Source organism: Micromonospora sp. NBC_01638, from assembly GCF_045209745.1.
Lineage (GTDB): Bacteria > Actinomycetota > Actinomycetes > Mycobacteriales > Micromonosporaceae > Micromonospora.
Genome location: NZ_CP109273.1, coordinates 5,214,054 through 5,329,396, shown reverse-complemented (window position 1 = coordinate 5,329,396; position 115,343 = coordinate 5,214,054). Strand labels below are relative to the sequence as shown.

86 protein-coding genes and 3 pseudogenes (2 of these 89 cut by a window edge) are annotated in these 115,343 nt (G+C 70.4%); 34 read left to right on the top strand and 55 right to left on the bottom strand.

Annotated elements, in window-relative coordinates; translation table 11 throughout:
• Positions 1–275: the 5' portion of a Fur family transcriptional regulator gene (locus tag OG811_RS24830; RefSeq protein ID WP_406069110.1), read on the bottom strand. It extends 181 nt beyond the left edge of the window; the window shows 275 of its 456 coding nt (coding positions 1–275); it begins with the start codon at positions 273–275; its stop codon lies off the left edge, out of view.
• Between the two features lie 143 nt (positions 276–418).
• Between OG811_RS24830 and OG811_RS24825 the strand changes: the two genes are divergently transcribed.
• The 3 genes from OG811_RS24825 (at position 419) to OG811_RS24815 (ending at position 3,413) form a co-directional block, all read left to right on the top strand.
• Positions 419–826 carry a YciI family protein gene (locus OG811_RS24825; protein WP_406069109.1) on the top strand — a complete coding sequence of 136 codons (408 nt, stop codon included), beginning with the start codon at positions 419–421 and terminating at the stop codon, positions 824–826.
• An 8-nt stretch (positions 827–834) separates the two neighbouring features.
• The gene (locus OG811_RS24820; protein WP_406075898.1) at positions 835–1,980 is read left to right on the top strand and encodes an RNA polymerase sigma factor; all 1,146 of its coding nucleotides are present in this window, start codon (positions 835–837) and stop codon (positions 1,978–1,980) included.
• A gap of 404 nt (positions 1,981–2,384) precedes the next feature.
• Positions 2,385–3,413, top strand: a complete 1,029-nt coding sequence (locus OG811_RS24815) for a glycoside hydrolase family 11 protein (RefSeq protein ID WP_406069107.1) — start codon at positions 2,385–2,387, stop codon at positions 3,411–3,413.
• A 124-nt stretch (positions 3,414–3,537) separates the two neighbouring features.
• Here OG811_RS24815 and OG811_RS24810 read toward each other — a convergent pair whose 3' ends face one another.
• The 7 genes from OG811_RS24810 to OG811_RS24780 form a co-directional block, all read right to left on the bottom strand.
• Positions 3,538–4,431, bottom strand: coding sequence for an SGNH/GDSL hydrolase family protein (locus tag OG811_RS24810; RefSeq protein WP_406069105.1), 894 nt, complete (start codon positions 4,429–4,431; stop codon positions 3,538–3,540).
• Between the two features lie 205 nt (positions 4,432–4,636).
• Entirely contained in the window at positions 4,637–5,251 is a 615-nt protein-coding gene (locus OG811_RS24805) for a dihydrofolate reductase family protein (protein WP_406069103.1), read from the bottom strand.
• Between the two features lie 245 nt (positions 5,252–5,496).
• Entirely contained in the window at positions 5,497–6,909 is a 1,413-nt protein-coding gene (locus OG811_RS24800; protein WP_406069101.1) for a non-reducing end alpha-L-arabinofuranosidase family hydrolase, read from the bottom strand.
• 182 nt (positions 6,910–7,091) lie between these two features.
• Positions 7,092–7,535, bottom strand: a complete 444-nt coding sequence (locus tag OG811_RS24795) for an OsmC family protein (RefSeq protein WP_406069099.1) — start codon at positions 7,533–7,535, stop codon at positions 7,092–7,094.
• Positions 7,536–7,601: 66 nt separating this feature from the next.
• Positions 7,602–8,000, bottom strand: a complete 399-nt coding sequence (locus OG811_RS24790) for a VOC family protein (protein WP_406069097.1) — start codon at positions 7,998–8,000, stop codon at positions 7,602–7,604.
• Positions 8,001–8,160: 160 nt separating this feature from the next.
• Positions 8,161–8,433 (bottom strand): GlsB/YeaQ/YmgE family stress response membrane protein, encoded by a 273-nt coding sequence (locus OG811_RS24785; protein ID WP_406069095.1) that lies wholly within the window; start codon positions 8,431–8,433, stop codon positions 8,161–8,163.
• Positions 8,434–8,510: 77 nt separating this feature from the next.
• A complete protein-coding gene (locus OG811_RS24780; RefSeq protein ID WP_406069094.1) occupies positions 8,511–9,416 on the bottom strand; it encodes a multicopper oxidase domain-containing protein in 906 nt (301 codons plus the stop codon).
• Between the two features lie 23 nt (positions 9,417–9,439).
• On the opposite strand from OG811_RS24780, the pseudogene OG811_RS24775 reads away from it, so the two are divergent.
• Both OG811_RS24775 and OG811_RS24770 read left to right on the top strand, forming a co-directional pair.
• A pseudogene (locus OG811_RS24775) lies at positions 9,440–9,544 on the top strand (DNA-binding response regulator); the annotation flags it as partial.
• A gap of 108 nt (positions 9,545–9,652) precedes the next feature.
• The gene (locus OG811_RS24770) at positions 9,653–10,366 is read left to right on the top strand and encodes a hypothetical protein (protein ID WP_406069093.1); all 714 of its coding nucleotides are present in this window, start codon (positions 9,653–9,655) and stop codon (positions 10,364–10,366) included.
• A gap of 89 nt (positions 10,367–10,455) precedes the next feature.
• Here the strand turns inward: OG811_RS24770 and OG811_RS24765 are convergent, their stop codons facing one another.
• Positions 10,456–13,452 (bottom strand): glycosyl hydrolase family 95 catalytic domain-containing protein, encoded by a 2,997-nt coding sequence (locus tag OG811_RS24765; RefSeq protein ID WP_406069091.1) that lies wholly within the window; start codon positions 13,450–13,452, stop codon positions 10,456–10,458.
• 538 nt (positions 13,453–13,990) lie between these two features.
• Positions 13,991–14,257, bottom strand: a complete 267-nt coding sequence (locus OG811_RS24760) for a helix-turn-helix domain-containing protein (protein WP_272618143.1) — start codon at positions 14,255–14,257, stop codon at positions 13,991–13,993.
• Positions 14,258–14,359: 102 nt separating this feature from the next.
• On the opposite strand from OG811_RS24760, the gene map reads away from it, so the two are divergent.
• The 5 genes from map to OG811_RS24735 all read left to right on the top strand — a co-directional run bounded on the left by map (position 14,360) and on the right by OG811_RS24735 (position 20,016).
• Positions 14,360–15,178, top strand: a complete 819-nt coding sequence (gene map / locus OG811_RS24755) for a type I methionyl aminopeptidase (protein WP_406069089.1) — start codon at positions 14,360–14,362, stop codon at positions 15,176–15,178.
• 93 nt (positions 15,179–15,271) lie between these two features.
• Positions 15,272–16,390 carry a terpene synthase family protein gene (locus OG811_RS24750; protein WP_406069087.1) on the top strand — a complete coding sequence of 373 codons (1,119 nt, stop codon included), beginning with the start codon at positions 15,272–15,274 and terminating at the stop codon, positions 16,388–16,390.
• Positions 16,387–17,826, top strand: a complete 1,440-nt coding sequence (locus OG811_RS24745) for a cytochrome P450 (RefSeq protein ID WP_406069086.1) — start codon at positions 16,387–16,389, stop codon at positions 17,824–17,826. Before OG811_RS24750 ends, OG811_RS24745 begins: the two co-directional genes overlap by 4 nt.
• Positions 17,823–19,172: a cytochrome P450 gene (locus OG811_RS24740; protein ID WP_406069083.1), complete on the top strand. Its 1,350-nt coding sequence runs from the start codon at positions 17,823–17,825 to the stop codon at positions 19,170–19,172. The genes OG811_RS24745 and OG811_RS24740 overlap by 4 nt, the downstream gene beginning before the upstream one ends.
• A 160-nt stretch (positions 19,173–19,332) precedes the next feature.
• Positions 19,333–20,016 (top strand): TetR/AcrR family transcriptional regulator, encoded by a 684-nt coding sequence (locus OG811_RS24735; protein WP_406069082.1) that lies wholly within the window; start codon positions 19,333–19,335, stop codon positions 20,014–20,016.
• 132 nt (positions 20,017–20,148) lie between these two features.
• Here OG811_RS24735 and OG811_RS24730 read toward each other — a convergent pair whose 3' ends face one another.
• Positions 20,149–20,844, bottom strand: a complete 696-nt coding sequence (locus tag OG811_RS24730; protein ID WP_406069080.1) for a 4'-phosphopantetheinyl transferase — start codon at positions 20,842–20,844, stop codon at positions 20,149–20,151.
• 112 nt (positions 20,845–20,956) lie between these two features.
• Between OG811_RS24730 and OG811_RS24725 the strand changes: the two genes are divergently transcribed.
• Genes OG811_RS24725 through OG811_RS24710 form a run of 4 tightly spaced genes read left to right on the top strand, consistent with a single transcriptional unit; the run spans position 20,957 to position 26,991 of the window.
• Positions 20,957–22,594, top strand: coding sequence for a methylmalonyl-CoA mutase family protein (locus OG811_RS24725; RefSeq protein WP_406069078.1), 1,638 nt, complete (start codon positions 20,957–20,959; stop codon positions 22,592–22,594).
• A complete protein-coding gene (scpA, locus tag OG811_RS24720) occupies positions 22,591–24,747 on the top strand; it encodes a methylmalonyl-CoA mutase (protein WP_406069077.1) in 2,157 nt (718 codons plus the stop codon). The genes OG811_RS24725 and scpA overlap by 4 nt, the downstream gene beginning before the upstream one ends.
• Positions 24,744–25,772 (top strand): methylmalonyl Co-A mutase-associated GTPase MeaB, encoded by a 1,029-nt coding sequence (meaB, locus tag OG811_RS24715; RefSeq protein WP_406069075.1) that lies wholly within the window; start codon positions 24,744–24,746, stop codon positions 25,770–25,772. The genes scpA and meaB overlap by 4 nt, the downstream gene beginning before the upstream one ends.
• Positions 25,773–25,776: 4 nt before the next feature.
• The gene (locus tag OG811_RS24710; RefSeq protein WP_406069073.1) at positions 25,777–26,991 is read left to right on the top strand and encodes a sensor histidine kinase; all 1,215 of its coding nucleotides are present in this window, start codon (positions 25,777–25,779) and stop codon (positions 26,989–26,991) included.
• Here the strand turns inward: OG811_RS24710 and OG811_RS24705 are convergent.
• Positions 26,900–27,109, bottom strand: a complete 210-nt coding sequence (locus OG811_RS24705; protein ID WP_406069071.1) for a DUF5988 family protein — start codon at positions 27,107–27,109, stop codon at positions 26,900–26,902. The two genes, OG811_RS24710 and OG811_RS24705, sit on opposite strands and share 92 nt — an antisense overlap.
• 116 nt (positions 27,110–27,225) lie before the next feature.
• On the opposite strand from OG811_RS24705, the gene OG811_RS24700 reads away from it, so the two are divergent.
• Positions 27,226–28,146 (top strand): alpha/beta fold hydrolase, encoded by a 921-nt coding sequence (locus tag OG811_RS24700; RefSeq protein WP_406069068.1) that lies wholly within the window; start codon positions 27,226–27,228, stop codon positions 28,144–28,146.
• Positions 28,147–28,199: 53 nt separating this feature from the next.
• On the opposite strand, the gene OG811_RS24695 is transcribed toward OG811_RS24700, so the two are convergent.
• The 13 genes from OG811_RS24695 to sbnA all read right to left on the bottom strand — a co-directional run bounded on the left by OG811_RS24695 (position 28,200) and on the right by sbnA (position 53,787).
• Positions 28,200–36,896, bottom strand: coding sequence for an SDR family NAD(P)-dependent oxidoreductase (locus OG811_RS24695; protein ID WP_406069067.1), 8,697 nt, complete (start codon positions 36,894–36,896; stop codon positions 28,200–28,202).
• Positions 36,893–43,063 (bottom strand): SDR family NAD(P)-dependent oxidoreductase, encoded by a 6,171-nt coding sequence (locus OG811_RS24690; RefSeq protein WP_406069065.1) that lies wholly within the window; start codon positions 43,061–43,063, stop codon positions 36,893–36,895. Before OG811_RS24690 ends, OG811_RS24695 begins: the two co-directional genes overlap by 4 nt.
• A 56-nt stretch (positions 43,064–43,119) precedes the next feature.
• Positions 43,120–44,370 (bottom strand): FAD-dependent monooxygenase, encoded by a 1,251-nt coding sequence (locus OG811_RS24685; protein ID WP_406069063.1) that lies wholly within the window; start codon positions 44,368–44,370, stop codon positions 43,120–43,122.
• On the bottom strand, positions 44,367–44,612 hold the full coding sequence (locus OG811_RS24680) for an acyl carrier protein (RefSeq protein WP_406069060.1): 246 nt from the start codon (positions 44,610–44,612) through the stop codon (positions 44,367–44,369). Before OG811_RS24680 ends, OG811_RS24685 begins: the two co-directional genes overlap by 4 nt.
• On the bottom strand, positions 44,602–46,509 hold the full coding sequence (locus OG811_RS24675) for an HAD-IIIC family phosphatase (RefSeq protein ID WP_406069058.1): 1,908 nt from the start codon (positions 46,507–46,509) through the stop codon (positions 44,602–44,604). The genes OG811_RS24680 and OG811_RS24675 overlap by 11 nt, the downstream gene beginning before the upstream one ends.
• On the bottom strand, positions 46,499–47,566 hold the full coding sequence (locus OG811_RS24670; RefSeq protein ID WP_406069056.1) for a 3-oxoacyl-ACP synthase III family protein: 1,068 nt from the start codon (positions 47,564–47,566) through the stop codon (positions 46,499–46,501). The genes OG811_RS24675 and OG811_RS24670 overlap by 11 nt, the downstream gene beginning before the upstream one ends.
• Before the next feature lie 43 nt (positions 47,567–47,609).
• Positions 47,610–48,644 (bottom strand): 2,3-diaminopropionate biosynthesis protein SbnB, encoded by a 1,035-nt coding sequence (gene sbnB / locus OG811_RS24665; protein WP_406069055.1) that lies wholly within the window; start codon positions 48,642–48,644, stop codon positions 47,610–47,612.
• A gap of 75 nt (positions 48,645–48,719) precedes the next feature.
• Positions 48,720–48,917 carry an MbtH family protein gene (locus tag OG811_RS24660; protein WP_406069053.1) on the bottom strand — a complete coding sequence of 66 codons (198 nt, stop codon included), beginning with the start codon at positions 48,915–48,917 and terminating at the stop codon, positions 48,720–48,722.
• Complete coding sequence (locus OG811_RS24655) at positions 48,914–50,770, bottom strand: non-ribosomal peptide synthetase (protein ID WP_406069051.1); 1,857 nt, start codon at positions 50,768–50,770, stop codon at positions 48,914–48,916. The genes OG811_RS24660 and OG811_RS24655 overlap by 4 nt, the downstream gene beginning before the upstream one ends.
• Complete coding sequence (locus tag OG811_RS24650; RefSeq protein ID WP_406069049.1) at positions 50,767–51,276, bottom strand: hypothetical protein; 510 nt, start codon at positions 51,274–51,276, stop codon at positions 50,767–50,769. Before OG811_RS24650 ends, OG811_RS24655 begins: the two co-directional genes overlap by 4 nt.
• 2 nt (positions 51,277–51,278) lie before the next feature.
• Complete coding sequence (locus OG811_RS24645) at positions 51,279–51,791, bottom strand: GNAT family N-acetyltransferase (RefSeq protein ID WP_406069047.1); 513 nt, start codon at positions 51,789–51,791, stop codon at positions 51,279–51,281.
• Positions 51,788–52,744, bottom strand: a complete 957-nt coding sequence (locus tag OG811_RS24640) for a TauD/TfdA family dioxygenase (RefSeq protein ID WP_406069045.1) — start codon at positions 52,742–52,744, stop codon at positions 51,788–51,790. The genes OG811_RS24645 and OG811_RS24640 overlap by 4 nt, the downstream gene beginning before the upstream one ends.
• Before the next feature lie 32 nt (positions 52,745–52,776).
• Positions 52,777–53,787, bottom strand: a complete 1,011-nt coding sequence (gene sbnA / locus OG811_RS24635) for a 2,3-diaminopropionate biosynthesis protein SbnA (protein ID WP_406069043.1) — start codon at positions 53,785–53,787, stop codon at positions 52,777–52,779.
• A gap of 168 nt (positions 53,788–53,955) precedes the next feature.
• On the opposite strand from sbnA, the gene OG811_RS24630 reads away from it, so the two are divergent.
• From OG811_RS24630 to OG811_RS24615, 4 genes are all read left to right on the top strand, one after another.
• Positions 53,956–56,340 carry a beta-ketoacyl synthase N-terminal-like domain-containing protein gene (locus OG811_RS24630; RefSeq protein WP_406069041.1) on the top strand — a complete coding sequence of 795 codons (2,385 nt, stop codon included), beginning with the start codon at positions 53,956–53,958 and terminating at the stop codon, positions 56,338–56,340.
• Positions 56,337–57,107 carry a thioesterase II family protein gene (locus tag OG811_RS24625; RefSeq protein WP_406069039.1) on the top strand — a complete coding sequence of 257 codons (771 nt, stop codon included), beginning with the start codon at positions 56,337–56,339 and terminating at the stop codon, positions 57,105–57,107. The genes OG811_RS24630 and OG811_RS24625 overlap by 4 nt, the downstream gene beginning before the upstream one ends.
• Before the next feature lie 125 nt (positions 57,108–57,232).
• Positions 57,233–58,024 (top strand): BTAD domain-containing putative transcriptional regulator, encoded by a 792-nt coding sequence (locus tag OG811_RS24620; RefSeq protein WP_406069037.1) that lies wholly within the window; start codon positions 57,233–57,235, stop codon positions 58,022–58,024.
• 645 nt (positions 58,025–58,669) lie between these two features.
• Entirely contained in the window at positions 58,670–59,293 is a 624-nt protein-coding gene (locus OG811_RS24615; protein WP_406069035.1) for a DNA-binding response regulator, read from the top strand.
• Positions 59,294–59,390: 97 nt separating this feature from the next.
• Here OG811_RS24615 and OG811_RS24610 read toward each other — a convergent pair whose 3' ends face one another.
• Complete coding sequence (locus OG811_RS24610; RefSeq protein WP_406069033.1) at positions 59,391–60,884, bottom strand: MFS transporter; 1,494 nt, start codon at positions 60,882–60,884, stop codon at positions 59,391–59,393.
• 230 nt (positions 60,885–61,114) lie between these two features.
• Between OG811_RS24610 and OG811_RS24605 the strand changes: the two genes are divergently transcribed.
• From OG811_RS24605 to OG811_RS24585, 5 genes are all read left to right on the top strand, one after another.
• Entirely contained in the window at positions 61,115–61,474 is a 360-nt protein-coding gene (locus tag OG811_RS24605; RefSeq protein WP_406069032.1) for a hypothetical protein, read from the top strand.
• Between the two features lie 576 nt (positions 61,475–62,050).
• Positions 62,051–63,079, top strand: a complete 1,029-nt coding sequence (locus OG811_RS24600) for a ketoacyl-ACP synthase III family protein (RefSeq protein WP_406069030.1) — start codon at positions 62,051–62,053, stop codon at positions 63,077–63,079.
• Between the two features lie 358 nt (positions 63,080–63,437).
• Positions 63,438–67,310 (top strand): Pls/PosA family non-ribosomal peptide synthetase, encoded by a 3,873-nt coding sequence (locus OG811_RS24595; protein ID WP_406069028.1) that lies wholly within the window; start codon positions 63,438–63,440, stop codon positions 67,308–67,310.
• 76 nt (positions 67,311–67,386) lie between these two features.
• Positions 67,387–68,727 carry a M1 family metallopeptidase gene (locus OG811_RS24590; protein WP_406069026.1) on the top strand — a complete coding sequence of 447 codons (1,341 nt, stop codon included), beginning with the start codon at positions 67,387–67,389 and terminating at the stop codon, positions 68,725–68,727.
• Positions 68,728–68,984: 257 nt separating this feature from the next.
• Complete coding sequence (locus OG811_RS24585; protein ID WP_406069024.1) at positions 68,985–70,862, top strand: alpha/beta hydrolase-fold protein; 1,878 nt, start codon at positions 68,985–68,987, stop codon at positions 70,860–70,862.
• 13 nt (positions 70,863–70,875) lie between these two features.
• On the opposite strand, the gene OG811_RS24580 is transcribed toward OG811_RS24585, so the two are convergent.
• Entirely contained in the window at positions 70,876–72,111 is a 1,236-nt protein-coding gene (locus tag OG811_RS24580; RefSeq protein WP_406069022.1) for an RNA-guided endonuclease InsQ/TnpB family protein, read from the bottom strand.
• Positions 72,112–72,133: 22 nt separating this feature from the next.
• On the opposite strand from OG811_RS24580, the gene tnpA reads away from it, so the two are divergent.
• The gene (tnpA, locus tag OG811_RS24575; protein ID WP_406069020.1) at positions 72,134–72,550 is read left to right on the top strand and encodes an IS200/IS605 family transposase; all 417 of its coding nucleotides are present in this window, start codon (positions 72,134–72,136) and stop codon (positions 72,548–72,550) included.
• 260 nt (positions 72,551–72,810) lie between these two features.
• Here tnpA and OG811_RS24570 read toward each other — a convergent pair whose 3' ends face one another.
• Positions 72,811–73,251 (bottom strand): hypothetical protein, encoded by a 441-nt coding sequence (locus OG811_RS24570; protein ID WP_406069018.1) that lies wholly within the window; start codon positions 73,249–73,251, stop codon positions 72,811–72,813.
• Between the two features lie 435 nt (positions 73,252–73,686).
• On the opposite strand from OG811_RS24570, the gene OG811_RS24565 reads away from it, so the two are divergent.
• The 3 genes from OG811_RS24565 to OG811_RS24555 all read left to right on the top strand — a co-directional run bounded on the left by OG811_RS24565 (position 73,687) and on the right by OG811_RS24555 (position 79,293).
• Complete coding sequence (locus tag OG811_RS24565; RefSeq protein ID WP_406069017.1) at positions 73,687–74,772, top strand: SMP-30/gluconolactonase/LRE family protein; 1,086 nt, start codon at positions 73,687–73,689, stop codon at positions 74,770–74,772.
• A 241-nt stretch (positions 74,773–75,013) separates the two neighbouring features.
• Positions 75,014–76,432, top strand: coding sequence for a family 43 glycosylhydrolase (locus OG811_RS24560; RefSeq protein WP_406069015.1), 1,419 nt, complete (start codon positions 75,014–75,016; stop codon positions 76,430–76,432).
• A 191-nt stretch (positions 76,433–76,623) separates the two neighbouring features.
• Positions 76,624–79,293 carry an ATP-binding protein gene (locus tag OG811_RS24555; protein WP_406069013.1) on the top strand — a complete coding sequence of 890 codons (2,670 nt, stop codon included), beginning with the start codon at positions 76,624–76,626 and terminating at the stop codon, positions 79,291–79,293.
• 8 nt (positions 79,294–79,301) lie between these two features.
• Here the strand turns inward: OG811_RS24555 and OG811_RS24550 are convergent, their stop codons facing one another.
• The 7 genes from OG811_RS24550 to OG811_RS24520 all read right to left on the bottom strand — a co-directional run bounded on the left by OG811_RS24550 (position 79,302) and on the right by OG811_RS24520 (position 86,809).
• Positions 79,302–80,627 (bottom strand): amino acid adenylation domain-containing protein, encoded by a 1,326-nt coding sequence (locus OG811_RS24550; protein WP_406069011.1) that lies wholly within the window; start codon positions 80,625–80,627, stop codon positions 79,302–79,304.
• Positions 80,624–81,835, bottom strand: a complete 1,212-nt coding sequence (locus OG811_RS24545; protein WP_406069009.1) for a cytochrome P450 — start codon at positions 81,833–81,835, stop codon at positions 80,624–80,626. Before OG811_RS24545 ends, OG811_RS24550 begins: the two co-directional genes overlap by 4 nt.
• Positions 81,832–82,062 carry a phosphopantetheine-binding protein gene (locus OG811_RS24540; RefSeq protein ID WP_406069007.1) on the bottom strand — a complete coding sequence of 77 codons (231 nt, stop codon included), beginning with the start codon at positions 82,060–82,062 and terminating at the stop codon, positions 81,832–81,834. The genes OG811_RS24545 and OG811_RS24540 overlap by 4 nt, the downstream gene beginning before the upstream one ends.
• Positions 82,046–83,134 (bottom strand): condensation domain-containing protein, encoded by a 1,089-nt coding sequence (locus OG811_RS24535; RefSeq protein WP_406075897.1) that lies wholly within the window; start codon positions 83,132–83,134, stop codon positions 82,046–82,048. The genes OG811_RS24540 and OG811_RS24535 overlap by 17 nt, the downstream gene beginning before the upstream one ends.
• 1 nt (position 83,135) lies before the next feature.
• On the bottom strand, positions 83,136–84,401 hold the full coding sequence (locus tag OG811_RS24530; protein WP_406069005.1) for an MFS transporter: 1,266 nt from the start codon (positions 84,399–84,401) through the stop codon (positions 83,136–83,138).
• Positions 84,398–85,810, bottom strand: coding sequence for a condensation domain-containing protein (locus OG811_RS24525; RefSeq protein WP_406069003.1), 1,413 nt, complete (start codon positions 85,808–85,810; stop codon positions 84,398–84,400). The genes OG811_RS24530 and OG811_RS24525 overlap by 4 nt, the downstream gene beginning before the upstream one ends.
• Before the next feature lie 339 nt (positions 85,811–86,149).
• Positions 86,150–86,809 carry a helix-turn-helix transcriptional regulator gene (locus tag OG811_RS24520; protein ID WP_406069001.1) on the bottom strand — a complete coding sequence of 220 codons (660 nt, stop codon included), beginning with the start codon at positions 86,807–86,809 and terminating at the stop codon, positions 86,150–86,152.
• A gap of 113 nt (positions 86,810–86,922) precedes the next feature.
• Here OG811_RS24520 and OG811_RS24515 point away from each other — a divergent pair, with 113 nt between their 5' ends.
• The 4 genes from OG811_RS24515 to OG811_RS24500 are packed head-to-tail and all read left to right on the top strand — an operon-like array spanning position 86,923 to position 89,713.
• A complete protein-coding gene (locus OG811_RS24515; RefSeq protein ID WP_406068999.1) occupies positions 86,923–87,432 on the top strand; it encodes a DUF2231 domain-containing protein in 510 nt (169 codons plus the stop codon).
• A complete protein-coding gene (locus tag OG811_RS24510) occupies positions 87,432–87,827 on the top strand; it encodes a hypothetical protein (protein WP_406068997.1) in 396 nt (131 codons plus the stop codon). Before OG811_RS24515 ends, OG811_RS24510 begins: the two co-directional genes overlap by 1 nt.
• A gap of 1 nt (position 87,828) precedes the next feature.
• Positions 87,829–88,425: a GTP cyclohydrolase I FolE gene (gene folE, locus OG811_RS24505; RefSeq protein ID WP_406068995.1), complete on the top strand. Its 597-nt coding sequence runs from the start codon at positions 87,829–87,831 to the stop codon at positions 88,423–88,425.
• Between the two features lie 28 nt (positions 88,426–88,453).
• Positions 88,454–89,713, top strand: a complete 1,260-nt coding sequence (locus tag OG811_RS24500) for an NAD(P)/FAD-dependent oxidoreductase (protein WP_406068994.1) — start codon at positions 88,454–88,456, stop codon at positions 89,711–89,713.
• A 167-nt stretch (positions 89,714–89,880) separates the two neighbouring features.
• Here OG811_RS24500 and OG811_RS24495 read toward each other — a convergent pair whose 3' ends face one another.
• The 18 genes and pseudogenes from OG811_RS24495 to OG811_RS24410 form a co-directional block, all read right to left on the bottom strand.
• Positions 89,881–92,685 (bottom strand): ATP-binding protein, encoded by a 2,805-nt coding sequence (locus OG811_RS24495; protein ID WP_406068993.1) that lies wholly within the window; start codon positions 92,683–92,685, stop codon positions 89,881–89,883.
• A 226-nt stretch (positions 92,686–92,911) separates the two neighbouring features.
• A complete protein-coding gene (locus tag OG811_RS24490) occupies positions 92,912–93,796 on the bottom strand; it encodes an ABC transporter permease (RefSeq protein WP_406068992.1) in 885 nt (294 codons plus the stop codon).
• Positions 93,793–94,725, bottom strand: a complete 933-nt coding sequence (locus OG811_RS24485) for an ATP-binding cassette domain-containing protein (protein ID WP_406068990.1) — start codon at positions 94,723–94,725, stop codon at positions 93,793–93,795. Before OG811_RS24485 ends, OG811_RS24490 begins: the two co-directional genes overlap by 4 nt.
• Positions 94,722–95,909 carry a hypothetical protein gene (locus OG811_RS24480; protein ID WP_406068989.1) on the bottom strand — a complete coding sequence of 396 codons (1,188 nt, stop codon included), beginning with the start codon at positions 95,907–95,909 and terminating at the stop codon, positions 94,722–94,724. Before OG811_RS24480 ends, OG811_RS24485 begins: the two co-directional genes overlap by 4 nt.
• Positions 95,906–97,219 (bottom strand): glycosyltransferase, encoded by a 1,314-nt coding sequence (locus OG811_RS24475; protein ID WP_406068987.1) that lies wholly within the window; start codon positions 97,217–97,219, stop codon positions 95,906–95,908. Before OG811_RS24475 ends, OG811_RS24480 begins: the two co-directional genes overlap by 4 nt.
• On the bottom strand, positions 97,216–97,647 hold the full coding sequence (locus OG811_RS24470) for a lasso peptide biosynthesis B2 protein (protein ID WP_406068986.1): 432 nt from the start codon (positions 97,645–97,647) through the stop codon (positions 97,216–97,218). Before OG811_RS24470 ends, OG811_RS24475 begins: the two co-directional genes overlap by 4 nt.
• Positions 97,632–97,901 carry a lasso peptide biosynthesis PqqD family chaperone gene (locus tag OG811_RS24465; protein ID WP_406068984.1) on the bottom strand — a complete coding sequence of 90 codons (270 nt, stop codon included), beginning with the start codon at positions 97,899–97,901 and terminating at the stop codon, positions 97,632–97,634. The genes OG811_RS24470 and OG811_RS24465 overlap by 16 nt, the downstream gene beginning before the upstream one ends.
• Before the next feature lie 13 nt (positions 97,902–97,914).
• Positions 97,915–99,696, bottom strand: coding sequence for an asparagine synthase-related protein (locus OG811_RS24460; protein ID WP_406068983.1), 1,782 nt, complete (start codon positions 99,694–99,696; stop codon positions 97,915–97,917).
• 147 nt (positions 99,697–99,843) lie between these two features.
• Positions 99,844–99,969, bottom strand: coding sequence for a lasso RiPP family leader peptide-containing protein (locus OG811_RS24455; protein WP_406068982.1), 126 nt, complete (start codon positions 99,967–99,969; stop codon positions 99,844–99,846).
• A 240-nt stretch (positions 99,970–100,209) separates the two neighbouring features.
• Positions 100,210–100,338: pseudogene (locus OG811_RS24450) on the bottom strand (IS3 family transposase); the annotation flags it as partial.
• A 131-nt stretch (positions 100,339–100,469) separates the two neighbouring features.
• Entirely contained in the window at positions 100,470–102,107 is a 1,638-nt protein-coding gene (locus OG811_RS24445; protein ID WP_406068980.1) for a fucose isomerase, read from the bottom strand.
• Complete coding sequence (locus OG811_RS24440; protein WP_406068979.1) at positions 102,104–103,612, bottom strand: FGGY-family carbohydrate kinase; 1,509 nt, start codon at positions 103,610–103,612, stop codon at positions 102,104–102,106. Before OG811_RS24440 ends, OG811_RS24445 begins: the two co-directional genes overlap by 4 nt.
• A complete protein-coding gene (locus tag OG811_RS24435; protein WP_406068977.1) occupies positions 103,609–104,613 on the bottom strand; it encodes a LacI family DNA-binding transcriptional regulator in 1,005 nt (334 codons plus the stop codon). Before OG811_RS24435 ends, OG811_RS24440 begins: the two co-directional genes overlap by 4 nt.
• A 94-nt stretch (positions 104,614–104,707) precedes the next feature.
• Positions 104,708–105,628 (bottom strand): dihydrodipicolinate synthase family protein, encoded by a 921-nt coding sequence (locus OG811_RS24430; RefSeq protein WP_406075895.1) that lies wholly within the window; start codon positions 105,626–105,628, stop codon positions 104,708–104,710.
• The gene (locus OG811_RS24425; RefSeq protein ID WP_406068976.1) at positions 105,622–106,455 is read right to left on the bottom strand and encodes an SDR family oxidoreductase; all 834 of its coding nucleotides are present in this window, start codon (positions 106,453–106,455) and stop codon (positions 105,622–105,624) included. The genes OG811_RS24430 and OG811_RS24425 overlap by 7 nt, the downstream gene beginning before the upstream one ends.
• Before the next feature lie 27 nt (positions 106,456–106,482).
• Positions 106,483–107,355, bottom strand: coding sequence for a carbohydrate ABC transporter permease (locus OG811_RS24420; RefSeq protein ID WP_406068974.1), 873 nt, complete (start codon positions 107,353–107,355; stop codon positions 106,483–106,485).
• Positions 107,352–108,266, bottom strand: coding sequence for a carbohydrate ABC transporter permease (locus OG811_RS24415; protein WP_406068972.1), 915 nt, complete (start codon positions 108,264–108,266; stop codon positions 107,352–107,354). The genes OG811_RS24420 and OG811_RS24415 overlap by 4 nt, the downstream gene beginning before the upstream one ends.
• A 110-nt stretch (positions 108,267–108,376) precedes the next feature.
• Positions 108,377–109,684: an ABC transporter substrate-binding protein gene (locus OG811_RS24410; RefSeq protein WP_406068971.1), complete on the bottom strand. Its 1,308-nt coding sequence runs from the start codon at positions 109,682–109,684 to the stop codon at positions 108,377–108,379.
• A 265-nt stretch (positions 109,685–109,949) separates the two neighbouring features.
• Here OG811_RS24410 and OG811_RS24405 point away from each other — a divergent pair.
• Positions 109,950–110,336, top strand: a pseudogene (locus OG811_RS24405) (acyl-CoA dehydrogenase family protein); the annotation flags it as partial.
• Positions 110,337–110,821: 485 nt separating this feature from the next.
• Here OG811_RS24405 and OG811_RS24400 read toward each other — a convergent pair.
• A complete protein-coding gene (locus OG811_RS24400; RefSeq protein WP_406068969.1) occupies positions 110,822–113,623 on the bottom strand; it encodes a M20/M25/M40 family metallo-hydrolase in 2,802 nt (933 codons plus the stop codon).
• Between the two features lie 717 nt (positions 113,624–114,340).
• Between OG811_RS24400 and OG811_RS24395 the strand changes: the two genes are divergently transcribed.
• Positions 114,341–114,706 carry a hypothetical protein gene (locus OG811_RS24395; protein WP_406068968.1) on the top strand — a complete coding sequence of 122 codons (366 nt, stop codon included), beginning with the start codon at positions 114,341–114,343 and terminating at the stop codon, positions 114,704–114,706.
• A 92-nt stretch (positions 114,707–114,798) separates the two neighbouring features.
• On the opposite strand, the gene OG811_RS24390 is transcribed toward OG811_RS24395, so the two are convergent.
• A protein-coding gene (locus OG811_RS24390; protein WP_406068966.1) for an aldo/keto reductase crosses the window boundary here: on the bottom strand, positions 114,799–115,343 show its 3' portion. The gene runs 340 nt beyond the window's last position; the window shows 545 of its 885 coding nt (coding positions 341–885); its start codon lies beyond the right edge, outside the window — the gene reads right to left on this strand; its stop codon occupies positions 114,799–114,801.

Below are 115,343 nucleotides of genomic sequence, written 5' to 3'. Positions count from 1 at the left end.
CACACGACATGGTGGTGGTTGTCCGCGACCCGGGACTCGTAGCGGGCGGTCGCGCCGGCAGGCTGGATACGCCGCACCAGACCAGCATCGGTGAGCACACGCAGCACGTCGTACACCGCTTGGTGGGACACCGTGGGATGATTCGCCCGTACCAACGCGATCACCTCGTCGGTGCCGACGTGCGGGTGGTCGCGCAACGCCGCGAGCGCCGCCAGTCGGGGCCGGGTCACGCGCAGCGAGGCGGCCCGCAGTTGCGCCTCGAAGTCGGACATCACCTGACGAACACTAGCTTACTATTTTGGAACCGATCAAGTTTTACGCCAGTTCGTGCCCGACAGCCATGTCGAGAACTGATGACTGGCTCCGTCCCCGGGGTGAACGTGACCACGATGGGTCGCACCAGCATCGAGGAGAAACAATGGCCAAGTACCTGCTGCTCAAGCACTACCGCGGCGCGCCGGCGGCGGTCAACGACGTGCCCATGGACCGGTGGACTCCGCAGGAGATCTCGGCCCACATGCAGTACATGAACGACTTCGCGGCCCGGCTCGAGGGGACCGGGGAGTTCGTCGACGGTCAGGCGCTCGCGCCCGAGGGAACGTTCGTCCGGTACGACGGTGAGGGCCGGCCGCCGGTCACCGACGGCCCATTCGCCGAGACCAAGGACCTCATCGCCGGCTGGATGGTGATCGACGTCGACACCTACGAGCGCGCCATCGAGCTGGCCGGGGAGCTGTCAGCCGCCCCTGGGGCGGGTGGTAGGCCGATCCACGAGTGGCTCGAGGTGCGTCCGTTCCTGACCGCGCCGCCCACCATCACGGAGTGACCTCCGCAGTGAACGAGGTCCTGCTCCGGAGCCTCACGCCGAGCGTCCTCGGCGTCCTCGTCCGCCGCGGAGTCACCTTCGCGGCGGCCGAGGACGCCTTGCAGGACGCGCTGGTCGAGGCGGTCCGCGTCTGGCCGGACGACCCACCCCGGGACCCGAAGGGCTGGCTGGTCACCGTGGCCTGGCGCCGGTTCCTCGACACGACCCGGTCGGACGCCGCCCGCCGCCGGCGTGAGGACCTCGCCGACGAGGAGCCAGCGCCCGGGCCCTCGCCAGCGGTGGACGACACGCTCCAGCTCTACTTCCTGTGCGCCCACCCGTCGCTGACGCCGTCGTCCGCGGTCGCGCTCACGCTGCGCGCCGTCGGCGGCCTGACCACACGCCAGATCGCCCACGCCTACCTGGTGCCCGAGGCGACCATGGCGCAGCGCATCAGCCGGGCCAAACGCACCGTCTCCGGAGTGCGGTTCGACCAGCCCGGCGACGTCGCCACCGTGCTGCGCGTCCTCTACCTGGTCTTCAACGAGGGCTACTCCGGCGACGTCGACCTCGCCGCCGAGGCCATCCGGCTCGCCCGTCAGCTCGCGGCCGCGATCGACCACCCTGAGGTGGCGGGGCTGCTCGCCCTCATGCTGCTTCACCATGCCCGACGCGCCGCCCGGACCGCGCTCGACGGCAGCCTGGTGCCGCTCGCCGAGCAGGATCGCCGCCGGTGGGACACCACCTCGATTGCCGAGGGCGTCGAGATCCTTCAGGCGGCCCTCGCCCGCGACCGGCTGGGCGAGTTCCAGGCCCAGGCCGCCATCGCGGCACTGCACGCTGACGCGCCGACCGCCGAGGAGACCGACTGGGTGCAGATCGTCGAGTGGTACGACGAACTCGCGCGCCTGACCGACAGCCCGGTCGTTCGACTCAATCGCGCGGTCGCCGTCGGCGAGGCCGACGGCCCGCGCGCCGGCCTGGCGGCGCTCGCGGCGCTGAACGACGCACTGCCCCGCTACGCGGCGGTGGCGGCGTACCTGCACGAGCGCGACGGCGATGCGGCAACGGCGGCACGGCTGTACGCCGAGGCGGCCCAGAAGGCCACCAACCTCGCCGAACGCGACCACCTGACACGCCAAGCCGCCCGGCTCAATGCCCGCCGACACCGCTGATTTCGGTCCGAGAGAATCTCCGGAAATTTCGGCGGCTCGTACCCGGGATCGCAATCAACACCTCGGGGCGCTGGCGTCATCGCCCTGAACCCTGATCGACTAATGACCAGTGTTGATACCTTGCTGCGCGAGATCGGCCGCCAGCACGAGACTGCCCCAATGTTTCCGGAAAATATTGACAAGTCGACGGCCGTGTTAATACGGTCCCCATCGACGGCGTTCAATCACCGTCAATGCCAGCCACCGCGACCCACTCCTCCGGTCGTCGCGCAGGACGACCGGCCAACCACCACCACACGGTGCGACGCCGATTGCCCGATGGCCGTCACCCGGCCACCGACAGCCTGCCGGGTCGTGCCGCGCTGCTGGCGTCCCGCCAGCCGTCACGAGGAGGAAACAGGCACATGATCGACACCCACCACACCCCCACCAGAACGAGTAGGCGCGGCCGAATCCGGCTACTCCTCGGCGCCGCCTGCGCCGCTGTACTGGCCGTCGCGGGCACGATGACGGCCACCAACGCGTACGCCGAGGCCGATCGGACGGTCAGCTCGAACACCACCGGCACGCACAACGGTTACTACTTCTCGTTCTGGAAGGACAGCGGCAACGCCAGCATGACGCTGCGCGCCGACGGCCGATACTCCAGCAGTTGGGACAGGAGCACCAACAACTGGGTCGGCGGCAAGGGTTGGGCCACCGGCAACCGACGGACGGTCACCTACTCGGGCAGCTACAACCCGGGCAACAACAACACCTACCTCGCCCTGTACGGATGGACGCGCAACCCGCTCATCGAGTACTACGTGGTGGAGAACTTCGGTAGCTACAACCCGAGCAGCGGCGCCACCCGGATGGGCACGGTCACCACTGACGGCGGCACCTACGACATCCTCCGCAGCCAGCGGGTCAACGCCCCGTCGATCGACGGCAACCAGACGTTCTACCAGTACTGGAGCGTCCGCCAGCAGAAGCGCTCGAGTGGCACCATCACCACCGCCAACCACTTCGACGCCTGGGCCCGGGCCGGCTTGAACCTCGGCAGCAACCACAGCTACCAGATCATGGCCACCGAGGGCTACCAGAGCAGCGGCAGCTCCGACATCACCGTCAGGGAAGGCGGTGGCAGCGACCCGGGCCCCACCACCACCACCAACCCGCCGGGGAACGGCAACTGCAACGCGACGCTGTCCGCCGGCCAGCAGTGGGGCGACCGGTTCAATCTCAACGTCGCGGTCAGCGGCACCAACAACTGGGTCGTCACCCTCGGCCTCGGCGGCGGCCAGAGTTTGCAGAACAGCTGGAACGCCTCCGTCAGCGGCACGAGCGGAACCGTCACCGCCAGACCGAACGGCAACGGCAACAACTTCGGGATAACGGTCATGGCCAACGGCAACTGGACCTGGCCGACGGTCACCTGCCGCATCGGCTGACCCCGACCAGCTCCTGACACCGCACGTCTGGCGTGGCGGCCACGGCCGCCACGCCAGACTGGGTGTTACGGGTAACTACTCCCCCCGCTGCGCGACGGGGCCGGCTTTACCGACTGCGGTGTGGTCAGCTGTTCAACGTGGCGAGCAGAGCGTTGGCCATGCCCTGCTCGCCCCGAGCGTTCGGGTGGAACGGTGCGGCCGAGTTCTGTGGCACCAGTCCCTCGACCCACCGGGTGCCGCTGCCCTTGCACGCGTCGCGTCCGATCGACGGGGTGTAGACGTCGGCGTAGGTGGCGCCGTTGGCGCCAGCGGCGCTGGCCAACATCGCGTTCAGCGACTTTTCGATGCCCCGCAGGTACGGCACGTCCTGGTAGGCGATCGGGACGACGGGCCAGCAGCCGTAACCGGTGTCCGGCAGGATCGCCGGGTACCCGAGCACCACGACCCGCGCGCCCGGCGCGGCCTGGCGGACCGCCCGCAGCACGGCGGTCACCTTCGGTGTGGCGGCGACGATCCTCGCCTGCAACTGGTCGATGCCTCCGGCGGTGTACCGGTTCTTGCACGGGGACCCGAGCGGGCTGCTGAGGCTCGCCTCCGCACAGTCGCCGATGATGCCGGAGAAGCTGATGTCGTTGCCGCCGATCTGCACCGTCACCAGCGCCGTGTTCGAGGTGACCGCGCTGAGCTGCGGTGGCACCGCGATGCCCAGCTGGCCGCTGCCACCGTAGAGGATGTCGTCCGTGGTGGCCCCGGAACAGCTCACGTCGGCGAACGACGACGAGCCGGCGGACGCTGCGACCAGCGACGGGAAGTTGCGGTTGGACCGTAGGCAGTTCAGGTCCACCTGGGTGGGGATCAGCGGACCGGCGGCGTACGAGTCGCCGAGCGAGACGTAGCGGCCGGCGGGCACGGCGGCGCTGGCGGGTGCGGCGACGGTGAGCAGCACGCCCGCGGTGGCTGCGGCGAGTGCGGCCAACCGGGTGGCTGCCCGCAGGAGGGGCAGGCGAGGACGGGTCATGGCGTCTCCCAGCGGGGATCACGGTGGTGGTGATGCCGAGATCCTGTCGCCGCCGACGCGCCACGTCAATATCGATGGCCCTCACTAAATCCTGTTCCGGGGAGTGGGAGCGTGCCGTGCTTGCGGCGCACCGGGAACGCCGATGTCGTCCAACAGCCGGGCCCAGGACGGCCTGGACCCGTGAGCGGCCTCCTTGCGACGGTAACTAGTTGTCTGCCGATAGCTGGTCCTTGACATCGTCGTAACCGGCCTTGCCCGGTGCCGCGCCCGGCGCGTAGATCACTCGCAGTACGCCCGTCGGGAACACCTCCGTTGCCACCAGTCGCAGGTGGTAGGCCGCATCGCCCTCGTCGAACAGCTTGCGGCCCTTACGCGCTGCCACCGGGTGCACCAGAAGGCGCAGCTCGTCGACCAGCCCTGCGGCGAGCAGTTGCTGTACCACGGAGATCGACCCCGGGATGAGGATGCCTCGGCTGCCGGCATCGGCCTTGAGCGCGGAGACGGCCTCGAGGAGATCGCCCTTGATCAGCTCCGAGTTGCGCCAGGAGAACTCCAACGGCTGGCGCGAGACGACGACCTTGCGAACGTCCCCGAGTTGCTTGGCGAACGGTGCGTCGTCGCCACCCGCGGCCTCACGCTCGGGCCAGGCTCCGGCGAAGCTGCCGTAGGTCTCGCGCCCGATGAGCAGCACGTCAGCGGCGTCGTAGTCCTCGGAGACGGCGCGACCCATGTTTTCGTCGAAGTACGGGAAGTGCCAATCAGGGTCGATCTCGGCCACACCGTCGGCCGAGATGAACAGCGTGGAGATGACCTTTGCCATCGCGGTGCTCCCTTCGAGTCAGGTGATGTCGGTAGGTCGACCGGTGCATCATCCCAAACTCATCGGCCAGCCACCGGTCCGTCCCGATGAAGAGTTCGCCGTTTCGAGCTCAGTCCTTCGTGGCCGAACGCTGTCAGCAAACGCAGGGACCGCGGGCGGGCTCGGTCTTCACCGAGCCCGCCCGTTAGTTCCACTCGATCCCGATCACGGGCCGGAGCACCCGAGGTGGACCAGTGTCCTGGCCGTCAGCGTTGCAGGGTCAGCAGGCCCGGCCGGTACGGCAGGAGGCCGTAGTCGCCGCCGGAGCTGGGGGAACGGCCCTGGTAGAGCAGTTGCAGGTTGCAGGGATCAATGGTCATGGTCTGGTCCGCGTTGGTCCGCAGCAGTTCGCCGTGGCTGATGTCGTTGGTCCAGGTGGCGCCGCTGTTGGCCTTGCCGGCGAACGGGTTGCTCTCGGACGTGGCCTGCGGCGTCCACGAACCACCCAGGCTGGCGGCCGTGAAGGAACGGAAGTAGCGACCCTGCGAGCCGATCGCCTCGACGAGCATCAGGTACCGGTTCTGGCCCTGGAGCTTGTAGACCTGAACGGCCTCGAAGAGGTTGTTCGTCGAGTCGCTCATGATGGTCGTGTAGTTGGAGCCGAAGCTGCCCGGGAAGTTCCCGATCGGCATGCTGGCCCGGTAGATCTTGCCGTTGTCGCCAGCGAAGAACAGGTACATGTTCTGGTCGTCACCGATGACCGCCTGATCGATCGGCCCGGTGCCGGAACCGGAGATGCTTCCGGTGAACAGCGGCTGCGCCCCGGACCACCCATTCGGGTTGGTCGGGTCGGTCGAGGTCCGGTAGGAGAACGCCGTGCCACCCCACTGGTAGGCCAACACCCAGATGTTGCGCGGCGCGAAGTAGAACAGCGACGGCGCGACAGTGGCAGAGTTCATCGTATTCTGGCTGGCTGACGCCATCTCCGAGTAGTTCGTGAAGAGGCCGAAGTTCATCGAACCCCAGCTCGACCCGAAGTCGTGCGTCGTCGCGTAGACGAGCTGCCGACCGTTGTAGGGGGCGACGGTGAAGTCCTTGAGCGACACCCACCCCGACTTCGGGTTCGCCAGCGAGCCCGTCGACGACCAGCGGTACGTCGACGGGAGGTTGCACGTGCCCGGCGGCGGCGTCGTCGGGGGTGGGGTCGTCGGCGGGGGCGTCGTCGGGGGTGGCGTGGTCGGGGGTGGGGTCGTCGGCGTCGTGCTACCGGTACACGTCACACCGTTCAGGGCGAAGCTCGTCGGCGCCGGGTTGCTGCCCGCCCACGCCCCGTTGAAGCCGAACGACACCGTACCGTTGGTCGGGACCGAACCGTTGTAACTCACGTTCTTGGCGGTCACCGCCGAGCCGCTCTGCGTCAACGACGTGTTCCATGCCTGCGTCACCGTCTGCCCGGCGCCGTACGACCACGTCAACGTCCAACTGGTCAACGGATCACCCAGGTTGGTGACCGACACGTTGGCACCGAACCCGCCCTGCCACTGCGACGACACGGCATAGTTCACCGAGCAGCCCGCGGCCGCGGCCCCAGCCGGCAGCGCTACGACAACCGTCGCCGACACCAGTAAAGCGGCGCCGGCCGAGATCAGGCCTACATTGGTGGCTTTGGATCTGGCCATATAACACCCTCCTGACGGGATGGCGGCCAACACATTGACGGGGCTCAGTGTTGTGAGCGTTAACAGGCCGCATCAGGTATGTTACGGGAGCGCTCCCATACCCTCAACCTCGATCCGTCAGACGTGCTCAGAGACGATCACCCGACCGCAACGTCAACCCGTTCAGGGCGCGCAACGCCACCTCAGTCCCTGGTGGATCCAGCAGCCTCGACGACCGAGACGGGAGTGCCAAGTTCGACGGTACGGGAGACGGTGCACAGTCGATCATGCGACTGCTGCAGTGACCTGGGCAGCGCTTCGCGCGCCCTGTCGCCGTCCGCGCCCACCGGGAACGTCACGGTGAACTCGACCCTGAGGTTCTGCATCCGGTTTCCCCCGGCCTCGTCCCGGATCTTGTCGCCAGTCACCTCGACGGAGAACTGGATCGGCTCGGCACGGCGGCTGGTGATGTAGTCCACGTCTACCGCACTGCAGCCGCCGATGGCAGCCAGAAGCAGTTCCACCGGCGTGAAGCTGGCGTCCTCGCCCGTGCCGAACGACATCGACCCGCCGCGAACATTCCGCGCGACGTAGTTCCCCACGCTGGTTCGCTCGATCTCCACCGAGCGGAAGGTGTCCTCACTCATGACAGGGAAACTACCCAGGCCTGCTGGCACCCGAGCCACCGGCCTGCCGCATCCCCCGACCGGGGATCAGACGTCGGCTTCGAGGGCGAAGGTGTTGCCGTCCAGATCCTGGAACCACGCGATACGGCCACCGCCGGCCCGCGCAGTGATCCCCTTGGCATCGTGTTCCAACTGGTCGTAGCGGATGAACTCGACGCCGGACGAGGCGAGCTCGTCAACGATCTGGTCGATGTCGTCGACGTACCACGTCGCCAGTGTCGCCGGGGTCTTCCCGGCGGTGACCGACTGGTACACGTTCAGCGCCGGCCCGCCACCAGAACCGTAGACGCGGCTGCCGTCGACGACGGCTGCGCTGGGGCCGGACTGCAGCGCCGGTAGCCCCAGTTTGCCTTCGTAGAACGCGACTGCCTTCTGAATGTCCGACACGGCGATCGACGTTCTGAGGTGATGCGCACTCAAGGGCATGGACCACTCTGTCATACGGGAGCATCGGGCCGTTCCCGCTGCCCAGAACACCCTGGCACGTGTGCTGCCGCTCCCCCGCGCCGGACCGCGGCGTCCGCCCGCACAACGGGCGCCGGCCCGATCCCGTTGAACGGGATCGGGCCGGGCAATGGCGCGAAGATCAGTGCACGCGGCGGCGGCCGTAGACGCCGGCGGCGATCGCCACACCGATGGCGGCGAAGACGACCTGGATAAGCAGCTCGATCCAGTCGACCCCGCTGGTGTCCGCGACGCCGAGGGCGCCGGCGACGAGCGTGCCGAGGATCGCGGCGACCACACCGATGAGCAGGGTCAGCCAGATGGGGATGTTCTGCTTGCCCGGTACGACCAGCCGGCCGAGCGCGCCGATGATCAGGCCGATGATGATTGCGGTGAAGAAACCCGAAACTTCCACGAGAGCCGTCCTCCAGAGGATTTGTCGTCGCCCCCCTATTGCCCCAGGCAACTAATTACCAAACCCGGCACGCAGGATCACGAGACCGCGTGCGTGTGGTACCAGTACGTCCCGGTCTGCTCGGCACGGAACCGATAGACGAACTCCTGTCCGGGCAACACCGCCGCCTGCGTCACGCCGGGCACCCCGTCCTGACTGTTCGGCACGTCGTACCCGTGCCAGTGCAGCGTGACGCCCCGCGCGATGTCCCGGTTGTGCAGCGTCACCTCCAGGACGTCGCCGACGGTGGCGGTCAACTCCGGCCCGGGGACCTGCGCGTTGAACGCCCACGCCGCGACGTCCCGGCCGCTCACGCTCACCGTGGCGGTCCCGGCCGTCAGGGTGAACCGCCTGGTCGGTTCGCCCACGGCCCGCACATCCCGACATTCATGATCATGGGGTACGCCGGGAGCGGCGCCCGGGGCGGCGGTCAGTTCGGTTCCGGTCACCAGCGCCGCGACCGCCACCACGAGAGACGCCCGGGACACCGTCCGGGACGGACGCCGGCCGAGCACGCGCCACGTAACGGCGGTCGCCGCAACGACCCCGGCGACCGCGAGCAGCCCTACGCCCGCAGACGCCGGATAGCCGTGCAGGACCGTGACGAGCAGGCCGCCGCTCACGGCGTACCCGGCGAAAAGAAGCGGGACCGCGACGGACCGGATGTCGCCCCGGGGCCGCAGCAGCCGCGATCCGGCGACGACCACCGCCGCGAGCGACAGTGGAGCGGCGACGAGGACCTTCTCCGCCGCGAACCACCAGCCGGCGCGGGCGAGCGCGGTGATCGTGACAGCGCGGGCGAGCGTGGCGAGCAGCGCGAAGGCGGCCAGCCCCAGCGCGAGCGGACGGCGCCGGGCAGCCGACGCGGCACCGCCGCCCAGCCACCCGGCGACCGCGAGGACCGTGATCACAAGGTCGGCCGTGAGCAGCGAGCCGACGGTCATGCCGGCTCCCCTTCGCGGACGGTCGGACACACGTCAACCGGGCGATGACCAAGCTGCACTGCCGCGACCGTGCCCAGCTGGTCGTGTGGGCGTACGAGTCGGGACTGGTCACGCCGCGTCGCCCCTGACCTCCATCATGGTCAGAAAGGCCGAATAGCCACCCCTTCGGCACATGAGGGAGGTCCGACGCACTAACATTGCCGCGATCGGCGACGGCTCTGCTGAAACGAGGCGACATGCGTTGGCTCCGGCGGTTGCTGGGAGGTGGGCGGGTCCAGCTCGATCCCGGCCGACAGCACGCGCTGCTACAGGACGTCCAGCACCGATACGGCGCCCACACGCAGATCCGGTTTTCCGAGCAGGTCGAAGCGCTCACCGGAACGCTGCACAGCGACGACGGGTTGGTGGTCGCGGCCCGGATCGTGAGTCAGGTCGCCGACGAGGCCCACGCGGACCTACAGGCCCAGGCCCACGACGTACACCGACGGACGGGCCGACGGCTCCTGGTGCACCGCCGCAACTACCGGCCGCTGTGGAGGGAGGCGGGTCCGGCCCTGCGGTGGCCACTGTTCGCGTTGCCGTCCGGCTTTCACCCCTACGCGCAGGTGACCGCCGCCGTGGCGGTCCTCGGCAGCCAGGCGCGCCGGCTCGACCGGGTGACCGACCCGAATCCGCTCCTGACGCGCGTGTTCGAGGTGCTTGACCTCACCACCGCTGGTTGGGAGTACGGCCGGGTGCGGGTGGACACCGACGCCGCCGCCCTCGCCGATCGACTGATCACGAGCGCCGGACAGGTCCTCGCCGCCCTGGACGACCCTCCCCGGCTGCCACCTCCGGTCCGTGAGCTGATGCGCCGCAACAACACCCTCGCCGTGCACGACCCCGCTGGCCCTCGGGCGGTAGGTGACATCAATCTGGGCGCGAGGATGCGGGAACATTTCCTGGTCTGAGGACGGCAGACGCGGTATCCGCGCTCGCGCCTGTCCCGGTCGGACAGGTGCGAGCGCGGATACTCCTGCGGCACGGAGGTTCCGACCCGTCAGGCCCCGATCGCGATGGCGAAGATGTGCATCGTCGGCACGTTGGCCGCGGGCCGCGCGCTGATGTTGGGCAACTCGACCCGGGCCACCGCCTTGCTCTGCAAGGCGACCCCCACGTAGTAGATGCAGGCGGCGGTGGCCTGACGCTGGTTGCCGGGCCGGTTCTGGTACGCGGTCACGACGGCGGCGGTCCCGCCGGCATGTGGTCCCCCGTACCAGTCGGGCGTGCTGAGCGTGAACGTCTGGCGCGTGCCGTCGGCGTAGACCACCGCGCCGGTCCCCGAGACGGCCCCGTAGGTGCCGGTCGCGAGGAAACCGAGCGTACGGCCGGTGCCGGTCACACTGATGGACTGCCCCGAGGCGATGGCGTTGTCGGCGACGCCGGGGCTGACGTTCGGCCAGCGGAAGTTGACTCCGTTGCGGCTCACCGTGCTGCCCGGGGTGACGCCGGCCTGGGCCAGGGCCTGTGCGGAGAGCGTGGCCCCGTTGCCGTCGAAGTTCCCGGCGCCGGTGTTGGTGTCGTTGGTGATGCCGGCGTTGCTGAAGCTCTGCTCCAGCGTCGGTGTGGTGCTGCCCGAACTGGTGGCCCGGTAGGTACGCCCCGCCTGCACGGTGACCTCGACGAGGTCGGTCTCGATCCGGGTGGTCCGGGCCGGCGTACCGTCGGCGGTGTCGACCACCGTGAGGTTGCCGGTGAAGAGCCGGCCGCGCAGGCGGACAGCCCCGGCGCGGTCCGGCCGGATGAGAACCTCGCTGGCCTGCCCGTTGCTCCACGTGATACCGACCGTGTGCCCGCCCCGACCCCGCAGGCCGGTCACCCGGCCGCTCGGCCAGGCAGGCGGCAGTGCGGGCAGGATGTGCAGTTCGCCGGCGTGGCTCTGTAGCAGCATTTCGGCAATGCCGGCGGTGGCGCCGAAGTTGCCGTCGATCTGGAAGGGCGGGTGCAGGTCGAACATGTTGGGCGCGAGCCGGGCGGGTGTGGCGAGGTAGCGGATCAGGTCGTGGGCCCGCTTGCCTTCCTCCATCCGGGCCCAGAAGTTGATTTTCCAGGCCAACGACCAGCCCGTTCCGTCGTCGCCGCGCAGTTCCAGCGTCCGCCGTGCTGCCTCGAACAGCTGCGGCGTGCCCCGCTTGGTGATCTGGTTGCTGGGGGCCAGACCGTACAGGTGCGAGATGTGCCGGTGGTTGGGCTCGGTCTCCACCCAGTCGTAGAGCCACTCCTGGATGTTGCCGCGCGAGCCGACCTTCATGGGCGCGAGCCGGTCCCGGGTGGCCCGGACCTGGGCCCGGAACGTGCTGTCCACGTTGAGGATCTCGCTCGCGCGGGCGCACCCGTCGAAGAGGTCCCGCAGGATCTGGTTGTCCATCGTGGGGCCGGCACACACGCTGGCGTTCGCGTGGTGGCCGAGCTCCGGTGAGTTCGACGGGTTGGTCACCAGGTAGCCGAGGGTCGGCTCGGTCACCAGGGTGTCCAGGAAGAACTGCGCGGCGCCCTTCATGGCCGGGTAGTTCGCCCGCAGGAACTCGATGTCACCGTTGAACAGGTAGTGGTCCCAGATCAATGTGCTCAGCCATGCGCCGCCGGTCTGCCACATGCCCCAGAAAGCGCCGTCCACCACCGAGGTGGCTCGCCACGCGTCCGTGTTGTGGTGGGTGACCCAGCCACCAGCGCCGTACTGCAGCTGCGCGGTGCGGACGCCAGCGACCGACAGGTCCCTGACCATGTCGAACACCGGGCCGTGACACTCCGACAGGTTGGTCGTGTTGGCCGGCCAGTAGTTCATCGGCAGGTTGGCGTTGATCGTGTATTTCGAGTCCCAGGATGGGGTCAGCGAGTCGTTCCAGATGCCCTGCAGGTTGGCCGGCTGGGTGCCGGGCCGCGAGGACGAGATCAGCAGGTACCGGCCGAACTGGAACAACAGCGCCGAGAACTGCGGGTCGTTGACGCTGTTGTGCTGGGCGATCCGGACGTCGGTCGTCTGGTCGGCCGCGGAGGTGCGGCCCAGGTCGAGGCTGACCCGCCCGAACAGTGCCTGGTAGTCGGCCACGTGCCGACTGCGCAGCTGGTCGTAGCTGCTGGCCCGCGCCGCGGTGAGGTGCCGTCGCGCGATGCCCTGGTAGTCGCCACCGACATTGCGGTAGTTGACGTAGCTGGAGCCGATGGAAATCAACAGGGTCACGCTGGTGGCGTTGGTCACCCGCAGGGTGCCGCCGGAGCTGGACACGGTACCGCCGCTGACGGTGGCGTTCGCCAACGCGAGGAAGCGAACCGCGCCGGTGACGCCCTCCTGGTTGCCGGAGACACCGTCGAGGGCGACCGTGGTGCCGTCCGGGCTGGACACCGTGGTGCGCTGCGGGCTGTCGAAGGTGGCGGTGAAGGTGATCGAAGCGGACCGGTCGGCGGTCAGCCGCATCGCGATGACCTGGTCCGGTGCGCTGGCGAACACCTCACGCTGGTATCGGACGCCGTTCATCACGTACGTCACGGAGGTGGTCGCGGTGGTGAGGTCCAACTGCCGGTCGTACTGCGACGCCCCGCCGGAGGCGGGGAAGGCGAGCCGGAGGTTGCCGACGGTCTGGTAGGCCAGCTGACCGCCGGGGTTGCCCATCATGTTCTGGTTGATGAGGTCCTGGGCCTGGGTCCACTGGTTGGCGTTGACCAGCCGCCGGATCTCCGGCAGCGCCCCCAGACCTCTGGGGTTGCTGGGGTCGTGGGGGCCGCCGGCCCAGACGGTGTCCTCGTTGAGCTGAAGTCGTTCCGTGTCGGCGTTACCGAAGACCATGGCGCCGAGCCGACCGTTGCCGATCGGCAGCGCACGGAGCCAGTCGGTGCCGGCGGCCTTGTCGTACCAGAGCGCCAGGTCCCCGGCGGCCAGCACCTGCGGCGGCGCCACCGAGTCTCCTCGGGCCACGGCGGTCCAGGGCAGCGGCAGCAGGGCGCCGCCCGCCCCGGCCGCGCCCATCCTGAGGGCTTGCCGTCGGGTCAGGTCTGACATCGATCCTCCAAACGGTGACCGATCCGGCCACCCCGAAGCGTGACAACAACTACCCGCTTGGTGGCGCCAACGCCGACCTCGCTGAGGAGGCCGAGGCCAGGCCCTGAGTCAGCCAGACGTCTGATGTGTTGCGCGAAGGTTACTCCGGAGCCACAGAATAGGCAACGGTCGATCGATGGGTGGAATTCCCACCGTCTGACCCGGTCAGCACAGCGCATTGCCAGAGCCGCAGCAGCGGACCGATGCGGCGCCGCAGCGTGGGTCACCGGAAGGAAGCCGACGGGCGCCGCTTCAGGCCCACAGACATCAGATGTACGGGGGCGAGCTGACGAGGTCGTCGTGGATCTTTCCGGACGTCCGTGGCCGGCGGAACCCGTGCGACTACGACCAGGGCTCGTGGCACTGGGGTGCGTGGTCGCCGCACTGCCGGGCGTCCGGGTTCGCCACCCGCGTGAACGTCTTCCAGCCTCCGATCGCAGCCACCGGGGCTGAGCCGCAAAACTGCGGTGGAAGCAGGAGCGGTGGCCTCAACCAGCCCTCAGGACGCCTCGCGGAGGCGTAGGTCGGCCAGCCACACCTCGGCGAGGTCGCTGAGCGCGACGCCGAGGACCTCACTGAGGCAGACCACGGTGCCGAACGCGGGAGCCGGGAGCCGGCCCACCTCGATCTTGCGCAGCGTCTCCGGCGAGATGCCGGCCGCCAGGGCCACCTCGACGGGACTGCGGTTACCTCGCGCGACCCGAAGCGCCGCTCCGAGACGTTGCCCCGCTGCGATCTGTTCGGGCGTGAGCGGTGGGCGGACCATGTGAGCAGGATAGATCCGCCTTCGCAGGCCGGCAATGCCGACCCGCCGGACGCCCCGACCAGCGTGGTATAAATATACCGCAACGAGAGGGAAGGGCTGATCGTGATCGAACTTAAGTCCGCCGAGGAGATCGATCGGATGGCCGTGACCGGCCAGTTCGTCGGCGAACTGCTGGCGGAGCTGCGTGAGGTTGCCGCCGTCGGGGTCAACCTGATGGACCTTGAGCACCACGCCCGCCGCCGGATCAAGGAGCGTGGCGCCGAGTCCTGCTACTGGGACTACACGCCGTCGTTCGGCCGGGGCCCGTTCCGTAACGTCCTGTGCCTCTCGGTCAACGACGCCGTGCTGCACGGCCTACCGCGCAACTACGCCCTGCGCGACGGTGACCTGCTGAGCATCGACATGGCGGTCGGGGTCGACGGCTGGGTCGCCGACTCCGCGCTGTCCGTCATCATCGGCACTCCCGCCGCGGATGACCTGAAGCTGATCGAGGCCACCGAGGTCGCGCTGGAGGCCGGGATCGACGCCGCGCGGCCGGGCAATCAGCTCGGCGACATCTCCGCCGCCATCGGCGGGGTCGCCCACCGCTACGGCTACCAGGTCAACGACGAATTCGGCGGGCACGGCATCGGCCGCACCATGCACGAGGCCCCACACGTGCCCAACGACGGCCGCCCGGGCCGGGGCATGAAGCTCAAGCCCGGCCTGACGCTCGCGATCGAGCCGTGGTTCTGCCGCAGCACCGGCAAGATTAAATTTGATGAGGACGGGTGGACGATCCGGTCCGCGGACGGCTCGCGGACGGCCCATTCCGAGCACACCGTCGCGATCACCAAGGCCGGCCCCCGGGTGTTGACCCGCCGCCCCGGGCACGCCACGAGCCCGGGCAACCGCAGTGGGCAGTCGGCCGCGGCGTCCTGACGAGCGCCGCTCTGCGGCATCGGCAGTTGACCGGCGGTCCGGCAACGGTTCGGCCTAAGCGCTTCTTTAGGGCAACGCAGGACACTGCCCAACATGACCCAGACATCGCTGACGGTCCTGTCCGCGACCCTGCGGACGACCGAGCCCGATGACTTCTACCTGCCACCGCTGCCACGGTTGCTGCCGGTCTCCTATCATCCGCAGGCCGCGCGCATCGAGATCGTGTCCAACGGTTGGGTACGCCGGATGCTCGGTGAGTGCTTCGCCGACGAAGCGATGCTGCTGGTCTTCCTGCGCCAGCGCAACGGCATCTACGGCCCGATCACCGTTCCGTACGCCGACCCGGCCCGAGCACAAAACATCGCCGACTGGTACCAGTTCGTCACCGTCATCGACAGCTTCGTCTCCGACGAGACGGCGCTGGGCGCCGACTCCGATGCCGCTCGCGAGGCGTTCTCAGCGATCATGGCCGACGTCGGGACGGACGGCAGCGGCGGTGCGGCGTCAACGGCGTACGGCCGGGCCGCTCAGGATCTCTGGCGGCGGATCCGGCCAGGCATGAGCCCGCACCAGGTCACCCGGCTGGTGCGCAGCCTGAAGTCGTTCCTCGACGGCTGCGCGACCGAGATCTCGGTCAAGCTCTCCGGCCGGGTCCCCGATCTCGAGACCTGCATGCGGGTGCGGATGGGCAGCTTCGGCTGCGAGTTCCTCGAACTGTTCACCGAGTACGCCGCCGAAGTGGACATGAGCGAGTTGGCCGCCCAGGGCGTGTTCGACAAGGCGCACCACCACGGCATGCGGCAACTCATCATCGTCAACGACCTGCTGTCGTGGCGCAAGGAGTACGCCGACCGCGACACCATGACCACGATGCGCGTCCTGTCTGAGCACGAGGGGCTGGGCCAGCAGGAGGCGGTCGACCGACTGTGCGAGCTTGTCGAGCACCACGAGCGCGCCTACATCGCCGCCCGTGACGAGGTGCTCAACGGCCCGCACGGCAACGACCGGGACGTCCGGGCGTACCTGTCCGGGCTGGACCACCTGATCGGCGGAAGCCAGGAGTTCGAGTATCTGACGCCGCGCTACTTCGGCGACGGCTCGGTGTGGGACGGCAGCACCTCCGGCTGGCTCAGCCTGTCCGCTCCGATAGACCGCTTCCGGGCCGCGCCGGCACCCCCGCCTCGTCAACCAACGAAGGGAGCCTCCTCGTGAGCATCACCTCGTCCGGTCCGGCGCGCACCGCGCGCTATGCCGTAGCGCCCAACGCGTTGCCGCTGCTCGGTCACGCGATTCCGCTGGCCCGCCGGCCGCAGCAGTTCCTCACCGAACTTCCCTGCTACGGCGACCTCGTCGAAGTGCGGCTGGGCCGACGCCCAGCCGTGCTGGTGTGCAGCCCGGACCTGATCCAGCGCGTGCTCCGTGAGCCCCGGACCTTCGACAAGGGTGGGCCGCTGTTCGACAAGGCCGACGAACTGGTCGGCCAGGGGTTGTTCGCGGCCACGTGGGAGCCGCACCGCCGGCAACGGCGAATGATGCAGCCGGGCTTCCATCGCACGCGGATGCCCGGGTACGCGGAGGTCATGCGGGACGAGATCGACACGCTGCTCGCGGGCTGGCGTGATGGGCAGCAGGTGGACATCCGCGACGAGATGCACCGGGTGACGCTGCGGATCGCCGCGCGAACCATGTTCACCAACCCGGTGAGCAACCACGCCGCGGACGAGGTCCAGGAGTGCATGCCGATCATCAACCGCGGTGTGTACAAGCGGATGGTCGCCCCGACGGCTCTGCTCGAGAAGCTGCCGACCCGCGAGAACCGTCAGTTCGAGCTGGCCCACCAGCGGATGCGCGATGTCGTCGAGGAGACCATCGGGCAATACCGGGAGTCCGGCGTCGACCACGGCGACCTCATGTCCATCCTGATCAACTCGGTCGACCCGGATACCGGTCAGCCGATGTCCGAGTTCGAGGTCCACCAGCAGGTGATGACCCTGCTGGCGGGCGGCATGGAGACCACCGCCAACGCCATCAGTTCGGCGCTGCTACTGATCAGCGAGCACCCCGAGGTGGAGCGAGGGCTCCAGGCGGAGGTCGACGAGGTGCTGGGTGGCCGGTCGCCGGCGTTCGAGGACATCCCGAAGCTGACCTACCTGGACCGGGTCCTGCGCGAGACGCTTCGCCTCCGGCCGCCGGTCTGGCTCCTGACCAGGACGACGACTCGGGACACCGAACTCGGCGGGCACCCCCTGCCCCAGGGCAGCATCATTCTGCTCAGCCCGTACCTGTTGCACCACAATCCGGAGCTGTTCACCGATCCGGAGCGCTTCGACCCCGACCGCTGGCTGCCCGAGCGGGCTGACTCGGTCACCCAGAACGCGATGCAGCCCTTCATCATGGGCAACCGCAAGTGCATCGGGGACCAGTTCGCGCTCAACGAGGCGAGACTACTGGTCGCCACCATCGCCAGCCGTTGGTCGATACGGATGACGTCGGGTGCCCCACGCAGGCGCCTACCCGAAGCCACGCTCGGCCCGGGGCCGATGCCGATGACCCTGACCCAGCGCCCGATACGGGCAACACGGCCGGCGGCACCCGACGACGGGATGCCCGGTTCGACCGGCTGCCCGTTCCACGCCGGACAGTCATGATCGGCGCGTCGGCGCCCGAGGCTCCACACGGGCTGCCGCTGGCCGGCCACGCCATGCAACTGTGGCGTCGACCACTGGCGTTCCTGCGTGAGACGACCGGCCAGGCCGAGGTGATGACCCTGCGGCTCGGCCGACAGCGAGCCTTCCTGGCCTGCGGCGCCGCGGCGGTGGCCCAGGTGCTGCACGAGCCGCGCACCTTCGACAAGGGCGGCCCGCTGTTCGCAAAGGCGCGGCTGATCGTCGGCGACGGGCTGGTCAGCTCCGACTTCAACACGCACCGCCGGCAGCGCCGGCTCGTGCAGCCTGCCTTCGCGGCACAACGGATCCACGGCTACGCCGCCCTGATGAGCGAGCAGGTCGAGTCGGAGATCGCCGGGTGGCGCCCGGGCCGCCCCCTGGACGTGGGGCACACCATGCACACCCTGGCCCTGCGCGGCGCGGCCCGTACGATGTTCGGCTCGCAGCTCGATGAACGGGCCGTCGCGGAGGTCGTCGCCGCCCTGCCGGTGATCATGCGCGGGGTGTACCAGCGAATGATCGTCCCGGTGTCCTGGGCACACGAACTGCCGCTGCCGGTCAACCGGCGCTTCGAGCGGGCCCGGGCGACGATGCACCGGATCATCGAAGGCACCGTCGAGGCGTATCGCAACTCTGGGCAGGATCACGGCGACGTCCTGTCGATCCTCGTCCAGGCGCACGGCGACTCCGCGCTCGGCGACGAGGAAATCCACGATCAGGTCATGACGCTGCTCATCGGGGGCACCGAGCCACCCGGACAGGCGTTGACGACAATATTCCATCTGTTGGGCAGCCATCCTGAGGTGGAGCGGGCGGTGCACACCGAGGTGGACGACGTGCTCGCCGGCGGCCCGGCGCAGCCCGCGCACCTGGCCGCGTTGCCGCAGACGCAGCGCGTCGCGCTGGAGGCGCTACGGCTCTTTCCACCGGCCTGGTTGCTGACGCGGGTGGCGACCTGCGACACGAAACTTGCCGGCCATCCGGTGCCCCGGGGCGCGACGGTGCTCTTCAGCCCTTACCAACGGCACCACGACCCGGACGTCTTCCCGGATCCGCTGCGCTTCGATCCGGACCGGTGGCGTACACCGTCGCCGGCCGCCCGGGCGGCACTGCTGCCGTTCGGGGCCGGCAACCGCAAGTGCATCGGCGAGGAGGTCGCGTTGACCGAACTCGTGCTCACGGTCGCTTCCGTCGCCTCCCGGTTCCAACTCCGGCCGGTGCCAGGAACGGTCGTCCGCCCGGTGGCCCGCGCCTCGCTGGGCACCACCAGAGTGCTGATGACGCCGGAGCCACGCCCGTCCCTCGAGACTCTGGTTGGTGAGCGATGACGCGTCTCAGGATGCCCCGCACCAGGACTGCCCCACGCCGATCACCGAACCGCCGATCCGTTGGCGTCAGCCATGTCCGAGGATCCTCGGACATGGACCCCAGTCAAGGTCGAGCGCTCCGAATCAGAGCAGTGCTCTCGATGTGCTACGGTCGATCACTATGAAGGCGTCGGGGGTCCGCGCCCGGGTCCGGGCCGAAATGGTCAAGGAGCTCAAGGCGGTGGCCTGGCGCCACCTGGCCGCCGAAGGCTCCAACCTGTCGCTGCGCGCCGTCGCCCGGGACATGGGCATGGCGTCGTCCGCCGTCTACCGCTACTTCCCCAGCCGCGACGACCTGCTCACCGCGCTGATCATCGACGCGTACGACGCGCTTGGCGAGAGCGCCGAGAGCGCCGCCGAGAAGGCCGAGCCGGGGCTGGAGCGCTGGCTCGCCGTCGGGCACGCCGTCCGCGACTGGGCCCTGGCGGCGCCGCACGAGTGGGCGCTGATCTACGGCAGCCCGGTGCCCGGCTACCGCGCGCCGGAGGACACCATCGGGCCCGGCGTCCGGGTCATCCTGCTGATCGGGCGGGTGCTCAAGGAGGCGCTGCGGGCCGGGCTCCTGGAGCTCGGCGAGCCGCTCACCGGCGAGTACGCCGAGGAACTGGCCGCCGTCGCGGCCCGGCTCGGCGACGACATGCCGCCGCGGCTCGTCGCCGACAGCGCGGCGATGTTCTTCATGCTCTGCGGCGCGGTCAACGCCGAGCTCTTCGGCCAGCTCACCAACTCGGTCGACCGGGACCGGCGCGGCTTCTTCGCCTTCCAGCTGGGTAAGGCCGCCACGCTGGCTGGCCTTACCGCCTGACGCCGCGTACGCCTCAACCCGGCCACGATCAGGTCGATCCCGAACCGGAGGTAGCGCTCCAGGTCCCGGCTCCGCGTCGCCGGGCAGCGCCGGCCGGCCGGCGGAGCGCCCGGTCGCGCACCACCGCTCGGCTCAGCCGGCCCGGGTCGTCGCCGGGTCGCGGACCAGGGTGGCCAGAGCCGCGACGAGCAGGCCCCGGTGGGCCAGCCAGCGGCCGGTGAACCCGGTCACCTCGCGGCCGTCCAGCCGTGGGCCGGGCACCGTGAGGCGGGCGTCGAAGGTCCGGCCGGCCGCGTCGATGGTGACGACCGCCCCGGTGAAGTCCAGCGGTTGCCGGGTCAGCGGGAACCAGACCTTGTAGACCGCCTCCTTGGCGCAGAACAGCAGCCGGTCCCAGCGGACGGACGGGTCGGAGGCCAGCAGGGCGGTGACGGCGACGCGCTCCGGTGCGGAGGCGACGCAGCCGAGCAGGCCCGGCGGCAGCGGCTCGTTCGGCTCGGCGTCCACGCCCAGCGTCCACAGTGTCGAGGCCGGTGCGACAGCGACCAGCCGGTAGCCGACGCAGTGCGTGATGCTGCCGACCACACCGGCTGGCCAGGTCGGGGCGCCCCCCTCACCGGGCAGCACCGGGGCGGGCGGGCAGCCGAGACCCGCCAGGGCCTCCCGGGCACAGCGGCGGGCGGTGGCGAACTCGGTGCGGCGCTTCGAGCCGGCCCCGGCGATGAGCCGCTCTTCCTCGGGGAAGAGCGGCGCCGGCTCGGCGTCGTCGAACGCCTCGACGGCGACGACGCCGGCCGGGAACAGGTCTGCGGTCATCGTGTGCGGCACGCCACCGACCGTACGGTCCAGCGCTTGAGCGCCACTGCGGCCGAGCCGCTCAAGCCGGAGTCGAGCGCCGCCCGCCATGGTCGGTGCGGACCATCCCGACGAGGAGCACCCGATGACCGATGACCTGGACCATTGGCGGACGATGGCCCTGGCGGTCCTGCAGAAGGCCGGCCGGGCCGGGCCGCAGCACGCCCCCGAGGACGTCGACCGGCTCCTCGCCACCACGACCGACAACGGCACCACCATCGCGCCGCTGCACCTGGCCGGGCCGCCCGCCCCCGCGTTGGGCACGCCGCCGACGCCGGGCGGCTGGGACGTGCGGCCCCACCACGACGCCACCGATCCGGATCTGGGCGAGGCCCTCGCCGCCGACATCGCGGCCGGCGTCACGTCGGTCTGGCTCGAGTCGCCGGAGCCGGCGGTGCTGCGCGCGATCCTGCCCACCCTGCGGGCCGCCGGCACCGCCATCGTGCTGGAGGCCGGCGAGCGCAACGCGGAGGCAGCGGAGGCGCTGCTCACCCAGCCGGAACCGGTGCGCGGAAACCTCGGCGCCGACCCGATCGGCCTGGCCGTGCGCCAGGGCGGCACGCCCGACCTGGCCATGCTCGCCGCGCTCGCCGGCCGGTGCGCGAACCGGCCGGGCCTGCGGTCGATCGTCGTGGACGGCACGGCGTTCCACGACGTGGGCGGCGGGGAGGCCGACGAGTTGGGTTCGGCGCTCGCCACCGGGGTCGCCTACCTGCGGGCGCTCACCGAGGGCGGCCTGCCGGTGCAGGCGGCGTTCGAGCAGATCGAGTTCCGGTACGCGGTGGGCGCGGACCAGTTCGTCGAGATCGCCAAGCTGCGCGCCGCCCGGCTGCTGTGGGCACGCGTCGGCGCGGTCTGCGGGGTGGCGCCGGCCCGACAGTGGCAGCACGCCGTCACCTCACGGGCGATGATGACCGCCCGGGCACCGTGGAACAACCTCGTCCGGACGACGGTAGCCGCGTTCGCCGCGGTCGCCGGCGGCGCCGACGCGCTCACCGTCCGGCCGTTCGACGCCTGCCTGGGCCGGTCCGGTGCGCAGGCGCAGCGGCTCACCCGTACCACCCAGGCGATCCTGCGGCTGGAGGCGCAGGCCGCCCGGGTGCACGATCCGGCAGCCGGGTCCTGGTACGCGGAACGGCTGACCCGCGACCTCGCCGCCGCCGGGTGGGACTGGTTCCAGAAGCTGGAGAGCAACGGCGGCCCGGTCGCCTCGCTGGCCGACGGCATGCTGACCGAGCGCCTGGCGGCCACCGCGGAGCAACGCCGGCAGCAGGTACGCCAGTTGAGCCGCACGATCGTCGGGGTCAACCGGTACGTCGCGCTCGACGAGGAGCGGCCCCGCAGCGCGGCGGCCCCCGCCGGCCATCGCCACGCGGCAGACTTCGAGCGGGTCCGCGACCGGGCCGAGGCGGCCGGCTCACCGAAGATCCCGCTGGTCCTGCTCGACTCGGCGACCGCGAGCTCGGACGCCGGCCTCGCCGGGCAGGTGCTCGCCGCCGGCGGCCTGACCGGTGTGCCCGGGTGGCCCGCCGGGCCGGCGCCGGTCGCTCTGCTGTGCGGGACGGGCAGCGTCGGCGACGAGGCCATCCGCTCGGCCGTCGACCGGTTGCGCGCGATCGGCGTCCGGAGGATCCGGACCTTCGCCGACGGCCCTTTCCGGCAAGGGCAGGACGTTGTCGCCGGACTCGACGGCCTCCTCGACGACTTGGGAGCGGCACAGTGATCCCCGACTTCACCCGGATCGACCTCGGCGAGCCGGACGCCGGTGCCTCCGCGGTCGCCGGCCCACCGGCCGAGACCCCGGAAGGCATCCTGGTGGCCGGGCACTACACCGCCGCGGAGGTCGCCGGCCTCGATCTGCGCGGGCTGCCGGGCGAGCCGCCGTACCGGCGCGGTCCCTACCCGACGATGTACACCACGCAGCCGTGGACCATCCGGCAGTACGCCGGGTTCTCCACCGCCGAGGAGTCCAACGCCTTCTACCGGCGCAATCTCGCTGCCGGGCAGACCGGCCTGTCGGTCGCGTTCGACCTGCCCACCCACCGTGGGTACGACTCGGACCACCCGCGTGCCGCCGGCGACGTGGGCATGGCCGGGGTGGCGATCGACTCTCTGCTGGACATGCGCGTGCTCTTCGGAGGCATCCCGCTGGACCGCACCAGCGTCTCGATGACCATGAACGGCGCGGTGCTGCCGATCCTCGCGCTCTACATCGTCGCCGCCGAGGAGCAGGGCGTGCCGCCGGAGAAGCTGGCCGGCACGATCCAGAACGACATCCTCAAAGAGTTCATCGTCCGCAACACCTACATCTATCCGCCTGGGCCCTCGATGCGGATCGTGGCGGACATCTTCGCCTACACCTCGGCCCGGATGCCGCGATTCAACTCCATCTCGATCTCCGGCTACCACATGCATGAGGCGGGCGCGCCGGCCGATCTGGAGCTGGCCTACACGCTGGCCGACGGTCTCGAATATCTTGCGGCCGCACGGGACGCGGGGCTGGACGTCAACCGGGTCGCCCGCCAGCTGTCCTTCTTCTGGGCGGTCGGCATGGACTTCTTCATGGAGGTCGCCAAGCTGCGGGCCGGGCGGATGCTCTGGGCCGGCCTGGCCCGCGACGCGGGCGTGACCGATCCGCGGGCGCTGAGCCTGCGGGCGCACTGTCAGACGTCCGGCTGGTCGCTCACCGCGCAGGACGTCTACAACAATGTGGCGCGCACCTGCATCGAGGCCATGGCCGCCGGCCAGGGACACACCCAGTCGCTGCACACGAACGCGTTCGACGAGGCGCTCGCGCTGCCGACCGACGTCTCGGCGCGCATCGCCCGGGACACCCAACTGGTGCTGCGTCACGAGACCGGCGCCACCCGGGTGGTCGACCCGTGGGGCGGCAGCCACTACGTGGAGCGGCTCACCGCCGACCTGATCGACCGGACCCGCAGCCACCTCGACGAGATCGCGGCAGCCGGCGGGATGGCCCGCGCGATCGAGCTGGGACTGCCCAAGCAGCGCATCGAGGAGGCGGCCAGCCGGACACAGGCGCGGATCGACTCCGGGCAACGGCCCGTGGTGGGCGTCAACGTGCACCGGGTCGAGCAGGAGCCGGCCGTCGAGGTGCTGCGCATCGACAACGCGGCGGTCCGGCGGACACAGCAGGACCGCCTGGCGCGGCTGCGGATGGACCGCGACGAGGCCGCCTGCAGGTCGGCGCTCGACGCGTTGGCGCGGGCCGCCACCACGCCCGCCGGCGCCGACGCCGGCCCGGGGAACCTGCTGTTCTGCGCCGTCGAGGCGGCCCGAGCCGGTGCCACGGTCGGCGAGATGTCGGCCCGGCTGGAATCGGTGTTCGGGCGGTACGCCGCCACGCCCCGAACGGTCTCCGGCGTCTATGCGGGCGGGACCGTCTCGGACGCCGCCGTCGCTGCCGCACGGGCCGCCACCACCGAGTTCGCCGAGACGACCGGTCGGCGGCCGCGGATGCTGGTCGCGAAGGCCGGCCAGGACGGTCACGACCGGGGCCAGAAGGTGGTCGCCAGCGGGCTCGCCGACCTCGGCTTCGACATCGACGTGGGACCGCTGTTCCAGACTCCGGGCGAGGTCGCGCGGCAGGCGGTCGACGCGGACGTGCACGTGGTCGGGATCAGCTCGCTCGCCGGCGGCCACGCGTCCCTGGTGCCTGAGCTGCGCCGGGCGCTCACCGAGCTGGGTCGGCCGGACATCCTCGTGGTGGTCGGCGGCGTCGTCCCGGCAGCCGACCACGAGACGCTGCGCGCGGCCGGCGCCGTGGACATCTTCGGTCCGGGCACGCCGCTGGCCGGCGTCGCGATGCGGTTGCTGGAACTGCTACGCGAGCCGGCGGCCGGCCGGGCGTGGTGAGCGCCGCCGAGACGCTGGCCGGCTCCCGGGCGGCCGTCGCGCGGGCGATCACCCTGGTGGAGTCGACCCGGCCGGACGACCGGGCTGCGGCCCGCGCCCTGCTGGCCGAACTGGCGCCGTACACCGGCCGCGCCCACCGGATCGGCATCTCCGGCGTTCCGGGCGCCGGGAAGTCGACGCTCATCGACCGGCTCGGCACGATGATCGCCGACGGTGGGCGCCGGGTCGCCGTGCTGACCGTCGATCCGTCGTCCGAGCGCACCGGCGGCAGCCTGCTGGGCGACGCCACCCGGATGAGCGGCCTGGCCGCACACCCGGACGCCTTCGTCCGCTCCTCACCGTCGGCCGGACGGCTCGGCGGGGTGGCGCCGGGCACCCGGGCCGCGATCGCGGTGGTCGAGGCTGCCGGTTACGACATTGTGCTGATCGAGACCGTCGGCGTGGGCCAGTCGGAGACCGCCGTCGCGGCGCTCGTCGACACCTTCGTGCTAGTCGCCGCGATCGGCACCGGCGACGAGCTGCAGGGCGTCAAGATGGGTGTGCTCGAGCTGGTCGACGTGATCGCGGTGAACAAGGTGGACGGTGAACGGGTCGCGGCCGGGAAGGCCACCGCCCGAGACCTGTCCACGGCGATGCGGTTGGTCTCCCGGGGCGGCGACCGCACCACGCCAGCGGTCCTGACCTGCAGCGCCCGGGACGGCAGCGGCGTCGCCGAGCTGTGGGAGCACATCACCGACCGGTTCGCCGAGCGGTCCGCCGCGGGCGAGGTGCGGCGGCGGCGCCGCGAGCAGGACGTGGCCGGCATGTGGTCCACCGCACGCACCGCCGTTCTGGCCGGCTTCGATGCCGACGCCAGGGTCGCTACGCTGGCTGAGGAGTTCATTTCAGCGGTCGACGCCGGCACGACGACCGCCACCGAGGCCGGCGAGCGGCTGGCCGCAGCCTTCCGTGACGCCGGGCGACACCCGGTTCACAAGACGTCAACTTCTGTACAGACATCCACCATGTACCTGGTGGTTGAATGAGTCGATGCGCGTCTTCCGCCACGACTGGACGCTTCGACGACGAGGTATGCAAGTCCGGTTCTTCGGCCTCTCCTGCCTACTCTTCCTCGCCTATCCGGTCGGTGCGATCGGCAGCAGCTCGATCTGGCTCGCCCTGAATCTGATCGCCTTCGCCGCCGGCTACTGCCGGGTCATCATTCGCAACACCCCGCAGATGCACCGCAACCGGGCTCCGGTGACCGTCCTGCTCACCCTGGTGCTCGGCGGGCTGCTGATCCCGGCACTGCACTACGACTGGCTCTCCGGGCTGGGTGTCTTCGCCGCGATCATGTTGCTGATCAACTTTCCGCTGCAGTGGTGGCGGGCGCTCCTGGTCGGGCTTATCGGGTCACTCACCCTCATCGCCCAGTTCATGTTGCACGCCGAGCGCAACTCGGTCGTCGTGCTCCTGGTGCTCCTGGTGATCGTCGGGACCGTCCAGGTGGCCGTCTACAAGCAGATCGAGACGTCCATGCAGTTGCAGGAGGCGCGCGCCGAGCTGACCTACCTCGCGGTCGCCGAGGAGCGGCTGCGCATCGCCCGCGACCTGCACGACATCCTGGGCCAGCGGCTCTCCGCGGTCACCCTGAAGGCCGAGATCGCCGCCCAGATGGTCGGCCGCGATCCAGGCCGGGCGATCACCGAGATCCTCGAGGTGAGCGCCACCGCCCGGGGCGCTCTGGCCGAGGTGCGCGCGGCCGTGTCCGGCTATCGCACGGTGTCGCTGCGGGTCGAGACCGAGAGCTCCGAGGCCCTGCTGACCGCCTGCGGCGTGACCGTGACCGTGACCGGCCCGCTGTCACTGCCGCAACTGGCCAACGAGACAGCCGGATGGGTGGTGCGGGAGGCGACGACGAACGTGATCCGGCACGCCTCGGCCCAGCAGTGCTCGATCACGGTCACCGACGAGGGCGACACGTTCGTCGTGCAGGTCGCCGACGACGGGGTGGGCGGCACGCTCAGCGAGCCCTTCTCGTACGGCACCGGACTGACCGGGCTCACCGAGCGCATGGAGATCGTGGGTGGCGATCTGGACGTCGGCCCCCGGGACGGTCGCTTCGTCGTGACCGCCCGGATCCCGGCCGACCCGCAGTTCGCGGAGTCGGCCGCTACTCGGCGATCCGGGTCCGGGCGACCCAGGCGAACACGGCCGGACCGTCCGGACCCGCGGCCGTACGGTGAAAATGCTCGTACCCGTTGAGCCACTGGAGCTTGATCGTGTCCGCGTCGCCGGCGACGTGACAGGTGCGCATCGTGACCGGGATGTCGGCCGGGCCGCCATCGAGCACGGCGAGGACGGTGACCTTCTGATCGTCCATTGTGACCCCTTCGACTAGCAAACTGTTTGTGCTGCTCACGCTATGTACCGGGGCTGGAGCGCAGCTTGACCCGGCCGCTCGACCCGGGCTCAAGCGGCGCGGAGGACCCTGCAGGGATGACGACCGAACCAGGGCATGCCCGCCTGGCCGGCACGGCGGTGTCGCCGCACGCCGGCCGCCCGGGTGGCATTCAGATCGCGTACGAGAGCCTCGGCCGCCCCAACGGTGAGCCGCTACTGCTCGTCATGGGCCTCGGCATGCAGATGATCATGTGGCACGACGACCTCTGCGGCGTTTTCACCGACCGGGGCTTCACCGTCGCCCGATTCGACCACCGGGACGTGGGCGCCTCGACCCACCTGCACGAGGCCGGACGCCCCACCATCATGCGCATGATGCTGCGGCCGGGCGCTGCGGCGTACCGGCTGCCGGACATGGCCGGTGACGCGGTCGCCGTGCTCGACGCGCTGGGCTGGCCGCGCGCGCACGTCGTCGGCATCTCGCTCGGCGGGATGATCGCGCAGCAGATCGCGATCCAGCACCCTGAACGGGTGCTGAGCCTGACCTCGATCTCGGCCACCGCGTCGCCCCGGATCGGCCGGCTGACCATGCGCACCGCGATGCGCCTGCAGAAACTCCAGGACCGGCCGGTCGAGGACCGGGAGGGTGCCGGCCAGCTGATGGTCGACCTGTTCGACCTGATCGGCTCACCCGGATACGACATGGACGAGCGTTGGCTGCGCGAGCGCGGCCGGATCGCCTTCGACCGCGCCTACGACCAGGCCGGCCGGTTGCGGCACGAGGCCGCACTGATGGCCTCCCGGGACCGCCGTGCCCAGCTCGCCGAGTTACGCATCCCGGCCCTGGTGGTGCACGGCGAGGCGGACAAGATCTGGGACGTCGCGGGCGGCCAGGCCACCGCCGACGCCATCCCGGACGCCCGCCTGATGACCTTCCCGGGGTACGGGCACGGCATCCTGCCCAGGGCACTCTGGTCCGACGTGGTCGGCGGCGTCGCCGCGCTCGCCGGCCGCTGAACTCTGCACAAAGGAGCCCGGTCACCGTCGCGGTGACCGGGCTCCGTCGTGTCTCACCAGCCGGCGGCGAGGTCCTCCCGGGCCGCGGCGACCAGGGCGTCGAGCGACAGCTCGGACAGCACCGTGTCGTGCAGTTCGGCCGGCCGGGCCGCAGGCACCGGGGCCCGGGCGCCGGACAGTTCCCCGGCCAGGTAGGCGGTCAGGGCCACGACTGTCGGGTGGTCGAGCGCCACCGTCGCCGGAAGCTCCCGGCCGAGGCCGTGCGCCAGCCGCGTCCGCAGGTCGATCGCCATGATCGAGTCGAGGCCAAGGTCGGCGAAGCCGCGGTGCTCGTCCACCGGGGCGGGACTGCCGAGCGTCTCGGCCACCATCGTCGCCACCGCGTCGCGCAGCACTGCCGGCGCGTCCGCCTCGGCCAGGGCGGCCACCCGGTCCTGGAGCCAGCCCTGCTGCGGCACCGCGGCATCGACGGGCGCGGCGGCCACCGGCTCCGCCAACGCCGCCACCAGGGCCGCCCGAGGATGACCGGCCACCAACTGGGCGTACCGGGGCGCGTCGAACGCGACCGCCACCAGCTGGTGCACGTCGCTGTCCAGCGCCGCCGCCAGGACCGGCGCGGCATCCACATCGGTCAGCGGCCGCACCTGGAACCGCTCGGCCGCCCGCCGCACCGCCTCGGTGCCGGCCAGGCCGCGGTCGCCGTCAGGCACCCACGGGCCCCAGGCGACGCTCACCGCCGGAACACCCTCGGCCCGCAGCGACTCGGCCAGCCCGGTCAGGTAGCCGTTGGCCGCGGCGTAGCCGGTCTGCCCGGCCGAGCCCAGCACCGCGGAGACCGAGGAGTACAGCACGAACGCGCTCAGGTTCCGGCCCCGCAGCGCCCCCGCGAGGGCTGCGGCACCGTCCACCTTGCCGGCGAAGACCGCATCGTAGGTCGACGGCGCCGCCGTGGCGAACGCCCCGTCGGCGGTTGTCCCCGCCAGGTGCAGGACGGCGTCCAGCGGGCCGAGCCGATCGGCCACGGCCACCGCCTCGGCACACACCCGCGGATCACCGGCATCGCCGCGCACCACCTCGACCCGGACGCCCTGCTCGGCGAGCGAGTCCAGCACCAGCCGCGCACCCTCGCCCGGCGCGGACCGCCCGACCAGGGTCACCGCCCTGGTCCCCCGCTCGACCAGCATCCGGGCGGTGCTCAGGCCGAGCGCGCCCAGGCCACCGGTGATCAGCACTCCGGACGGCCAGCCGCGACCCGCGGGCCGCGGTCGCGTCGGCATCAGCCGGGCACCGGTGACGTCGCCGGCCAGCACGCGCAGCCGCGGCTCGGCGAGTCCGCCGGCAACCGCGTCGACAAGCGTCGCCACCAGCCGATCCACGGTGTCGCGGTCGGTCTCGACGCGGAGCAGTCGACGGTCCGGCTCCTCCGCCTCCAGCGCCGTGAGCAGACCCCACAACGCCTCGCGCAGCGGCGCCCCGGCCGGGCCGGCCGGGCCGAGCACCGCGTACGGCACCGCCGGCCGGGTGTCCCCCAGCGACCTGGCGAGCTCCCGGACCGCGTCCAGCGGCTCGACCCCGTCCGGTGCGGACCAGCGAGCGTCCACCACCAGGTCGGTCGGGCCGTCCGGGTCGACGGTGTGCCCGGCACGGCGCAGCGCGGCGGCCAGGTCGGCGGCAAACGGGCCGTCGCCGACCAGCCCGACGACGTACTGCCGCCCGGCCGGCCGCTCCGGGACCTCGATCGGGGTCCAGTCGACGGCGTACAGGTGGGACCGCTCCTCGCGGAGGCTCTGCCGCAGCAGCTCGCGCGGCGCGTGCCGCACCCGGAAGTCGTCCACCACCATCAGGCTCTCGCCGCCGGGTGTGAACAGGTGCAGGTCGGCGGCGTCCACCCGGCTGCGGCCGCCGGCCAGCGGCTCGGCCGACCGCACCCGGACCTTTCCCCACAGCTCGCCGGCCGGCCTCGGCCCGGCCGGGAAGGCGATCCGAGCCGCCGAGAACGGGATGGCGAGCGACGCGGCCTCGGCGGCCCGGTCGTCGACCAGGAAACCGGCGATGCTCTGGAAGCACGAGTCGATCAGGCCCGGATACAGCTGGTACGACGCCGGATCGTCGGGCAGCGCGGGCGGCGCGTAGCGGATCAGCGCCTCCTCGCCGCGGATCCACACGTCGGCGATCCACCGGAAGGACGGGCCGAGGGTGTAGCCAAGCGCCGCGAAGTAGGCGTAGAACGCCGCCCCGGGGATGTGCCGCTCGGCGTCGGCGACGAACGCCGCCCGCTCCGCCTCCGCCGGAGCCGGCCGGCCCACACCGTCGCCGCCCGCCAACCGGCCGGAGAGGTGCTCCTGCCACTGCCGTCGCTCGGCGTCGAGCAGGCTGTGCACGGCGAGGTGACCAGTCGCGGTGTCAGCGACCAGTTGCACCCGGTACTCCTCGTCCTCGGCGACGACCAGCGCCCGCGGGCAGACCACGTCGGTCAGGGTCAGCGCGGCGCCGTCGCCGGCCAGCGCGGACAGCGCGGTCGCCAGGTGCGACGCGGCCGGGGTGACCACCGTGCCGTACAGCCGGTGGTCGGTGAGGTAGGCGGGGAACCCGGTGGTGCGCGGGAACTCGAAGACCCGCGCCCGCAGCGCGGGCGACTGGACCTCGACGCCCCAGTGTGGTCCGTTGACGGCCGGCGCGGGCGACGGCTGTGCCCGGCCCGGCCGCACCCAGAACCGGGTGTCGGCGAACGGGTAGTCCGGCGCCGGCCCGGCCGCCCGGCCCTGCACCGCGGCCCACTCGATCGGCTGGCCCAGCTCGTACAGCCGGGCGGCCGCCTCGAGCAGGACGGCCCGGTCCGATGCGCCGCGGCGCATCGACGGCAGCGCGCCGCCGGACGGCAGCAGGCCGCCCGCCGACACCAGGCCGGTAAGCGTGCGTCCCGGCCCGATCTCAACGAACGCGTCGACCCCGAGCTCGCGCAGCGCCTCGATGCCATCGGCGAAGCGCACCGGCTGCCGGACGTGCCGGGTCCAGTAGTCGGCGTCGTAGCCCTCGGCGAGCCGGCCGGTCACATTGCTCACGATCGGCAGCGCGGGCGGCCGGTGCTCCAGCGCGGCGACGACGGACCGCAGCTCGCCGAGCATCGGCTCCATCAGCCGGGAGTGGAAGGCGTGCGAGACGACCAGGCGTTGCGCCCCGATCCGGTCGGCCTTGCAGGCCGCCGCGAACGCGTCGACGGCGTCGGCCGAGCCGGCCACCACGACGGCGCGCGGCCCGTTTATCGCGGCGACGTCCAGCGCGTAGCCGCCGATCCGCTCGGCGACCTCGGCCTCGGTGGCCGTCACCGCCAGCATCGCGCCCGGGGTGGAGTGCTGCATCAGCCGCGAGCGATGGCTGATCAGGAGCAGGCCGTCGGCCAGGTCGAGCACGCCGGCGTGGACGGCGGCCGCGATCTCGCCGACGCTGTGGCCGAGCACGGCGGTCGCGGTGACTCCCCAGGACTCCCACAGGGCGACCAGCGACAGTTGCAGGGCGACCAGCGCGGGCTGGGTCACCGCGGTCTGGTTGATCCGGTCCGGGTCGGCGCCGGTCCAGAGCAGCTCGGTGAGCGAGGCGCCCAGATGCGGGGCCACGACGGCGTCGCACTCGTCGAACCGGGCCCGGAACACCGGCTCGGTCTCGTACAGCTCGCGGGCCATCCCGAAGTACTGGCTGCCCTGCCCGGAGAAGAGGAACGCCACCCGCGGCGGCCGACCGGTGCCGGCCTCCGGCGGCGCCTTCTCCAGCCCGGCGAGCAACTCCGCGGCAGTACGACCCACGACCGCGCGGCGGGCGCGCAGGTGTGCCCGCCCGGAGCCGGCGACCGCGGTCAGCCGCGCCACCCGCTCCTCGGACGGGTCGCCGGCGAGCGCGTCGCGCCAGGCGGCGGTGACCCGGTCCAGGCCAGGGGCGTCCGATCCGGACAGCGGCAGGACGAACGGCGGGCGTACGGCCGGCGGGCGCTCCTCGGCCGGCGCCTCGCCCACGATCACGTGCGCGTTCGTGCCGGAGAAGCCGAACGCTGAGATGCCGGCCAGTCGCCGGTCGCCCACGGCCCGCCACGGCATGGCGCCATCCACCACCCGGACGTTCATGTCCGCCCAGTCGATCTTCGGGTTCAGTTCGGCGCAGTGCAGGTCGGCCGGCAGCCGTTCGTGCCGTATCGCGAGCACCGTCTTGACCAGCGAGACCATGCCGGACGCGGACTCGCAGTGGCCGACGTTGCTCTTCACCGAGCCGACGTACAGCGGGGTGCCCGGCTTGCGGCCGGAGCCGAGGACCTGCCAGGCGGCGGCGACCTCGACCGGGTCGCCCAGCGCCGTCCCGGTGCCGTGCGCCTCGAGATAGGACACCTCGGCGGCGTCGATTCCGGCGTCCGCCAGCGCCGACCGGATCACCGTCTGCTGCGCCCGCCCGTTCGGCGCGGTCAGCCCGGTCGACGCACCATCGGAGTTGACCGCGCTGCCGTGCAGCACCGCGAGCACCCGGTCGCCCTCGCGCCGGGCCACGCTGAGCGGCTTGAGCACCACCATCGCCACCGCCTCGGAGCGGACAAAGCCGTCCGCCTCAGCGCTGAAGGTGCGGCAGCGCCCGGTCGGCGACAGCATGTGCGCCCGGCTGACCGCCACCGAAGCGGTCGGGGCGGCGATGACGTTGACCCCGCCGACCAGCGCGGTCTGCGACTCCCCCGCACGCAGCGATCGGATCGCCAGGTGCAGCGCGACCAGCGACGACGAGCACGCGGTGTCGACAGCCATCGCCGGCCCCTGGAGCCCGTACAGATAGCTGAGCCGGCCGGCCGCGGCGTTGAGCGCGGTGCCGGTGCCGAAGTAGGCGTCCAGCCCGTCCAGGCCGCCGCGCTCAAGCAGGCGGGCATAGTCGCTGTTGGAGATGCCGACGAAGACGCCGGTGCGGCCGCCGCGCAGGCTGCGCGGGTCGAGGCCGGCGTTCTCGAACGCGTGCCAGGCCGTCTCCAGCAGTAGCCGCTGCTGCGGGTCCAGGCTCTCCGCCTCGCGGCCCGGGATGTCGAAGAAAGCGGCATCGAACCGGTCCACGTCGCGCAGGAAGCCGCCCTGATCGGTGGTGATGGTGCCAGCACGCAACTGATCGGCGTCGTGCAGGGCGGCGCCGTCCCACCGGTCGGCGGGCACCGGGCCGACGCCGTCGCGGCCGCCGATCAGCAAGTCCCACAGCTCGTCGACCGAGTCGGCGCCGGGGAAGCGGCCGGCCATGCCGATGATCGCAATCGGCTCACCGGCCGGGAACACGGCCAGTTGCTCGGGCTGAACAGGCGCCGCCAGCAGCGGCTCGGCAAGGCGCAGCGGCTGCGCCTCGGCTGCCGCCGCGCCGGTCGCCCGGTCCAGGACGAGCACACCGAGGTCGGCCACCGTCGGGTGGTCGAAGACGTCCGCCGTCTGCAGCCGGATGCCGAACCGCGCACCGAGTGCGTCGAGCAGGTCGATCACCATCATCGAGTCCAGCCCGAGGTCAAAGAAGCCCTGATCGTCGCGGATCTCGGCGGTCGACGCGAAACCCAGAACCTGGGCCACCGCGTCCCGCACGGCGTCCCGGGCGGCGCCCGGCCGGGCCAGGTCGGGCAGGTCCCGCAGGGAGACCGCGGCGGTCGGCTCCGCAGCCGGCTCGGCGGCCGGAACCAGCTCGCGAAGCAGGGCGCGCGGGTGGCGGCCGGCCAGCACCGCGTCGAGCCGGGCCCAGTCGGCCGGGCAGCACACGATCGACGACTCCGCCCCCTGTGCCAGGGCGGCCAGCGCTGCGGCGCCGTGCTCGGGCCGCACCGCGCCCACGCCGCCGCGGGCCAGGTCGGCGAGATCGTCGGCGTCGACCATGCCGTCGCCGGCCCACGGGCCGTACGCGACCGTGGTGGCCGCCAGCCCCAGGCCGGCGCGGTGCCGGATCACCAGTTCGGCGGCGCCGTTGGCCGCGGCGTACGCGGCATAGCCGTCGGCGCCCCAGAGTGCTGACACCGACGAGGTGACGGTGAAGAAGTCGAGCGGCTGGTCGGCCAGGAGCAGGTGCAGCCACCAGGCGCCGGCCAACTTGGCGCGCAGTGCCTCGGCGAAGGCCGGACCATCCACCTCGGACAGCGGTGTGCGCTCGATCGTGCCCGCGGCGTGCAGCACGCCCGCGACCGGGCGGCCGTCGGCGGCCAGGGCCTCCGCCAGCGCCACCGGGTCCGCGCAGTCGGCCGACCGGTAGCGCACATCGACGCCCTCGGACCGCAGCCGGGCGAGCAGGTCGGCCGCGGCCGACGGAAGGCCGTCCTCCCGCCGCCGGCCGAGGAGCAGCAGGTGCCGGGCGCCGCGGTGGACCAGGTCGTCGACGAGCACTCGGCCGACCCCGCCCAGCCCGCCGGTGACCAGGTAGGTCGCGTCGGCGCGGAGTGGCGGCCGGTCAGCCGTGGCGGTGGGAGCGGCGGCCCGGAGCCGTCCGGTGAGCACCCGCCCGTCGCGGACCGCGAGCAGGTCCTCAGGTCCGCCGTCGGGCAGAGCCCGCAGCAGGGCATCGATGTCGGCCTCGCCCGGGCTGGCCGGCAGGTCGGCGATCCCGGCGTACGCGGCGGACTCCAGGCCCAGCACCGGGGCCAGACCGTGCAGCGCGCCGTGCCCGGTGGCCGGCACCTCGTCGTCGCGGGTCACCCGGCGGGCGCCCCTGGTGAGCAGCACGACCCGATGGCTGGCCGGCACGTCGCGCAGCGCGGCGGTGACCGCCGCGCACAGGGCCGCGGTCGCGTCGATCGCCGGGACGTCGCCGGTCGTGGCCGGCAACGCCGGCGCCGCGTACGCCAGCAGGACGCAGGCCGGCTCCGCAGGGCTCGCCTCGCGGAGCGGGAGCACCACGCGGCCCGCCGCCCGGGCCCGGGACTCAAGCAGCCCGGTCAGTTCCGCGTCGTCACCCAGGACCACGACCGGCCGGCGGTCGTCGCGCTCCGGCAGCGGCACCCAGGCCAGCTCGTTCAGCGAAGCGGTCGGCGCGGTGACGACGTCCACCTTCGGGGCGAAGCGCTGCCGCTGCCACGGATAGCTCGGCAGGTCGACGACCCGGCGGGCCGGCGCCGGTGCCGGCGGCTCGGCGTCCACGGCGAGATCGCGCACCGCGGGCGACGGCTCGCCGGCGGCGAGGGCGGTGAGCGCGTCCGCCGCGGCGCCCGCGTCGGCGGCGGCCACCCAGGCGCGCACCCGGCGCCGGGGCCGGCCCGGTCCGGCGCTGTGCGCGAAGGCCGGGTAGTCCGCCTCGTCGAGGGTCACCAGCCGGTCCCGGTAGCGGGCGGCGAGCGTACGCAGCGCCTCCGGCGTGTGCGCGCCGATCTCGAAACCGGTCACCTCGTCCGGCGCCGGCCGGGTCGACGGGGTCACCCCGGCCGACTCGGCGGTGCCGAGGATGACGTGGGCGTTCGTGCCGCTCATGCCGAACGAGCTGACCCCGGCGTGCCGGTTCCCGGCCGCCTCGTCCCAGGCCAGCACCTCGGTGGGCAGAGTGATCGCGGTGCCGCTCAGGTCGATCCGCGGATTGAGTGTGCCAAAGTGCACGAGCGGCGGCACCTGGGCGTTCCGCAGCGAGAGGACCGCCTTGAGGATGCCGAGCACGCCCGCCGCCGCCTCGAGGTGACCGAAGTTCGTCTTGGCGGCCCCGATCAGCAGCGGCGCGTCCGTGCCGCGCGGGCGTCCGAGCACGGTGGCGAGGGCTTCCATCTCGATCGGGTCGCCCAGGGCCGTACCGGTGCCGTGGGTCTCGACGAGCCCGACGTCGGCGGCGGTGAGACCGGCGTCGGCCAGCGCCGCGCGCAGCAGTGCGGTCTGCGCCAGAACGTTCGGCGCGGTGAAACCCGAGGACCGGCCGTCCTGGTTGAGCGCGGACCCCTTGACCACGGCGAGCACGTTGTCGCCGTCGCGGACCGCGGCGTCGAGCCGCTTGAGCACCAGGACAACGGAGCCCTCGCCGCGGGTGAAGCCGTTGGCGCGGGCGTCGAACGCCTTGCACCGGCCGTCCGGGGCGAGCGCGCCCATCTCCGGGCCGAGCAGCCGGGTCGAGCGCGGCGACAGGATCAGGTTGACGCCGCCGGCCAGCGCCGTTTCGCACTCGCCGGCCCGCAGCGCCGCCACCGCCTGGTGCAGGGCGACCAGCGACGACGAGCACGCCGTGTCCACGGCCACCGCCGGGCCGGTGAGGCCGAGCGCGTACGCGACCCGACCGACCGCGAAGCAGTGGCCATTACCGGTCGCCCAGTAGGCGTCCGCGGTCCGTGGCTCCCAGTCCCGGTAGTCCTGGTGGGTGATGCCGACATAGCAGCCGACCCGCTGGTCGCGCAGGCGGTTCGGCGGGGTGGCCGCGTGGTCCAGCGCCTCCGCCGCCACCTCGAGCAACAACCGGTGCTGTGGGTCCAGGGCGCTCGCCTCGCGTGGGCTGATCCCGAAGTACGCGGCGTCGAAGGTGAGCACCTCGTCGAGGAAGCCGCCCTGGCGGGGCAGCGTCGCCCACTCGTCGGTGAACGGCTCGGTGCGGGCCGCCGGGATCGGCCGGATCAGGTCGCGGCCTGCGGTGAGCGCGTCCCAGTACCCGTCCAGGGTGTCGATCCCGCCGGGCAGGCGCAGCCCGGCGCCGATGACGGCGATCGGCTGGCGGCCGCCCAGCTCGTCGAGTTGCCCGCGGAGTTTGCGGATGGTGTCCAGGGCACGGCTCAGCGGCGTTGGGCCGCCCGGTGTCGTCGTCACTGCACTCGTTCCGTTTCCGTCGCGATGTCGAGGAGTTGCTCGCACAGCACCGAGGCAAGGGCGCCGGCCGTGCCGTAGGTCCAGAGCAGCGTGGGTGAGAGCTTCAGCCCGAACGCGGACTCCAGGCGGTTGCGCAGTTCCAGGCTCATCAGCGAGTCGAGCCCGAGCGCCTTGAACGGGGTCTGCTGGTCGACGGCGCCCGGATCGATGCGCAGCACCCGCCCGGTCAGCTCGCGCACCTTGTCCTCCACCAGCGGCACCCGGTCGTCCGGCGCCGCGCCGTGCAGGCGATCCAGGAACACCTTGCTGTCCGCGCCGCCGGCCGCGCCGCCCTCGGCCCGCAGCTCCTGCCAGCTGGGCAGCGCCGCGGTGTCCGGGTAGGCGTCGAACCACTGCCGCACGTTCAGCGGCACGTAGCCGACGACCCGCTCGCCGTCGCGCAGGAACCGGGCCAGGGCTGGCCACGCCTGGGCGACCGGGAAACTGCCCATGCCGCGCTCGGACAGGCGGTCGCCGCGGTTGCCGTCCTGCGCGGCGAGGCCGACGTCGGCGAACGGTCCCCACTGGACCGACAGTGCCGGCCGGCCGCGGCGGCGACGCGCTTCGGCGAGGCTGTCCAGGTAGGCGTTGCCGGCCGCGTAGCCGGCCTGGCCGGCGTTACCGACCAGCGCGGCGGCCGAGGAGAACAGCACGAACAGGTCCAGCGGGTCGCCGGCGGTCAGCGCGTCCAGGTGCCGCGCGCCGTCCGCCTTCGGCGCCACCGCGTGCTCGATCTGCTCCGGGCGCAGGGTCGCGACCGTCGCGTCGTCGAGCACACCGGCGGCGTGCACCACGCCCCGGATCGGCGCCTGCCCGACGCGGACCTGGTCGAGGACCCCGGCCAGCGCCTCGCGGCTGGTGACGTCCACCGAGTACGCCCGGACGTCGCACCCCGCGGCTCGGAGCGCGGCGATCCGGTCCGCCGCAGCCTGGTCCGGCGCCCGCCGCCCGAGCAGGGCGAGCGATCCGCCCCCATGCCCCGCGACGAACTCGGCCAGCGAGAGGCCGAGCGCGCCCAGGCCGCCGGTGATCACGTAACTGCCGTCAGCCCGGAACCGGCCGCCCGGCATCGGCTCCGGGGCCACGGCGGTGACCGTCGCCGGGTCCACCAGCACCAGCTTGCCGATGTGCCGGCCGGTGGCCATCGTGCGCAGCGCGTCGGCGGCGCCGACGAAGTCGTACCGGGTCACCGGCAGCCGCGGTAGCTTGCCGGTGGTCACCAGGTCCCACACCTCGGTGAGGAGCGGGTCGAACCGTTCCGGACGCCGGTCCATCAGGCCGGCCAGGTCGACCGCCGAGATGGTGACCGACTTGCGGAAGGCGGCCAGGCTGATCCGGCGGCCGGCGTACACGTCCTTCTTACCGACCTCGAGGAACCGGCCATCCTCGGCGAGCACGTCCAGCCCGGCGTCGATCGCCGCGCCGGTGAGCGAGTTGAGGACCACGTCGACGCCGCGGCCGCCGGTGGCCGTCAGCACCTCGTCGGCCCAGGACAGGTCGCGCGAGTCGAAGACGTGCCGTACGCCGATGCCGCGCAGGTAGTCGCGCTTCTCCGCGGTGCCCGCGGTGGCCAGCACCTCGGCACCGAGATACTGGGCGACGCCGATCGCGGCCAGGCCCAGCCCGCCGGCGGCGGAGTGCACGAGCACCGTTTCGCCGGCCCGCACCCGGCCCAGGTCGGCCAGCGCATACCAGGCGGTCAGCGTCGCCAGCGGCAGCGCCGCCGCGTCGGCGTCGTCGATCTCGGGCGGCAGCGGGCGCACCCGTCCAGCGTCGACCGTCAGGTGTGAGGCGATCGAGCCGAACGCGCAGGCGACCACCCGGTCACCGACGGCGAGCCCGGTGACGCCGGCGCCCACGGCGGTGATCCGCCCGGCGCACTCGCCGCCAAGCAGTTCGCCGCCGACCGGGTCCGGGTAGGTGCCCATCGCCTTCATCACGTCGATGAAATTGAGCGCGGCGGCGGTCACCTCCAACTCCACCTCGCCGTCGGCCGGAGCGCGCCGGGACCGCGGCCGGAACTCCAGGCCGTCCCAGCGACCCGGCCGGGCCGGCACCAGGCGGAACGGCTGCGCCGGGGTACGCCACTCGGGCGCGGCCTCGTCCGGTTCCGCCCGGCCGGCCACGATTCGACCCACCCAGCGGTCCGCGCCGCGCAACACCACCTGGTCGTCGCCGCCGGTGGTGGCCAGCTCGGCGGCGACGGCGAGCGCCACCGCGGCCGGCTCGCCGGTCGCGCCGACGTCAATCAACGTGGGGGCGAGCTCGGGGTGCTCGCGGCGCAGCACGCGGGTGAAGCCCCAGAACAGGGCGGCGCCCGGATCTGGCAGATCGACCTCGGTGACCGCCTGGGCGCCGGTGGTCACCACCGCGATCCGGGGCGGCGCGGGCAGTGCCGCGGCAGCCCGGGCCAGTTCGGTGAGACGGACCAGTGCGGCACGCTGCTCCGGCTCGGCGGTCGGGACGAGGAACACCACGCCGGCCGGCTCCGCCACGGCGAGGGCGGCCAGGTCGGTCAGCTCCTCCCCCGGCAGAGCGACGGCCAGCGGGCCCGTCCCGGCGACGAGCCACCGGCCGGTGAGCTCCGCCGGCTCGGGACACTGGGCGGGCCGGAACGCCAGCCGGTGCAGCAGCGCCACGTCCAGGTCGTCGCCGGCCGTCAGCGTCAGCTCCCGGAGTCGCAGCCCGATCATGCTCAGCACCGGCTGCCGCTCGGTGTCGAAGACGTGCACGTCGTACCGGCCGTCGTCGCGCCGCTCGGCGTACGACCAACCGGCTGTCAGCGCCGTGCCGGCGTGCCGTTCGACCCGCTCCACCTCGGTCGGCACCACCGTGGCGGTGCCCTCGCCGACGGCGAGGCTGACCTGCAGGGCCGCGTCCCACAGCGCGGGGTGCAGGGCGGCCGTCGCACCGGCCCGGCACTTCGCCGGCAGCTCCAGCTCGCCGAGCGCGCGGGCGCCGTCGACCGACACCCGGCGGACGCCCTGCAGCGCCGGGCCGTACCGCAGCCCGCGCCGCCCGCACGCCTCGTAGAACTCCACCGCCTCGATCGGGCTCTGCGCGGCCAGCCCGGTCGGGAAGGGCACCGGGGTGGTGCCGGCGGACTGCTGCGCCCGGGCCGTCGCGTGGGTGGTCCAGCCGGAGCCGTCGGACGACAGCGAGCACAGCGTGAACGAGCCGCCCTCGGCGAGGTCGTCGCGCCACAGCGCGCCGATCTGCGCCGCCGCGTCACCGGCCAGGGTGAGGTCGGCGGTGAACCGGACGTCGCGCAGCACGGCCGGCTCCTGCCCGGTCCGGGCCCGGCCGGTGGCCAGGGCGATGGCGAGCATCGCCGCGCCGGGCACCACCACCGCGTCGTGCACCTGGTGGTCGGCGAGCCACGGCTGGCTGCCGATGCCGAGCTCCAGGTCGCCCTGCCACAGGTCGGGCTCGGTGGCCGACGGAACGAGAGCGACGTCGAGCCCGAGCCGGCCGGTGCGGCGACGCGCGCCCTCCGTCCAGTTCCGGGTGCGCTGCCAGGCAACGCCGGGCAGCCGGACGGTCCGGCCCGGTGGCAGGTAGGCGTGCGGGGCGAGGCCAGCCACGTACGCGGCGGCGAACGCCCCGGCCAGGTCGTCCACGGTCCCGGCGTCCCGGCGCAGGGTGGTCAGCACACGGGGCGGGGCCGGGCGCCGCACGGCGATCTGCTCGAGCGCGGTCAGCAGGACCGGGTGCGGACTGATCTCGACCAGGTGCGTGACGCCCCGGTCGATCAGCTCGTCCACGGTGGTCAGGAAGCGCACTGGCCGGCGCAGGTTCTCGGCCCAGTACGCCGCGTCCAGCTCGGGACCGGACATGATGGCCGCCCGCACCGTCGAGACCAGCTCGACCGTCCCGCCGGTTGGGGTGATCGCGCCGAGCGCCGCGGTCAGGGCGGGGGTGAGCGCGTCCATCTGCGGGCTGTGCGAGGCGTAGTCCACGTCGACGAGCCGGCAGTGAACGCCGTCCGCCTCCAGGATCTCGCGGAGCGCGAGCACGGCGTCCCCGTCTCCGGAGAGCACGCAGGAGTCCGGCCCGTTCTCCACGGCGAGCGACACCAGGTCCTCGAACCCAGCGAGCGCCGCCCGCGCCGACTCCGGATCGAGCGCCACGGCGAGCATCCGGCCGCGGCCGGACGCCCGCACGGCGAGCGCGCTGCGGGTGGCGACGACCAGGGCGGCGTCCTCGTAGGACAGGATCCCGGCCACGGTCGCGGCGGAGACCTCGCCCTGACTGTGCCCGACCACCACATCCGGGGTGACGCCGGCGTGCCGCCACAGCTCGGCGAGCCCCACCGACATCGCCCACAGGGCCGGCTGCACCATGTCGACGCGCGACGTCCAGGCGGATCCGGCCGCGCCGGAGAGCACCTCGGCGAGGTCCCAGTCGACGTGCGGCGCGATCGCCCGCGAGCAGCGGTCCACCACGGACTGGAAAATCGGGCTGGCGGCGTACAGGTCGCGGCCCATCGCCGCCCACTGCGAGCCTTGGCCTGGGAAGACGAAGGCGACCCGACCGACCGTCTCGGCGCGGCCGGTGACCAGCCCGTCGACGTCGGCGTCCGCGTCGGCGGCCCACGCGTCGAGGCGCTCCAGCGTCGCGGCGGTGTCCACGGCGAGCGCGGCCACCCGCAGCGGGAAGTGGTCGGCGCGGTGCGCGAGGGCGCCGGCCACCTGCACCGGGTCGGCGCCGTGCGCGAGCAGGCCGTGCACGTCCCGCACCCGGTCGCGCAGCGCGGCCGGCGAGTGCGCCGAGATCGGCAGCACGGCCGGGACGCCGAGGGCTGGGGACGCCGGTTCGGCGCCGGCCGGGTCGCGCGGCGGGCCAGCGACGACCACGTGCGCGTTCGTGCCGCCCCAGCCGAACGAGTTCACGCCGAGGAAGAGCGGCTCGTCGGGCAGCGCGACCGGGCCGGTGGCCACCCGCAGGTTCAGGCCGGTGAAGTCGATGGCCGGGTTCAGCTCGCCGCGGTGCCGGGTCGCCGGCACGGTGCGGTGCCGGATCGCGAGCAGCACCTTGAGCAGCCCGGCCAGGCCGGCGGTCGCCTCGGTGTGCCCGATGTTCGTCTTGACCGACCCGATCGGCAGCGGGCCGGCGGACGCGTTCCGCGCCTGGCCGACGATCCGGCCGAGCGCCTCGGCCTCGACCGGGTCGCCGCGGCCGGTGCCGGTGCCGTGCGCCTCGACGTAGGCGAGCCGGTCCAGCGGGATGCCACCTTCGGTGTACGCCCGGCGCAGCAGGTCCTCCTGGCCGGCCGGGTTCGGCGTGACCAGGCTGTCCCCGCCGCCGTCGTTGTTCACCACGGTCCGCACGATCACGCCCTGGATCCGGTCGCCGTCGGCGATCGCCCGGTCCAGCCGCTTGAGATACAGCCCGGCGATGCCCTCGGCCCGGACGAACCCGTCCGCGTCTGCGGCGAACGCTTTGCACCGGCCCTCGGGGGACAGGCCGCCGAAGTGGGTCAGCCCGATCGAGACATCCGGCGCGAGGATCAGGTTGACTCCCCCGACCAGGGCCGCGTCGATGTCGCCGGTGCGTAGCGCCTGGCCGGCCAGGTGCAGAGCCACCAGCGACGACGAGCACCCGGTCTCGACCACCAGCGACGGGCCGGTGGCGCCCAGGAAGTACGAGACCCGGGCGGCGATCACGTCCAGGGCGTTGCCCACCGTGCTGTGCTGGGTGGCGCCTGCGCCCCGCTCCTTGCGCAGGATCTCGTAGTCGTGCCAGGACGCGCCGACGTACACGCCGGTACGCGTGCCGCGCAGCGCCGCGGCCGGCTGGCCGGCGTCCTCCAGCGCCCGCCAGGCCACCTCGAGCATCAGCCGCTGCTGCGGGTCGATGTCCGCGGCCTCGCGCGGGGAGATGCCGAAGAAGCCGGGGTCGAACTGGTCGACGCCGTCGAGGAAGCCGCCGACGTCCTGCACCGCCCGCTCCGGGTCGAGCTGGGCGGTGGCGTCCCAGCGCTCCGGCGGCACCGGCCGGATGGCGTCGCCGCCGTCGGCCAGCAGCTGCCAGAACGCGTCCAGGTCGGGCGCGTTCGGAAACCGCCCGGCCATGCCCACCACGGCCAGGAGCTGGGTCGGGTCGCCGGCAGGGTCGTTGTCATGCATCACGGGACCGCCTCGATGTCGACGAAGTGAGGAACGGAGTTGCAGGGCTGGGTGAGTCAGACGCCGAGGCCCTGCCGGGTGCCGCCGGCGTCCGGGGCCAGGTCGACCGGGTCGATGCCGTGCGGGGCGTTCAGGACGCCGCCGAAGATCCGGTACTTCAGCGGCAGCACGTCGAGCAGCCGGTATCGGGCGCGGCGCAGCAGCACACCGGGCGTGCTGCCAGTGGCCAGCGCCTTCTCCTGGAGCCGCTGGAAGCTGGTGACGTGCGCCTTGTGGCGGCGCCGCTCGGTGACGAACGCGGCGAACGCCGAGGCGGGGATCGGGCCGGCGCCGGACAGGGCGTTGGCGATGATCGGCGCGATCACCACCGCATCCTGGATGGCCAGGTTGACGCCCTGGCCGAGGATCGGCGTGCAGGTGTGCGAGGCGTCGCCGATCAGGACTAGGCCGTCCCGGGTCCACTCCGGCACCTCGGCCGTGAAGATCTCCAGGAACGACGTGTCGTCCCACGAGTTCAGGTGCTCCGCGACGACCGGGGCCAGCCGCGGGTCGAGCGCCATGATGCCCGCCTTGAACGGCGCGAAGCCTGCCTTGCGCAGCGCGCCGAGCCCTCGCTTCGGCAAGTTGTGGCCGATCCGCAGGAAGTCCGGGAACGTCGGCAGCACCACCAGGTGTCGGTCGCGGTCGACGACGAGCTCTGCCTGCAGGCCCCAGTCGGCCGGCCGCGGCAGCTTGAAGGACAGGAAGTCGCGGGCCATGTGCTGCACGTCGGCGGTGATGCCGGCCGCGTGCCGCACCTTGGAGAACCGGCCGTCGGCGCCGACCACGAGCCGGGCGCGTACCTCGGTCGTCTTGCCGTCGCGGCTGCGCAGGCGGGCGCCGGTGACGGTGTCGCCGTCGCGCACCAGGCCGGTGAACGAGACACCGAAGCGGTACTCGAACGTCGGGTACTCCGCAGCCGCGTCCGCGAACATCGCGATGAGCGCGGGCTGCGGGATGTCGACCGGCACCTCGCCAAGCCCGAACCGCCGGTAGTCGACGTGCATCACCCGACGGCCCTCCATCCGCATCGTGACGCCCTCGGTGCGCAGGAAGCCGTGGTCGTCGAGCGCCGGGCCGAAGCCGAGCCGGCGCAGTGTCACGACCGACGGCGCGGCCACGGTCTCGCCCCGGAAGTCGCGCTCCAGGGAGGTCTGCTTCTCGACCACGAGCACACCGACGCCGCGGCGGGCCAGCAGGAAGCCGAGCAGCGCGCCGGCCGGCCCGCCGCCGACGATCAGGACGTCCGTCTCCTCCACGGCGCTCATCGCGGCGTCCCCGCGCCGGTCCGGTCGACGAGCTCCGCGAGGTCGCCGACCGTGGCGGCCGCGGCAAACCGCTCGTAGTCGAGCGGCCGGCCCGTCTCGCGCTCCAGGTACACCAGCACCCGCAGCGCGTTGACCGAGTCCCAGCCGTCCACCGCGACGAGCGGAGTGCCCGCCGCGAGGGTCGTGCCGGGCAGGTCGAGCAGGTCGGTGATGACCTCGACCACCAGGTCCTCAGCCAGCACGGAACACCTCCGATTCATGCGTGATCTCGATGAAGGGACTCAGGTTGGGCAGCCGCGCCAGGTCGTGCCGGAACTCGCCGGCAGCGGCGGTGGGGCGGAAGCCGAGCGACGGATAGAGGCCGGCGAACCGGCCGTTGCGGTCGGTCGCCCGGAACGTGCCGGTGACGCCGGGCGCCCCGGCCGCGGCCGCCGACCGCAGCACCAGGCCGAGCAGCGTGCTCTCCACGCCGCGGCTGAACACCCGGCAGCTGAGCACGAAGTTGCCGACGGTCCAGGCGCCGTCCGCGGCCCGGCCGAGGGCGATCGCGGCGATCAGCCCGTGGTCGCCGAACCGGTCGCTGAGCCGGGCCGCGAAGAAGGTGGGCGCGCCGTTTGTGCCGGACCGGTCCACCTCGGCCGCGCCGTACCGTACGCCGGTGAGGTTGAACTGGTTGGTCTTGGCGAACAACTGTGTGATCCGGCCGGCGTTCATCGGCGTCAGCGGCTCGACGGTGAGCCGCGAGCCGAGCTGTGCCAGGTGATCCTCCAGGCTGGTCGCCTGCTGCTCGATCTGCCGGCGCCGGGTCCGGGCGCGGTACAGGGTGGTGCGGTCGCGGTCCTCGTCGGTCAGCGACAGCACCAGGAAGTCGCCGCGGGCGGCGAGCGCGGCGGCGTAACCCGCCGGGTCGTCGGGCAACTCGACGGTGGCGACCTCGGGCGCCATCCGGCGCATCAGCTCCCGCTCGACCGGGTTGTCGTCGACGAAGACGAAGGCGTCGCTGCCGAGGTTCAGCTCGGCGGCGATGGCCCGGACGTTGCCGGCCTTGGGCTCCCAGTCGATCCGTCGGGCCACGAAGTGCTCGCTGCGCAGCAGCATCTCGGGGTGGGTGTCGAGCGCCTCGACGGCGACCGGGTCGTCGTTCTTGGAACTGACCGCGAGCAGGACGCCCTGTGCGGACAGGTCGCGGGCAAGCCGCTGAAGCTCGGTGTGCGCGGTCCCCGGATAGCTGCCGCCGACCCGCAGCCCGGCGGTGCCGACGTCACCGACCACGCCGTCCCAGACCGTGTTGTCCAGGTCCAGCACCAGGCACTTGGCGGACCGGCCCAGGTCGGCGGCGGCGACCCGGGACAACTCCTCGGCGTACGCGAGCAGGTAGGCCGGCGTGTAGACGTGCCCCGCGACGTGGCGCATCCGGTCGCTCGCGAAGATGCCGCCGGCCGTCTCGGCCAGGTCCGGGAAATCCAGGACCACGGCCGACGGCAGGTCGGCGGCCAGCCCGGCCAGCTCGGCGTTCATCCGCGACCACACTGCGGCGAGCCGGGCCCGGGCGGCGTAGCTCACCAGCCGGCGCGACCGCAGCGGGCTCAGCGGGATGGTGCCGAGCACCGTCAGGCCGCCCAGCGTCTCGCGGGCGGCGGCGGCCCAGGTGGCCACCTCCGCCGGAAAGGCGACGCAACGGGCTTCGACCTCGTCGAGGTCGACCGGGTCGGCCACCCGGTCGAAGACCGCCGCGTCGTCGAGCAGACAGGCAACCAGCCGGGGGCGCAGCGTGGACAGCTCCGGCGCGCCAGCGGCGATCTCCAGCTGCCATTGGTTGAACCCGGCCATCCGGACCTCGGGAAGGATCCCGCGGCGGAGCGCCGCCGCGGTGATCATCGGAGGCAGGGCGTCCAGAGTGGAGCTGCCGAGCAGGGCCACGGTCGTCCGCGGCAGGTCCGCACCGGCAAGTGCGGCGCGGCCGCGGGCGCCGTGCAGGAGGCGGCCCGCCGCCTCCAGATCGAGGGGGTCGGGCACCCGGCCGAGCAGCTCGCGGACCGCCGCGAGGTCCGGCGGGGTGGCGCCGAGCGTGGCCCGCAACTCGGCCAACGCGACCCGGCCGGTGGCCGGAGCGGGCGGGACACCGTGGTCAATAGACATTGGAGTTGCCCTCGGGCCGGTGGCGCAGCGCCATGCCGGCCAGCACCCATTTCGACGATTCGACGGTCGCCACCAGCATCCGGCCGCCCTCGCCCACCCCGCCACGGATGCGCCGCAGCGCCCGGTTGAGCTGGATGAACGGCAACGCGTTGCCGTTGTTGCCGGTGTCCGCCACGCAGGACACCGCCTGCTGCTCGCCGATGCTGAGATACTCGCGGATCCGTTCGGTCATCACGCCGTTGAGCTGCGGGGTGAGGACGTGCTCGACGTCCGGCAGCCGCCATCCGGTGACCGCCACCAGCTCGTCGAGGATGGCCCGTGCGGCCTCCGGCACATGCTGCTCGATGGCCTTGTAGTCCTCCTCGCTCATCGCCTCGCGCACCACGCGGCCGTGCTCACCGGTCTCCTGCGGCGCGCCGGCGGCGCCATACCAGCGCACGATCTGGGCGGGCGCCCGCCCCTTGCCGACGGTGCGCAGGAACAGGTGCTCGACGAGCAGGCCCGGGCCGTCCTCGCCGGCCTCCACCACGGCCGCCCCACCGCCGTCGCCGAACATCGCGAAGTTCACCATCTCGGCCGGGCGCAGCTGGACCGCGGCGTCGCCGGGCGGCAGCATGTTGCGGCAGGTGTCGGCGCCGATGACCAGGCCGCGGCGCAGGCCCGAGGTGAGCAGCGCGCGGGCGGTGTAGAGGCCCTGCAACGCACCGGCGCAGCCGGAGGTCAGCTGGAAGGTCGGCAGGTCGTTGAGGCCGAGCCGGTCGGCGACCAGGTTGACGGTCGCCGGCATCAGGTGGTCCGGGGACGCCGTGGAGAGGATGAGGAAGTCGATGGCCGCCGGGTCGACACCGGCGCGGACCAGGGCCTGCTCCCCCGCCTCGGTGGCCAGGTCTCCGGTGGTCTTCGGTACGCCGGTGGGGCTGTCCGGCCGGCAGAAGTAGCGCGTGCGGTTGCCCGTGACGGAGTCCAGCCACCGCTCGTGCAGGCCGAAGCGCTCGGCCATGTCGCGGTTGGTCACGGGCTCGCCGGGCAGCACCTCGCTCAATGAAACCAGTCTCATGTTCGATCCTTGCCTTCGAGATCGGGGCCGTCGTGATCGGCGCTCAGCCGTACCGCTGGAGGTCGTAGAAAAAGTCCGGGACGGTGGCCAGCCCGCCGTCGGCGGCAACCTGGTCGTAGACGTGCTTGGCCAGCACCAGGTCGAGCACGCCGAGGCCGAACGGGGAGAACACGACCGGCCGGTCCGCGGGCGGGGCGATCCGCCCGGCCAGGACGTCGCACAGCGTGCCGGCTACGAAGTCCCGATGGCCGACCCGCTGCTCGGTGAGGTGGACCGAGGTGCCGGCCTTCATCACGTGCTCGACGTCGTCGACCACGTTCCAGGCGTTCAGGATCACGTCCGGGCCGAGGTCGCGCAGCGACAGGTGCAGCACCAGTGGCGCGTGGCCGAACAGCGCCGGGTCGGTCACGTGCGGCTCGCCGGCGACGGTCGCGAACAGCACCAGATCGCTGTCGGCCAGCAGCCCGTCGAGGCTGTCGTGCCGGACCACGTCCTGCTCCCCGGATCGGCGCAGGTGGTCGCCGAACCCGGCGGCGTGCTCCGCCGACAGGTCGTGCACCCCGACCGATTCGAAGTTCAGTCCGTTGGCCCGCAGGTAGTGGTAGGTGTAGCGGGCGATGAGCCCGGCGCCCACCACGCCGAGCCGGCGCGGCGTGCGGCCGCGCGCGGCGGACAGGCGGACCGCCGCCGACGCCGCAGACGCCGCCGTCCGCGCCGCGCTGATGATCGACGCCTCGAGACAGGCGATCGGGTAGCCGGTGTGGAAGTCGTTGAGGACCAGCACCGCCGAGGCGCGCGGGATGCCGGCCGTCACGTTGTCCGGAAAGCTGGAGATCCACTTGAGGCCGTGCACGCCGACCTTGCCCCGGACCGAGGCCGGCAGGGCGATGATCCGGTCCCGTGGTCGGTCTGGGAAGCGGAGGAAGTACGAGTCCGGGTTGGTCGTCTCGCCCTCGCCGTGCAGCCGGTACGCGCTTTCGATCAGCTCGGTGACCTCGCGCTCGCGCCCGTGTACGGCGTCGTGCACCTGCCGGCCGGAGATGATCGCGAATGGTGCTACCTGGGACATGCTTCTCATCAGCTCCTGGGTCGTCGTGCGGCTGGGGAGGCCGGCCGTCGCTGAGGGGGCATCGGCCGGCCGGCCTCCCGGTTCCTAGCTGCCGGACTGCCCGGCCGTGGCGCGGCGCAGCGACAGCGGGCGCAGGTCGGTCCAGACCTGGTCGACGTGCGCGACGCACTCCTCCTCGGTGCCCTCGAAGCCGGCCGGGCGCCACCCGCCGGGGCTGGGCCGGCCAGCCGGGAACAGCCCGTACTGCTCCTCGTGGTTGACCAGCACGGTCCAGCGGCTCACGCCGACACCGCCGCGCTGTTCAGGCGCTCGTTCACCGCGGCCGTGAAGGCGGTGAACGTGCGGTGCTCGAACAGCATCCGGGTGGGGATCTTGACCCCGCCCAGGCCGGCCCGCAGGCGGCTGGCCACCTGCATCGCGCTGAGCGAGTGGCCGCCGATGACGAAGAAGTCGTCCTCGTCGTCGACCTTCTCGAGCTCGAGGACCTCGCACCACACCTCGCGGACGGTGTTCGTGGCGTCGACCTTCATCTGCGTCTCCTTGGCAGGTTCAGAACCGTCCGGGGCGTCCTCGGCGGACGTGAGCCGGCGGATGAGGGCACTGCGGTCGGCCTTGCCGCCGACGGTCAGCGGGATGGCGTCGACGACCGCCCAGTCGCTGGGCTGCATCCAGGTCGGCAACTGGCCGGCCGCGTACGCCCGGACGGCCTTCAGGTCGCCGCCGGGCCGCAGGTGGAGCACGGCGGAGAGCCGCCCGCCGTCGTCCCCGCGCTGGTAGAGCATCACCGCGCGGCTGACGTCCGGGTGATCGGCGAGCACCGACTCGATCTCGCCGAGCTCGACCCGGTGTCCCCGAATCTTGATCTGGTCGTCGGTGCGCCCGATGTACTCGATCGTCCCGTCGGCCCGGCGGACCACCCGGTCGCCGGTCCGGTACATTCGGGCGCCGTCGGCCGACAGCGGGTCGGGCACGAACCGGGCGGCGGTGAGCCCGGCCCGGCCGGAGTAGCCCCGGGCCAGGTAGGACCCGGCGACGCACAGCTCGCCAGGCGTGCCGTCCGGGACCGGTACCAGCTCGGTGTCCACGACGCGAGCCTCGACCCCGGCGAGCGGGCGGCCGATCGTCGGGCTCTCGCCGGGCCGGATGAACGTGCCGGCCACGTTGACCGCAGCCTCGGTCGGCCCGTACAGGTTCATGGCCGTGACCACGCCGTCGCCGATCAGCGCCTGCAACCGCGACCACAGGCCGGGCGGCACCGCCTCGCCGGCGATGAAGAGCCGCAGGTGCCGCTCCGGGCCGGCGATGTCGACCAGGTCCTCGATGAGCATCTGCGCGTGCGACGGTGTCATGTCCGCCTCGGTGAGCTCGCGCTCGACCATGAATTCGGCGAACTCCTCGGCGTCGCGCCGCATGTCGTCGGTCAGCACGCCGACCGTGTCACCGCGGAAGACCCGCACCCACTCCTGCACCGAGGCGTCGAACGCGACCGAGGCGTTCCAGGCCAGCCGGACGCCGGGCGGCCCGAAGAAGCCGCCCTGCTCCATGCCGTTCAGGAAGCTGATCAGCGCCCGGTGCGACACCTCGACGCCCTTCGGGCGCCCGGTCGAGCCGGAGGTGAAGATGATGTACGCGAGGTTGTCCGGGTGCAGGACGGCCGGCTCCGAGCGCTCCACGGTGGACCAGTCGGTCCGGTCGAGCAGCACCGGGTCGGGCCCGGACCCCTCGGGCAGCGAGTCGACCAGGTCGGCGTGCGTGATCGTGGTGACCGGCGCGGCGTCGCGGACGATCCGCCCGAGGCGCTGGGCCGGCTGCTCCGGGTCGAACGGCACATAGACCGCGCCGGTCTTGAGGATGCCGAGGATCGCGACGATCAGGTCGGCGGTGCGGGGCAGCAGCACGCCGACCGCGCGCTCCGGCCCGGCGCCTCGGGCGGCCAGCAGTGTGGCCAGGCGGTCGCTGCGGTCGTCCAGCTCGGCGTAGGTGAGCGTGGCGTCGACACCGACGACCGCGGCGCGGCCGGGATGGGCCGCGGCCGACTCCCGGAACGCGGCCACCGCCGAGCCGTGGAACTCGGGACGGCTCCGGCGGTCCGGCGCCGGCCCGCCGTCGGCCCGCGCGGGGAGGGTCTGTGTCATGACCGGGCCACCTCGGCCTGCTGCTCGGCGACGCGGTCCAGCAGGGCCTGGGTGTCCTGCAACGGGCCGGCCTCGGTCTGCAGCACCACCTTCCACGTGCCGTGGTCGCGCAGCCAGCAGGTGGCGTGCACGAAGGTGATGGTCATCTCGGCCGAGTCGAAGCGGACCACCTCGAGGATCTGGCCGCTGACGCACTGCTGGACCACCGTCTTGATCGGCGTGACCGTCAGCGTCCAGGTCGGCTCCTCGAAGTACTCCTGCAGGATCCGGCCCCAGGCGTCGCGGTTCATGCCGACGGTCCCGTCGGCGCCGAGGCCGGTGGCGTTGGCGCCGATGAAGTGCCCGATGAACCGCTCGTAGTCGCGCTTGGCGAACGCCCCGACAAAGTCGTGCCCGGCCTCGGTCAGCTCGGCCACACACCGCTCGCATCCGGCGTCGCCCGCGTGACCGGCGGTGAACGCCGACCCGGTCGCGTCCGGGTCGACGAGCGCCAGCTTCTCCCTCATCCTCAGTCCTCACTTTCGGTTCGAGCGGCGCGGTCGTCGCGCGGCCGCGTCATCAGCAACAGCACCTCAGTGGGCTCCTGCGGATCCGGGATGGTGCCGTCCGGGCGGAAGCCCTCGGAGGTGTAGAGCGCCAGCGCCCGGTGGTTGTCCGGCTTGACGTCCAGCCAGACGGACCGGGCGTCGTACCGCTCGTGGGCATGGGCCACTGCAGCCCGCACCATCGCCCGGCCGTGCCCGCGGCCGCGGAACTCGTGCGCCAGCACGATCCGGCGCAGCTCGATCCGGCCGCCGCCGTCGCGCAGCCCGGCCAGCAGGATGAAACCGGTGACGGTCGTCCCGACCACGCCGACCAGGTGCTCCTGGTCGGCGTCGGCGCGGGCCGCCAGGTGGTACTCCCGGCCGGTGACCCCGATGTACGGCGTGGTTTCCGGCCCGACCTCGATCCGGGTGATCTCGTCGAGGTCGTCCGGGAGCGCCGGCCGCATCACGAGCGCCGGGCCGGCGTACGTGGTCACGGCGCCTCGACCGCCGTGTTCGACGCCTCGCCCATGGCGATGGCGATCTTCCGAGCGCCGGTGTACGGCTCGCGGCCGTGCGCGGTCAGCATGTTGTCGATGACGACGAGGTCGTCCTTCTGCCAGTCGAACCGGGTGCTGGCGGCCCGGTACGCCTCCTGGAGGTGCTTGGTCACCTCGGCCGGGATCTGGCCACCGTCGCCGTAGTAGCTGTTGGTCGGCAGGTTCTCCTCGCCGAACATCTCCAGCATCTCCTCGCGGTAGACGCCCGGCAGCGTGTCCACGTGGAAGAAGGTGGCGTGGTTGAACCACACCTCAGCGCCGGTGACCGGGTGCCGGTGCACGGCGTCGCGCACCGCGCGGGTGCGCAGCCCGTCCTCGCCGATCCACTCGACCTGGATGTTCTGTGCGGCGCAGTACCGCTCGACCTCGGCCCGGTCGTCGGTGTCGTAGAAGTACTGCCAGGTGCCACCCATTGGCCCGAAGTTGCGCACGTACGACCACTTGCGCCGGGTGAACTCCTCGACCACCGCCGGGTCGATGTGCTCGAGGACCTTGCGGACATCGGCGAACGGGGTGGCGCCCTGCGTCGTGGACGGGGTGATGCAGTAGAAGTAGACCTTCATCGGCCAGTGCTGCTGGTACGAGCACTCGTTGTGCAGGAAGATCTCCTCGCTCTCCGGGTAGTCCGTCGAGGTGAAGACGTTGCCGGAGAGGCTGCTGCGCGGCGAGGACCGCTCGGTGTAGTCGAGCGGCTCGCCGGACAGCGTCCGCACCAGGGTGTGCAGCCCGTCGACGCCGCCGACGTCGAAGCCGCGGAACAGCACCGCGCCCTTCTCGGTGATGAGCGACCGGATCGCGGCGCGGTTGTCGCGTACCGTGTCGAGGATCGCGCCGTTGTTGTCGTTGCTGATGACGGCCGGAAGACCGTCGGGAAGAGCGGAGATCCGCATCGTCGTCCCTCTCGTCGATTGCCTGCCGGTCGTCACAGCCGCCCGGCGGCCGCGATCCCGGATTCCTTCCACAGGTGCGACACCTCGCCGAAGTTCTGCCGAACCCAGGTGTCGGAATAGATCGTGTTGAGGTAGCGCTCCCCGCGGTCCGGGAAGACGAGCACGCAGGTGGCGCCGGCCGGGATCTGGTCGCGGTAGCGCTCCAGCGCCGACACCACGGCGCCGGAGGAGCCGCCGGCCAGGATCGCCTCCCGCGCCATCAGCCGCCGGCAGCCGACCACGGCGTCCAAATCGGACACGTGCACGACCGGCCAGGTGCTGGCCGGGTCGAGCAGCGGCGGCGGGGCCGAGGCGCCGTGGCCCGGGATCAGCCGCCGCCGGCTCTCGTCGCCGAAGATGGCGCTGCCGACCGCGTCCACCGCGACCACCGTGGTGCCCATCCGGTGCTCCCGGACGTACTCGGTGACGCCGGTCAACGTGCCGCAGGTGCTGGTGGCGCAGAAGATGAAGTCCAGATCCCCGGGCAGCGCGTCGACGATCTCCTGCATGGTGCGGTGGTGCGCCTGCGGATTGCGCGGATTCGCGTACTGGTTCGGCCAGTAGCCGTGCGGCTCGCGCGCCATCAGCTCGCGGACCCGCTGCAGGCGAATCGGCAGGAACTCGCCGGTGGCCGGGTCCGGTTCCTCGATCAGCTCGATCTCGGCCTGGAAGGCTCGCAGGATCGCGAGGTTCTGCTGGGTGGTCTTGGCGTCCACCACGCAGATGAACCGCAACCCGAAGTACCGGCAGATCTGTGCGATGCCCACGGCCAGGTTGCCCGAGCTGGACTCGATCACCACCGACCGGTGCGGGACCAGCTCGCCGCTGTGGATGCCGTGCAACAGCATGTTCAGCGCCGTACGGTCCTTGATGCTGCCGCCCGGGTTGGCCAGCTCGAGCTTCGCGAACACCCGGGCCGGGACGTCACGCAGCAGGCCGTCAAGCTCGACGAGCGGTGTGCCGCCGATGCACCCGAGGATGCCCTGCACCGTGTTGCGGGTCATGACTGTGCCTCCTGCTGTCGGTGAGGCCGAGTCTGTCCGGGCCCCCTTGAGCCGTTCTTGACGATTGCTGCACCGCGCTGACCTCAGGCGGTCTCAAGTACGCGTCGGTACGGTCCCGCCGTAATCGAGCACCGGTGCCGCGAGGCCCAGCGAGAAGCGAGGAGCGACGTGGATTCAACGGAGTTGCGCGCCCTGGTCGAGGAACAACTACGGCAGTCCCGTGGCCTGCGGGCACGCATCCACGAACTCGAGCGGGAGCGGCACACCCCCCTGGCGGTGGTCGGCATGGCGCTGCGGTTCCCAGGCGGGGTCAGCACACCCGAGGCCTACTGGGACCTGCTCAGCGGCACGGGGCACGCGGCCACCGAGATCCCCGCCGAGCGGCCGGGGCTGCGCGCGGCGTACCACCCCGAGGTCGGCCGGGCCGGACGGTCGTACGTGCGGCGGGCCGGCTTCCTGCGCGACGTGGCCAGCTTCGACGCCGACTTCTTCGGCATCTCCAACCGGGAGGCCGAGTCGCTGGACCCGCAGCAGCGGCTGCTGCTGGAGACCTCCTGGGAGGCACTTGAGCGGGCCGGCGTCGCGGTCCGCCGCGGCGGGCGGCTGGACGCGGGCGTCTATGTCGGCATCATGGCCGCCGAGTACGGGCAACGGCTCGCCGACGGTGACCCGGAGCGGCTCGACCCGTACTTCGGCACCGGTAGCGGGCACTGCTTCGCGGCCGGGCGGATCAGCTACGCGCTCGGGCTGCGCGGCCCGGCGGTCACCATGGACACCGCCTGCTCGTCGTCGCTGGTGGCGCTGCACTCGGCGGCCCGGGCGCTGCGCGGCCGGGAATGCCGGTACGCGCTGGTCGGCGGCGCGAACCTGCTGTTCTCGCCGCAGCTGATGGTGTCGCTGTGTCAGAGCCGCGCGGTCGCCCCGGACGGCCGGTCCAAGCCGTTCCTGGACGGCGCCGACGGCTACGGCCGGGGCGAGGGCGTCGCCACCGTGGTCGTGATGCGCCTCGACGACGCGCTGGCCGAGGACCGGCCGGTGCTGGCGGTGCTGCGCGGCACCGCGGTCAACCACGACGGCGCGTCGTCCGGGCTCACCGTGCCGAACGGCCCCGCCCAGCAGGAGGTGATCCTGGCCGCGCTCCAGGACGCCGGGGTCGCGCCGGCGCAGGTCTCCTACGTGGAGGCGCACGGCACCGGCACCTCGCTCGGCGACCCGATCGAGGCGTCGGCGTTGGACGGCGTGTTCGCGCCCGGCCGGCCGTCCGGCGACCCGCTGCGGCTGGGCAGCGTCAAGGCACGGCTGGGTCACCTGGAGGCGGCGGCCGGCATGGCCGGGCTGATCAAGGTGGTGCTCATGCTCCAGCACGGCCGGCTCGTCGCCGACGTGCCACCGGGCGAGGGACCGTTGAACCCGTTCATCCCGTGGTCCCGGCAGTGCCTTGAGGTGGTGCGCGAGCCACGCGACTGGACCGGCGAGCGGTTCGCCGGGATCAGCGCGTTCGGGCTCAGCGGCACGAACGCGCATGTCGTGCTCCAGTCGGCGCCGGCGCCCACCGAGCCGGACGAGCCGGCGGGACGACCCGAGCTGCTGGTGCTCTCCGCCCGGAGCGAGCCGGCGCTGCGCGCGCTGGCCGCCTCGGTCAGCACCCGGCTCTACCGCGCAGACGACCGCACGGTCGGTTCGATCTGCCACACGGTGCGGGCCGGGCGCGCGCCGATGGCGTACCGGATCGCGGTGACCGGCGCCGCGCCGCGGGAGCTGGCCCGGGCGCTCAGCAACGCCGTCGACCGGCCCGCCGCCACGGTCACCGACGTGCCCCGCGAGGTGCTGCTGCACACCGGCGACCCGGCCGCGCTGGCCGACGCCGTACGGCGGCTGGCGGATCGCTTCCCCGGCCTCGCCGACGCCGGTGGCGATCCGACCGGCTGGCTGCTCGCCGCCCTGACGGCGCTGGCCGTACCGGTGCGGTCCAGCAGTGAGCGCGCCGGTACGGAGGCGGCGGTCCTGAGCTTCGGTACGCGGCGCGTGGTCCTCGTTCCGGCCGAGGCGGCCCGGGCGGAGCAGGTGTTCCTGGACGCGCTCGGTCAGGTGTTCCGAGCCGGTGTCGACCTGCGCTGGGAGCCGTTGCGGGCGAGCGGCGCCCGGTACCTTCCGGACCTGCCCACCTATCCGTTCCAGCGGCGCCGGTACTGGGTCGACGAGCCCCGGCCCGGCGGGTTCGAGGCGGGGGCGCCGGTGGTGACGCCGCTGCCGGCCGCTACGGCCGCTCTGAGCGGCACCGACGCGATCGTCGCTTTCCTCCGCGACGAGCTGGCGGCCGCCCTCAAAGCCGACGAGCTGGACCTCGCGGCCACCTTCGCCGACCTGGGCGGCGACTCGTTCACCGCGATGCTCTTCGTGCGCAGTGTCGAGAACCGTTACGCGACGCCCGACATTCAGTCGGAGTTCGCCGTCGACCGGCCGCTGACCGAGTTGCTCGCCGAGCTGGCGACGACGATCGCGGCCCGGTCCGCGGCGGAGCCGGTCAGCGCGGCGGCGGGAGGCGTCCGGTGAGGCCGTTCATCCGTCCGCGCCCGGTCGACGACCCCGCCGTCCGCCTGCTCCTGCTGCACCACGCCGGCAGTTCTGCGATGGCCTACTACCCGCTGGTCGGACTGCTGCCGGACGACTGGGACGTGCTGCTGCTGGACCTGCCCGGACGCGGCTCCCGGCACGGCGAGCGGCTGTTCCGGGACATGACGCGGGTTGTCGACGCGGTGCTCGCCGACGTCTCGCCGCAGGCGGAAGGCCGCTACGCGCTCTTCGGCCACAGCATGGGCGCGATCGTGGCCGGCGAGGTGGCCCGCCGGCTGGCTGGGCAGGGCCGGCCGCCGCTCTGGGTGGGCGTCTCCGGCCGGAGCGCGCCAGCCACCCCGGTCGCCGGGCCGGCCGAACTGACCAGGCTGGACGACACGAGCCTGCTCACCACGCTGGTCGGGCTGGGCGGGCTGCCAGCCCGCATCGGTGAGATCCCGGAGTTCCGCGAGCAGTTCCTGCGGGTCGTCCGGGCCGACCTGGAGGCGGTGGCGTCCTACCGGCCCGCGGCGGGCCGGCCGCCGCTGCCCTGCCCGGTCACCGTCTTCGGCGGCATCGACGACCCGTTCGCGCCGCTGAGCAGCCTGCCTGCCTGGCAGGAGGAGACCGTCGAGCCGCTGCGGCAGTGCCTGTTTCCGGGCGGGCACTTCTACTTCGCTGGCGACGCGATGGCCGAGTTCGCCCGGCAGCTGCGTGCCGAGTTGCGCGCCGAGCTCGCCACGGAGGCCGCCCGAGCAGGACGTTGATCGACCGGAGGAACCGGTTCCGTGAGATTTTCACGTGCTGCGATGATCCCGTCACTGGCACAAAACTCGTCCTCTCGGCAGGCTTTCCCTCGACCGAAGTTGCGTTTGCACAGACTGGGGGGGCCGTGCGAATTGAATTGCTGGGGCCGTTGTCCGCGTCTCACAACGAGACGTCAATCGTTCCGAGTGCCGCGAAACCGTGCCAAATACTCGCACTGCTGGCTCTCAACCCGGATCGATTGGTGACTAAGTCGGATCTCTTCGAGGAACTGTGGGAAAACAATCCTCCGCAGAGTGCGACGACCACCATTCACACCTACATCCATCAGCTGCGCCGACTCATCGACAAGGCGGTCGACGGCCGGCACCCGACGGGCTCCCGGGAGATCCTGGTGACCCACCGCAGCGGATACTCGCTGAGCCACGCCGTCACCGACGCCCAGGAGTTCCGCCGGCTCTCCGCTGAGGGCACCCGGGCGTCCGAGGACGGCGACCGCCGGATGGCCAGCCGGCTGCTCGGCGCGGCACTGGACCTGTGGCGCGGGCCGGTGCTGTCGGACGTCCAGATCGGCCCGCTGCTCGGCTTGGAGGCGATGGCGCTTCAGGACGCCAGGGAGGCCGCGCTCAGCCGGCGGATCGACGCCGACCTGCACCTGGGGCGGCACCACGAGATCGTCGGTGAGCTGCGCACGCTCTCCAGCCGCCACCCGATCAACGAGCGGTTCGCCGCCCACTACATGGTCTCGCTGTACGAGTCCGGCCGGATCAATGGTGCGCTGCAGGAGTTCCAGCGCATTCGCACGTTGCTCATCGATGAGCTCGGTGTCGAGCCGGCCCCGCGCCTGCGCCGCCTCCAGGAAGTCATTCTCAGTGGCGGCCGGCCGCTGCTGGACCCGGTCCTGACCGCCATGGCATAGCTCGCACCTGGGGCGCCGGAGCTCCGGCGCCCCACAGAGATTTCTGTCATCAAGTCAACACAATGGGGTGCCGACAGGGCCCGCCGTCCGTGATCTACTGACCATAATGAATATTGAAACTTGCGCGAGCGGGCCGGGCTGCACGCCGGGCCCGTCTTCGCGTCACCTTGGTTCTGCCCATTTTTCCCCTATCCCGCCCATGGCCCCGCCGTTATTCCTTTCTGCCCGGTTCAGGTCGGTTTTGTTAAATGCGGTAGACGGCGCGGGTCACCGAGGTCACGGCGGTTATGGGCGATGGTCGCGCGTCCCGCGAACCGGACCGTGCTGATGGCTGGTTCGTTCGCGGAAGGTTGCCAGCGCGCGGGTCGCGGTGCCGGTCCGGAGCTGGAAAACGCTCGCGCGGGCAGTTGCAGCTCGCGCCCAGTTTTCGACGGCCCGGTGCCAACGGGCGGCGACCCGCCGGGTGCGCTGCTCGGTGCGGCCGTGTCCGCGGTCGGTGTCCTGGTCCCTGCGGTCTGCGAACGCGGTGTCGGCGACTGACAGCAGGTCGTGTGCGGCTCGCAGGGCCAGGGGCTGGCTGTCCAATCAGGCACACAGTGACGGGGCCGTGCTGTCCCGCCCGGGTCGATGACAGAACGGAGGCCCATGTTGTCATCGCCGCAGTTGAGGATTCTGCTGGCCGAGGACGTCCACATGATTCGAGGGGCCCTGGTCGCTCTTCTTCAGTTACAGCCAGATTTCGAGGTCGTCGTCGAACTGGCACGTGGCGACAAGATTTTGTCGGCGGCGCTCAGTCACCGTCCACAGGTGGCCATCATCGACGTGAATCTGCCCGGCCTGGACGGGTTGAGCGCGGCCCGTCAACTGCACCTTCAGTTGCCGACCTGCCGCACCCTCATTCTTACCGGCATCGAACAGCCCGGCATGCTGGAACGCAGCATCGAGGCCGGGGTGACCGGATTCATCCTCAAGGGATCGTCGCCGACCACCCTGGCGGCGGCCGTCCGCGAGGTCGCGGCGGGACGCCGGGTGGTCGACTCGCAGATCGCCCTGGCGGCGCTCAACGAGCGCCGCTTCAACCCGCTGTCCCCGCGCGAGGCGGAGATCCTCACCAAGACCGCGCACGGTCACTCGGCCGGGGAGATCGCGTCGATGCTGCACCTGTCGATCGGCACGATCCGCAACAACCTCACGTCGATCACGGCGAAGCTCGGCGCCCGCACCCGGGTCGACGCGGTGCGCATAGCCCGCGACGCCGGCTGGATCTGACTGGAACCGCACCGGTTCACCGGGCTGCTCGCCCCGCCCGAGCGGACGCCGACCAGGCCCGGGTGTTGGCCGGGCCTGGTCGTTCACGTGCCGCCGGTCAGGTGGCCACCGGGACCGAGGGGCGGTCGGTGTCCGTGCCGGTCGCGGTGTCCGCCGGCGCCCGTGGCGGCAGGCCACGGAAGCCGATGATGCCGGTGAGCAGGCTCAGCCCGACCCAGACGAAGAGGGTCGCGATGCCCGCCTGGAGGGCGTCGTTGAGCGCGTCCGCGCCGACCCGGCCGTCTGCGGCGTACTCGGTGATGCGGTGCTGGAGCACGGTGGCCGCGACCGCCAGGCCGAGGGCACCGCCGACCTGGGTGGAGACGTTGAGCAAGGCCGACGTCGTGCCGGCGTCCTCCTCGGTCGCCTCGGACGTGCCGACGGTCGGGGTCGGGATGAGGCAGAGCACCAGGCCGACACCGAGCAGCGTGGTGATCGGGAACAGCACCGACCAGTACGACGCGTCAACCGGCGTCCTCAGCAGCAGGACCAGCATGACGGCCAGCAGGACGGCGCCGATGACGTATGGCACCCGGGCGCCGATCTTCGGGATCGCCTTGGACAGCGGTCCCGCGACGATCATCATGGCGAGCGTGGTCGGCAGGTATGCCAGGCCGGTCTCCAGCGGGGTGTACCCGAGGACGCTCTGCATGTAGATCGGCAGCAGCATGAAGCACGGGATCATGACGCCGGCGGTGAACAACTCGCCGAGGCTGCCGGCGACCACCCCGCGCAGGCGGAACAGCCGCAGCGGCAGCAGCGGCGCCTCCGCCCGCTGTTCGATCACCACGAACGCCGGCAACATGATCACCGCGATCGCGAACGACACCAGGGTGCGCGTGCCGGTCCACCCGTGGTCGTTGACGCTCACGATGGCGAAGACCAACGCGCCGAGACCGAGCGTGCCGGTCAGGCCACCGAGCACGTCCGCCTTGGGGCGCGGCCCGACCGGGGCACCGCCCGGGATGAGCGCGAACGCGGCGAACAGCAGCACTGCGGCGATCGGCAGGTTGATGTAGAACGCGAGCCGCCAGTTGACGTCGACGATGGCGCCACCGAGCAGCGTGCCGAGACCGGCGCCGACGCCGATGACCGCGCCCCAGACGCCGAACGCCTTGCTCCGCTCGGTCGGGTCCTTGAACGCGACGACCAGGATGGACAGACAGGCCGGGGAGAGACCAGCCGCGGCGATGCCCTGGACCGCCCGGGCGGCCATGATCTGCGTGTCGGTGTTCGCCATCGCGGCCAGCAGCGAGCCGGCCGCGAAGAGCACCAGCCCGCCGATGAACATGCGCCGGCGCCCGATCACGTCGTTGAGCCGGCCGCCGAGCAGCAACAGGCCGCCGAACAGCACGATGTAGTTGTTGAAGACCCATTGCAGGCCGGTGGCGGAGAGCCCGAGATCCTTTTGCAGCTGCGGGCCCATCACGCTGGCGACCGTGGTGTCGAGCGCGATCATCAACTGACCGACTGACACCACGGACATGATCAGCCAGCGGCGGCGGTGCAACGCCGACTCGCGCCCGGCTGCGACCTGGACTTGCTCGCTCATGGCGCTTCCTTTCGCCCTTACCTACGGATATGTCCTGCGCCGGTGTACAGACCGATCATTTAGGGAGCACTGCTCTTTGTCAAGAGCATTGATTTTTTTCCGGGCCACTGATCTAATCAAGTCGTCCTGATCTTGCCCGGCACGCGAAGGAGAGTCCGGGCACGGCAGCCTACATCGGGATTCATCGATCAAATGCCCGACCGGCCCGCTACCCGCTTAGGAGGCCACAGGTGCGGATCATCGCCACTGTCTGCTCAGCCATCCTCGTCATGGAGTTCGTCCTGCACGGGCTGGCCATGTTCATCGGCATGGAGGCCGGCATCGATCCGCTGACCAAGCACTTCGGCTTCCGGCCGGAGCGCTGGCTGGTCCTGCTCATCGGGACGTTCGACGCCGCCGCAGCGACGTTGCTGGTCCTCGGGTGGTGGCATCCGTCGGCCGCCGTGCTGGGTGCCGCGTACGCCCTGGGCTTCTTCGGCCTGATGCTGGTCCTGCGCTTTCACCGGCACCTCGGCGGCATCCTGCCACCGGACTTCCCCCTGTTCTTCACCCTGGGGGCGGTCGTGCTCGTGCTGAGCCTCCTGCGGTGACCCGGCAGCATTGCGCCCCCGCCTGAGCGGGCGCCGCGGTTCAGCCCTGGCGACGCCCACTCCAGGTTCGTCCCGGCTCACGATTCACTCCCCCGTCGTTAGGGGTTCCACCGTGGCCTACGCCTCTGGAGCGGCCCTTGGGCGAGCCCGCGCTCCAGAGGCGTTGGACCGCGCTACGGCAACCTCACGGCATGGCGCGCCTGTGGCCCACCCTGGGCATCGTGATCCGGCGGGTCGCCGGCTGGATCGCACAAGGACTGATCAGTGTGGGCGAGTCGGCCGCCCCGGTCCCCCTGCCGCAACGCACGGCCCCGGCAGCACGACCGACCCGAGGGCAGCCGTGCCGGCCGCGGTACGGGTTGCTGTCCTCGGCGCCGCACCGGACGGCGCGGCGGCCGCCCGGCCGGGGCCGGCCGCGCTGATCACCCCACTCGCGAGGTGCCTCGATCGGGTACCCGGTTCGGGCGCGCCGCGCCGAGTGCCGGTCGTCCTCAGCCGACGCTGAGCCGCGCTCAAGGGCCGGTCGAGCCGCGCCCGCCATGCTCGGTGCAAATGGTGCGACCACAAGGAGGCGCTGTGCGTTGGGACAACATCTATCTGGCCGGGCTCGGTGTACACCTGCCAGAGGAGGTCTACACCGCCGAGCAGGCGGTCGCTGACGGCGTCTACGACGCGACCGCCGCCGAGACCAACGGAATCCGCGCGGTCCGGGTGGCCGGGCCCGACGAGTCCGGCCCGGTGATGGCGGCCGCGGCGGGACGGCAGGCGGTGGAGCGCTCCGGGCACCGCCCCGAGGACTTCGACGCGGTGCTGCACGCGTACGTGGGACACCAGGGCCGGGAGTTCTGGAGCCCCGCGCACTACGTGCAGCAGGAGACCGTGGGCGCCAACGGCGCTTCGGTCACCATGGAGATCCGCCAGGGCAGCAACGGCCTGCTCGGCGGCATCGAGCTCGCCGCCTCGCACCTGGTCGCCCGCCCGTCGGCCACCGCCGCGCTGATCACCTCGGGCGACGCCTTCCACCTGCCGTTCATCGACCGGTGGACGAGCGACGACCAGACCGTCTTCGGCGACGGTGCCGCCGCGGCTGTGATCTCCAAGCGCGGCGGATTCGCCAAGGTGATCAGCACGGTCAGCGCCACCGAGCCGAGCCTGGAGCCGCTCTACCGCGGCCCCGAGCCGTGGTCGAGGACGCCGTTCGACGACGGCAAGCCGGTGAACCTGACCGCCCGCAAGGACGACTGGCTGATGAAGAACGAGGACGCGTACGACGACGCCGTGGGCCTGGTGGGTCAGAAGGTGGCCGGGGTGCTCGAGCAGCTCCTCGACGAGGCCGAGATGACCCTCAAGGACGCGCAGTGGTTCGTCCACGCGACGCTGATCCGGCCGATCGCGGAGTGGAGCTTCTACAAGACGCTCGATCTCGACCCGGCCACCACCACCTACGAGTGGGGCCTGGACTACGCCCACATGGGCAACTGCGACCAGTTCGCCGGCATCAACCACCTGTACGAGACGAACCGCCTGAAGTCCGGCGACCGCCTTGTCACGATCGGTGCCGGCATCGGTTTCATGTGGACTGCCGCGGTGATCGAGATCGTCTGACCGCCGGGAAACGCCCGGGCCGCTACCTACGGCCCGGGCCTGTCAGGTTGACGGCACCGCTCTGTGCCAAGCCTCTGGCGGGAGAGCGGTCGCAGCCGCAATCGCGCTCGGGCGGGCGGCATCGGTGTTGGCCAGCCGGCGGTACGTTGCAGCCGACCGGCGTTCCCGCGCGACGCACTGTGGTGGTGGACACGAATCCGCTGCGTCGCGGCCACTTTTCGCTGGTGCGACGTAGCGTTGAGGGCTACCCAGGGCGGGTCCGCATGCCGCACGCCTGGTTGACGCCGACCCGCGAGGTGAAGATGGTGCACGCCCGGTGACCATGACGACTGATTCGCGGCCGGGCACGCTTCCGCCGATGGGCACCGCACCGGCGGCCCTCGCGGTGTTCCGTTCCTCCTCGGCCCCGGTCCGCCGCACACTTGTCGACATTCTCGACGAGACCGTGCGCGCACACCCCGACGCCCACGCTCTCGACAGCGGCGCCACGGCACTGACGTACCGCGAACAGGCCGACGAGGTCGAGGCCGTACGAATGTCGCTCGCCCGGCACGGGATCGGCCGCGGCGACCGGGTGGGCGTCCGGATCTCGTCGGGTACGGCCGAGCTGTACCTGGCGATCCTCGGTGTGCTCGCGGCGGGCGCGGCCTACGTGCCGGTCGACGCGGACGATCCCGAGGAACGCGCCGAGCTCGTTTTCGCCGAGGCGGGCGTCGCCGCGGTGCTCGGTGACGGGCTGACGGTGTCGCTTCGCCGTACCCCCGCGGGCCGGACCGGCCGGCCCGGCCCGGCCGACGACGCCTGGATCATCTTCACCTCCGGCTCGACGGGCACCCCGAAGGGTGTCGCGGTCAGCCACGGCGCGGCGGCGGCTTTCGTGGACGCCGAGGCGCAACTGTTTCTCGCCGGCGAGGCCGATGAGGCCATCGGCCCGCAGGACCGGGTCCTGGCAGGGCTGTCGGTGGCGTTCGACGCGTCCTGCGAGGAGATGTGGCTGGCGTGGCGGCACGGCGCCTGTCTGGTGCCGGCCGCGCGGTCGCTCGTCCGCAGCGGCGTCGACCTCGGTCCGTGGCTGGCCGAGCAGCGCATCTCCGTGGTGTCGACCGTGCCGACGCTCGCGGCACTGTGGCCGGTCGAGGCGCTGGAGGACGTCCGGCTGCTGATCTTCGGTGGGGAGGCCTGCCCGCCTGAGCTCGTGCAGCGCCTGGCCGTCGAGGGCCGCGAGGTCTGGAACACCTACGGACCGACCGAGGCGACCGTGGTCGCCTGCGCCGCGCGGATGACCGGCGAGGGACCGGTACGCATCGGGCTGCCGCTGGCCGGCTGGGAGCTCGCGGTCGTCGACGGGTCCGGCGCTCCGGTCGGGATGGGCGAGACCGGCGAGCTGGTGATCGGCGGGGTGGGACTCGCCCGCTACCTGGACCCGGGCAAGGACGCCGACAAGTTCGCGATGCTGCCCGCGCTCGGCTGGCAGCGGGCCTACCGCAGCGGGGACATCGTCCGGGCGGAACCCGAGGGACTTCTGTTCGTCGGCCGCGGCGACGAACAGGTCAAGCTCGGCGGACGCCGGATCGAGCTGGGTGAGATCGACGCCGCACTGCAGGCACTGCCGGGAGTCGCCGGTGCTGCCGCGGCGGTGCAGCGGACCGCCGCGGGCAATCAACTGCTGGTGGGGTACGTGGTGCCGCAGGACGGCGTCGCATTCGACGCCGCGACGGCGGCGCTGCGGATCCGTGAGCAACTGCCGGCCGCGCTAGTTCCGCTGCTGGCCGTGGTGGATGCGCTGCCCACCCGTACGTCCGGCAAGGTGGACCGGGCCGCGCTGCCCTGGCCGCTGGTCACCGCTGAGGACGTCGCGGGTGAGCTGACCGCGACTGAGGCCTGGCTCGCTGGCGGCTGGGCGGAGATTCTGGGCGTACGCCCCACCGAGGCGGACGCGGACTTCTTCAACCACGGCGGCGGCAGCCTGAACGCCGCGCAACTGGTGGCGTGGATCCGACGTCGGCACCCGCGGGTCTCGGTGGCCGACATTTACCTTCACCCCGAGCTCTCGCGGCTCGCGGCCGTGCTCGACGCGCTCGACAGCACGGTGGCAACGCGCCGGGAGGTCCAGCCGACGCCCCGGCGCGCTGGGCTGATCCAGGCCGTGCTCATGGTGCCGATGCTCGCGCTGGTCGGGCTCCGCTGGCTGACCATCCTGGCCGCCCTCGGCAACGTCCTCGCCCTGCTGGCTCCGGCACCCTGGGCGCCGACGGTGTCCTGGTGGTGGGTGGCGCTGGGCTGGGCGCTGCTGTTCAGCCCGCTCGGCCGGATCGCCGTGGCCGCCGGAGGAGCGCGACTACTGCTCCGCGGGGTGCGCCCGGGCAGCTACCCGCGCGGGGGCAACGTGCACCTGCGGCTGTGGGCCGCCGAACGGCTCGCCGAGCTGACCGGCGCCACCAGCGTCGCCGGAGCATCCTGGATGATCACTTACGCCAAGGCGCTCGGCGCGCAGATCGGCGCCGACGTCGACCTGCATTCCGCACCGCCGGTCACTGGCCTGCTGAAGCTCGGCCGCGGCGCGGCGATCGAGCCGGAGGTCGATCTGTCTGGCCACTGGGTCGACGGCGATGTCGTCCGCATCGGCAAGGTCCGTGTCGGCGCCGGCGCCCGGGTCGGATCCCGCAGCACCCTGATGCCGGGCGCCCGGGTCGGCAAGGGCGCACGCATCGCCGCCGGCTCGACCGTGACCGGCGCCGTGCCAGCCAACCAGCTCTGGGCCGGTGCGCCGGCCGCACCCGCTGCCAAGGATTCGGCCGGGTGGCCCGGGCAGCGTCCCCCGCGGTCGCGGACGGGGGCACGCCTCTGGCCGATGGCGTACGGGATGACCGCCCAGTTGCTGGGGCTGGTGCCGGTCGTCGCCGCTCTGCCGGCGCTCGCCCTGCTCGGCTGGACGCTCATGGTCCGACCGGCAGTCGGTGCTGTGCTGGCCGCCGTCGCGGTGGCGACCGTCGCCTACGTCGTGGGCTATGCGCTGCTGGTGCTCGGGGCCGTCCGGGCGCTCAGCATCGGCCTGCGCGCCGGGTACCACCCCGTGCAGGGGCGGGTGGCATGGCAGGTCTGGACGACCGAGCGGCTGATGGGGATGGCCCGGGTCGGGCTGTTCCCGCTCTACGCCAGCCTCTTCACACCGGTGTGGCTGCGGCTGCTGGGGGCCAAGGTGGGGCGCGGAGTGGAGGCCTCCACGGTGCTCGCACTGCCCACGATGACCACGGTTGCCGATGGGGCCTTCCTGGCCGACGACACCATGGTCGCGACGTACGAGCTGAGCCACGGGTGGCTGCGTGTCGCTCCGGCCCGTATTGGCAAGCAGGCATTCCTCGGCAACTCCGGGATGGCGGCACCGGGCAGATCGGTGCCCAAGCGTGGGCTTGTCGGCGTGCTGTCGTCGGCGCCGCTCAAGGCGAAGAAGGACTCGTCGTGGCTCGGCGCGCCGCCGATGCCCTTGCGCCGCACCGTGGAGGCCGCAGACACCAGCCGCACCTTCGACCCGCCGGTTCGGCTGAAGCTGGCCCGGGCCGCGATCGAGCTGTGCCGGATCGTCCCGGTGATGGTCGCCGCCGCCCTGGCGGTCGGCGTTCTGGCCGTACTCGCGTTCGTGTGGCGAACCGCCGGGTGGGGAGCGGCGGCGCTCGCCTCCGGGCCGGTGCTGCTGGGTGCGGCGATCGCCGCCGCCGCCATCGCGACGGCTGCCAAGTGGCTGCTGGTCGGGCGGTTCCGGGTCACCGAGCGCGCGCTGTGGACCTCCTTCGTGTGGCGCAACGAGCTCGCCGACACGTTCGTCGAGGTCCTCGCCGCGCCGTGGCTCGTCCGCTTCGCGACCGGCACGCCGCTACTCACGCTGTGGCTGCGCACGCTCGGCGCGAAGATCGGCCGGGGCGTCTGGCTGGAGACCTACTGGCTGCCCGAGTACGACCTGGTGCGGCTCGGCGACGGCGCCACGGTGAACCGCGGTTGTGTGGTGCAGACCCACCTGTTCCATGATCGTGTGATGAGCATGGATGAGGTGGTACTGGGCGCGGGAGCCGCGCTGGGCCCGCACGGCATCGTTCTGCCGGGCGCGAGCATCGGCGCGCGGACCACCGTCGGACCCGGTTCGCTGGTGACCCGCGGCGACGCCGTTCCGTCCGACAGCCGGTGGTTGGGCAACCCGATCGCGACCTGGCCGGCGCCGGTCGCGCGGCCAGCATGACCGCCGGCACCGAGCGGCACACGCCGGGGCATGCCGACGGCGCCGTAGCCGGGGGCCTGTTCGAGGTTGGCCCGGCATGAGCCCGCAGGCGTCGGCGTCGCCCGGTGCCACGCCCGGTGCCGAACGCTCGGGCGACTCGTACCTGCCCGAGCACGGCAACGGTGGCTACCGGGTGCTGCACTACGACCTCGACCTCGATTACCGGGTCGTGTCGAACCGGCTCGGCGGCCGGGCCGACATCACCGCGGTGGCCGTGCAGCAGTTGTCGCGGTTCACGCTCGATTTCGGTCGGCTCCGCGTGCAGAACGTCCGGGTGGACGGGCGCCCGGCAAAATACCTCCACCGGCCGGACAAGCTGCAGGTCAAGCCTGAGCGGCCGATCGACGCCGGGGACACCTTCCGAGTGGACATCCGGTACGCGGGGCAGCCGGTGCCCATCTCCGGCCGTTGGGGCGAACTCGGGTGGGAAGAGCTGACCGACGGGGCGCTCGTGGCCAGCCAGCCGAACGGGTCACCGTCGTGGTTCCCGTGCGACGACCAGCCCGGCGCCAAGGCCACCTTCCGGGTGGCGGTCACGACCTCCTCCCCGTACACGGTCCTGGTGACCGGTGATCCCGTCCTGCGGCGGCGTGGCGCGGGCAGCACCACCTGGGTGTACGAGCGGCACGAGCCCACCTCGCCGTACCTGATGAGCGTCCAGATCGGACGCTACGAGCTGGTGGACCTGGCTGCCGGCGGAGTGGTGCAGCGCGCGGCGATCCCGCCCGCACTGCGCAGGGACGTCGCCCACGACTTCGGCCGGCACGGCGAAATCATGTCGGTGCTGCAGCGGCTCTTCGGGCCGTACCCGTTCCGGGAGTACGTCGTCGTGGTCGCCGACGACGAACTTGACGATCCGGTCGAAGCGCAGGGCATGGCCGTCTTCGGACGAAACCACGTCGACGGGCAGCGCACGCACGAACGGCTTGTCGTGCACGAACTGGCCCACCAGTGGTTCGGCAACAGCCTCACGGTGGCGGACTGGCGGCACATCTGGCTCAACGAGGGCTTCGCCACGTACGCCGAATGGTTGTGGTCCGGCGTCTGCGGCGACGTGCCGGCGGACGCGCTGGCCGCGCAGTGGTACGCGCGCGTCGCGGATCACCCGAGCGACGTCATCGTCGCGGACCCCGGCGTCGACCGGATGTTCGACCCGCTGGTCTACAAGCGTGGCGCGCTCACGGTGCATGCCGTGCGAAAGAGGATCGGCGACGAGTCGTTCTTCGCGCTCCTGCGAGCCTGGGTTGCCGAGCACCAGCACGCGACAGTGACGACCGAGCAGTTCCGTTCACACGCCCAGCGCTTCGCCCGCGAGCCCCTGGACGGCCTGTTCGCCGCGTGGCTCGACAGCCCGGCGCTGCCCCCGTTACCTCGTTGACCGCAGGGCGGCCGTTCGCCAGGCGGCACCGCGATGACCCCTGGGTGGCCCCTTGACAGTGAAGAGCGTGCACAGCCACACTACGCCTGCTAATTCGATTTAGCAGCGCAAGCGGGTCCACGGAGTGCCGAACCGGGTCATATCCAACGGGCAACCGAGCACGCGACACGGGATCGATTCGAGGCGAGACAGGGAGTCTCTCAGTTGCCAGTGTCCGAACAAGACCACCAGGAAAGACTGCAGAGGAGTATGCCCAGATGAGGCAAGCGATCGCAGGACGCAGGCTCAGGCGTGCGATCTCGTTACTCGCGTTCATGTCACTCGGTGCGGGCGCCATCGTCTCCGCGCCAGCTGCCGCCGCAGGCGAGTCCGCGATTGTGCAAGGCGCGACCGTCAGGGCGGATCGCGATTCACCGACCGGATACACCGTCAAGTTCGTCTACCACAATCCCAATGCCACACAGGTCCGCCTTGCCGGGGACCTGACCCTGCTCGACGTCAATACCGGCACCACGCGGTATCAGCCGGAAGCGTGGCAGCCGGGGCGGTACCACGCTGGCGGCACCGAGTTTCTCAGGGACATGACCAAGGATCCGAAGGGATACTGGTCGGTCTCGGTCCCGCTGCACGCCGGAAGTCTCAGCTACTGGTACCGGGTCTGGGACCCGACTCAGGGTTGGGTGAACAAGCGCATCTGGGATCCGGCCTCGACGAACCCTCGACCGTCTGGCGAGTCCTCGTTCCGTGTCAGGAACAACGACGTTCTCGATGCCGTGTACGTGCCGTACGCCGAGAAGCAGAACGACCCGGTGCTGAAGGAACGTGCGGAATACGAGCTGCCGGTGGCGGACCGCTCGCAGCGGGGCACGGTCACGTACGTTCCCTACACCACGATTCTGGGTGACAGCGGCCACTACCTCGGCGTCTACCTACCGGCCAATTACGATGCCAATCGTGCAGAGCCGTACAAGGTTGCGTACCTCGCTCACGGCATCTTCGGTGACGAGACCGATTTCATGGTCCCGGCGAATGTCCCGAACATCCTGGACAACATGACGGCCAGGGGCGAGATCGAGCCCACGGTGGTTGTCACCATGGGGAATCACTTCACGGGCACCAGCCTCGGCTTCGCCTCTTACAACCAGACCAACGCCGCCAACAATCTGGTCCAGACGATCCTCCCCCTCATCGAAGAGAGCTACAACGTCTCGACCGAGCGTGCGGGGCGCGCCTACGCCGGATTCTCGTACGGCGGGATGACGGGCGCCCACGTCATCCGGGGCTACCCGACCACTTTCGGGTTCTACGGACACTTCTCCGGTAATCCGTCCCTCACGGCGCAGGACTACGACAACATCGCGGGCGCGGTCGGCGATGATGACCTCTTCGTGTTCCTCGGTAATGGTGTCTTCGAGGGTAACCTCAACGCCCAGAACACCATCGCGGACAATTTCAGGGCTCGAGGATTCGCTGCCGAGACAACCCAGGTCGCCGGCGCGCACGACGCGATGACCGCGAGCCAGCTGTTCACCATCTTCGCCCGGGATTACCTGTGGTCGGGGGTCGACTCGGTGTCGGTGACACCCACGACTGAGAATCTGACGAAGGGCTGGGTCAGGCAGTTCAGCGCTCAGGTGACGACCAACGAAGGTGTGAGCCCGGCGGTGACGTGGTCGGTCAGGGGAGCAACCTCGGCGGGCACCACCATCTCCGCGGACGGTCTACTCTCGGTGGCCGCTGCTGAGACCGCGTCGTCGCTCACCGTCGTGGCGACGTCAGTGGTCGACCCGACCAAGGCAGGCTCAACCCAGGTCACCCTGACGCCCCCGGGCACGGCACGAGTCGCCGTGAAGGCGAAAGCCGCACCTGCGTCGATCGCCCGTGGTGGCACGTTCGAGCTGAACGTCGATGTGCGGGCACAGTCCCAGCACAAGAAGGCTCCGAAGGTGACCGGTGAGATCGCCGTCACCTTCGGCGGCACCACGCAGGTGGTTTCACTGATCGGCGGTGCGGCCGTCATCAAACTGCCGACCACCGGACTGTCAGCAGGGGTGTACCCGGTCCACGTCGCCTACTCCGGTGACCCGACCTACGCTCCCGCCGCGGCAGACCACCAGCAGCTGCGGGTTCGTTGACATCCTCTCCGCTCTAAAGGACGGAGATTCCCTCCACGCTGCGCGTGGAACACGCGGCGTCCGGGTGGGTTACCGCTTCTCTGCGCGGTGCCAGCATCGCTGCTGGTCTTACCTGCGCTCCACGGTCGTTTGAGTTGTCTGCCTGCCCGGCGGCCAACACGTTGATGGCGGCGTTGACGTCCCGGTCGTGGGCTGCTCCACAGGGGCAGTCCCACGCTCGGACATTGAGCGCCATCTTCTCGTTGATGCGTCCGCACGCCGAGCACATGGGGGTGGACGGGAAGAACCGGTCCACCCGGCCGAACGTGCGCCCGTATCTCGCGGCCTTGTACTCCAACATGCCGGTGAAGCCGGCCCACCCCGCATCGTGCACGGACCTGGCGAGCCGGGTCCGGCCGAGACCGACGACGCACAGGTCCTCGACGTACACCGCTTGGTTGTCGCGGATGATCCGTGTCGAGAGCTTGTGCTGCCAGTCCCGCCGGGTATCGGCCACCCTCGCGTGAGCCTTCGCCACCTTCACGACAGCCTTCTTGCGGTTGTTCGACCCGCGCTGCTTGCGGGACAGATCCTGCTGCAATCGCCGCAGCTTGCGGGCCGCACGGCGCAGGAACTTCGGCGCCGTCACCTTCGTGCCGTCCGACATGACCGCGAAGTGGGTCAGGCCCAGGTCGATCCCGATCTCCGAGTCGGCCGGGGACAGCGTCTCGTCCTCGGTGCTCTGCACGACGAACGAGGCGAAGTACCGGCCCGCCGCGTCCTTGACGATCGCAACGCTGGACGGGTCGGACGGCAGGGAACGCGACCAGCGCACGTCCAGGTCCCCGATCTTCGGCAGCCGCAGGCGGCCGTTGTCCAGGACCTTGAACCGGGAGTTCTTCGTGAACCGGATTGCTTGCCGGTTGTCCTTGCGCGACCGCAACCGAGGCGGTGCCAACCTGCGCCCCTTGCGTTTCCCGTTGATCGAGGCGAAGAAGTTGCGGTACGCCGTGTTCAGGTCTGCGAGTGCCTGCTGCAAGACGACCGACGACACCTCGCCCAGCCATGCCCGCTCCGGGGTCAGCTTCGCCTCGGTGATCAGCCGCCGGGACAGCTCGCCGTCCGAGACGTACTTCTCGCCCGCCTCGCGTGCCTGCCAGCGCCGGCGCAGCCCGTCGTTGAACACCACCCGGGCACACCCGAACGCCTTAGCCAGCTCAATCTGCTGGCCGGGCGTCGGGCACACACGGTAGTTGTAACGAAGCTGCACGAACGCACCGTACCAATGGTTTATGGCTGAAATCGAAGGCATACGCACCGGTAGACACTGCGTGTTCGCCCTGCACGCCCACTTGGTCTTCGTCACAAAGTTCCGGCATCAGGTGTTCGGTGACCAGCACCTCGCCCGAATGGAGGAGATCATGCGGGACGTGTGCCGCGACTTCGAGACCGAGCTGGTCGAGTTCAACGGCGAGAACAACCACGTCCACCTGCTGCTCAACTTCCCACCCAAGGTCGCCCTGTCGAAACTGGTCAACAGCCTCAAGGGCGTATCCAGCCGCCGGCTACGGCAGGAGTTCCCCGACCTGCGGCGGCACTACTACCGGGCCAACAAACTCTGGTCGGGCTCGTACTTCGCAGGCTCCGTGGGCGGCGCACCGCCGAGCATCATCAAGCAGTACATCGAGCAGCAGAACCGCCCGGTTTAAGGCACTGCTCAGGCATTGGCGGCCCTCCCAGCGCGGGCCTTCACCCCCACCCTGAAGGGCAGAGCACCGGCCCGCATTCCGGTAGCAAGCAGGCATGGTGGGCCGGCGACCTCGCGTCGTCGGCCCACCGTGAGCGGTCGAAGCCGCGGGTGATGCGCTCATGGACGTTGCCACGCGGAACCTCTGGCTGGTCCGGCGAGCCTCGCTCTACCGGCACTCCGCGGCCTACTGGCCCTTCCCTGCCGACCCAGGGCCGCCGGTCAACGGCGGCCGGTGGCCAGGGTGACGAGGTATTGTCCGCCGCCTGCGTCGACGCTTGCGGTCACCGGCAGTCCGGGCACCAGCCGGGAGAACCGGTCGACCAGCCAGTCCGCCGCCGCCTGGGCGTCCTTCCTGCTCGGGCAGCGGGCGACCAACTCGCGGCCACCCTTGCGTTCGAGTCGCTCGGCGACGGTGATCAGCGGCGCGGGCTCCACCACGTGCAGACGGTCCGGCCAGGCGATGACCACCTTGACCGCGCCCTTGCGGGTGTTGCAGGCACGGTGCGCGAGTCGCTCGGCGACCTTGACCTTCTTGTCGGCGGTGCGGCTGTCGACGCTGGGACCCCGCGGGTCGTTCACCGACATGTCGGCGTCGACCGGCTCGTCGCACACCCAGCATCGCCAACTGTCACGCCTCGCGACGTCATCGAGGAGACTCATCCGAGCAAACTAGCCTGTCCGCCCCCGACCAACGACAGCCCCGGCCACGGCGAGCGCCGCCAGTCCGAAAAGGTGCACGGCTCGCTCTCCTGCGCCTCCGCCTTGACTCGCGGTGCGATACCGCACCGTCGACGGCCAGCCCGTTGAGCGGGTCGAGCGCGCGCACGAACCACGCGCATTGGTCGAAGAATCCCGTTCCCGCCTGCCGATCGTCCTCGGCGAAGCCACTCACCCACATCGACCAGCGCCTTTGTGTGTTATCCCGGATCTCTGCCGAAATCAACGGCGGAAAAACCGGTGCGGCCGCCAGTTTGTAACTTATGCTGCCTCAGACACACAGAGACGGCCCGCATCCCCACGTCGCGCCGGCCCGCGCGACCACGCACGCCGTCGACCGCCGGTCTTCGGGACCGCCGATGCCGATTGGAGCATTCGATGACGTGGCGTCCAACCATTGCCGCGCTGGCCGGTCTGTGCCTCGCGCTCAGCACCGCAACATTCCCCACCGGTGCCGCCGCCACGCCCCGGGAGACCTTGAGCGCTGGCCATGTTAGCGCTCACGCTGCGGTCACCGCGGCCGGTGGCGCGCTCGCCGGTCCGCCTGGCGCACCGCCCGGGGTCTGCCCGACGGGGACCGGATACGGCCCACCGCTGCCGGCCAGTTCCGTGTCGGCCGCAAAAATCCAGAGTGGATTCTCATTCCTCGAAGGGCCGGTCTGGGTCGCCGACGGCGGCTACCTGCTGATGTCCGACATGGCCGCCGGCACCGGGCCGTACAACGTCCAGCCGTCCACGATCCGCCGGTTCACCCCGCCGGCGACCTTTGACACGTTCATCGCCAACGCCGGCAGCAACGGCCTGGCGCTCAGTGCCGACGCCCAGCAGATCATCGCGGCCACCCACGACCAGCGAAACGTGTCCGCGTACCGGCTGAGCGACCGGGCCCGCAGCACCGTCGCAGCGGACTATCAGGGCCGGGCGTTCAACTCGCCCAACGACGTCACGGTCCGCTCGGATGGCGTTGTCTACTTCACCGACCCCAACTTTCAGCGCGGCAACCGCTCAGACCAGATGAGCGGGCGTACCAGCGTCTTCCGCGTCTCCGGCGGTCAGGTGTCGCTGGTGGATGACCGGCTGCGCCAGCCCAACGGCATCGCGCTCTCGCCGGACGGGACCGCGCTGTACGTGGGCGCCTACTCCGAGAACAAGATTTACAAGTACGCCGTCCAGCCCGACGGCAGCACCGGCGCCCGCAGCGTCTTCGTGAGCTACCTCGGCGGTCCCGACGGCGTCACGATCGACTGCGCCGGCAACGTGTACTGGGCGTCGGGCTCGGACGCTCTCGTCCACGTCTACTCCCCCGCGGGCACCCAGCTCGGCACGATCCGGTCCGGCACCTCCGGTACGACCAACGTGGCGTTCGGCGGCCCGGACCGGCAGACCCTCTACATCACCTCGGGCCCGAGGAACGACTCCGGCCTGTACAGCGTGCGGCTCAACATTCCTGGATATCCGTACTGATCGAGAACCTCGGGAAGGGACGTACCCCGGGCGGACCCAGGCCTCGCCACCCAGTCACCTCGCTTCGCTCGCCCTGCTGACCCGCGCCGGCATCATCCTGGTCAGCGCGCCGGTCAACGCCACCATCCAACCGCACGGAGGACAGATGCCGCTGCCGCTCCACCGAACCGATCCAGTTACCCGCCGAGCCGTCGGCTCGGGGCCTGCCGGCCGCTGTGGCCCCCGAGTCCTACGGTCGGTTGTGGCCGCGGTGTTGGTGGTGCTCGCCGTGTCGGCCAGCCTGCCGGTGGCCGGGCCGGCGCACGCCGCACCGGCCGTCAACTACACCAACCCGCTGGTGAACCAGCGGGCCGACCCGCACATCGTCAGGCACACCGACGGCTACTACTACCTGACCGCGACAGTGCCGCAGTACGACCGGATCGTGCTGCGACGTGCGACCACCTTGCAGGGGCTGGCGACGGCGGCGGAAATGACGATCTGGAACCGGCACACCAGCGGAGAGATGGGCGCCCACATCTGGGCACCAGAGATCCATTTCATCAACAACCGGTGGTACGTCTACTTCGCCGCGGGCCGGACCGATGACGTGTGGCGAATCCGGATGTACGTGCTGGAGAACGCCAGCGCGAATCCGCTGACCGGTTCGTGGACCGAACGCGGCCGGATCACGACACCCTGGGACACCTTCAGCCTGGACGCTTCGACCTTCGTCGCCAACGGGGTGCGCTATCTGACCTGGGCACAGCAGGAGCCAGGGATATCCACCAACTCCAACGTCTACATCGCCCGGATGGGTGCCAACCCTTGGCAGATCACGGGCACGGTGACCCGACTGGTCGTGCCGACGTACGACTGGGAGACCCGCGGCTACCGGGTTGCCGAGGGACCGGCGGTGCTCCAACGCAACGGCCGCGTCTTCCTGACCTACTCGGCCAGCGCCACGGACGCCAACTATTGCCTCGGGATGCTGAGCGCCTCCGCCACCGCGAACCTGCTCGACGCCGCCTCCTGGAGCAAGAGCGCCAACCCGGTGTTCGCCAGCAACGCGGCCACCGGCCAGTACGGCCCCGGCCACAACTCGTTCACCGTCTCGGAGGACGGGCAGAGCGACATCCTGGTCTATCACGACCGCAACTACCGCGACATCACCGGCGATCCGCTCAATGACCCGAACCGGCGGGCAAGGCTTCAAAAGCTTTACTGGAACGCCGATGGCACCCCGAACTTCGGCATCCCGGTGCCCGACGGGGCCACACCGGTTCGGCTGCGTTCACATGATCTGGCTGGCAGCTACATTCGGCACTACGACTACCGGGCCCGAGTCGAGCCGAACGTGTCGAACCTGGCCGACTCCCAGTTCCGCATCGTCACCGGCCTCGCCGGCGGCGGATCGGTGTCGCTGGAGTCGACCAACTTCCCGGGGTACTACCTGCGTCACCGGGGCTTCGCCCTGTACGTCGAGCAGAACGACGGCTCGACCCTCTTCGGCGACGACGCGAGCTTCCGTCGTCAATCCGGCCTGGCCGCCAGCGCCGGGCTCTCCCTGGAGTCACAGAACTTCCCGGGCCGATATGTGCGCCACCGCGACGGACTGCTCTACGTGGAAGCGGTGAGTTCGAGCGCCGAGCGTAGCTCCGCCACCTTCCACCTCGAATAGCCGATCTCGCCTACCGGTGGGGTGCGGCCGGAGTCGCCACCACGGCCACGCCGGCCCGACGATCACCCCGTCGCCGAGACCGGTGGAGGCAGCATCCGGGTCCCTTTCGGACAGACCTGAACGCCACTGGCTCCACAACCACCCGGGGACTAGGGTGATCAACTACAGAGCGACGTCGTTGCGGGGGACGCATGACTCAGCATGTTGGTGGTTTGCCGAGCCCGAATGGGATCACCGGGCCAGGTGAGTTCATTGCCGCTCTCCGCCAGTTGCGGGCGTGGTCTGATCTGTCATACCGGCAGCTGGCCCGCCGGGCGGAGGCCGCCGGTGAGGTGTTGCCGGCGAGTACGACCGCCTCGATGCTTGCCCGCGCCAGCCTGCCCAGGAGCGACATCGTCGCGACGTTCGTCCGGGCTTGCGGGCTCGACGGGGCGGTGGTCGCCACGTGGGTCACGGCGCGCAATGCGCTCGCCGCCGCAACGGCCCGGCCGGATGGCGCGGCACCTGTCCCGCACGACGTGCCGCAGCCCGCACCGGACGGTGGATCCGTGCCTGCCATGCTGCCCGCCGACATCGCCGACTTCACCGGCCGCGAGGAGCACGTGGTTTCGCTGTACGAGCACCTGTCGGGCCCGACACGTACCGGCCGGCACCACCAGGCGCCGGCCATCGCGACGATCAGCGGCATGGGTGGCGTCGGCAAAACGGCCCTCGCCGTCCACGTCGCCCATCGGCTGGCCGGCAGGTATCTCGACGGTCGGCTCTACGTGAACCTGCGCGGTGCCGACGCGTCGCCGTTGCAGTCCGGCGACGTCCTGGCCCGGTTTCTGCGCGCGCTGGGCGTACCAAACCAAGCAATTCCGGCGGACGAGGCCGAACGTGCCGAGCTGTACCGCACCCGCCTCGCCGATCGCTCGGTGCTGCTGGTCTTGGACAACGCGGCCACAGAGAGCCAGGTCCGACCCCTGCTGCCGGGCACGGCGACCTGCGCTGTCCTGGTGACCAGCCGGGCACGGCTGACCGGCATCGAGGGTGCCCGCCGCGTCGACCTCGACGTGTTTGCACCTACGACGGCGATCCGGCTGCTGGCCAGCATCACCACGGACGAGCGGGTGGCCGCACAGCACACGGGGGCGGCGAAGATCATCGCGTTGTGCGGTGGGCTACCACTGGCGGTGCGCGTCGCCGGGGCACGCCTCGCCGCCCGGCCCAAATGGCACCTCGGACACCTGGCCACGATGCTCGGCGACGAGCAACGCCGCCTGGACCAGTTGGCAGCCGGTGACCTGGCGGTCCGCGCCTCGCTCGCCCTGAGCTACCAAGGGCTCGACCCGACGGCACGGCGGCTGTTCCGGCTGCTCGGCCTCTTCGACCTGCCGGACTTTCCGGCCTGGTTCGCCGCGGCCATGCTCGACTCGACGTTGGACACCGGCGTCGAGCACGCCGAAGCGTTGGTGGATGCGCAGTTGCTCACCGCCGCCGACACCGATGCGGCCGGGCAGCAGCGCTACCGCTTCCACGACCTGGTACGGATCTTCGCTCGGGAGCGCGCCGAGGTCGAGGAGACCGGTGAGTCGCTTGCGGCTGCGCTCACCCGCGGGTTCGGTGGCTGGCTGGCCCTCACCGAGCGGATGGCTGGACACATCCCGGGGCCGTGCTACGCGGCGATCAGCGGATCCGCGCCGCGCCCGGTCCTGGGCTGGGTCGAGCGGTACACGCCGAGTATCGACCCGGGCCTGTGGTTCGATGCCGAGAGGGCGGCGCTGCTGTCCCTGATCCGGCAGGCATGTCTGCTCGGCCTCGACGACGTGGCGTTCGACCTGGCCGGGTGCATGGAGAAGTACTTCGACGTGCGCGGCATGTACAGCGACTGGGTCGACACCAACACCGAGGTCATGTCTGCGTGCCACGCGGCGGGCAACCTGCTCGGTGAGGCGGTCATGCTACGCGGCCTGATCGACGTGACCACGTGGATCACCGACGGCGGCGACGGCGACGCGATGTCCCGACTGCACGACGAGGCGTTCCGACTGTTGGACATGTTCACCCTCCTGCGGCACGAGCAGGGCATGAGCGACGCCGCCGTGATGTGCTCCTGGGCGCTCACCGCGGCGGGCGACCGCCCCGCCGCAATCACCTACGCCACCCGTGCCCTCCAGTTGGCCACCCGCTCGGAGCACCGGGGCGGCCGGATCCGGGCCCGGTTGGCGCTGTCAGTCGCCCACTACGAGCAGGCACGGTTCGACGACGCCGCCGCTGGCCTGGCCGTTGCACTGGACGAGGCACGAGCCCTTGGCAATCCGCGCTGGGTCGCGACCGTCCTGCAGTTCTCCGGCATCACCCATCGCGAGCTCGCCAACTTCGAACGCAGCCACGGCATGCTCCGCGAGTCACTGAGCATCTCGCGTCACTACGACGACACGTACACCGAGGTCTTGACGCTGCTCGCACTGGCTCGGCTGGACTTGCAGCGCGGTGATCCGGCCGCGCGCACCACGGCCGAGACGTCGGTGGCGCTCAGCCGTGAGTACCACATGAGCCACCACCTGGCCCAGGCGCTGGACGTGTTGGGCGAGATAGAGCTGGCCGACGGCAGCCCCGCACGGGCGATCGGCCACCTCGAGGAATCGGTAGCGATCTGGCGCACCCGCGGATGGCATTCGATGCAGGCCACGGCGCTCACAAATCTGGGCAAGGCGTACGCGCAGACCGAGCCGTTGGCCGCGCAACGGGCGTTCGAGGAAGCCAGCGCGATCTTCACCCGGCTCGGCAACACCGCCAAGCTCGCGGAACTCCTCCCGTACATCCCACCGCACGGCACCGAGCACCGCCAAGAACCGACGCCACCGCGCCTGGCGTGAGGTCCGCGTCAGCGTGACGGCACCCCACCGAAGATCTCTTCCGCGCGGTTGGCCAGCTCATTGCGGTCCAGCTTCCCGTTGGGAAGCACTGGCAGGCGGGCGACGAGCCGGAACGCCCTGGGTACCGCGACAGCTGGAAGGTGCTGCAGCAGATGGGCTCTCAGCTCCCTTTCGTCGATGCTCGGTAACCCGGTGAGGAAGGCGGCGACCCGCGATTCGTGTACGCCGATGGCAGCATCGGCAATCCCGGGGATAGTGAGCAGGGCGCTCTCGATCTCGGCTGACTCGATGCGCATTCCGCCCAGTTTGAGTTGATTATCAGCGCGACCGTGATAGCGGAGCAGACCGTCGTCGCCGAGGCTGACGATATCCCCGGTACGGTATTCGCGTTGCTCGTTCACCACTCCCGGCGAGGAGATCACGAGTTCGCCATCTTGGATGGATACCGCCGTTCCGGGGATAGGCCTGCCGATGGGGACCGGATCTTCGCCAGGGGTGCACTTGTGCACGGTGCTCCACACTGTGCACTCAGTTGGGCCGTATTCGTTGTACAGGTCGGTCCGCGGCACGATGTTGAAGTGCTGCCGCACGAGTTCTGGCGGGCAGGTCTCCCCGGCGACGATCACCGTCGTAAGCGATTCAATCGGTGAGCGCAGCAGAAGCCGGTAGAGCGAGGGCACCATGAGCGCGTGGGTCGGGTGATACTCCCGGCCAGCCTTCAGAATGGCGGGCAGGTTTGCTGGCCTGTCGCTGGGGATGATGAGTGCCGAGCCCGTGCACAACGTCCAGTAGATGCCCGCCACCGAACTGTCGAACGATATGGACGAACACAGCAGGAACCGGCGTGGTGGCTCGCGGTAGTAGTCGATCCGGGCTGTGGTCGAGTAGCTCAACGCCGCCCGTGAGACTGACACCGCTTTGGGGTTGCCGGTCGAGCCGCTGGTGAAGATCGTGTAGGCGTGCGGGCCGTCTCGCCAGGGCGCTTCTCGTTCGGGCAGCGCCGCGATCAGGTCCTGGGTGAGGTGGATACGCGCCCCGCTGTGTAGCTTCATCTGCTGCTGCCGGTCAACGGGAAAGGCCATGTCGATAGGCACGTATCGTGCTCCGGCCCGCAACACCCCCAGCATCCCGGCGATCGCCCATCGGGACAGGGGGGCGTGCACGCCAACGGGCTCGCCCACGGCCACCTTCCGGGCCTCCAGATAGCTCGCTATGGAGCCCGACAGGCGATCCAGATCCGCGTACGTCGTTGATCCTTGAAGGTCCGCGAGCGCGATGGCGCCAGGGGCTTCCCGCATCCGTGCCTGGATCATCGCCAACACATCGTTGGTCACCGCGGCCTGCCTACCACTGGAAGGCTCTTGATGCCGGCCAGCCACGTGGAGCGCACGTGCACGATGTCGCCGGCAAGCTCGAAGGATGCAAACCGTTGAAACATCTCCTCAAAGACGATCCTCAACGCGAGCCGCGCGAGCCCCGCCCCGACGCAGTAGTGCGCACCGGCGCCAAAGGCAAGGTGGCGCTGTCCACGGCGGGACGGATCCAGCAGGTGGGGATCCGAAAAAAATCGCTCGTCGCGGTTGGACGAGCCTATCCACAGCACCACTGCGTCTCCTGCGGCGATCGCCTTTCCGTTGATCGACGTGTCCCGGGTGGCCGTACGCAGGAAGTGCCCGGCGGGAGAGGTCCAGCGGATCGCTTCCTCTACTGCGCTGGGCAGGAGAGCGCGCTGCGCGGCCCACGTCGGGTACTGGGCGGTGCGTAGTAGCTCGGCGAGTGTCGCGGTGGGAACGTGAGCGATCGCGGCCGCGGCCCCCAGGATCAGGCTGTAGCAGTTTGCGACCACTCCCCCGGCGCTGAGCGGCAGCGCCAGTAGCGCATCGACCAGGTCGCCGCGTGGACGCCGACGGTGTTCCAGCGAGAGACTCAGCAGGTAGGCGAACAGCTCGCGATGACCCCGGTCGAGGGTCGCCTGGGGACCCCCTTCGACCGCCGTGTCGGGGTCGTGTTCGGCGACCGACATTGCCACCAGGCGGGCGATCAGGGGCCAGTCCTGGGCCGGGATACCCATGAGCGGCCCAAGGAAGGCCATTGGCAGCGGTGCGATGGCGGCCGCGAAGTCGAAGCTTCCGGAGTGTGATCCAAGCAGATCTCGGACATGTTCCCGGATGGAGGCTGCGTGCTGTTGGACAGCCCGCATCGCCAACTCCCGCTGTAGCGGGCTGCGGATTCGGGCGAGTTCGGGTGGATCGGTCGCCGAGAACTGCTGCCCCTGGGCCGGCTCCGGCCGGCCGAGCATGTTGAGCACGACGCCACCCGTCGAGGAAAAAGTGGCATGGTCCGAAAGGACCCTGTCGGCGCCGTCGAAGGTGGAAACGGCCCAGAAGCCTGTGTTGTTGACAGCTTGCCACCGCACCGGCTCGCGCTGGCGCATTGCCTGCCATACCGCGTGCGGGTCGCCATGGGCGAACAGCCCCGGGTCGCTGAGGTCGATCCGTGCGAGGTCGATGGCCGCCACGTCGGTTGAGGGGACCAGGTTCATGCCGTCGAGACCTCGTCGAGAAGATCGGCGATAGTGGGCTTGAGGAACAGGACTGCCGCGTCGATCTCTATCCCGAACTCCTCGTAGATGTCCATCAGCAGGTCCGCGGCCAGGAGGGAGTCGCCGCCGAGGGCGAAGAAGTTGTCACCGGCGGTGACCGTGGGAACACCCAGTTTCTCGCTCCACAGCTTGATCAGCCTGCGTTGGAGCTCAGCTCGCTGCTGCATACAGATCTCCCCACCTGTCGACGAACCGCTGGATGAGGGCCCGCATCACTGACTCACGATAAAGATCATTCCGGTAGCGCAGGCAAACCGTGTAGATGCCGCCGCTGCCGAGTTCCAGCCAGAAGGCGAGCCCGTTGACGGGAAGTATCGGCCCGCCCAGATCGAGGCCGGCGGGAATGGTCAATGGCTCAATGCTGTCGTCGGCCTGAACCTGTATCACCTCGAACTGAGCAAGGGCCGGGCCACCGCGGGCGAAGGCGGCGCCGGCAGTAGGCAACGTCTCCAAGAGCACCGGAAAGGGAATCTCCTGGGCGTAGGCCGCAATGAATGCGTGCTGCACGGCGGGCAGGTCGGTTGTGGTCAGCCGCACTGGCAGCACGTTCATGTAGAGGCCCACGGTGTCCCATTCGGACCGGTCGCGCCCGTAGGTCAGCACCGGGATGAGCAGATCTCTGCCTGCGCTCAACGGCTGCAGAGCTTGGGCGAATGCGGCGAACAGCACCACGAACGCGGTGCTTCGCGCCGCACGGCCCACCTCATCCGCCTGGACCGCCGTGATATCCGTCCTGATCCGCAGTTCTCGTGTGGTCTCGGGCATGCCCGAGCCACCGTCCGCCGTAAGCGGCGGGACGTCGACGAGCGTGTGCTTCCAGAACGGGACCGCCCGAAACATTCGTTTGAGGTGCTTCACCGACACGTCGTGTCGGTAGGACCGCGCCGACGTTCGGTCGCCCGCAAGCACGTCACCGACCAGGATGCGCATTGACCAAGGGTCAGACACGGTGTGGTGCGCTACGAGCAGGAGATCAGAGCCGTTCACGTACGCCCACAGGAGGCACGGGGACCCTGGCGGATAGCTTGCCGCCGCCGCCGACGCCCAGACATCGTCTACGTTCACCAGTGGCACCGGGCCGGTGCCGAGCACCGGATGCCGGCGCACGGCGGCGTTGAGTCGGTCTTGAAGCCAGCCGAGATCCGGCTCCTCCGGCAGCCGCACGCCGCCGACGGCGACGAACCGATCCGCGGGAAATCCACTGCCGGACCACGCGAGAATCCGCTGCCCGTACGGCATGTCAGCCAACTTTCATCGCCTCCTCTTTCGGCTTCTGGGCAGTGTCGGCGGGCAGGTCACGCATCCGCCGCAGAGGTGAGAAGAGCACCCACAGTCCAGACGCCCACACCCCCGCCGCAGCGATCCACATGGTCGGACGGACGCCGATCCAGGAGCCCAGCGCGCCGCCCAGAAGCGCGCCCAACGGCATCACCCCGAAGATGACCCACCGCACCGAGGCCGTCATCCGGCCGAGCAGTTCCGGTGGACAGACCCGTTGGCGGTAACTGACCGATGCTGCGTTGTAGATGGCGAACAGCGCGCTGAGCCCGGCCATGCCAACGGTGTACGTCAGCATTCCCCAGCCTGGTTGCGAAACGGGAACGAGCAGAACCAGCCAGCCCAGTCCGAGCGGTGCCGCCCAGATGATCCTCGCCGTGCCCACTATCCGGGCCAGTCGCCCCGAGAGCAGCCCACCGCTGACACCGCCGATGGTGATCAAGGCAAGAGTCAGCGCGACCTGGCCCTCGGACAGCTGCACGAGCCGCACCAGGTACAGCACTGCGAGAGCGAAGATCATCTGGCTGAACAGGTTCAGCGTCGCGGCCGCCGCGACCAGCCTCGGCATGATGGGATGACCGAACACATACGAGAGACCCTCGGCCAACTCTCGGCGGAAATGGCGTTCGCGCACCACGGCCCGCTGCGGCTCATCACGGTGGATCAACAGCAGCGTGAAGGCATTGGCGACGTACGCCAAGGCATCCAGCCCCACCGTTCTCGCTACACCGATTACCGAAATCAGCGCACCGCCGGCACTGTACCCGGCAATCATCGATACCGAGTAGGTCGTGCTCATCTTCCCGTTGGCATCGAGCAACTGGTCGGGCCGCACGATGGCCGGCAGCCAACTGTGGTGAGCGGTTTCGTAGAGCACGGTGCACACGCCCGAGAGCAGCGCGACAATCCACAGCTGCGCCATGGTGACCCAACCCGTCCAGGCGCCCACGGCAACCGTGGCCACCAGCCCGGCTCGCAGAAGATGGCAGGTGACCATGAGTTTGCGTTTCGGCCAACGGTCCACCCATACTCCGGCCGGCAGCGAGATCAGCAGATAGGCGGCCATCCTTGTCGCGGTTAGCACGCCCACCTCTATTGCCGTGGCGTCAAGAACGGTGACAGCAAGCAGGGGGATGGCCAGCAGTGAGATCGCATCGCCGGTTTCGCTCATCGTCCGCCCGGACCAGAGCACCATGAAATCGCGGTGGCGCCACAGACTTTGACTCATCGTGCCGTCGCTTGCCGCAACGTCTCCGTCATGGTGAGCAGAAATCTCTCCAGATCTTCCCGCTCATAGCCCGATCGCATGACACGAAGGGTCAGACTGACTTCAGGAAAGACGCTGGCGACGACGTAGAAACTCGGACCGCTGTACCCTCGTGGCGGCAACCACTCGACCCGGCTCCGCCCAAGGCATCCGGTGGCGGTGGGAACTCCGGCAGGCGGCGAGACGAACGTGAAGAAGTATCCCCGATCGTAGTCCAACGGCGCGGCCGCAGCAGGGTCGACTATCCCGTGCTGAAGGGCGCGTATCCCGTTGATGTTCATTTCGGCGGCAACGGCAGAGAACGGGCGGTCCGCGTTCTCGGTGCCACGGACGGGCACCCACTGGGTCATCGATGAAACGAGATTTCGCACCGAGGGCTCCAGCCGGTTCGCGGACAGCAGGAACAGCAGTGGTGAAGCTGCACCGCTCATGCCGACAAGAGCCTGAAAATACGCTGCGAAGAGCAGATTGGGTAACGTTACTTCGAGTTTCTGTGCGGTTTGCCGCGCAAGACTGAAGGGGATGCCGGTGTGTGCACACGCGCGCAGCAGACCCTGGCGCACAATCCCCGCATCCGGTGACGCCGCAGCAGTCGTTCGTTCACGATAATCGGCGGCAGCCGCAAGCCTCGCTGCGTATGCCGGTTCTCGCTGACGTGCTGCCAGCCCTCGAGGAGTGGGGGCCGGCCGCACTGCCTGTGGTGATTCGATCAGGGACCGGAAGTCGTGCTCAAGGACCGCCAAGGCCGCGCCGTCAGCGGCAAGGTGGTGGATGACGAGCTGGACCTGGCACGGCAATCCGTCCTTTAGCGCCACCCAGGCTCGCCACGGCGCCTGCTCGGTCAGGTCGAACGGCCGCCGAAGTTGCTCAGCAGCCATGGCCGACCACTGTTCCTGCTCGACTGTTCCTTGCCATGCAGCCGGAGCAGATGCGGCAACGATTTGTTCAACGCCGCTGGAGTCGTCGGCCACACGGTACCGCGTTCGTAGCGATTCGTGCCGATCCACAAGCGCGGCAAGTGCCCACTTGAATTTCTCCGTGCCCACCCCTGGCGGCACGTCCCAGGCCGGGTTCATATTCGATTCCCAGCGCTGACTGGCGGGGCGACGCATGGCGTCCTGCCAGAGCGACAACTGCCCCATAGTCAGCGGATACGTGTTTCCAGCGTTTTCAGCCACCAGGATATCTCCAGAGGAATCGGGGCGGTCGCGGCTGTCGCAACGGCCGCCCCGACCCCCACGAGCTTCGGTTTTGCCGGGACTCAGGAAGCGCAGTCGCCGCCCTTCATCATTGTGTTCACCTCCCTCCCACTGGTCGAAATTGGTGCGCGGAACACCATTGACCTTGCAGCAGGCCACGAGCAGCGTCAACGGAAAAGCCGTACGAGAGTGTCCGAAAGTGTGCGAGACCAGATGCGAATGCGACTGAACAACGTCCGACTGGGTCTGCACACTGACCGACGGCACAGCGACGACCGGGGTGCCGAATTCGCACGAGGTGGGCACCCTCATCACTAATTTGCTGATCGCGACGGGTCAGATCGATCAGACCCTGCCACGGCGGACGTGAACGAGACCTTGGACTTGGCTACGCGATGACGACCCGTGCAGTGGCCGTTCTTTGAGGAAGTGGGAGCGGCATCAACGACGTGTTCAGCAGCTCGGTCGAGGTCCGCATCTCACCGTGACCGGTGCCTCTGCGAGGGGCAGCTAGTGCTCCGGTAGGCCGTCCAACCGGACGCAGCACGCCCCGGGACGCGGCGCGAGCCGGGGCAGCAGGTCGGTACGTCCCGCACCGTCGATCATGCCGGCGAGGAAGGCGTGGTTGAGCCCGCACACCAGGGCGGTCTGCCGGGTGGCGAGGGCGTGGAACGGGCAGTTGCGCAGCAGCACATGGTCGCCGAGCGTCTCGGGTTCGAAGCCGAGTCCGGCGAGCGCGGGGATGAGGTCCTCGCCGGCGTCGCGCACCCGTGCGCCGATGTCCCGGCCGCGTTGCCGGGCATGCCGCCGTGCCGCCTCGGGGGCGTCGTGCGGGTCGTCGGCGACCGCGTCGGCGAGGATCTCGGCGATGAGCTCGTAGCGCCGCTCGGGAACGGTGATCGCCACGCCGTCGCCGGCCGCCTCGTAGACCTTCGGCGTCCGGCCGCGGCCCCGGGGCTGGTCGGCCGGCGTCTGGTAGTGGGCCCGTAGCAGGCCGGACTCGACGAGCTTGTCGAGGTGGAACGCGGTGAGGTTGCGGGACATGCCGTGCGCCTCGGCCGCCTCCTCCCGGGTGACGGGGTGATCGGCCCGGCAGACGTAGTCGTAGAGCGCCCGTCGGGACCGGTCGACGAGCGCGGCCATCGCGCTCCAGCGCTCCCCCGTGCTCATGCCGAAAGGTTATCACCAACGATGGCTATTGAAATTCTCGACGCAGTGGGGCAGCATGATCGCTATCACCAATCAGCGTTGGTGAAAATCACCTGGGGGTTCCCGTGCGACCCATGGATCAGGCCAAGCATCCGGTGAGCAACCTGGCCGGTCGCTACGGCCACCCACTTCATCCCGCGCTGGTGGCGGTGCCGATCGGCGCCTGGGTGGCCAGCTTCGCCTTCGACCTCGCCTCCCGGTTCGCATCCGGACCGCAGGGCCTGGCCGACGGCGCACGGTGGCTCATCGGGCTGGGCGTCGTCGGCGCGCTCGCTGCCGCGCTCGCCGGCTTCCTGGACCTGTTCGCCATCCCCACCGGCACCCGGGTCTTCCGCACCGCGCTCGTCCACATGGCGATCAACCTCGCGGTCACCGGCGCGTACGCGGTCAACTTCGCCCTGCGGGGCGGCGGCCCGCCGGGTCCGGTGGCCACGGGACCGCTGGCGCTCTCGGCGATCAGCCTCGCCGGGCTGACCGTCGCCGGTTACCTCGGGGGCGAACTGGCCTACCGGTACGGCGTGCGCGTCGCCGACGAGACCACCCAGGCGCAGGGCTACAACAGCACAGACAAGGAGAACTCCTGATGGCCATCGCCGCACTCGTCACCTGGCTGATCACCGCCGTCGGTGGCTTCGTCATGCTCGGCACCTGGATCAGCCACGGAGGCCACCGACCGGGAAGCGGCAGCCGTTTGGCGCCGGGCCTGGTGTTCGGCCACTTCACCCTGGCCGTGATCGGGCTGGTGCTGTGGATCGCCTACCTGGCCGTCGACAACGACGTGCTCGCGTGGGTCGCGTTCGGGGCACTCCTGCCGGTGGCGCTGCTCGGGTTCACGATGCTGGCCCGCTGGATTCCCGCGCGCCGGTCCGGGACCGCCGAGTCCCGGTTCCCCGTGCCGGTGGTGATCGGCCACGGCCTGTTCGCCGCCGCAACGCTCGTGCTGGCCGCGCTCGCGGCCCTCGGTGTGGGAGGTCGCTGAGGTGAGTGTCACCGCCCTGCGGGTGCAGCACCAGCGTCCCCGCCGCGACCCGGCCGCCGCCGAGCGGGCGGCGGCGGAGTTCCTGGCCGCGCTCGGCGTCGACCTCTCCGCCGACGGGCTCGCCGACACCCCGGGCCGGATGGCCCGCGCCTACGCCGAGCTGCTCACCCCGCGCGAGTTCCAGCTGACCACCTTCGACAACGACGAAGGCTACGACGAGCTGGTGCTGGCCCGGGCCATCCCGATCCGGTCGGTCTGCGAACACCACCTGCTGCCGTTCGTCGGCGTCGCGCACATCGGCTACCTGCCCGGCGAACGCATTCTGGGACTGTCCAAACTGGCCCGGGTGGTCGAGCTGTTCGCCCACGGCCCGCAGGTCCAGGAACGCCTGACCAAACAGATCGCCGACTGGCTGACCAGCCAACTACGCCCGCGCGGGGTCGGCGTGGTCATCGAAGCCGAACACCTGTGCATGACGCTGCGCGGCGTCCGGGCCGTGGGCAGCAGCACCATCACCTCCACCCTGCTCGGCGCCCTGCGCGACGACCACCGCTCGCGCGCCGAGTTCTTCACCCTGACCGGGGTCGGCACCCGCTGATCGACGCACCTCGAAAGGAGCTGGACCGATGTCGAAGAACGGCACGTTCGTGATCGTGGGAGCCGGGCTCGCCGGCGCGCGAGCCGCGCAGATGCTGCGGGAGGAGGGCTTCGACGGCGGGATCGTCGTGCTCGGCGACGAGCCAGAGCGACCGTACGAGCGGCCACCACTGTCCAAGGGTCTGCTGACCGGCGGCGCCGAACCCGACAGCGTGTACGTGCACGACGTCGGGTGGTACGCAGAGCACGACGTCGACCTGCGCACCGCCGCCCGCGCCGTCGCCGTCGATCGCTCCGACGGGGAGGTCCAACTCGCCGACGGCCAGCGGATCCGCTACGACAAGCTGCTGCTGGCCACCGGCGCCAGACCCCGCGACCTCGCGGCACCCGGCGTCCACCTGGACGGGGTGCTGCGGCTGCGCACCCTCGCCGACAGCCGTCGAATCGCCGGGGCGCTGGTCGACGGCGCGCACATCGTGATCGTCGGAGCGGGGTGGATCGGCCTGGAGGTCGCCGCCGCCGCCCGGCAGCGCGGCGCCACCGTCGACATCGTCGAAACGGCCGCGCTGCCGTTGCGCCGGGTGCTCGGCGACGAGATCGCCCGGGTGTTCGCCAACCTGCACCGGGACCACGGCGTCACCTTCCACTTCGACGCCGAGGTCCGCGAGATCCGCGGCACCGGTCGAGTCTCCTCGGTCCTGCTGGCCGACGGAACCGAGGTGCCCGCCGACGCCGTGGTGGTCGCCGTGGGCGTACGGCCGAACACCGAACTGGCGGCAGCGGCGGGCCTCGCCGTCGAGAACGGAATCGTCGTCGACGCGTCCCTGCGCACCGCCGACCCGGAGATCTACGCCGCCGGTGACGTCGCCAACGCCTACCACCCCGTGCTGCGCCGGCGCCTGCGCGTCGAGCACTGGGCCAACGCACTCCACGGCGGCGCCGCGGTGGCCCGCGCCATGCTGGGGCAGCCCGTCAGCTACGACGACCTGCCCTACTTCTACACCGACCAGTACGACCTGGGCATGGAGTACGTCGGACACGCCCCGCCCGGGGCGGTCGACCGGGTCGTCGTCCGGGGCGACGTCGCCAAGCGCGAGTTCGTCGCCTTCTGGACCGCCGGCGGGCGGGTGCTCGCCGGCATGAACGTCAACGTGTGGGACGTCGTCCCGTCGATCCGGCGGCTCGTCGCGGCAGCCCAACCGGTCGACCTCGACCGACTGGCCGACCCCGCCGTGCCGCTCGACGAGCTGCCACCGCCGGTGTCGGCACCCGGGGCTCAGATCGGATAGCCGACGTCACGCCTTGCGGAGCCGGCCGACACCCACCGGTGCCGGCCGGTTCCGACGTGACCGCCCACCTCGGGCGGCGATCCGATCAGTTGGTGCGCCCGGCAGTTCGCCCCACCACCGGCCAGCGTGAATTGCTGGACTGCGCTCGCTGCCGACCGGCATGAACCTCACCATGCGGCGCTGGAACGGAAGCTCTCCGCGGCCTCGGCCAGGAGGGTCTCGATCTCCTCAGCGTCGCCGTCATCGCCGGTCGCTTCGCGATGGACGATCAGGCTGTGGGCCAGGGCCAGGCCGAACCCGCGTTCGCGCAGGATGTCGGCGGACTCCAGGGCCAGCCGCGCCGCGCCCGCCCGGTCGCCGGCGCCGGCGGCGATCGCGGCCTGGACACCGAGTGTCATCCCCTCGAAGCCCCGGTAGCCGGCCTCGCGGGCCAGCTCCAGCGCCTGCGTCGCCCAGGCACCGGCCAGATCGAGCTCGCAGCGGCGCAGGTGGCCGTGGGCCAGACCGATGAGCGCCTCCACGTAGGGCTGAGCCGAGGTGGCCACAAGGGACAGTCGCAAGGCCCGATGCAGGTAGGTCATCGACAGCCGGTGCTGCCCCATCACGCGGCGGACGGTGGCGAGGCCGCACAGCAGCAACGCCTGCGCGTGCGGATCGGTGAGGCCGCGCAGGGCCCGCAGACCGCTCACCGCGATCCGGCGGGCGATGGTCGCGTCGCCCTGGAAGACGCGCACGACCGCCAGGTATCCGGACGCGGCAGCCTGCCCCTCCACATCACCGAGCCGCTCGTAGAGATCGATGGCCCCGGTCAGCCGCTCCCCGGCCGAGCCGAGCCGGCCCCGCTCAAGTTCGAGATGACCGAGGTTGATCAACACCGAGGCGATCCCCCGGCGGGCGTGGTTAGCGGTTTGCAGCGCCAGCGCCCGTTCCAGATCGGGTTCGGCCAGGTCGAGCCGGCCGGTCAGCATCCGCACGGTACCGAGGTTGTTGAGCGCGATCCCCGCCCCGGACGCGTCAGCGGCCGCCCGCTGCCGGTTTCGTACGTGCATCAGTTGTCGTTCGGCGGCCCGGATGTGCCCGATGCGGGAGTGCTGGACGGCGAGGATCGACCGGGCCGACGTCTCGCACCGCAGCCAGCCAGCCTGGCGGCTGGACCGCACCCCCCACCGCGCGTTGGCCATGGCCTCGGCCGGCTCGCCAAGGAACAGATGGGCCAGGGCGAGACTCGTGCGCAGCAACGCCCGGACCCGCAGGACGTTGCCGGCTCGGGCACGGTGAGCGCGGAGGGCGGCGAGCCCGGCCCGGGTGACGGCGAACCAACCGTCCATGTCCCGATGAGACATGAACCGCACCCGCAGCGCGGCGGCCAGCCGCCAAGCCATGTCGGGCACGCCACGGTCGCTGGCAAGCAGAGCAGCGGCCCGCAGGTGCTCATACTCCTGGTCGAGCCAGGCGATCGCGTCATCGGGATCGCCGAACACCTCTCCGCCGTGGTTCTCCACCTGGATCAACTGCGGGGACAGGAGCCGCCCAGCGGCCAGTAGCCGGCGCAGGTAGTAGCCGTATGCGCAGCGCACCGCGGCCTCGCGCTGGGCCCGGGGAGCCGTTCGCACGACCAGGTCGGCCGCGTATTCGTGCACGAGGTCGTGCACGAATACCCGGCGCCCGACGACGGTGAGCAGGTGCGCGTCGGCCAGACCCAGCACGAAAGGCTCGGCCACGCTGGCCGGGACGCCGAGCAGCGCCGCCGCCACCGACCGGTCGAACTCGGTCATGGGCAGCAGCCCGATCAGCGCGAACAGCCGCTGTGCCACGGGTTCGAGCCGACTGTGGGAGTGACGGAACGCGGTGGCCAGCGCGCTGCCCGGGTCGCCGCGCGTCTCGAGGTGGGTCAGGCGGCTGCCGTCGGCCAGCTGGCAGGCCCGGGTCGCGATCGGGTCAGCGACGCCGCTCGGCAGGTCGGCGGCGGCGATGCGGACCGCCAGCGGGAGGTAGCCCACGATCCGGGCCAGGTCGCGGGCCGCGGCGGGCTCGGCCGCGAGCACGTCGGGGCCGACGACCCGACCGATCAGGTCGACCGCATCGGGCTCGTCGAGCACGTCGACGTCAACGGTGCCCGCCCCGTCTCGCACGACCAGGCCGAGCAGGCGGTCCCTGCTGGTGACGACCACCCGCGCGTGTCGGCCGCCCGGCAGCAGCGGTCGCACCTGGTCGGCGTCCCGGGCGTCGTCGAGCACCACAAGCAGCCGCAGGTCAGCGGTCATCGACCGGAACAGCGCAGCCGCCTGCTCCTCGTCGGATGGCACCTGGTCGGCCGGGATGCCGAGGCTGCCCAGCAGATGCCCAAGGGCGGCGGTCACCGTCAGCGCCGGCTGCGGCCCGAACCCCCGCAGGTTGACGAAGATCTGACCGTCCGGGAACGCCGATGCCGCGGCATGGGCCCACCGCACGGCGAGCACCGTCTTGCCGGCACCCGCCATTCCCGACACGACGACGACTCCGCTGTCCTCGGCCAGCAGGGCCTTGTCGAGCAGGACCAGCTCGGACCGCCGGCCCACGAAGTGTCGCGCCAGCGTCGGAAGCTGCCTCGGAAGCGGTGCGGCTCGCGTGCCCGACGAGGCCACGAGCCCACCTGGGCTCGCCTCGACCGCGACGTCAGCCCCGACCGTGGGCCCCGCACCGCGCGGCTCGTAGCCGTTCGCGGCGACATGGCGGTCGAATCCGCGTAGCCAGCGTTCGGCGTCGGTCGGGTTGAGGCAGGCGCGCAGATAGGCGGCGACAACCTCGCGGCGGGGCAGGCCCGGCCCGCGCAGCGCGCTCGCGAGGGTGCTGCGGGGCAGGACGTCGCCGACCGCGGTGGCACGGCTCTCCAGCTCGCGGTAGGTCAGCTGGGACTCCTGCTTGAGCCGGCGCAACTGCAGGAGCAACCGTTCGACGCCCGTCATGTCGATTGCGACGTCATCGTCTGACATCTGCCGCCCCCCGCGTTAGGCGTGCGGGCGTGACCGTCCCGCATGGCTCGGCGGGACGACACTGTCCTGTCCGGACTTGTGTCCGAGACTACCGAAGCATTCCTGTTGGCACACAATGGCTTGCCCGGGACAGGAGCCAGCGCTGACACTCATCCGCGATCGGTAGTTCGCTGAATGATGAAGGCCTGCACGACATCGCGACGACACGGGACGAGGAGATGAACAGTCAGTCCATCCGGTTGAAGCGGCGGGCGGCAACCACGAGTGCGAGCAGGCCCAACAGCAGCATGACGGCGAGTTCGAGAGCGACAGGCGGTTGCCAGCCACCCCAGGTCGGGCCGCTCGCCGCAGGACCGATGCCCTCCACAGAGGCCATTCGGCGGACCGCGTCGACCGCGTAGGTCAGCGGGTTGGCCAGAATGACCGGCGTCAGCCACCCGGGCAGGGCACCGACCGGAAACAGCGCGCCGGAAAGCATCACCAGCGGCAGGGTCACCAGGCCGAGCATCGCCTGGAAGGTCTCGACCCGGCGGACGAGCACGGCGGCGAGCGCGCCGAGCATCGTCAGGGAGAAGGCGACCAGCCACAACGCGCCGAAGAGCAGCAGGAGCAGGCCCGGGTCAGCGGGGAGCCCCACCAGCGGTCCGAGGATCAGCAGCAGTGCGGCCTGGAGCGCCGCGGCGCTCGCGCCGCCCATACACCGGCCGACGAGCAGTGTGTCGCGGCGCACGGGCGCCACCAGGGTCGCGCGCAGCAGCCCCGCCTCCCGGTCGCGGACGATGGCACCGCCGGCACGCAGTGCCGGCATCTGCACAGCCATGATCAAGATTCCGGGGAACAGGTACGCCACGTAGCTGCCCGGGCCCGCTCCTCCGGCGCCCGTGGCCGGGGTGTCGAGCATGGTGTCAAGCCCGGGCCCGAGCAGGAAGAGAAACAGCAGCGGGCTCAGCAGGGCCATCACCACCTGCGCCCGGCTGCGCATGAGCCGCAGCATCTCCCGCTGCCACAGGGCCCAGACCGCCCGGAGCTCGCGCGTGAGCGACCCGCCCGTGGGCACGGCGCCATCGCCCGGCGGGATCGTGCTGCTTCTCGTGACAGTCTGCGGTCTCATGCGGATTGATCACCGTCCTTGGCCGCGCGACCGGTGTAGTGGAGGAAAACGTCGTCGAGCGTCGGCGGCGAGACCTGCACCGCGTTGATGGGCGTGTCGAGCACCGCGCACAGCCGGGGTACGAGGGCCGCGCCGTTCTCGGTGACCACCCGGACGCCCTGCGCGTCCACCGTCGCGTCGCACGCGAAGTCCCGCCGGATCCGCATCGCCGCCCGGGCGTCGTCCGCGGTGTTCAGCCGCACGACGTCGGCGCCTACCGTCGCCTTGAGCTCTGCAGGTGTGCCCCGCACGACCGCGCGGCCCCGGTCGAGCACCAGAATCCGGTCACAGCGTTCGGCTTCCTCCAGATGATGCGTGGTCAGGAAGACGGTGAGCGCGCGATCGCGGCGAAGCGCGTGGAGGTGATCCCAGACGCCGGCCCGGCTGTGCGGGTCGAGGCCGGCGGTCGGTTCGTCGAGGAACAGCACCGCCGGCTCGTGCAGCAGACCCCGGGCGATCTCGAGACGCCTGCGCATGCCGCCGGAGAGGGTCCTGGCGAGCCGGTCGCGCCGGTCCGCCAGACCGAAGAGGTCGAGGAGGTGCCGGGCCCGGGCGGGAAACGTACGGCGGGGCAGGCCGTAGAGGTGGGCGTGGAGCCGGAGGTTCTCCATGAGGGTGAGATCGCCGTCGGTGGTGCTCTCCTGCAGGATCAGGCCGATGCGCCGGCGTACATCGGTGGACGACCGCACGACGTCGAACCCGGCGACGCTGGCGTGGCCGCGGTCCGGGCGGGTCAGGGTGCAGAGCATGGCGATCGTCGTCGACTTGCCGGCGCCGTTGGGGCCGAGGAAGCCGAACATCTCGCCCGCCGCGACCCTGAGGTCGAGGCCGTCGACCGCGGCGACGCCGCCGTATGCCTTGCGCAGCGACTCGGCGACGATGGCGCTCACGCCGTCACCTCCCGCCGGTCGGCCCGGCCGACCTGGGTCACCGGGCGCTGCCTGACGAAGCCGGGCATCGGGCCGTCGGCGTTGCGGCCCTTCTCCAGCACCGCGATGTTGTGGTAAAAGTGCGCGCCGACCAGCATGCTGTCGAACCGAGTCGGCCTGGAACTCCCCGCGCCGTCGTGCTCCTCATAATTGAGGCCGTCGAGCAACTGCTTGAGAAAACCCATGCTCGTGCTGGCGTCGTGGAGGTTCGTCGCGTTGCCGCCGTAGGAGGGCCAGTAGGAGGTCTGGAGATCCTCGATCACGTAAAGGCCGCCGGGGCGAAGGGCGGGGAACAACGCGTGGAAGGCGAGGATCACGTCGGCGCAGGCGTGGCTGCCGTCGTCGATGACGATGTCGAGCGGGCCGAGCCTCCCCGCCAGGCCGCCGACAAAGTCCGGATCGGAAAGGTCGCCCTGGATGGGAAACACGCGTTGTTCGGCAGCGGCGCTCTTGTCGAACATGTCGACGCCGTAGACCAGCGCCCGCGGGAAGTACCGCTTCCACATCCGCAGCGAACCACCGCCACTGCCCGGATGGGCGTATCCGCCGATGCCCAACTCCACAATGGTCAGTTCCTGCTCGCGTAGCGGGGCGAAGTGTCGTTCGTAGATCGGAGTGTAGAAGTGCGGACCCCACTTGTCGGAGCCGTTGACCAGGGCCAGCTCGTCGAGCCGTGCGGGTTCGCCGGCGGCGCCGCGCAGCAACCGCTGCACCACGGGAGCGGCGGCGACGCCGACCATGAACTCCCGCGGGTCGTCGACATCACCCCAGTCGATCCGTCGGCACAGCGCGTGGGGAGCCATCGGCCCACCGAACACCGCCCTGGCCAACGCGACGAGCTCCAGTTCGACCAGCACCGGTCGGGCGGCGTCGGGGCCGGCGTCACCGTGGCGCACTCGTCCTTCTTTGAAGGACACCGAGTGCGCCAGGGTACGACCGTCGAAGTCCAGATCGAACCTGACCGTAACCGGCCCCGGCAGCGGGCCGACCTCGCCGAGGTCCGCCCGGCTGACCATCTCGTCGACCAGGGTCGCCGCGACGCGGGCCGGTCCCAGCCGGGAGATGGCCTCCGCGACCGCGTCGTCGCCGGCAGCCGCGGAGCGGATCAGCACGCGAAGTTCTGTTGCCTCGCGGAGCGTACTCATGCTGCCTCTCCTGTTCTTCGATGGCGCGGACCGTAGGTGGCTTCCAGGACCTCGACCGCAGCGGCGGCCCCGCCCTCGCCGCGCAGGTTTCGGCCCAGCGCCTGGGCGGCGCGGGTAAGGCCGGGATCGGTGAGGCAGGCTCGTACGGCGGTGCAGAGCGCGGTGGTGCTCAGGTCGCGCTGCCAGATCGGCGGTGGCGCGACACCCCGGGCGTGCAGGTGCGCCGCCCAACTCATCTGCTCCACGTGGAACGGCAGCGCGACCTGCGGCAGGCCCGCGGCGAGTGCGTGGTGCGTGGTGCCGAGACCACCCGCGTGGACAGCTGCGCGGACCCGGGGGAACAGCCAGTCATACGGCACGTCGTCGACGACCAGGACATCATCGGTCTCGGGTGGATTGTCGATCGCGATGCCGCCGGCACCGGCCACGACCACCGCACGCACCCCCGCGCGGCGAGCGGCCTCGACGACCATCCGGCCGGTCCGTTGCGGGTCGGTGCCCACCAGGCTGCCCAGGCCGAAGAAGACCGGCGCTGCGCCCTGGTCCAGGAATCGCACCAGACTCGGCGAGGGCGCCGCCGAATCGGTCGGCAGGAACCAGTAACCGGTGCTGTGGACCCATGGCGGCCAGTCGGGCGCCGACTCGACCAGGTGCCGGCTGAAGGCATGCAGGACCGGGACCGGGCGGTTGTCGACCTGATGGAACCGGTCGTGCATGCCCGCCCGGGGCGGCAATCCCAGGTCCTGCTTCCGCCACCGCTCGACGCACCCCCTCGTGGAGGCGGGCTCGCCCCGAAGCCGTGCCCGCACATGGCTGCGCAGGTTCTCGCGGCTGGGCCCGTCATGGCCCCGTCCGGGCGCCGCGGTGCCCAGCGCCTCGACGGTCGGGTAGTAGGCCGAGGTCACACCGTGCGGGTTGAGCAGGCCGAGCACGCTGGGCACCCCGAATTTCTCGGCGATGTGGTGCCCGTGGTCGGCTCGGTGCACGACCAGATCGGCGTCCGCGGCGGCCTCCAGAAGACCGGTGAGGTGGGCGGGGAACAGCCGATCGCGGATCTCCAGAGCCAGGGCGGGGTTGGGCCCCGTCGCCCTGCCATCCTCGATCTGCCTGCGCATCCGGGGGTCGTGGATGAGGTTGAGGAGCCCAGCGTCGCGGGCGACGAACTCCACGTCGTGCCGGGCGGCGAGACCCGCGTAGGTCGAGGGTGCGGCGAGGATCGCCTCGTGGCCGGCGGCATTGAGCGCACAGGCGAGAGCGACGTAGGGCTCGGTGTCGCCCCTGCTTCCGTAGGTGCACAACATGACCCTCATGACACGTCCCGCCCGACCGGCGGCACCACCATCATCACCTGGAAATAGTCGATGTCGGAGCCGGGCTCGCCGACCGGCCGGCCGTCGACGGCGACCCAGGCGTGCGCCTGGAACGGATCCGTCCGCACGCCGGTGCACCACTGCGGCCAGGTGCCCCCCGCCCGGCACAGCAGCGCTGTGGCGATCGCCCGTTGCAGGCACCATTGGCCCCGGCAGCGGGGGCTGACCGCGACGATCGCGTTGCGGGCGCGGGCGGCCTCCGCCTCGGTCGCCGGGCGTGCGCCGCGGCGGGCGAACTCCAGCACCTCCCGCAGCCGGCGAGGTGTGATCCGCGCCAGCACCCGGCCCAGTCCGGCGGCGACGACAGCGCCCGGCACGAGCGATAGTGGCGGCGTCGTCGGACGCTCGAGCATCACTCCGGCTGGCATGATTGCACCAGCCTCGCGTCGAGCAGCGCGCCCACCAGCGAATTCACGTCCGATTCGACGCGTTGCGCGCAGTCGGGGAACCGCTCGCGGAGGGCGGCCGCGACGCCGTCGGGCGTTCGGCCGTCGAGCAGCATCCGCACAGTCACCGCTCCGGTGCCGTTGAGCTGCCAGTAGCGGCCTGACCGCTGGTCGAGCAGCACAAGACCGTTGCTGGTTTCGGCTGCGGTCACTTCTGGAGCCAGTGCAAGACTCATCTCATTCTCCTCCTTAGGCTGCTCGGGCCACATCGCGTAGCCAGGCCTCGCAGGACAGGGTCCGTTCGAATGGGATCAATGGCTTTGAGTTCGGCAGGACGCCGAAGACGTCGGCGCGCAGCCGATCGGTGTCGATGAGGCCCATCCGGGCCAACTCGGCGTCGTCGAAGAGTGCGAGCAGATCGCAGCGGTGGCGGCGCAGGCCGGCGAACTGCTCGGCGCTGTAGTCGCCCTTGGTCCGCCGGTCGAGCAACCCGTCGGGAATGATGCCCCGCATCGCCTCGCCGAGCACCGGCTTGAACCGGCCGCTGACCATCCGATCGGCGAACCGCACCGACAGCGCCGCGTTCAGCACCTGGTCATCGAGGTACGGGTTCTCGAGCGTGACGCTGTCGCGCTCCGCGACCCGCGAGCTGCGCCGCGCGGCGGTTCCATTGAACTGGGTGATCCGGATCATCTCGTGCTGCGCGGGTGGGGTCGCCTCCGGTCGAGGTCGGCTCGCGGCCACCTCCCGGTAGAGGCGTCGCGCCACGTCCGCGGCGTCCGCGGTGATCCACGGCGGAAGGGTCGTGGCGATCTCCCAGTGCGCGTGCGTCATCTCACCGGGCGGCGCGGTCAGCCGCCGGCCGCTGCGCGCCAACCACCGGTGGTAGGGCACGCCGGAGAGCAGGAACCCCGTTGTCGTGGCGACCGACCAGCGACGCATCGCCTTGGTGGTCAGGATCTGCCGCGCCGCGGCGGTGGGATGGCGCCGGGCCAGGTCATGCAGGGTCAACGTGCTGGCGGAGAAGAGCTCGTCGCCGCCGATCCCCTGAAGGTGGCGTCGGGAGCCGTGGGCCCCGACATGTGCGGCGATGAAACTGGCCAGTGCCCGCGTGCGGACGAACGGAAACGGCCCTTCGACGTCATCATCGTCGGCGACCTCGTACCAGGAGGGCGCCTCTTCGCCCGGGATCACCAGATGTTTGCCCGGCAGCTGTTCCTCGCACCATCCCGCCCACCGCTCGTCCTCATTCGACTCGTCGAGTGGCGCGATGCGAAACGTCGTCGGGTCTGCCCCGCCGGCTGCGGCGATGAAGCAGAGGCTGGTCGAGTCCAGACCGCCGGAGAGATCAGCGCTGAACGACCCGCCACCGCCCGGGGCGCGCGCGGCAACGGCCGAAACCAATGCTGTCCGCACGGCTTGCGCGCCGTCGGCCAATGACAGCTGCGGCTCCGGCGGTGTCCACCATCGGCGGGTACGGGCGACCGGGTCATCGCCGTCCAGGACGAGGAAACGCCCGCCCGGCAACTGCTCGACGCCCTGCCAGACACATCGCTCACGCAACGGCCACGGCGGCCCGAACGGTGCAACGAGTTGGAGCACGACGGCTTCCTCGTCGATTCCGGCGCCGGTCAGGGCGGCGATCGTGTCGGCACGGTCAGCCGCGACCGCGACCCGGTCGACGGTTCCACTGAAGAGCTGGTAGCGGTTGGACAAGCTGCCCTGTGCCCGGGTGACCCCGCCGATCGATCCGATGAGGTGATAGCAGCCCGGCACACTCCTGGCGATGGCATCCAGGTCGGCCACGGTTCGGACAGCGTCGAGCCGCCGGGTGAGGCTCTCGCCGGTCTCGGCGGTCCGGCCGAGGAGCACCAGGGCCCGGTCACCGGCACGGGCCACGACAATGTCGTCGTGCTCCCAGTGGCCGGCGATCCACGGCCGTCCGGACGGATGTCGGATCGTCTGTCCTGCGCCGTGGCGCTGGGCCAGGGCCTGCGACGCCTCGTGGTCGGAAAGGATAATGAACCGCATGCCCACTCCCTTCGCAAGATTCGCGTGAGACGCATGACGCCGGGGTGGTCAGCCCTGGTGCAGTTGGCCGACCACCCCGGCGCGTTGATCCGGCTTCGACGTGCGTTAGTTGTCGAGCGTTAGTCGTTTACCGTAGGTCGGCGCGACTTACAGGTCCCACCAGCCGCCCCACAGGTCGGACCATTCGCCAGCGTTGGTGATGCGGGTGAGTTCGGTGAAGTCGCCGACCTCGACCAGCGCGGGGGGCTCGTAGCCCATCGTCTTCTCGTTCATGCTGTTCACCTCGTTGCAATCGGTGATCTGAGGCGATCCTTGTGACTGCCTCGCTGACATCCATCAGATATCCGTGGGTGATGGCCGGCAACCGCGCCATCCTGTCCAGGACAGCCCCGCAACGGGTCACCAGCGTCGGTGCGGCCGTCCCGGACAACGGCCCGGACAGGACTGTCCCGCACCGGGCTTGATGGAGACGGGACGAGGTCACCGGGGGCGTGCGGGCGCGGGCCGCGCGGGCCGCGGGGACCTGTCCCGCAGCAGCCCCCGCAGCCCGGCCTCGCGCGTGAGCCGCTCGACCGTGCACCTGGCCACCGCCACGCCGTGGCGGTTCAGCTCAAGCCACACCTTCCGGACGCCGTAGACGCGGTAGTCCGGGTACTTCCGTGGGGCCGCCATGGCGGCGCCGCCCTTGACGTCGACGTCAAGCCCGGCGAGACGACTACAACCACAACACGCCCAAAATACGTGAATCAGACGGCCTCTCAGAGGCGTCAGAATCAGAGCCCGTCAACGCGTCCGACGAGGTTGACCTTGATGCCAATGCGGTCGAACATCGCGGCCTTGGTGACGAGCGCCTTACCGGCGGTCTCGGCATCGGGGGCGTAGACGAGCTGGACGTGGTTTGCTTTATGGCGAGCCATGAACTGGTCGCGGCTGATGTCGTGCAGCACGACGTGCGCGATCGGCCACTCTGGGTTCGTGGCATGCTTGCGCCGCTGCGTCTCCTCGGCGGGCAGCTCGATCACGCTGCCCCTAAAGATGTCGGCCTGCAGGATCCCGTCGGCGATGAAGACACGCGAGAGCACGACCTCGCCGGGCTTCGATACGCCGTTGATGGTCGAACCTCCGGCCGGAAAGAACACCGGGCCCTGGCGCCAGCCCTCGGCCTTGTCCCACCCGCCCAGGTGCGAGCCAGGCACCGAACCGGAGATCTCGTATACCCACACGAACCGGCCGTCGTAGTCCTCGCCCCAGCGCACGTCGTGCAGCGTGTTGTCGGGGACGAGGCCCATCGCCGTCCACACCCGGTCGGTGGCGAGCGCGTCCACCGCGACGCCCTCGTCCGCTTCGTTGAAGTGCGGGAACGCACGGCCCGCGAACAGTTCCCGCGAACCGTCGCGCGAGAACACCGGCGGGCGCTCTGTCGAGTTCAGGATGCCCTCGGCGAGATCGGAGGCTGGTACGAGGTCCTTGAGCCCCTGCTGGTACTGGATTCCGACGGCATCGAGACCGAAATCGTCGGCGATACGCAGCGCCGCGATGTACATCTTCAGCTGCCACCGCACCTGCGCCTCGGTGAGCTCAGTGGCCTCGTCGGTGCCGAACCGGAAGGTCATGCCGTTGCCTGTCAGCCAGTCGCGGGCGGCGTCGGCCTCGGCGTCGGCCACCGTCAGCATCTCGGCGTACAGCGCCGACTGCGACAGGCGCTCCTTGTAGATGCCGAGCTTGTTGAGCAGTTCGTCGTCGAAGATCGCGTTGTACATGCCCATGCAGCCCTCGTCGAACACGCCGATGATGGCCTTGTCGGCGAGCAGTTGGTCGCCGAGGGCACGGCCGAGTTCAACCTCTGGCGTGTCCGGCAGGGCGGGAAGCGGCCGCACGTGCGAGTCGTCGTGGGTGATGCGCCCGGATTCGGTCCACTCCTTGAGCCCACGCCTGAACCAGTCGTCCGTGAAGTCGACCGACCAGATCGTGGAGTACTCCCTGCCCATCTTGGTCATGCCGGCGTTGAGCCCGAGGAGACCGACCAGGCCCGGCCAGGCCCCCGCGAAGTTCGCGACCGTGAGGATCGGGCCTTCGTGGGTGCGGAGCCCCGCGAGCACGTGGTGCGAGTACTGCCACACGGCCTCGGCGACGATGAGCGGGGCATCTGTCGGGATGTTCTTGAAGACCTCCAGCCCCATGCGCTGGCTCGAGATGAACCCGTGCCCCGTCTCAGGGTCGACCTCGTTGGCGCGCACGACGCTCCACCCGAGCTCCGCGAGAGCCGCCGTCACGTCGGCCTCCATTTGCGCCTGCGTTGGCCAGCCGGCCCTGTTGGCCGACTCGCGGAGGTCGCCGCTCGCGATGAGATAGGCGGTATTTGGTGCGCTGGCGGGCCGCTTTGTCTTCGCGGGCATCGTGTAGGTACTCATGCAGGGGTTCCTTCCGTGCGTTGCAGGGCGGCGAGGCTGTGCGCGACGTCCTTGCTGCCCCGATAGAGGTCGAGGTACAGGTCGAACAGGTGGTCGTAGAGCGCGGCGCGGTCCGCGTCCGGCTCGACGACCGTCTCGACGGGGTTCCAGTCTTCGATGCGGGGAGCCGCACCGTCCGGCGCGACCGCTCCCGCGGCGAGGAATGCGGCGCCATAGCTGGCGCCGATCGTGATCCGGGGTACCTCCTGGACGAGGCCCGTCACATCCGACACCACCCGCAGCCACAGCGATCCCTGGGTTCCGCCACCCACCGCGACGATGCGACGGATGTCGGCGCCGGCGGCCCGCATCGTCTCCACGTTGTGGCGTACACCCAGCGCGGTCGCCTCGAGCGCAGCCCGGTACAGGTCGCCACGGCCGTGCGTGACAGTCAGTCCCGCGATGACGCCACGCGCCGCCGGGTCGAGAATCGGCGTGCGCTCACCGGCGAAGTACGGGAGCATCAACAGGCCGCGGGCGCCCGGACCCGATTCCTCGGCCTCGGCGAGGAGCGTGGGGTAGTCGGCATCCGACAGCTGCTTCAGCCAGGCCGTCAGCGCACCCGAGGTCGCAAGACCTCCGGCGAGGTTGCGCGTACCCGGGAATGCGCCGACGGTCGTCCACATGGAGGGCGTGCGCAAGGTCGTGGTGCCGGTGGCGACGAGGAACATCGTCGTGCCATACATCAACATGAGGTCGCCCGGCCGGTGCGCCCCCACGCTCACCGCCTCGGTCCAGGCGTCGATCGTGCCGGTGATCACCGGCGTGCCCTCGGGGATGCCGGTGGCGCTGGCCGCGTCAGCGGTCACTGTCCCGGCGATCTCCTGGGCCCATCTCAGCGGCGGGGCCTCGATTCCCGGCGCGTACCGCTGCCACCACGCTTCGTGCCAACGCTCGGACTCGACGTCGTACAGCGGAGAGACCTGGCTGGCCGACTGGTGGTCGAGCAGGTACGACCCGGTGAGCTGAAAGGCAAGCCAGCTCGCGGGCATGAACAACCGCCGAGCGCGGCTGTATGCCTCGGGCTCCTCGTCGGCGATCCACGCAATCTTCGGCCCGCCGGCCTGGGTGGTCAGCGCGGATCCTCCGATGCGGGTGACCTCGTCAGCGCCGAGCTCGCGGGTGAGCCGTTCGATCTGAGCAGTCGCACGGGTGTCGACGCCGTAGAGGATGGCTGGCCGTACCGGCTCACCCTGCTCGTCGACGAGCAGCACGCACGGACCCATGCCGCTCACGCCCACGCCCACCACGGAGACGTCGTGCACAGACGCCTCGGCGACGAGGCGGCGGCTGAGTTCGACGAACTCTGCCCACCAGACATGCGCGTCCATCTCGACCCATCCGCTGTGTGGACGCTCGACGTCGTGCGCGATGGTGGCCGACGCGATGATCTGCCCGCGCTCGTCGACGAGGACGCCCTTGCTGCTCGATGTGCCGATGTCGACGCCGAGGGTGCAGCGCGTCACGACACCACCTCCGTCGCGTCACGCCCGAGCAGCGCGCGCTGCAGCTCGCCGCACAGCACCACGGTGCGGGCCGGATCGGTGTTCCCCTCGATGCGTTCCAGGAGCAATCGCGCCGCCGTGCCGCCCATATCCCGCGCCGGCAGCCGGACGACGGTGACGACATCGGGAGTGAGCGTGGTGAACGGTAGCGAACCGACGACGGCGACGCCGATGTCGGGAGGTGTCAGACGGCGTTCGGTGAGAACCTGCAGCGCTCCGACACCGAGGAGGTTGTTCGCCGCGACGATGGCATCAGGCCGCAGCCACGGGCTGTCGAGCAGCGAAGCGACAGTCTCCCGTCCACCCTCGACTCGAAAGCTGGAGTAGTGCAGCAGCCCGGTGAGATCGACATCGACGCGAGCGGTCATTGCGTCACGCCACCCCTCCGCGCGCTCGACCGCGGTCTCGACGTTGTCGGGACCGGTCATGCAGGCGATGCGGCGGTAGCCGGCATCGAGAAGCGCCTCCGTCGCGATTCGGCCCGCTGTCCGGTTGTCCATCACCACACTGTCCACGTCGTAGCCCGAGCGACGGTCGACCGCAACGACCGGCCGACCATCGGCGATAACGTCATCGAGATCGGGGTGGTCCGACGCGGCCGCGATGATGACCCCAGCCATGCTTCCGGCTATCGCGATGCGCAGGTAGGAGTTCTCCTTCTCGATGCGGGCGTCGGAGTTGCACAGCACGACCGAGTAACCGACCTCCTGCGCGACGTCCTCCACTCCGCGTGCCATCTCCGTGAAGTAGGGGTTTTCTATGTCAGGGATGATCAACGCGATCACCTCCGTGCTCTGCTTACGCAGGGTGCGCGCGGCGCGGTTGGGCGTGAACCGCAGCTTGCCAGCCGCCTCGCGAACCGCCTGCGCCTTCTCTTCTGAGACGGCAGCTCCATTGAAGACACGTGAGACGGTCGCCGGCGAGACTCCGGCAAGCTTCGCGACCTCATAGATGGTGGCCATCAGTGCCTCTCTGCCCGGAGTACGCCGGGACGGATGGTGACGTGAACGGATGTGTGCCGCGCTGAGGTTCCTGCTCTGACACCCCTTCGAGCGGTCAGCTCAGCGCATCCTCCGTCGACGTGCTGCGCACGCTGTCTCGAAGTCTGTCCCATACGGCGTCCAGTCGGCGTCGGGCGTCGTCGTCCAGCCCCGGGAGCGGCCGTCGGCAAGTGCCCAGCGGCGTCGACTGCTTGCCTGCGAGGTACTTCGCAGCCGCGAACACCCCCTCCTGGACGAGCGCCTGGACCGTTTCGTTGATCCGGGTCTGCACGGTGCGCGCCCCGTCGACGTCCCCGCGAGCGTGGCGCGCTCTCAGCGACCGGAACAGCTCGATCTGCAGTCCGACCGTCGTCCCGATCGCCCCCCTCGCGCCGATGGAGAGTGCCGGCAGATACAGCTCGTCGAAGCCGTTGATGAGCGTCAGGTGGGGATACCGCTGAATCAGCCGCTCCGCGCCGTAGAGGTTCTGCGACGTGTGCTTGATCCCAACCACTTGGGACAGTTCGAGGACGCCTTCAAATCCGCCTTCTGAGATGTCGCGGCCAGTGAACTGCGGGATGTTGTAGAGGATGAAGGGGATGTCAACCGCATCGATGACGGCACGGAAGTGAGCGACGACCTCCGCCGTCGAATACTTGTAGTACAACGGCGGAATCATCGAGATCGCCGCTGCGCCAGCCTCGCGTGCGGCCCCCGCGAGCGAAATCGCCTCCCGCGTCGACAGCGCACCCACATGCGCGTACACCGGGATCCGTTCGCCCGCCGCCTCCACGGCGGACCGAGTGAGCGCGATCCGCTCATCGGTGCTGAGCAGGAGGCCTTCGCCGGACGAACCGGCGACGTAGATGCCCTCGACTCCGCGCGAGATATCGCCGTCCACCATCAGCGCAAACGCGTCGAGATCGAGACTCTCGTCGGCCCGGATCGGCGTCGGCGCGGCGACGATCAGACGGTCGCCGAAGATGCCGGTCACCATGCGGTCCACCCACCGTCCACGACGAGGTTCGCCCCGGTCATGTATCGCGACGCACCGGAGGCGAGGAAGATCAGGGCACCGTTGTACTCGTCGGCCTCCGCCATTCTGCCGATCGGCATGCGCGCGGTGTAGTTCGCCTGGAACTTCGCGTCCTGCGTGTCACGTCGCACACCGGATGGTGTCAGCGTGTTCACCCGGATGCCCGCCTTGCCCCAATAGGTGGCGCAGTAGCGCGTCAGGTTGTAAAGCCCCGACTTCGCGGCGGAGTAGGCCACCGGTTTGATGAACGGGATGCCGGTGTCCTCCGCCTTGTACGCGTAGATGTCCTGCACCGGGGAGACCATCCCGTAGATCGAGCCGATGTTGATGATCGATCCCTCGAGCCCCGCCTCGCCCATGCGTCGGCCGGCTGCCTGCGTCACCAAGAAGGTACCGACAAGGTTGGTGTCGACGACCTCACGGAACACCTCGGCGGGGAACTGCTCGAACGGCCCGGACACCTCCGGCGGGGCGCTGGGCTGGGTGTCGAGCCCGGCGTTGTTCACGAGGATCGTCGGGATACCCCACGTCTGCACGATCCGATCGAAGCCCGCCTCCACGCTGGCCTGATCGGTGATGTCCATCGTGACCGCCATCAGCCGGTCGGCGTCGACGGAAAATCCGAGCTTCGCCGCCGGGTCGATCACTTCGCTGCGCGAGGTCACCGCCACGCGAGCGCCGCGTGCGTGCAGCGCCTTGACGAACTCGGCACCAATCTGGCCGAAACCGCCTGTCACGACGGCGATCTGGTCGTGCACCGAGAACAGCGGATCGAACGCTTCCGACATGGTCGAGACTCCTTCGGTTGCGGCTTGTCAGCCCTTGACGGATCCTGCTGTCAGGCCGGACACGATGCCGCGCTGAGCCCACAGGAAGAAGATGATCGCCGGAAGCGCAAACAGCAGCGCGCACAGCATGACGACATTCATCGGCGTGTAGAACTGCCCGAGGAACGAGGCAAGTCCCACGGGTGCGGGCCACAGGTTCGAATCCGAGATGAACGTGTTGGCGAACATGAACTCGTTCCAGCCATCGAAGAAGGCGATGACGGCAGCGGCGGCGATACTCGGGCGGATCAGCGGCAGCACGATCGTGAACAGCATGCGCAGGCGCGAGCATCCGTCGATTCGCGCCGATTCCTCGATCTCGTAGGGGATCTTGTCGATGCCGCTCTTGATGATGAACATGCTCACCGGCATCACGAATGCAGTGTCCGCGAGCACGAGCCCCCAGTGGCTGTTCAGCAGGCCCGCGCCCGCGAAGATCGCGTACAAAGGCACGATGATGAGTGCCTCTGGCAGCATCTGAGTGCTGAAGAAGATGAAGCCGGCAACGCCTCGCCCGCGAAAGCGGTAACGGCTGAGCGCGTATGCCGCCATCGTTGCGAGCACGAGACTGAGGACCGTCGTCCCCGCAGCAATCACAAAGGAGTTGCCGAGCCAGCGCAGGATCGGGACCTCCGAGAGGAAGGTGCCCCACTGGCCGATGTTCGCGAACTCCGGGAGCAGAGGCTGTCCGTCGCGGTAGAGGGACTGCTCGGTCCCCAGCGACGTGCCGAGCATCCAGTAGACGGGAAAGCCGGTGAAGACGACCAACAGCGTGATGAGGGTGGCCTTGCCGAGGCTGCCCATGCGGGCGAGGACTCCACGCCGACCCAGCGGCTTGGTTGAGGTGAGAGAGGTGGTCATCGCTGGCTCTCCTGACGCTCCTGGATCTGCTCGATGACGAAGTAGACGACCGTCACGAGCAGTGAGAGGACGAGACCGAGCGCGCCGATCGCGGCCGCGCGACCGAGATTCTGGTCCTGGAAGGCGGTGCGGTAAACGTTGACGACGAGGGTATTGGTCTTGTCGAGCGGCCCACCGCCCGTGATCAGGAAGATGATCTCGAATCGGCGGATCGACCAGATCGTCATCAGCAGCGTGATGACACGAATCGTCGGCATGATGTGCGGGAGGGTGACGGCACGGAACGACTGCAGGGGCGAGGCGCCGTCGACCCACGTGGCCTCGCGCAGCTCGTGCGGCACGCTCTGCAGTGCGCTCAGTATGACGAGCAGGACCAGTGGTGTGAGCTTCCAGACCGTGGCGAGGGTTACCGAGAAGAGTCCGTATCGCGGGTCGACAAGCCAGCCGTGCTGGCCAAATCCGAGCGCCGTCGTGGTGCCGTTGAGGATGCCCTGCTCATTGTTGTAGATCCAGACGAAGATCAGGGCGGCCGCGACGGTGGGCACGGCCCACGGGACAGTGGCGATGGCGCGGACGAGGCCGCGCCCGCGGAACGGCTTGTTCAGCAATAGCGCCGCGGCGGTGCCGATGCCGACGGCGAAGACGACCGTGAAGAGCGTGTACAGCAGGGTCGTGCCGACCGACGCCCAGAACTTGTCGCTGGCGAGCAGGTACTCGTAGTTGTCCAGACCGACGGACCGACCGCCGGAGGGATTTACCAGCTTGGTCGCGGTGAACGACAGCAGAACTCCGCGGATCAGCGGATAGACGGTGAAGATCGCCAGGTACGCGATCGCCGGGAAGAGGAAGAGATATGCGCCGTTACGCTCGATGAAGAGCGAGAGCTTCCCGCTGCCGCGCCGCCGATTCACGGACCGCGCGCTACGCTGCGGTGTCTGCGCCCTCTCGGCCGTGTTCGTGACCATCGTGGTCCTTTCCGTTGGGCGGGGGTGGGCGACGCAACCACCCACCCCCGCGCAAATCAGCTGAGCTCTGCCTTGAGCGCTTTCTGCACGCCGGCAAGCTTCGCCGCGACGTCACCGCCGTTGACACGCAGGTCCTCGACAGCCGTCAGGAACGCACGCCAGACAACCTTGCTCTCGGTCTCAAAACCCTCGACGAGGGTCGAGCGCGAGGTTTTCGCGGCCTCCAGGAACTGAGTGGCCCACGGGTTCGCCTTGAGGAACTCGGGGGCGGGCTCGACATCAGTGGCCATCGCCGAGGCACCCAGACCGGCGCGGAGGGCGGTCTGTCCCTTCTCGCCGAGAACCCAGCGAACGAAGTCCTTCGCAGCCTCCTTGTTCTTGCTCGCCGCATTGACGGCGACGATCAGCTGCGAGTTGGAGCCTGCGTTCGCCATGGGAAGTGGCGCGGAGCCCAGGTTCTGACCGTTGATCGCGTTCTTGGGATTGCTCGTGAGGGTGGTCGCGACGCCCGAGTTCTCGAACAACATGCCGACCTGGCCCTGACCGAACTTCGCGCGGAAGGTCGACGCGTCGTCGCCGATCGGCGCGACGCCGGACTTGAAGGTCTCCAGGAAGGCCTCGACCGCCTTGACGTTCGCGGGGGCGTCGATCGTGAGCGCCTTGCCGTCGCTCAGTTCGCCGCCGAAGCCGTAGATCCAGTTCGCCATCTCGAGCGTCCAGCCGTCGATCTCGGCGGTCTGGTGGCGCCCGGCCCAGCCGGCGATGCCGCGCTGCTCCTTGATGGTCTTCGCGGTGGCGAGGAACTCGTCGAACGTCGTGGGGACCTTCAGGCCAAGCTCGGCGAAGAGGTCCTTGTTGTAAATGACCGTGTTGTAGGTCGGTCGCTCCCAGTTAAAACCGAACTGCTTGTCCTGGAAGAAGCCCGCCTTGTTGGTGCCGTTCAGCGAGTCGCCCAACTCCTTCGCGATGTCATCGAGCGGCTCGAGCACCCCGGCGTCGGCGAGCGACGCGAACTGGCTGTCCTGCAGCACCATCACGTCCGGGCCGCCGCCTGCGCCCAGCTCGGTGCTGAGCTTGTCGGCGTAGTTCGCGAACGGGATCTCGATCTTCGTCAGCGAGGCATTTCCGTCGGGACCGGTGTAGCCCTTCACCGCGTCCCAGAGGATCGGTCCCTTGCCGTCCTCGAGGAACTGCCAGTTGGAGAAGGTCAACTCGCCGCCAGCGCTCTTGCCGGACGAGTTACCTCCGCCCGTAGCGCCACATGCGCTCAGCGCAAGCACGGCGACGGCCGCGATGCCCACGGCCTGCACGCCACGTCGTGCCGTGCCCACTCTCGGTGATGCCGTGCCCTTAAACAACTTCATTGGGTACTCCTTTTGCTGCACGCCACGTGAGCGTTGGTGCTGCGGGGCTGATAGAATTCGTCCACGGAGTGATGCGTGAAATCGATTTCACGGGGACTGTACCCGGCCTCCGCAACCTTGTCCAGGGTCAGCTCACGGCGCCTTCGACCGCTCCGGAGCTGCAGGTCATGGTCGGGCCGGAGGTCACCGCGGCCCAGTCCTGCGGAGTCCATTGGCGAATGAGCGGATCTCCGCGATGGGTGCGTGCTGGCCTGCTTGACCCATGCGTCGAGGCGTTCGCGGCGCAACGTCCACGGCCACCCAGTCAGCACTGACCATCGCAGTGCGCTACGGCGGCATTCGCCGCCAGTTCGGCACGCCCGACGCTGACCGGAAGGTGTACGCGCTGCACTTCGCCCAGACCGACCTGGTCACCGCGCTCAGTCAGGTGCAGGGCGGCGACGGGCCGGTCGACGAGCACCGACAGCGGGAGCTCAAGCCCCGGGCTGCCGGTTTGAAGGCCGCGCAGACCTGGCACGCGAGCCGCACCATCCAGATGTGCCGCGAGGCGTGCGGCGGCGCTGGCTACCTGGCCGAGAACCGCCTACCCAGTCTCAAAGCGGACACCGATGTCTTCACCACGTTCGAGGGCGACAACACGGTGCTGCTGCAAGGTTGCCGGCACCGACCGCGGTTCAGGCCGGGTGAAGCGCGCCTCGACCGTGTCCATCAACTCGCCGAACAGCTCAGACCATCGCTGAGCGTCTATTCTGTAGGCGGCAGCCACCGCCGCATCTCTTGAGGTCCACACAACCACTGAGACTCGACGTGGCTGCTTGCTGGCCACGGCCAAAACCACACGCCACCACAGGCCCGAACGGATCTCCTGCTGGAGTACCAGGAGCTGGGCTTTTGGGCCGGGCATGATCGGACAAGGACGAGATCAGCGATGATGGCAGCGCGGGCATGACTCACTTCGGACGATCAACAAGGCGTAGGAACCTCGATGATCATCTGAACCAGTCATGCCCGCCCTGCCACCACCAGCACGAGCGCGTCTACACCAACCACATCAAGCCGAGCACCCTCACGACTTTGCCGGGGCCCTGCACCGCGCATGTTCTCTCGTGCGCACGCTGAACTTCCGGTTCACACGCGTCACACGATGGAGATCGACCGCACCTGGGTGTTGCCCTTGGTGTCGACGTAAACGTTGTAATCGCCGACGGTGTAAGTGCCAGCAGCGTTGTTGTCGATGGTGAACGTGGCCGTCGCAGGAGACTCGCCGCCGTCGATGTGGGTCTGCTTCACCGTAATGGTCAACTCGTTCTTGTTGCCCTTCAACTTCTTCACCACCGCCGACGGCTTCGCATCGATGACCGCGTTGGCGACTGTCACGTAGACCGCGTCGGGTGAAGAGAACTCCGCGTTCTTCTGCCCATCACCGAACACGAAGAAGCCCCGTTGTTCGATGGCCCCGCGCCCGGGGAACGGATCAGGGTTTGAGGCCAGGTACGTCGGATTGACCGTGTACAGGTCCGTCTTGGAATCCGCGAGGATGGGCTGCACCCCGGTGTACGGGGCATCGGTGATCGCGAGGTTGACCGACAGGTAGATGGCGTCGGGGTTGTTGGCCGAGATGCGCGAGGAGAAGTACTTGTCCGCACTCTGCCCCGCAGGAACGGCCAGCGGCACAACCGCGTCGCCGACGAGAATGTTGAACTGGAAGTCGCCGTAGCCGCCGGCGACGAACTTCGCCCAGGCCGCGTCCGACATATGCTCGGGGCGCTCCACCTTGAACTCCAGACGCATCGGCGCCACGTACGTGCTGTTCAGGTACTCGGTGTCGGTCAGGGGCAGGTAGACCCCTCCCGGGGCGTGCCCCAGTGCGAAAGCCGACGCCGTCGGGGCCGAGTTGCCGCGCCCGTTCCACATCGGGATGTTGAACGAGGTGGCGCCGAGCAGGGCCTGGGTGCCCAACTGGCTCGTGCCGACAGCGGCCGACGCGTCCTTGTAGGTTCCGATCGTGACGTCGAGCAGGTCGAGGTCCGCCCGGTCGGCGTTCAGCCCCGGGATGCTTGCCCCCATGAACTTGGCGCCGGCGGGCCCGGAGTACCGGGCCATCTCCAGCATGCCATCGGCCATGATCTTGGTCATCTGCACTGCCGAGTCGACCTTCATCCGCTCGTTGGCCGTGTGCCACCAGCGCTCGTTACCCGGGATGACGGCGCCGAAGGCGGTCATCTTGTTGCGGAAATTGCTGGCCAGGGTGCCACCGGTCGTGCCCTGCGGATAGACCACGTCCATGAGGGAATATGGATCCGCAAACCCCTCCGGGTTGCGGTTGATCGAGGCTTGGTAGCTCCCGAACTGAAGAGCCGTCAGCGGGTTGTCGTGAGTGACATACAACCCGGCGCCAACGGGCGAGCCGAGGTTGCCGATGGTGAACCCCTTCGCCTGGAAGGCGGCCGTGACCGCCGCGGTTACCTGGCCGGAGTCAGCCGCAGTGACGTGCATGCTGCGCACATACATCGGCATGCTGAGGCTGCCGGAGGCGTCCGTGTAGAAGCTCGTCGGGGTCTCTGAATTGATGCCTGCCATGAGGGCAAGGGTCAGGTTCGGCGTGCCGTTGCTCGGGTTGCGCAACAGGCTCGCCGGGATGCCCATGTACTTGCCGATATAGGCTTCGCCTTCGACACCGTCACGGAAGAACAGGTCGGCGATGCCGTCGGCGGCCTTCTTCAATTGCATGTCGGCGGCCGTGCTTCCCAATGCGCCGAGTCCCTTGGAGAGGAGGAACATTCCCCACACGACGGCATTCTTGCCGTACTGCGGGGTCGGCATCTCCATCGCCACATCGGTGTTGATCTCCAGCGTGAGCGAGTCGCCGGTGATCGTGGTCTGCACCTTGGGCGTGGTGCGGGGAGCAGCCGGGAGCCAACCCTTCGTGGTCGCGGCAGCGGTGATCGCCGACACGAATCGGTCGCGCTCGGCGGAGCCGGCCCCCGCCACGTCGAGGGTGAAGATGGCCCGCGAGGCGATCTGCGTGGTGCTGCCGTAGGCGATGTCCTTGAGCGTCGGGTCGCCTTCACGCAGGGTGACGCCGGCGGTGGCATCCGTCAGCCGGAAGGCCTTGGTGTTGTCTGCGGACAAGCTCATCGACACCGCCGGGGTCACCGATCCGGAGTTGCCGACGATGACCGGGAACCGCGAGTCGGAGGTGTAGGCCGCGATCGGGATCTCTTCCCGGTTGAGGTTCTTGTAGGCCCAGTTGTCGTAGAAGCTCGGGTTCGAGTTGTACGGGATGGACTGGAAGGTGGCGGTGTTCGTCGTCGAGGGGGTTCCGGGACCGCCGTCTTCGTAAATTCCCATGACGATGCGGATGCGTCGGTCGAGGGGCAACCCCGCTTCGAGCAGCGCCTTGGCCGCGAGCAGCGTCGCCAACGTCGGACCGCTGTCGTCCTGGATGCCCGCCCCGTAGACCCAGCCGTCCTGGACATAGGGCGAGTGGTAGGCACCTGGAGCGCCGAGGTTGCCATCGGCGTCCCGCCAGCGCGCCAGCTGGGCTGGCGAGACGGAAGCCGTCGGCGAGTCGAGGTGGCTCAAGGCCATGACCATCTCCGGGGCGTCCGGGTCACCGATCTCTGCGTAGACGTACTTGTCGGGCTGGCGTTGGACGACCACCGGGAAACCCAGGTCGGTGGCCAGCTTGACCACCCAGGCGAGCTTGGCGACCTTGCGGTCGTACTCGTTCTGGTTGGCTTCGGTGTTGCTGACCGGGAACGGGTACGCCGTCGCGGCCGTGCCGCCCCGGGAGATGGAGTCGTAGCTCGACCCGTCCAGCATCGCCCCGACCAGACTGAGCGGGTCGTAGGTGCCGTCCCCCGCCCGCGCGCTGTTGACGCGTCCCGCCAACGCCTCGACTTCCGCGTGGATCGCGTCGCGCTCGGCGTCGGTCACCGACAGATCGTAGGTAACGCTCGGCTGGAAGCGCTCCTCGCCGGAGCTGGTCGCGGACGCGTTAGCCGCTCCACCCATGGATATGAGCAATGACATGCCAAGTGTCAGCGCAAGAGGCTTTTTCCGTATCACCGTGCTCTCCCTAATGGTCAGACCCAAAGAAAAGTCGAATGAATTTCGTTGTACGCGAGACCCTTTCAGGCCGTTCCCAGCTTGTCAATGAACCTTTCTGAGTAACGGTTCGTGGCGCTGCGTGATCAGGTGGTGCGGTGCGGTCGTGCTCGAAGTGGAGGACGACGAGCGCGGCGGACGCGAACATCGATACGTTTCAAGGCGTAGCTGAACATGCAGGTCCTTCGATGTTTTGCCATCGGGGATTTTCAATGGCTCACTCACCTATCCCCCCCATTGACACTTTTCATGAGGGTCACCTTCATGAGTCCCTTCGATGTTCTTCAGGGAGTCACCTCGTTCATTCAGGGGGCTCAAAATAGAGGATGACCACTTTTCTAGATGGCCCCCATGAATCACGGTGGCCCTCTCGACGGCTGCGCAGAGCAGACAGCCACCGCGCGCCCCATTGCGCGGCCCTTTGGTCAACGCTGCGGGCCGACCGTCGCCCGACACACCCGCAGCCTCTCGATCCGCCCACCCTGGGCCGGCCACCCTCAGCAAGGAAGAGACCGACACGAAGAGCGCCGCAGCTACGCGCGCACCGTGCTCGCCGACGGCATGGCGCCGGACGCCCACCAGCAGATCCGGACCGGGTTGCGGGAGTTCGGGCTCGACCCGGTCGCGGCCGCCCAGGCGGTGAGCGTCGCCGTCGAGCAGTCGGACGCCGTCGAGGTGGACCTTCGACGGCGGGTCGCAGTGGCGGCAATACACCATGTCGACCGGGACGGCGACGATCGAGCGCACCGCGACGGTCAGCTTCGTCGCCAGCGAGACGGCCGGCAACGGCGCCACGGCCTTCGACGTCGACGACGCGACGTTCACGTTGAGCTGACCACACCGGGAATCGCCAGGACGGCCCTCGCAGCCGCGGTGACCGTCTTCGCGCAACGCGAACCACCCGATCACTGATCGCCTATCTCGATCACGATGGAGATCTACAGCCAGGTCTCGTCCAAGACGACCGCGCGGTCAAGGTCGGCAAGCGATCCGTGACCCGCACCTCAGCCCGGCAGGACGTCCTCAAGTTGCACCAGCTCCTCCGTGCTCAGCGTGAGATCCACGGCCCTGGCCGAGTCGGTGATGGAGGCCGGACGGCTGGCTCCCGGTACCGGGATCACTGCCGGGGAGCGGGCGAGAAGCCAGGCCAGGGCGATCTGCTGTGGGCTGACACCGCGCTCGGCGGCGAGGTGGTGAAAAGCGGTGCCGATGGAGGTGGGGCCGGATGGGCCGTCCAGGGAGCTGCGCGAGATGCCGCCGAGTGGGCTCCAGGGCAAAAAGGCCAGCCCCAGCTGTGTGCTCAGCTGCAGCTCAAGCTCGCTGTCGCGGACGGCGGGCGAGTACTGGTTTTGCACGGAGGCGAGTCCGTCGCCGAGGATCTGATGCGCCTGGAGGATCTGGGCTGTGGTGACGTTGGAGATTCCCGCGGCGCGGATCGTGCCGGCGTCGAGCAGCTCGCGCAGTGCGCCGACGGACTCCGCCCAGGGCACGGCCGGGTCCGACTTGTGCAGCTGGTACAGGCCGATCGCGTCGATGCCGAGGCGCTTGG

Bases quoted from the DNA above. Each gene is read 5' to 3' on its own strand.
- OG811_RS24825 (WP_406069109.1), top strand. From the start codon at position 419: ATGGCCAAGTACCTGCTGCTCAAGCACTACCGCGGCGCGCCGGCGGCG.
- OG811_RS24815 (WP_406069107.1), top strand. From the start codon at position 2,385: ATGATCGACACCCACCACACCCCCACCAGAACGAGTAGGCGCGGCCGA.
- OG811_RS24810 (WP_406069105.1), bottom strand. From the start codon at position 4,431: ATGACCCGTCCTCGCCTGCCCCTCCTGCGGGCAGCCACCCGGTTGGCC.
- OG811_RS24805 (WP_406069103.1), bottom strand. From the start codon at position 5,251: ATGGCAAAGGTCATCTCCACGCTGTTCATCTCGGCCGACGGTGTGGCC.
- OG811_RS24800 (WP_406069101.1), bottom strand. From the start codon at position 6,909: ATGGCCAGATCCAAAGCCACCAATGTAGGCCTGATCTCGGCCGGCGCC.
- OG811_RS24795 (WP_406069099.1), bottom strand. From the start codon at position 7,535: ATGAGTGAGGACACCTTCCGCTCGGTGGAGATCGAGCGAACCAGCGTG.
- OG811_RS24790 (WP_406069097.1), bottom strand. From the start codon at position 8,000: ATGCCCTTGAGTGCGCATCACCTCAGAACGTCGATCGCCGTGTCGGAC.
- OG811_RS24780 (WP_406069094.1), bottom strand. From the start codon at position 9,416: ATGACCGTCGGCTCGCTGCTCACGGCCGACCTTGTGATCACGGTCCTC.
- OG811_RS24770 (WP_406069093.1), top strand. From the start codon at position 9,653: ATGCGTTGGCTCCGGCGGTTGCTGGGAGGTGGGCGGGTCCAGCTCGAT.
- OG811_RS24765 (WP_406069091.1), bottom strand. From the start codon at position 13,452: ATGTCAGACCTGACCCGACGGCAAGCCCTCAGGATGGGCGCGGCCGGG.
- OG811_RS24760 (WP_272618143.1), bottom strand. From the start codon at position 14,257: ATGGTCCGCCCACCGCTCACGCCCGAACAGATCGCAGCGGGGCAACGT.
- OG811_RS24750 (WP_406069087.1), top strand. From the start codon at position 15,272: ATGACCCAGACATCGCTGACGGTCCTGTCCGCGACCCTGCGGACGACC.
- OG811_RS24740 (WP_406069083.1), top strand. From the start codon at position 17,823: ATGATCGGCGCGTCGGCGCCCGAGGCTCCACACGGGCTGCCGCTGGCC.
- OG811_RS24735 (WP_406069082.1), top strand. From the start codon at position 19,333: ATGAAGGCGTCGGGGGTCCGCGCCCGGGTCCGGGCCGAAATGGTCAAG.
- OG811_RS24725 (WP_406069078.1), top strand. From the start codon at position 20,957: ATGACCGATGACCTGGACCATTGGCGGACGATGGCCCTGGCGGTCCTG.
- OG811_RS24710 (WP_406069073.1), top strand. From the start codon at position 25,777: ATGCGCGTCTTCCGCCACGACTGGACGCTTCGACGACGAGGTATGCAA.
- OG811_RS24705 (WP_406069071.1), bottom strand. From the start codon at position 27,109: ATGGACGATCAGAAGGTCACCGTCCTCGCCGTGCTCGATGGCGGCCCG.
- OG811_RS24700 (WP_406069068.1), top strand. From the start codon at position 27,226: ATGACGACCGAACCAGGGCATGCCCGCCTGGCCGGCACGGCGGTGTCG.
- OG811_RS24690 (WP_406069065.1), bottom strand. From the start codon at position 43,063: ATGCATGACAACGACCCTGCCGGCGACCCGACCCAGCTCCTGGCCGTG.
- OG811_RS24685 (WP_406069063.1), bottom strand. From the start codon at position 44,370: ATGAGCGCCGTGGAGGAGACGGACGTCCTGATCGTCGGCGGCGGGCCG.
- OG811_RS24675 (WP_406069058.1), bottom strand. From the start codon at position 46,509: ATGTCTATTGACCACGGTGTCCCGCCCGCTCCGGCCACCGGCCGGGTC.
- OG811_RS24670 (WP_406069056.1), bottom strand. From the start codon at position 47,566: ATGAGACTGGTTTCATTGAGCGAGGTGCTGCCCGGCGAGCCCGTGACC.
- sbnB (WP_406069055.1), bottom strand. From the start codon at position 48,644: ATGAGAAGCATGTCCCAGGTAGCACCATTCGCGATCATCTCCGGCCGG.
- OG811_RS24655 (WP_406069051.1), bottom strand. From the start codon at position 50,770: ATGACACAGACCCTCCCCGCGCGGGCCGACGGCGGGCCGGCGCCGGAC.
- OG811_RS24650 (WP_406069049.1), bottom strand. From the start codon at position 51,276: ATGAGGGAGAAGCTGGCGCTCGTCGACCCGGACGCGACCGGGTCGGCG.
- OG811_RS24640 (WP_406069045.1), bottom strand. From the start codon at position 52,744: ATGCGGATCTCCGCTCTTCCCGACGGTCTTCCGGCCGTCATCAGCAAC.
- sbnA (WP_406069043.1), bottom strand. From the start codon at position 53,787: ATGACCCGCAACACGGTGCAGGGCATCCTCGGGTGCATCGGCGGCACA.
- OG811_RS24615 (WP_406069035.1), top strand. From the start codon at position 58,670: ATGTTGTCATCGCCGCAGTTGAGGATTCTGCTGGCCGAGGACGTCCAC.
- OG811_RS24610 (WP_406069033.1), bottom strand. From the start codon at position 60,884: ATGAGCGAGCAAGTCCAGGTCGCAGCCGGGCGCGAGTCGGCGTTGCAC.
- OG811_RS24595 (WP_406069028.1), top strand. From the start codon at position 63,438: ATGGGCACCGCACCGGCGGCCCTCGCGGTGTTCCGTTCCTCCTCGGCC.
- OG811_RS24590 (WP_406069026.1), top strand. From the start codon at position 67,387: ATGAGCCCGCAGGCGTCGGCGTCGCCCGGTGCCACGCCCGGTGCCGAA.
- OG811_RS24585 (WP_406069024.1), top strand. From the start codon at position 68,985: ATGAGGCAAGCGATCGCAGGACGCAGGCTCAGGCGTGCGATCTCGTTA.
- tnpA (WP_406069020.1), top strand. From the start codon at position 72,134: ATGGCTGAAATCGAAGGCATACGCACCGGTAGACACTGCGTGTTCGCC.
- OG811_RS24570 (WP_406069018.1), bottom strand. From the start codon at position 73,251: ATGAGTCTCCTCGATGACGTCGCGAGGCGTGACAGTTGGCGATGCTGG.
- OG811_RS24565 (WP_406069017.1), top strand. From the start codon at position 73,687: ATGACGTGGCGTCCAACCATTGCCGCGCTGGCCGGTCTGTGCCTCGCG.
- OG811_RS24555 (WP_406069013.1), top strand. From the start codon at position 76,624: ATGACTCAGCATGTTGGTGGTTTGCCGAGCCCGAATGGGATCACCGGG.
- OG811_RS24545 (WP_406069009.1), bottom strand. From the start codon at position 81,835: ATGAACCTGGTCCCCTCAACCGACGTGGCGGCCATCGACCTCGCACGG.
- OG811_RS24540 (WP_406069007.1), bottom strand. From the start codon at position 82,062: ATGCAGCAGCGAGCTGAGCTCCAACGCAGGCTGATCAAGCTGTGGAGC.
- OG811_RS24535 (WP_406075897.1), bottom strand. From the start codon at position 83,134: ATGCCGTACGGGCAGCGGATTCTCGCGTGGTCCGGCAGTGGATTTCCC.
- OG811_RS24530 (WP_406069005.1), bottom strand. From the start codon at position 84,401: ATGAGTCAAAGTCTGTGGCGCCACCGCGATTTCATGGTGCTCTGGTCC.
- OG811_RS24520 (WP_406069001.1), bottom strand. From the start codon at position 86,809: ATGAGCACGGGGGAGCGCTGGAGCGCGATGGCCGCGCTCGTCGACCGG.
- OG811_RS24515 (WP_406068999.1), top strand. From the start codon at position 86,923: ATGGATCAGGCCAAGCATCCGGTGAGCAACCTGGCCGGTCGCTACGGC.
- OG811_RS24510 (WP_406068997.1), top strand. From the start codon at position 87,432: ATGGCCATCGCCGCACTCGTCACCTGGCTGATCACCGCCGTCGGTGGC.
- OG811_RS24500 (WP_406068994.1), top strand. From the start codon at position 88,454: ATGTCGAAGAACGGCACGTTCGTGATCGTGGGAGCCGGGCTCGCCGGC.
- OG811_RS24495 (WP_406068993.1), bottom strand. From the start codon at position 92,685: ATGTCAGACGATGACGTCGCAATCGACATGACGGGCGTCGAACGGTTG.
- OG811_RS24490 (WP_406068992.1), bottom strand. From the start codon at position 93,796: ATGAGACCGCAGACTGTCACGAGAAGCAGCACGATCCCGCCGGGCGAT.
- OG811_RS24480 (WP_406068989.1), bottom strand. From the start codon at position 95,909: ATGAGTACGCTCCGCGAGGCAACAGAACTTCGCGTGCTGATCCGCTCC.
- OG811_RS24475 (WP_406068987.1), bottom strand. From the start codon at position 97,219: ATGAGGGTCATGTTGTGCACCTACGGAAGCAGGGGCGACACCGAGCCC.
- OG811_RS24470 (WP_406068986.1), bottom strand. From the start codon at position 97,647: ATGCCAGCCGGAGTGATGCTCGAGCGTCCGACGACGCCGCCACTATCG.
- OG811_RS24465 (WP_406068984.1), bottom strand. From the start codon at position 97,901: ATGAGTCTTGCACTGGCTCCAGAAGTGACCGCAGCCGAAACCAGCAAC.
- OG811_RS24460 (WP_406068983.1), bottom strand. From the start codon at position 99,696: ATGCGGTTCATTATCCTTTCCGACCACGAGGCGTCGCAGGCCCTGGCC.
- OG811_RS24455 (WP_406068982.1), bottom strand. From the start codon at position 99,969: ATGAACGAGAAGACGATGGGCTACGAGCCCCCCGCGCTGGTCGAGGTC.
- OG811_RS24445 (WP_406068980.1), bottom strand. From the start codon at position 102,107: ATGAGTACCTACACGATGCCCGCGAAGACAAAGCGGCCCGCCAGCGCA.
- OG811_RS24435 (WP_406068977.1), bottom strand. From the start codon at position 104,613: ATGGCCACCATCTATGAGGTCGCGAAGCTTGCCGGAGTCTCGCCGGCG.
- OG811_RS24430 (WP_406075895.1), bottom strand. From the start codon at position 105,628: ATGGTGACCGGCATCTTCGGCGACCGTCTGATCGTCGCCGCGCCGACG.
- OG811_RS24425 (WP_406068976.1), bottom strand. From the start codon at position 106,455: ATGTCGGAAGCGTTCGATCCGCTGTTCTCGGTGCACGACCAGATCGCC.
- OG811_RS24420 (WP_406068974.1), bottom strand. From the start codon at position 107,355: ATGACCACCTCTCTCACCTCAACCAAGCCGCTGGGTCGGCGTGGAGTC.
- OG811_RS24410 (WP_406068971.1), bottom strand. From the start codon at position 109,684: ATGAAGTTGTTTAAGGGCACGGCATCACCGAGAGTGGGCACGGCACGA.